The 115,343-nt window shown below is 41.9% G+C and carries 128 protein-coding genes and 5 tRNA genes (2 of these 133 cut by a window edge); 25 read left to right on the top strand and 108 right to left on the bottom strand.

The genetic code is table 11. The features are described from left to right. Together PHC76_RS01220 and PHC76_RS01215 are read left to right on the top strand one after the other, a co-directional pair. Positions 1–1,966, top strand: partial view of a response regulator gene (locus PHC76_RS01220; protein WP_299972515.1) — the 3' portion only. It extends 1,280 nt beyond the left edge of the window; only the last 1,966 of its 3,246 coding nucleotides appear in the window; its start codon lies beyond the left edge, outside the window; its stop codon occupies positions 1,964–1,966. Continuing rightward, a complete protein-coding gene (locus PHC76_RS01215; protein ID WP_299972516.1) occupies positions 1,963–2,994 on the top strand; it encodes an HD domain-containing phosphohydrolase in 1,032 nt (343 codons plus the stop codon). Before PHC76_RS01220 ends, PHC76_RS01215 begins: the two co-directional genes overlap by 4 nt. Before the next feature lie 34 nt (positions 2,995–3,028). Here the strand turns inward: PHC76_RS01215 and PHC76_RS01210 are convergent, their stop codons facing one another. From PHC76_RS01210 to PHC76_RS01195, 4 genes are all read right to left on the bottom strand, one after another. Beyond that, positions 3,029–3,322, bottom strand: a complete 294-nt coding sequence (locus PHC76_RS01210) for a c-type cytochrome (RefSeq protein WP_299972517.1) — start codon at positions 3,320–3,322, stop codon at positions 3,029–3,031. 113 nt (positions 3,323–3,435) lie between these two features. Then, positions 3,436–3,765: a hypothetical protein gene (locus tag PHC76_RS01205; RefSeq protein ID WP_299972520.1), complete on the bottom strand. Its 330-nt coding sequence runs from the start codon at positions 3,763–3,765 to the stop codon at positions 3,436–3,438. A gap of 92 nt (positions 3,766–3,857) precedes the next feature. Further along, complete coding sequence (locus PHC76_RS01200) at positions 3,858–4,076, bottom strand: hypothetical protein (RefSeq protein ID WP_299972522.1); 219 nt, start codon at positions 4,074–4,076, stop codon at positions 3,858–3,860. 3 nt (positions 4,077–4,079) lie between these two features. After that, complete coding sequence (locus PHC76_RS01195) at positions 4,080–4,310, bottom strand: transcriptional repressor TraM (RefSeq protein ID WP_299972524.1); 231 nt, start codon at positions 4,308–4,310, stop codon at positions 4,080–4,082. 105 nt (positions 4,311–4,415) lie between these two features. Here PHC76_RS01195 and PHC76_RS01190 point away from each other — a divergent pair, with 105 nt between their 5' ends. Beyond that, a complete protein-coding gene (locus PHC76_RS01190) occupies positions 4,416–4,871 on the top strand; it encodes a DUF2721 domain-containing protein (RefSeq protein ID WP_299972525.1) in 456 nt (151 codons plus the stop codon). Positions 4,872–4,873: 2 nt separating this feature from the next. Here the strand turns inward: PHC76_RS01190 and PHC76_RS01185 are convergent, their stop codons facing one another. Together PHC76_RS01185 and PHC76_RS01180 are read right to left on the bottom strand one after the other, a co-directional pair. Continuing rightward, positions 4,874–5,926, bottom strand: coding sequence for a hypothetical protein (locus PHC76_RS01185; protein WP_299972526.1), 1,053 nt, complete (start codon positions 5,924–5,926; stop codon positions 4,874–4,876). Between the two features lie 8 nt (positions 5,927–5,934). Then, the gene (locus PHC76_RS01180; RefSeq protein WP_299972528.1) at positions 5,935–7,365 is read right to left on the bottom strand and encodes an MBOAT family protein; all 1,431 of its coding nucleotides are present in this window, start codon (positions 7,363–7,365) and stop codon (positions 5,935–5,937) included. 143 nt (positions 7,366–7,508) lie between these two features. On the opposite strand from PHC76_RS01180, the gene uvrB reads away from it, so the two are divergent. Next, complete coding sequence (uvrB, locus tag PHC76_RS01175) at positions 7,509–9,482, top strand: excinuclease ABC subunit UvrB (RefSeq protein ID WP_299972530.1); 1,974 nt, start codon at positions 7,509–7,511, stop codon at positions 9,480–9,482. 145 nt (positions 9,483–9,627) lie between these two features. Next, the gene (locus tag PHC76_RS01170; protein WP_299972531.1) at positions 9,628–10,188 is read left to right on the top strand and encodes a DedA family protein; all 561 of its coding nucleotides are present in this window, start codon (positions 9,628–9,630) and stop codon (positions 10,186–10,188) included. 2 nt (positions 10,189–10,190) lie between these two features. On the opposite strand, the gene PHC76_RS01165 is transcribed toward PHC76_RS01170, so the two are convergent. The 7 genes from PHC76_RS01165 to PHC76_RS01135 all read right to left on the bottom strand — a co-directional run bounded on the left by PHC76_RS01165 (position 10,191) and on the right by PHC76_RS01135 (position 18,211). Next, entirely contained in the window at positions 10,191–12,155 is a 1,965-nt protein-coding gene (locus PHC76_RS01165; protein WP_299972532.1) for a transglycosylase domain-containing protein, read from the bottom strand. Then, positions 12,152–12,850 carry an ATP-binding cassette domain-containing protein gene (locus tag PHC76_RS01160; protein ID WP_299972533.1) on the bottom strand — a complete coding sequence of 233 codons (699 nt, stop codon included), beginning with the start codon at positions 12,848–12,850 and terminating at the stop codon, positions 12,152–12,154. The genes PHC76_RS01165 and PHC76_RS01160 overlap by 4 nt, the downstream gene beginning before the upstream one ends. Beyond that, positions 12,847–13,962: a pyridoxal phosphate-dependent aminotransferase family protein gene (locus PHC76_RS01155; RefSeq protein ID WP_299972535.1), complete on the bottom strand. Its 1,116-nt coding sequence runs from the start codon at positions 13,960–13,962 to the stop codon at positions 12,847–12,849. The genes PHC76_RS01160 and PHC76_RS01155 overlap by 4 nt, the downstream gene beginning before the upstream one ends. Then, a complete protein-coding gene (maf, locus tag PHC76_RS01150) occupies positions 13,959–14,504 on the bottom strand; it encodes a septum formation inhibitor Maf (RefSeq protein WP_299972536.1) in 546 nt (181 codons plus the stop codon). Before maf ends, PHC76_RS01155 begins: the two co-directional genes overlap by 4 nt. Positions 14,505–14,613: 109 nt before the next feature. Beyond that, entirely contained in the window at positions 14,614–15,150 is a 537-nt protein-coding gene (locus PHC76_RS01145; RefSeq protein ID WP_299972538.1) for a hypothetical protein, read from the bottom strand. A gap of 93 nt (positions 15,151–15,243) precedes the next feature. Next, a complete protein-coding gene (gene alaS, locus PHC76_RS01140; protein WP_299972542.1) occupies positions 15,244–17,796 on the bottom strand; it encodes an alanine--tRNA ligase in 2,553 nt (850 codons plus the stop codon). Between the two features lie 193 nt (positions 17,797–17,989). Continuing rightward, positions 17,990–18,211, bottom strand: coding sequence for a hypothetical protein (locus tag PHC76_RS01135; RefSeq protein ID WP_299972539.1), 222 nt, complete (start codon positions 18,209–18,211; stop codon positions 17,990–17,992). Between the two features lie 185 nt (positions 18,212–18,396). On the opposite strand from PHC76_RS01135, the gene PHC76_RS01130 reads away from it, so the two are divergent. From PHC76_RS01130 to PHC76_RS01115, 4 genes are all read left to right on the top strand, one after another. After that, complete coding sequence (locus PHC76_RS01130; protein ID WP_294870983.1) at positions 18,397–18,636, top strand: CopG family transcriptional regulator; 240 nt, start codon at positions 18,397–18,399, stop codon at positions 18,634–18,636. Positions 18,637–18,709: 73 nt separating this feature from the next. Beyond that, positions 18,710–19,015 (top strand): DUF4160 domain-containing protein, encoded by a 306-nt coding sequence (locus tag PHC76_RS01125; RefSeq protein ID WP_299974141.1) that lies wholly within the window; start codon positions 18,710–18,712, stop codon positions 19,013–19,015. Continuing rightward, positions 19,012–19,305, top strand: a complete 294-nt coding sequence (locus tag PHC76_RS01120; RefSeq protein ID WP_299974138.1) for a DUF2442 domain-containing protein — start codon at positions 19,012–19,014, stop codon at positions 19,303–19,305. The genes PHC76_RS01125 and PHC76_RS01120 overlap by 4 nt, the downstream gene beginning before the upstream one ends. An 88-nt stretch (positions 19,306–19,393) precedes the next feature. Then, a complete protein-coding gene (locus PHC76_RS01115) occupies positions 19,394–20,101 on the top strand; it encodes a hypothetical protein (RefSeq protein ID WP_299974135.1) in 708 nt (235 codons plus the stop codon). 151 nt (positions 20,102–20,252) lie between these two features. Here the strand turns inward: PHC76_RS01115 and leuA are convergent, their stop codons facing one another. The 3 genes from leuA to PHC76_RS01100 all read right to left on the bottom strand — a co-directional run bounded on the left by leuA (position 20,253) and on the right by PHC76_RS01100 (position 24,340). Further along, positions 20,253–21,920, bottom strand: a complete 1,668-nt coding sequence (gene leuA / locus PHC76_RS01110) for a 2-isopropylmalate synthase (RefSeq protein ID WP_299974132.1) — start codon at positions 21,918–21,920, stop codon at positions 20,253–20,255. A gap of 97 nt (positions 21,921–22,017) precedes the next feature. Next, a complete protein-coding gene (gene murG / locus PHC76_RS01105) occupies positions 22,018–23,034 on the bottom strand; it encodes an undecaprenyldiphospho-muramoylpentapeptide beta-N-acetylglucosaminyltransferase (RefSeq protein ID WP_299974129.1) in 1,017 nt (338 codons plus the stop codon). 127 nt (positions 23,035–23,161) lie between these two features. Further along, positions 23,162–24,340, bottom strand: coding sequence for a putative peptidoglycan glycosyltransferase FtsW (locus tag PHC76_RS01100; protein WP_299974126.1), 1,179 nt, complete (start codon positions 24,338–24,340; stop codon positions 23,162–23,164). A 202-nt stretch (positions 24,341–24,542) separates the two neighbouring features. On the opposite strand from PHC76_RS01100, the gene flgB reads away from it, so the two are divergent. The 4 genes from flgB to PHC76_RS01080 are packed head-to-tail and all read left to right on the top strand — an operon-like array spanning position 24,543 to position 27,617. Then, entirely contained in the window at positions 24,543–24,977 is a 435-nt protein-coding gene (gene flgB / locus PHC76_RS01095; protein ID WP_299974124.1) for a flagellar basal body rod protein FlgB, read from the top strand. Positions 24,978–24,987: 10 nt separating this feature from the next. Beyond that, positions 24,988–25,482 carry a flagellar basal body rod protein FlgC gene (gene flgC / locus PHC76_RS01090; protein WP_299974121.1) on the top strand — a complete coding sequence of 165 codons (495 nt, stop codon included), beginning with the start codon at positions 24,988–24,990 and terminating at the stop codon, positions 25,480–25,482. A 12-nt stretch (positions 25,483–25,494) separates the two neighbouring features. Next, on the top strand, positions 25,495–25,797 hold the full coding sequence (gene fliE / locus PHC76_RS01085; protein ID WP_299974118.1) for a flagellar hook-basal body complex protein FliE: 303 nt from the start codon (positions 25,495–25,497) through the stop codon (positions 25,795–25,797). A gap of 17 nt (positions 25,798–25,814) precedes the next feature. Continuing rightward, on the top strand, positions 25,815–27,617 hold the full coding sequence (locus PHC76_RS01080; RefSeq protein WP_299974115.1) for a penicillin-binding protein 2: 1,803 nt from the start codon (positions 25,815–25,817) through the stop codon (positions 27,615–27,617). 1 nt (position 27,618) lies between these two features. Here the strand turns inward: PHC76_RS01080 and panC are convergent, their stop codons facing one another. Then, on the bottom strand, positions 27,619–28,434 hold the full coding sequence (panC, locus tag PHC76_RS01075) for a pantoate--beta-alanine ligase (protein ID WP_299974112.1): 816 nt from the start codon (positions 28,432–28,434) through the stop codon (positions 27,619–27,621). 60 nt (positions 28,435–28,494) lie between these two features. On the opposite strand from panC, the gene prfB reads away from it, so the two are divergent. Genes prfB through PHC76_RS01060 form a run of 3 tightly spaced genes read left to right on the top strand, consistent with a single transcriptional unit; the run spans position 28,495 to position 30,930 of the window. Next, entirely contained in the window at positions 28,495–29,601 is a 1,107-nt protein-coding gene (gene prfB / locus PHC76_RS01070; protein ID WP_299974109.1) for a peptide chain release factor 2, read from the top strand. After that, positions 29,591–30,325 carry an arginyltransferase gene (locus PHC76_RS01065; RefSeq protein ID WP_299974106.1) on the top strand — a complete coding sequence of 245 codons (735 nt, stop codon included), beginning with the start codon at positions 29,591–29,593 and terminating at the stop codon, positions 30,323–30,325. The genes prfB and PHC76_RS01065 overlap by 11 nt, the downstream gene beginning before the upstream one ends. After that, positions 30,322–30,930, top strand: coding sequence for a fumarylacetoacetate hydrolase family protein (locus PHC76_RS01060; protein ID WP_299974104.1), 609 nt, complete (start codon positions 30,322–30,324; stop codon positions 30,928–30,930). The genes PHC76_RS01065 and PHC76_RS01060 overlap by 4 nt, the downstream gene beginning before the upstream one ends. Here the strand turns inward: PHC76_RS01060 and PHC76_RS01055 are convergent. From PHC76_RS01055 to PHC76_RS00815, 49 genes are all read right to left on the bottom strand, one after another. Next, positions 30,927–33,563, bottom strand: a complete 2,637-nt coding sequence (locus PHC76_RS01055; protein ID WP_299974101.1) for a PhnD/SsuA/transferrin family substrate-binding protein — start codon at positions 33,561–33,563, stop codon at positions 30,927–30,929. The genes PHC76_RS01060 and PHC76_RS01055 overlap by 4 nt on opposite strands. Positions 33,564–33,712: 149 nt before the next feature. After that, positions 33,713–35,797, bottom strand: coding sequence for an elongation factor G (gene fusA / locus PHC76_RS01050; protein WP_299974098.1), 2,085 nt, complete (start codon positions 35,795–35,797; stop codon positions 33,713–33,715). Between the two features lie 113 nt (positions 35,798–35,910). Next, positions 35,911–36,378, bottom strand: a complete 468-nt coding sequence (gene rpsG / locus PHC76_RS01045) for a 30S ribosomal protein S7 (protein WP_299974095.1) — start codon at positions 36,376–36,378, stop codon at positions 35,911–35,913. A 71-nt stretch (positions 36,379–36,449) separates the two neighbouring features. Further along, positions 36,450–36,830, bottom strand: coding sequence for a 30S ribosomal protein S12 (gene rpsL, locus PHC76_RS01040; RefSeq protein ID WP_294894172.1), 381 nt, complete (start codon positions 36,828–36,830; stop codon positions 36,450–36,452). A gap of 132 nt (positions 36,831–36,962) precedes the next feature. Beyond that, on the bottom strand, positions 36,963–37,205 hold the full coding sequence (locus PHC76_RS01035; protein ID WP_299974092.1) for a hypothetical protein: 243 nt from the start codon (positions 37,203–37,205) through the stop codon (positions 36,963–36,965). A 112-nt stretch (positions 37,206–37,317) separates the two neighbouring features. Beyond that, positions 37,318–41,826, bottom strand: coding sequence for a DNA-directed RNA polymerase subunit beta' (rpoC, locus tag PHC76_RS01030; RefSeq protein ID WP_300209742.1), 4,509 nt, complete (start codon positions 41,824–41,826; stop codon positions 37,318–37,320). Beyond that, complete coding sequence (rpoB, locus tag PHC76_RS01025) at positions 41,819–45,964, bottom strand: DNA-directed RNA polymerase subunit beta (protein WP_299968986.1); 4,146 nt, start codon at positions 45,962–45,964, stop codon at positions 41,819–41,821. The genes rpoC and rpoB overlap by 8 nt, the downstream gene beginning before the upstream one ends. A 175-nt stretch (positions 45,965–46,139) precedes the next feature. Then, on the bottom strand, positions 46,140–46,508 hold the full coding sequence (rplL, locus tag PHC76_RS01020; RefSeq protein ID WP_299968988.1) for a 50S ribosomal protein L7/L12: 369 nt from the start codon (positions 46,506–46,508) through the stop codon (positions 46,140–46,142). A 67-nt stretch (positions 46,509–46,575) separates the two neighbouring features. After that, entirely contained in the window at positions 46,576–47,061 is a 486-nt protein-coding gene (rplJ, locus tag PHC76_RS01015) for a 50S ribosomal protein L10 (RefSeq protein ID WP_299968990.1), read from the bottom strand. Between the two features lie 108 nt (positions 47,062–47,169). Further along, positions 47,170–47,868 carry a 50S ribosomal protein L1 gene (gene rplA, locus PHC76_RS01010; RefSeq protein ID WP_299968992.1) on the bottom strand — a complete coding sequence of 233 codons (699 nt, stop codon included), beginning with the start codon at positions 47,866–47,868 and terminating at the stop codon, positions 47,170–47,172. A gap of 149 nt (positions 47,869–48,017) precedes the next feature. Next, the gene (rplK, locus tag PHC76_RS01005) at positions 48,018–48,443 is read right to left on the bottom strand and encodes a 50S ribosomal protein L11 (protein WP_013461131.1); all 426 of its coding nucleotides are present in this window, start codon (positions 48,441–48,443) and stop codon (positions 48,018–48,020) included. A gap of 21 nt (positions 48,444–48,464) precedes the next feature. Then, a complete protein-coding gene (gene nusG / locus PHC76_RS01000) occupies positions 48,465–48,995 on the bottom strand; it encodes a transcription termination/antitermination protein NusG (protein WP_299968994.1) in 531 nt (176 codons plus the stop codon). Positions 48,996–49,004: 9 nt separating this feature from the next. Then, positions 49,005–49,190, bottom strand: coding sequence for a preprotein translocase subunit SecE (gene secE, locus PHC76_RS00995; protein WP_299968996.1), 186 nt, complete (start codon positions 49,188–49,190; stop codon positions 49,005–49,007). A gap of 63 nt (positions 49,191–49,253) precedes the next feature. Then, positions 49,254–49,329, bottom strand: a tRNA-Trp gene (locus PHC76_RS00990). A 24-nt stretch (positions 49,330–49,353) separates the two neighbouring features. After that, positions 49,354–49,506, bottom strand: a complete 153-nt coding sequence (gene rpmG, locus PHC76_RS00985; RefSeq protein ID WP_294894180.1) for a 50S ribosomal protein L33 — start codon at positions 49,504–49,506, stop codon at positions 49,354–49,356. Between the two features lie 38 nt (positions 49,507–49,544). Continuing rightward, entirely contained in the window at positions 49,545–50,744 is a 1,200-nt protein-coding gene (gene tuf / locus PHC76_RS00980; protein ID WP_299968998.1) for an elongation factor Tu, read from the bottom strand. Between the two features lie 96 nt (positions 50,745–50,840). Beyond that, positions 50,841–50,915: transfer RNA gene (locus tag PHC76_RS00975), tRNA-Thr, on the bottom strand. 100 nt (positions 50,916–51,015) lie between these two features. Then, positions 51,016–51,092 (bottom strand) — tRNA-Gly (locus tag PHC76_RS00970). Positions 51,093–51,095: 3 nt separating this feature from the next. After that, positions 51,096–51,181: transfer RNA gene (locus PHC76_RS00965), tRNA-Tyr, on the bottom strand. Between the two features lie 57 nt (positions 51,182–51,238). Continuing rightward, positions 51,239–51,315 (bottom strand) — tRNA-Thr (locus PHC76_RS00960). A gap of 66 nt (positions 51,316–51,381) precedes the next feature. Then, positions 51,382–52,119, bottom strand: coding sequence for a YaaA family protein (locus tag PHC76_RS00955; RefSeq protein ID WP_299969000.1), 738 nt, complete (start codon positions 52,117–52,119; stop codon positions 51,382–51,384). Then, entirely contained in the window at positions 52,119–53,267 is a 1,149-nt protein-coding gene (locus tag PHC76_RS00950; protein ID WP_299969002.1) for a sodium:proton exchanger, read from the bottom strand. Before PHC76_RS00950 ends, PHC76_RS00955 begins: the two co-directional genes overlap by 1 nt. A 48-nt stretch (positions 53,268–53,315) precedes the next feature. Further along, the gene (corA, locus tag PHC76_RS00945; RefSeq protein WP_299969004.1) at positions 53,316–54,269 is read right to left on the bottom strand and encodes a magnesium/cobalt transporter CorA; all 954 of its coding nucleotides are present in this window, start codon (positions 54,267–54,269) and stop codon (positions 53,316–53,318) included. Then, the gene (locus tag PHC76_RS00940; RefSeq protein WP_299969007.1) at positions 54,266–55,156 is read right to left on the bottom strand and encodes a radical SAM protein; all 891 of its coding nucleotides are present in this window, start codon (positions 55,154–55,156) and stop codon (positions 54,266–54,268) included. Before PHC76_RS00940 ends, corA begins: the two co-directional genes overlap by 4 nt. Then, the gene (locus PHC76_RS00935) at positions 55,153–57,420 is read right to left on the bottom strand and encodes a hypothetical protein (protein WP_299969009.1); all 2,268 of its coding nucleotides are present in this window, start codon (positions 57,418–57,420) and stop codon (positions 55,153–55,155) included. The genes PHC76_RS00940 and PHC76_RS00935 overlap by 4 nt, the downstream gene beginning before the upstream one ends. Then, positions 57,413–57,712 carry a nucleotidyltransferase family protein gene (locus PHC76_RS00930; protein WP_299969011.1) on the bottom strand — a complete coding sequence of 100 codons (300 nt, stop codon included), beginning with the start codon at positions 57,710–57,712 and terminating at the stop codon, positions 57,413–57,415. The genes PHC76_RS00935 and PHC76_RS00930 overlap by 8 nt, the downstream gene beginning before the upstream one ends. Positions 57,713–57,743: 31 nt before the next feature. Continuing rightward, complete coding sequence (locus tag PHC76_RS00925; RefSeq protein WP_299969013.1) at positions 57,744–58,496, bottom strand: RNA methyltransferase; 753 nt, start codon at positions 58,494–58,496, stop codon at positions 57,744–57,746. A 62-nt stretch (positions 58,497–58,558) separates the two neighbouring features. Next, positions 58,559–60,475 (bottom strand): transketolase, encoded by a 1,917-nt coding sequence (gene tkt, locus PHC76_RS00920; protein ID WP_299969015.1) that lies wholly within the window; start codon positions 60,473–60,475, stop codon positions 58,559–58,561. A 3-nt stretch (positions 60,476–60,478) separates the two neighbouring features. Further along, positions 60,479–61,327 carry a polyprenyl synthetase family protein gene (locus PHC76_RS00915; protein WP_299969017.1) on the bottom strand — a complete coding sequence of 283 codons (849 nt, stop codon included), beginning with the start codon at positions 61,325–61,327 and terminating at the stop codon, positions 60,479–60,481. Between the two features lie 44 nt (positions 61,328–61,371). Continuing rightward, the gene (gene panD / locus PHC76_RS00910; RefSeq protein ID WP_299969019.1) at positions 61,372–61,737 is read right to left on the bottom strand and encodes an aspartate 1-decarboxylase; all 366 of its coding nucleotides are present in this window, start codon (positions 61,735–61,737) and stop codon (positions 61,372–61,374) included. Between the two features lie 3 nt (positions 61,738–61,740). Further along, positions 61,741–62,115: a (2Fe-2S) ferredoxin domain-containing protein gene (locus tag PHC76_RS00905; RefSeq protein WP_299969021.1), complete on the bottom strand. Its 375-nt coding sequence runs from the start codon at positions 62,113–62,115 to the stop codon at positions 61,741–61,743. Between the two features lie 106 nt (positions 62,116–62,221). Further along, positions 62,222–63,517, bottom strand: a complete 1,296-nt coding sequence (locus PHC76_RS00900) for a UDP-N-acetylmuramoyl-L-alanyl-D-glutamate--2,6-diaminopimelate ligase (protein WP_299969023.1) — start codon at positions 63,515–63,517, stop codon at positions 62,222–62,224. Next, the gene (locus PHC76_RS00895; RefSeq protein ID WP_299969025.1) at positions 63,507–64,100 is read right to left on the bottom strand and encodes a hypothetical protein; all 594 of its coding nucleotides are present in this window, start codon (positions 64,098–64,100) and stop codon (positions 63,507–63,509) included. Before PHC76_RS00895 ends, PHC76_RS00900 begins: the two co-directional genes overlap by 11 nt. 48 nt (positions 64,101–64,148) lie before the next feature. After that, positions 64,149–64,424 (bottom strand): NifU family protein, encoded by a 276-nt coding sequence (locus PHC76_RS00890; protein ID WP_299969027.1) that lies wholly within the window; start codon positions 64,422–64,424, stop codon positions 64,149–64,151. 128 nt (positions 64,425–64,552) lie between these two features. Continuing rightward, a complete protein-coding gene (rplQ, locus tag PHC76_RS00885) occupies positions 64,553–64,903 on the bottom strand; it encodes a 50S ribosomal protein L17 (protein ID WP_299969029.1) in 351 nt (116 codons plus the stop codon). A 107-nt stretch (positions 64,904–65,010) separates the two neighbouring features. Next, positions 65,011–66,006: a DNA-directed RNA polymerase subunit alpha gene (locus tag PHC76_RS00880; RefSeq protein WP_299969031.1), complete on the bottom strand. Its 996-nt coding sequence runs from the start codon at positions 66,004–66,006 to the stop codon at positions 65,011–65,013. Positions 66,007–66,029: 23 nt separating this feature from the next. Next, a complete protein-coding gene (rpsD, locus tag PHC76_RS00875; RefSeq protein ID WP_299969033.1) occupies positions 66,030–66,656 on the bottom strand; it encodes a 30S ribosomal protein S4 in 627 nt (208 codons plus the stop codon). 11 nt (positions 66,657–66,667) lie between these two features. Further along, positions 66,668–67,060: a 30S ribosomal protein S11 gene (rpsK, locus tag PHC76_RS00870; RefSeq protein WP_299969035.1), complete on the bottom strand. Its 393-nt coding sequence runs from the start codon at positions 67,058–67,060 to the stop codon at positions 66,668–66,670. Between the two features lie 11 nt (positions 67,061–67,071). Beyond that, complete coding sequence (gene rpsM, locus PHC76_RS00865; protein WP_300209740.1) at positions 67,072–67,440, bottom strand: 30S ribosomal protein S13; 369 nt, start codon at positions 67,438–67,440, stop codon at positions 67,072–67,074. Between the two features lie 2 nt (positions 67,441–67,442). Then, positions 67,443–67,556, bottom strand: a complete 114-nt coding sequence (gene rpmJ / locus PHC76_RS00860) for a 50S ribosomal protein L36 (RefSeq protein WP_015654591.1) — start codon at positions 67,554–67,556, stop codon at positions 67,443–67,445. A 213-nt stretch (positions 67,557–67,769) separates the two neighbouring features. Further along, a complete protein-coding gene (locus tag PHC76_RS00855; protein ID WP_299969039.1) occupies positions 67,770–69,029 on the bottom strand; it encodes a homoserine dehydrogenase in 1,260 nt (419 codons plus the stop codon). Further along, positions 69,026–70,249 carry an LL-diaminopimelate aminotransferase gene (locus tag PHC76_RS00850; RefSeq protein WP_299969357.1) on the bottom strand — a complete coding sequence of 408 codons (1,224 nt, stop codon included), beginning with the start codon at positions 70,247–70,249 and terminating at the stop codon, positions 69,026–69,028. Before PHC76_RS00850 ends, PHC76_RS00855 begins: the two co-directional genes overlap by 4 nt. A gap of 69 nt (positions 70,250–70,318) precedes the next feature. Then, positions 70,319–70,954: a hypothetical protein gene (locus tag PHC76_RS00845; RefSeq protein WP_299969041.1), complete on the bottom strand. Its 636-nt coding sequence runs from the start codon at positions 70,952–70,954 to the stop codon at positions 70,319–70,321. After that, the gene (locus PHC76_RS00840) at positions 70,954–71,760 is read right to left on the bottom strand and encodes a hypothetical protein (RefSeq protein ID WP_299969043.1); all 807 of its coding nucleotides are present in this window, start codon (positions 71,758–71,760) and stop codon (positions 70,954–70,956) included. Before PHC76_RS00840 ends, PHC76_RS00845 begins: the two co-directional genes overlap by 1 nt. Continuing rightward, positions 71,757–72,434: a 23S rRNA (guanosine(2251)-2'-O)-methyltransferase RlmB gene (gene rlmB, locus PHC76_RS00835; protein ID WP_299969045.1), complete on the bottom strand. Its 678-nt coding sequence runs from the start codon at positions 72,432–72,434 to the stop codon at positions 71,757–71,759. The genes PHC76_RS00840 and rlmB overlap by 4 nt, the downstream gene beginning before the upstream one ends. Positions 72,435–72,442: 8 nt before the next feature. Further along, complete coding sequence (rsmI, locus tag PHC76_RS00830; protein WP_299969047.1) at positions 72,443–73,252, bottom strand: 16S rRNA (cytidine(1402)-2'-O)-methyltransferase; 810 nt, start codon at positions 73,250–73,252, stop codon at positions 72,443–72,445. Between the two features lie 42 nt (positions 73,253–73,294). Next, on the bottom strand, positions 73,295–73,498 hold the full coding sequence (rpmE, locus tag PHC76_RS00825; RefSeq protein ID WP_299969359.1) for a 50S ribosomal protein L31: 204 nt from the start codon (positions 73,496–73,498) through the stop codon (positions 73,295–73,297). Positions 73,499–73,604: 106 nt separating this feature from the next. After that, entirely contained in the window at positions 73,605–74,264 is a 660-nt protein-coding gene (locus PHC76_RS00820) for an RsmE family RNA methyltransferase (RefSeq protein WP_299969361.1), read from the bottom strand. 5 nt (positions 74,265–74,269) lie between these two features. Then, positions 74,270–74,680 (bottom strand): hypothetical protein, encoded by a 411-nt coding sequence (locus PHC76_RS00815; RefSeq protein ID WP_299969049.1) that lies wholly within the window; start codon positions 74,678–74,680, stop codon positions 74,270–74,272. 63 nt (positions 74,681–74,743) lie between these two features. Between PHC76_RS00815 and glp the strand changes: the two genes are divergently transcribed. Continuing rightward, positions 74,744–75,961 carry a gephyrin-like molybdotransferase Glp gene (gene glp, locus PHC76_RS00810; RefSeq protein ID WP_299969051.1) on the top strand — a complete coding sequence of 406 codons (1,218 nt, stop codon included), beginning with the start codon at positions 74,744–74,746 and terminating at the stop codon, positions 75,959–75,961. Here glp and PHC76_RS00805 read toward each other — a convergent pair. From PHC76_RS00805 to mnmG, 9 genes are all read right to left on the bottom strand, one after another. After that, a complete protein-coding gene (locus PHC76_RS00805; protein WP_299969053.1) occupies positions 75,958–76,539 on the bottom strand; it encodes a 6-carboxytetrahydropterin synthase in 582 nt (193 codons plus the stop codon). The two genes, glp and PHC76_RS00805, sit on opposite strands and share 4 nt — an antisense overlap. 53 nt (positions 76,540–76,592) lie before the next feature. Then, the gene (locus PHC76_RS00800) at positions 76,593–77,351 is read right to left on the bottom strand and encodes a 7-carboxy-7-deazaguanine synthase QueE (RefSeq protein WP_299969055.1); all 759 of its coding nucleotides are present in this window, start codon (positions 77,349–77,351) and stop codon (positions 76,593–76,595) included. Positions 77,352–77,481: 130 nt separating this feature from the next. Next, positions 77,482–78,447: a GTP 3',8-cyclase MoaA gene (gene moaA, locus PHC76_RS00795; RefSeq protein WP_299969057.1), complete on the bottom strand. Its 966-nt coding sequence runs from the start codon at positions 78,445–78,447 to the stop codon at positions 77,482–77,484. A 108-nt stretch (positions 78,448–78,555) separates the two neighbouring features. Further along, positions 78,556–78,951, bottom strand: coding sequence for a hypothetical protein (locus PHC76_RS00790; protein WP_299969059.1), 396 nt, complete (start codon positions 78,949–78,951; stop codon positions 78,556–78,558). Positions 78,952–78,961: 10 nt separating this feature from the next. Next, positions 78,962–79,840 (bottom strand): c-type cytochrome, encoded by an 879-nt coding sequence (locus PHC76_RS00785; protein WP_299969061.1) that lies wholly within the window; start codon positions 79,838–79,840, stop codon positions 78,962–78,964. Continuing rightward, the gene (locus PHC76_RS00780) at positions 79,840–81,090 is read right to left on the bottom strand and encodes a cytochrome bc complex cytochrome b subunit (protein WP_299969063.1); all 1,251 of its coding nucleotides are present in this window, start codon (positions 81,088–81,090) and stop codon (positions 79,840–79,842) included. The genes PHC76_RS00785 and PHC76_RS00780 overlap by 1 nt, the downstream gene beginning before the upstream one ends. Before the next feature lies 1 nt (position 81,091). Further along, positions 81,092–81,604 (bottom strand): Rieske 2Fe-2S domain-containing protein, encoded by a 513-nt coding sequence (locus PHC76_RS00775; protein WP_299969363.1) that lies wholly within the window; start codon positions 81,602–81,604, stop codon positions 81,092–81,094. 57 nt (positions 81,605–81,661) lie between these two features. Continuing rightward, the gene (locus PHC76_RS00770) at positions 81,662–82,531 is read right to left on the bottom strand and encodes a hypothetical protein (protein WP_299969065.1); all 870 of its coding nucleotides are present in this window, start codon (positions 82,529–82,531) and stop codon (positions 81,662–81,664) included. Continuing rightward, entirely contained in the window at positions 82,528–84,399 is a 1,872-nt protein-coding gene (mnmG, locus tag PHC76_RS00765) for a tRNA uridine-5-carboxymethylaminomethyl(34) synthesis enzyme MnmG (protein ID WP_299969364.1), read from the bottom strand. Before mnmG ends, PHC76_RS00770 begins: the two co-directional genes overlap by 4 nt. Before the next feature lie 117 nt (positions 84,400–84,516). Here mnmG and PHC76_RS00760 point away from each other — a divergent pair, with 117 nt between their 5' ends. From PHC76_RS00760 to PHC76_RS00750, 3 genes are all read left to right on the top strand, one after another. Then, positions 84,517–84,708, top strand: a complete 192-nt coding sequence (locus PHC76_RS00760; RefSeq protein ID WP_299969068.1) for a hypothetical protein — start codon at positions 84,517–84,519, stop codon at positions 84,706–84,708. Positions 84,709–84,737: 29 nt separating this feature from the next. Further along, positions 84,738–85,436 (top strand): tetratricopeptide repeat protein, encoded by a 699-nt coding sequence (locus PHC76_RS00755; protein WP_299969070.1) that lies wholly within the window; start codon positions 84,738–84,740, stop codon positions 85,434–85,436. 96 nt (positions 85,437–85,532) lie between these two features. Then, a complete protein-coding gene (locus tag PHC76_RS00750) occupies positions 85,533–86,147 on the top strand; it encodes a riboflavin synthase (RefSeq protein ID WP_299969072.1) in 615 nt (204 codons plus the stop codon). Here PHC76_RS00750 and PHC76_RS00745 read toward each other — a convergent pair. The 4 genes from PHC76_RS00745 to PHC76_RS00730 form a co-directional block, all read right to left on the bottom strand. Then, positions 86,139–86,696, bottom strand: coding sequence for a manganese efflux pump MntP family protein (locus tag PHC76_RS00745; RefSeq protein ID WP_299969074.1), 558 nt, complete (start codon positions 86,694–86,696; stop codon positions 86,139–86,141). The genes PHC76_RS00750 and PHC76_RS00745 overlap by 9 nt on opposite strands. Before the next feature lie 27 nt (positions 86,697–86,723). After that, positions 86,724–87,647 (bottom strand): CDF family Co(II)/Ni(II) efflux transporter DmeF, encoded by a 924-nt coding sequence (gene dmeF, locus PHC76_RS00740; RefSeq protein ID WP_299969076.1) that lies wholly within the window; start codon positions 87,645–87,647, stop codon positions 86,724–86,726. Between the two features lie 92 nt (positions 87,648–87,739). Next, on the bottom strand, positions 87,740–88,183 hold the full coding sequence (locus PHC76_RS00735) for a hypothetical protein (protein WP_299969078.1): 444 nt from the start codon (positions 88,181–88,183) through the stop codon (positions 87,740–87,742). A gap of 60 nt (positions 88,184–88,243) precedes the next feature. After that, complete coding sequence (locus PHC76_RS00730) at positions 88,244–88,927, bottom strand: Crp/Fnr family transcriptional regulator (protein ID WP_300209738.1); 684 nt, start codon at positions 88,925–88,927, stop codon at positions 88,244–88,246. A gap of 40 nt (positions 88,928–88,967) precedes the next feature. Here PHC76_RS00730 and PHC76_RS00725 point away from each other — a divergent pair, with 40 nt between their 5' ends. Together PHC76_RS00725 and PHC76_RS00720 are read left to right on the top strand one after the other, a co-directional pair. Further along, positions 88,968–89,372, top strand: coding sequence for a hemerythrin family protein (locus tag PHC76_RS00725; protein ID WP_299969082.1), 405 nt, complete (start codon positions 88,968–88,970; stop codon positions 89,370–89,372). Further along, positions 89,372–89,704 carry a cupin domain-containing protein gene (locus PHC76_RS00720; RefSeq protein ID WP_299969084.1) on the top strand — a complete coding sequence of 111 codons (333 nt, stop codon included), beginning with the start codon at positions 89,372–89,374 and terminating at the stop codon, positions 89,702–89,704. The genes PHC76_RS00725 and PHC76_RS00720 overlap by 1 nt, the downstream gene beginning before the upstream one ends. On the opposite strand, the gene PHC76_RS00715 is transcribed toward PHC76_RS00720, so the two are convergent. Further along, positions 89,701–89,874: a hypothetical protein gene (locus PHC76_RS00715; protein ID WP_299969086.1), complete on the bottom strand. Its 174-nt coding sequence runs from the start codon at positions 89,872–89,874 to the stop codon at positions 89,701–89,703. The two genes, PHC76_RS00720 and PHC76_RS00715, sit on opposite strands and share 4 nt — an antisense overlap. A gap of 19 nt (positions 89,875–89,893) precedes the next feature. On the opposite strand from PHC76_RS00715, the gene PHC76_RS00710 reads away from it, so the two are divergent. Next, positions 89,894–90,196, top strand: a complete 303-nt coding sequence (locus PHC76_RS00710) for a hypothetical protein (RefSeq protein WP_299969088.1) — start codon at positions 89,894–89,896, stop codon at positions 90,194–90,196. Here PHC76_RS00710 and PHC76_RS00705 read toward each other — a convergent pair. From PHC76_RS00705 to luxS, 5 genes are all read right to left on the bottom strand, one after another. Further along, positions 90,171–90,920: an MnmC family methyltransferase gene (locus PHC76_RS00705; RefSeq protein ID WP_299969090.1), complete on the bottom strand. Its 750-nt coding sequence runs from the start codon at positions 90,918–90,920 to the stop codon at positions 90,171–90,173. The two genes, PHC76_RS00710 and PHC76_RS00705, sit on opposite strands and share 26 nt — an antisense overlap. A 53-nt stretch (positions 90,921–90,973) precedes the next feature. Continuing rightward, positions 90,974–91,621 (bottom strand): MarC family protein, encoded by a 648-nt coding sequence (locus tag PHC76_RS00700; RefSeq protein ID WP_299969093.1) that lies wholly within the window; start codon positions 91,619–91,621, stop codon positions 90,974–90,976. A 91-nt stretch (positions 91,622–91,712) separates the two neighbouring features. Beyond that, the gene (locus tag PHC76_RS00695; protein WP_299969095.1) at positions 91,713–92,159 is read right to left on the bottom strand and encodes a hypothetical protein; all 447 of its coding nucleotides are present in this window, start codon (positions 92,157–92,159) and stop codon (positions 91,713–91,715) included. A 35-nt stretch (positions 92,160–92,194) separates the two neighbouring features. Further along, positions 92,195–92,497: a hypothetical protein gene (locus PHC76_RS00690; protein WP_299969097.1), complete on the bottom strand. Its 303-nt coding sequence runs from the start codon at positions 92,495–92,497 to the stop codon at positions 92,195–92,197. Further along, positions 92,497–93,003: an S-ribosylhomocysteine lyase gene (gene luxS / locus PHC76_RS00685; RefSeq protein ID WP_299969099.1), complete on the bottom strand. Its 507-nt coding sequence runs from the start codon at positions 93,001–93,003 to the stop codon at positions 92,497–92,499. Before luxS ends, PHC76_RS00690 begins: the two co-directional genes overlap by 1 nt. A 97-nt stretch (positions 93,004–93,100) precedes the next feature. On the opposite strand from luxS, the gene PHC76_RS00680 reads away from it, so the two are divergent. Both PHC76_RS00680 and PHC76_RS00675 read left to right on the top strand, forming a co-directional pair. Next, positions 93,101–94,273, top strand: coding sequence for a class II aldolase/adducin family protein (locus PHC76_RS00680; protein WP_299969101.1), 1,173 nt, complete (start codon positions 93,101–93,103; stop codon positions 94,271–94,273). A gap of 104 nt (positions 94,274–94,377) precedes the next feature. Further along, positions 94,378–94,683 carry a putative quinol monooxygenase gene (locus tag PHC76_RS00675; RefSeq protein ID WP_299969103.1) on the top strand — a complete coding sequence of 102 codons (306 nt, stop codon included), beginning with the start codon at positions 94,378–94,380 and terminating at the stop codon, positions 94,681–94,683. On the opposite strand, the gene lsrK is transcribed toward PHC76_RS00675, so the two are convergent. From lsrK to ccoN, 23 genes are all read right to left on the bottom strand, one after another. Then, the gene (gene lsrK / locus PHC76_RS00670; RefSeq protein WP_300209736.1) at positions 94,680–96,212 is read right to left on the bottom strand and encodes an autoinducer-2 kinase; all 1,533 of its coding nucleotides are present in this window, start codon (positions 96,210–96,212) and stop codon (positions 94,680–94,682) included. The two genes, PHC76_RS00675 and lsrK, sit on opposite strands and share 4 nt — an antisense overlap. Beyond that, entirely contained in the window at positions 96,209–96,412 is a 204-nt protein-coding gene (locus tag PHC76_RS00665) for a hypothetical protein (protein WP_299969106.1), read from the bottom strand. Before PHC76_RS00665 ends, lsrK begins: the two co-directional genes overlap by 4 nt. 194 nt (positions 96,413–96,606) lie before the next feature. Further along, complete coding sequence (locus PHC76_RS00660; protein ID WP_299969366.1) at positions 96,607–97,554, bottom strand: thiamine pyrophosphate-dependent enzyme; 948 nt, start codon at positions 97,552–97,554, stop codon at positions 96,607–96,609. 18 nt (positions 97,555–97,572) lie between these two features. Continuing rightward, positions 97,573–98,793, bottom strand: coding sequence for a 2-oxoacid:ferredoxin oxidoreductase subunit alpha (locus tag PHC76_RS00655; RefSeq protein ID WP_299969108.1), 1,221 nt, complete (start codon positions 98,791–98,793; stop codon positions 97,573–97,575). Then, positions 98,793–99,200, bottom strand: coding sequence for a 4Fe-4S dicluster-binding protein (locus PHC76_RS00650; protein WP_299969110.1), 408 nt, complete (start codon positions 99,198–99,200; stop codon positions 98,793–98,795). The genes PHC76_RS00655 and PHC76_RS00650 overlap by 1 nt, the downstream gene beginning before the upstream one ends. 10 nt (positions 99,201–99,210) lie before the next feature. Further along, complete coding sequence (locus tag PHC76_RS00645; RefSeq protein WP_299969112.1) at positions 99,211–99,768, bottom strand: pyruvate flavodoxin oxidoreductase subunit gamma; 558 nt, start codon at positions 99,766–99,768, stop codon at positions 99,211–99,213. 117 nt (positions 99,769–99,885) lie between these two features. Next, a complete protein-coding gene (locus PHC76_RS00640) occupies positions 99,886–100,536 on the bottom strand; it encodes an HAD family hydrolase (protein WP_299969114.1) in 651 nt (216 codons plus the stop codon). Next, the gene (locus tag PHC76_RS00635; RefSeq protein ID WP_299969116.1) at positions 100,533–102,035 is read right to left on the bottom strand and encodes a peptide-binding protein; all 1,503 of its coding nucleotides are present in this window, start codon (positions 102,033–102,035) and stop codon (positions 100,533–100,535) included. The genes PHC76_RS00640 and PHC76_RS00635 overlap by 4 nt, the downstream gene beginning before the upstream one ends. Positions 102,036–102,067: 32 nt before the next feature. Then, positions 102,068–102,811 (bottom strand): carbonic anhydrase, encoded by a 744-nt coding sequence (locus tag PHC76_RS00630; RefSeq protein WP_299969118.1) that lies wholly within the window; start codon positions 102,809–102,811, stop codon positions 102,068–102,070. Positions 102,812–102,830: 19 nt separating this feature from the next. Beyond that, positions 102,831–103,532: a phosphatase PAP2 family protein gene (locus PHC76_RS00625; protein ID WP_299969120.1), complete on the bottom strand. Its 702-nt coding sequence runs from the start codon at positions 103,530–103,532 to the stop codon at positions 102,831–102,833. After that, complete coding sequence (locus PHC76_RS00620) at positions 103,519–105,093, bottom strand: phosphoethanolamine transferase (RefSeq protein ID WP_299969122.1); 1,575 nt, start codon at positions 105,091–105,093, stop codon at positions 103,519–103,521. Before PHC76_RS00620 ends, PHC76_RS00625 begins: the two co-directional genes overlap by 14 nt. Positions 105,094–105,337: 244 nt before the next feature. Beyond that, on the bottom strand, positions 105,338–105,727 hold the full coding sequence (gene rpsI, locus PHC76_RS00615; protein WP_299969124.1) for a 30S ribosomal protein S9: 390 nt from the start codon (positions 105,725–105,727) through the stop codon (positions 105,338–105,340). 9 nt (positions 105,728–105,736) lie between these two features. Continuing rightward, positions 105,737–106,159 (bottom strand): 50S ribosomal protein L13, encoded by a 423-nt coding sequence (gene rplM / locus PHC76_RS00610; RefSeq protein WP_299969126.1) that lies wholly within the window; start codon positions 106,157–106,159, stop codon positions 105,737–105,739. 63 nt (positions 106,160–106,222) lie between these two features. Further along, entirely contained in the window at positions 106,223–108,931 is a 2,709-nt protein-coding gene (locus PHC76_RS00605; RefSeq protein ID WP_299969128.1) for a RecB-like helicase, read from the bottom strand. Then, positions 108,931–111,267 (bottom strand): PD-(D/E)XK nuclease family protein, encoded by a 2,337-nt coding sequence (locus tag PHC76_RS00600; protein WP_299969130.1) that lies wholly within the window; start codon positions 111,265–111,267, stop codon positions 108,931–108,933. Before PHC76_RS00600 ends, PHC76_RS00605 begins: the two co-directional genes overlap by 1 nt. 181 nt (positions 111,268–111,448) lie before the next feature. Then, positions 111,449–111,964 carry a FixH family protein gene (locus tag PHC76_RS00595; protein ID WP_299969131.1) on the bottom strand — a complete coding sequence of 172 codons (516 nt, stop codon included), beginning with the start codon at positions 111,962–111,964 and terminating at the stop codon, positions 111,449–111,451. Next, positions 111,961–112,656 carry a 3-dehydroquinate dehydratase gene (locus PHC76_RS00590; protein ID WP_299969133.1) on the bottom strand — a complete coding sequence of 232 codons (696 nt, stop codon included), beginning with the start codon at positions 112,654–112,656 and terminating at the stop codon, positions 111,961–111,963. The genes PHC76_RS00595 and PHC76_RS00590 overlap by 4 nt, the downstream gene beginning before the upstream one ends. A 9-nt stretch (positions 112,657–112,665) precedes the next feature. After that, positions 112,666–112,767 (bottom strand): hypothetical protein, encoded by a 102-nt coding sequence (locus PHC76_RS00585; protein ID WP_299969135.1) that lies wholly within the window; start codon positions 112,765–112,767, stop codon positions 112,666–112,668. Between the two features lie 10 nt (positions 112,768–112,777). Then, positions 112,778–112,984 (bottom strand): DUF4006 family protein, encoded by a 207-nt coding sequence (locus PHC76_RS00580; RefSeq protein WP_299969137.1) that lies wholly within the window; start codon positions 112,982–112,984, stop codon positions 112,778–112,780. A 10-nt stretch (positions 112,985–112,994) separates the two neighbouring features. Beyond that, positions 112,995–113,924 carry a c-type cytochrome gene (locus PHC76_RS00575; protein ID WP_299969139.1) on the bottom strand — a complete coding sequence of 310 codons (930 nt, stop codon included), beginning with the start codon at positions 113,922–113,924 and terminating at the stop codon, positions 112,995–112,997. Between the two features lie 9 nt (positions 113,925–113,933). Continuing rightward, on the bottom strand, positions 113,934–114,140 hold the full coding sequence (locus tag PHC76_RS00570; RefSeq protein WP_299969141.1) for a cytochrome c oxidase, cbb3-type, CcoQ subunit: 207 nt from the start codon (positions 114,138–114,140) through the stop codon (positions 113,934–113,936). A gap of 8 nt (positions 114,141–114,148) precedes the next feature. Next, a complete protein-coding gene (gene ccoO / locus PHC76_RS00565) occupies positions 114,149–114,841 on the bottom strand; it encodes a cytochrome-c oxidase, cbb3-type subunit II (RefSeq protein ID WP_299969143.1) in 693 nt (230 codons plus the stop codon). Between the two features lie 14 nt (positions 114,842–114,855). Continuing rightward, a protein-coding gene (gene ccoN, locus PHC76_RS00560) for a cytochrome-c oxidase, cbb3-type subunit I (protein ID WP_299969145.1) crosses the window boundary here: on the bottom strand, positions 114,856–115,343 show its end. The gene runs 994 nt beyond the window's last position; 488 of the gene's 1,482 nt are visible here — the last part of the coding sequence; its start codon lies beyond the right edge, outside the window — the gene reads right to left on this strand; its stop codon occupies positions 114,856–114,858.

Raw genomic sequence — 115,343 nt, 5'->3', positions numbered from 1 at the left:
TCTTCTCCTCGACATTATCAATGACATTCTCGACTTTTCCAAAATCGAAGCCGGAAAACTCCAAATAGAATCTATCTTGTTTAATCTTGAAGAGTTGGTTATCTCCGTTACAGATTTACTAGGGATGCGTGCGGAACAAAAAGGGATAGAACTCTTAATCGATATTGAAAACAACTTTAACAAAAGCTATAGCGGAGACCCTCTTCGTCTCAAACAAATCCTCCTGAATCTCGTCTCCAATGCGGTAAAATTTACAGCTGAAGGGGAAGTTGTCATTAAAATACGTCTCCTAGAGATGCAACACGATACCCAAACACTCCGATTCGAGGTAAAAGATACCGGTATAGGAATATCCCAAGATCAGCAAAACCTCCTCTTTCGCGCTTTTACCCAAGCCGATATGTCTACAACACGTAAATTTGGGGGAACCGGTTTAGGGCTGGCAATCGCAAAACAGTTAGTCACCCTGATGGGTGGGACGATAGGATTTAAAAGCTCTGTGAATCAAGGGAGTACTTTTTGGTTTGAAATTCCCCTTGGCATAACAGATTCAGAGAATTTCCCAATCGAGACTTCGGCTATTCAACGCTTAAAAGTCCTTGTGGTAGATGATAACGAAACCGCACGGGAAATTTTTCATGAGATGCTCTCACGTTTTGGTATCGACAATGCTATTTGTAAAAATGCTCATGAAGCATTGCATTTATTAGACACTGGGTTTAGTGCCGATATTGCCATTTTGGATTGGAAAATGGAGGAGATGAACGGGGTTGAATTGTATCACCGTATCAATGAACGCTACTCACGACAGATTACCTCCATCATTATGGCGACGGCGTATGAAAAAGAGGAGTTGCTTAAACAATTCGCCATCGAGCGACCTGAAAAAATCTTAATCAAACCAATCACCCCTTCTCATCTTTTTGATACATTGATAGAGATATACGGACATTCACGCCTCAGCCATTCTCATCCGATTGATACCCCTAATGATTCTCTCATTAAATCGCTCAACGGACTCTCTCTTTTGCTAGTCGAAGATAACGAAAGTAATCAAGAGGTCGCCTATGAAATACTCACCGATGCTAAAATAAATGTCTCTATCGTCTCCAACGGGCAAGAGGCTCTCGAGTGGCTCCTCCAAAATCCAACTCCTGATGCCATACTTATGGATTGCCAAATGCCGATTATGGATGGCTATGAAGCGACACGTCATATCCGCAGTGACCTCGCATTACCCTACATACCTATCATCGCTATGACGGCAAATGTTATGGATGGAGATGAAGCACAATGTCGTTCAGTCGGAATGGATGGGTATATCACCAAACCGATTGATTCATCTAAACTCTACCGTGAAATCGCCCTGCAATGTCATCGAAACATCGATTTGGATGAACTCTCTAAGATAGCCTCATTTCCCCCTATCGAAGGAGTTGATACCCAAAACGCCCTCCAACGACTCAGCGGAAACGATCATCTTTATCGACGCCTTCTACAAAAGTTTCCCCATGAACAATACAACTTTAGTGAGCGCTACACCCACGCACTCCAAGAGGATACGCAAAGTGCAAAACGGTTATGCCACACCCTAAAAAGTGTTGCCGCTATGCTTGGGATGGGACTTCTTACCCAACTCTCCCGCGAAGCAGAATTCTCAGAACATCCGATTGCGCACCCCTTACTCCTCGCCATTGACACCGAAATTCAACGGCTCAGTAGAGAGATTGAAACCCTTGAAACCCATCGACAACATATAGCTTCTTCGGAAGCACCAACTCTAACCCAGCTCAATATGCTCTTATTGAAACTTCGAAACGGTGATGCTACGGCGTTTGATGATTCTGTAATATTGTCTAATTCTGAAGAGAGCGAATTGAGCGAAGCGTATCAATGGATACAAAAATTTGAATTCGATAAAGCAGCATCTCTTATCTCTCAAACTCTACAAAAGGAAAAGCCATGATTCCCTACTCACCGGAAACCATTTTAATCGTCGATGATTCCCCCGATAATCTGATGGTACTAAGCGAAATTCTTAAACCTTTTTATAAAGTCAAAGTGGCTATAAACGGTACAAAAGCACTCCAAATGATTGCTTCGGGAGATATCCCCGATTTGATTTTACTCGATATTATGATGCCCGATATCAGTGGATATGATGTATGCAAAAAACTCAAAAATGACTCTCTCACCCGTAATATCCCTGTTATCTTTGTTACTGCACTCAGCGATGAAACCGATGAAGCGGAGGGGCTACATCTCGGTGCTGTCGATTACATCACTAAACCGATTAACTCCTCTATCGTCCTCGCACGGATTAACACCCAAATCTCATTACTGCGCTATAAACACGATTTGGAACAAAAACTTCAAGAGCGGACAGAGGAGATTGTCCTCACCCGTATGGAGGTTATCCGTCAACTTGGGCGTGCGGCTGAGTTTAAAGATAATGAGACGGGTACTCACGTTTTACGGATGAGTGCTTACGCAAAGATTATCGCTCAAAAAATCGGTCTCGATAATGCACGTGTCGAGCTTATCTATCTTGCCGCCCCGATGCACGACATCGGAAAAATAGGAACTCCCGATGCCATCTTACAAAAACCAAGCTCACTCGAAAATCATGAATGGGAAATTGTACGGCGTCATCCCCTTCAAGGAGCTGACATCATCGGGAATCACCACTCTCTTTTACTTCAAACAGCACGTATTGTCTCCCTCACTCATCACGAACGCTTTGATGGAAAAGGGTATCCTTATGGAATCAAAGGGTACGATATACCCCTCGCGGGACGTATCGTTGCTATTGCCGATGTTTTTGATGCCCTTACTTCCAAACGCCCTTACAAAGAGGCATGGAGTTTAGAGGATGCAATTAACTATCTCATTACACAAAAAGGGGAACATTTTGACGGTGAGCTTGTGGATTCTTTTTTATCAAGTATGAATGAGATTAAAGCGGTTATGGCACAATTTAGAGATGATGTATAAAACCTCCCGCTGATGGGGAGGAGAGGTGAGAAAATTATTTTAACCCTGCAATATAATCGCTGAGTACTTTCATATCGCCATCACTCAACGAGGCTGTTTGCCCTTTCATGATAGCACCCATCCCTTTGGTATTACGGGTTCCCGCTTTATACCCTTTGAGAGCATCAAGTGTTTTTGATGAACTCCATCCACCAATCACTTCTGATTTTCCTAAAGCCGCTTTTTCGGCTTTAGCACCATGACATGCACTACATTTTTGATACATTGCCGCACCATCGGCAGCACTCAACATTGCTGTTAAACCTAAAATTGCAATTAACGTTTTCATTTGAATATCCTTTTATTTTATCTTTGCCTAATTTCGTCATACCGTACTTGATACGGTATCCACGTTCTTAGTATTTTTAGATTCCGTGTCGGTGCACGGAATGACGCAACCCCTTACCCACAACTCGGAACGTTTCCACTATCCGAACCGTACTCTTTCGCAAAATCCCCGACATCTTGGAGTTTATCCGCCATATCTGGACTGCTTAAAACCGCTGCTGAAGCGGGATATTTTTCACTGTACTCTTTGATAAACCCTTTTGCCCCATTGGCAAAAAGCTCTTCCCACTCCGCTACCGTATGATCGGCGGCAAATTTGGTACCGTTCATGTTGAACTTTGCTTTGAGCGTTTTTAAATACGCTTTTTGACCCGCTTTAGCATCAGCTGAAGCAACAGAGGCACTGAGTGCCGCAACCAATAAGATTGAGAGCAACTTATTCATTTTAAACTCCTTTTTGGAGAGTTTCTCTTTCGAGATTCCCTTTTGATATGAGCAGTATAAAAAGTTATTGTGGAGAAATTGTGAAAGTGTATTTACGATTGGAGGGTATCGATGAGAGCATTAATTTGTTTCTCTTGCTCATAAAGGGTAAAAGTGCGACGAACGTAAGCTTGAAGGAGTTGTTTATGGTCATTATTCCCCTCATAGCTAAAATCGTGTTTCATCTGAGAGATGAGATAGGTGGCAAAATCTTCCTCAACATCGATATCGTAACGCTTGGCGTTGAGGGTGAGAGAGACTTTGGTTTTCACTACTTATCCTAAAAGAGTTTCGATTTTAGAGACGATAGCTTCGATCTCAATATCTTTTTCCAGCAATTCATTATTGAGGCTTGCTACCTCATCCTCTTTCGCTTTTAATGATGATTTTAAGGTAGCAATCTCATTGTGAAGCGCTTGGTTATCATTAGCAGCCGATGCATGTTTTTCGATAAGCTGATTGGTCAGCGTAGTGAGTTTCTCAAGAGGGGTTGGGTTAAAAAGCATGGATAACCTTTGGGTATAAAGTGATTAGAGTTATTTTAACACAGTTTGACAAAGGATATTGATAATCCGCTATAATTTTTAGAACGTTGCTCTCAAAGGTATTTTATGTTACTCGCAGATGTTATCCCCACATTACAGTTAGCCATCGGTCCTGTCATTTTAATCTCCGGTGTCGGTTTGATTATTTTGAGTCTTACGAATCGTTTCGGACGGATAATCGATCGCACCCGACAACTCTCTGTTGAGTACCGTAACTCATCAAACAGCGATCATCTTCGTATTCTATCTGAGCTTAAAATATTAACACTCAGAGCAAAAGTGATTCGAAATAGTAATTTTTTGGCGGTATTGAGTGTTTTATTTGTTTCCTTTATTATCATCGGACTGTTTGGATCTGCACTGTACCATTTTAATATGACCTACTTGCTCATAACCCTTTTTATTTCGAGTATCGTCAGTTTAATAGGATCACTTTCTTTATTCATCTATGATCTTGAACTCTCACTTAAAGCTATTTGGATAGAACTTCCAAAAGCAATATCTCAATCCGAAAGTGATTGAAATTATTGTATGCCACACCCATGAATGTTGCTAATCAAAGATCGATTTAATCGCCCAAATTTACCTTTATCACTCGTTAGATAATTCTCTTTTTTCATCTCTTCTAACATCCATCTGTTAATCCGTTGATGGTAGTGAAGCAAATCTTTATAATTATCCAAATTGCAGGTAACCTCTTTGGAAGCTTGAAAATCGTATATCTTGACATTCGGATAATGCGCTAACTGAGTCAATAGATGACGTTTAAACAACTCTACCGTATTCAGCCATCCTTTATTCTCCATATCTTTGAATGCAAGAATCGAATAAGGGGGATAAAACAAATAAAACGTTGTCTCAGGATGATTTTGGATAAGAGGAATCAGATTCGTATCAATATTCGCCTTTAAAGCTTTAAGGGTAAACTCACTTTTACTATAATCGGGATTAAACCCATACTTCTCGCTCCACTCATCGAGTCGATCCGTTCCGTTAAAATCATCTTCATTTGATTTATGTTGCCACTGATACATTCGGTTCAAATCAAACATCACCTCAGGTTTCGGCAATACAAATGAATCGACAAAAAATTTAAGCGTATCGAAACTCAAAAGATAGCGATAATCGTTTAAACGGTTATTATCATACAGATAAAAGGGGAGGGAGCCCTCTCCGTCAAAAAGGCGTGTTGTCTCTCCCGTAAAAGAGAAGAGATCAACACCATAAATGACGCTATCTATTTTACGATGTTGATAGGCGGAATCTAACATGATTTTTATCTCATACGCCGTTGCTCCGGACATACAAAATTTAATCGGTTTGTTAAATCCTAAAATTTCTTTGGCATCGGAAAGTATAAAATTCTCCGTCATAGACGATCCGATAATCACCTGATTATACTCATACGTTTTGGCTAATCCCGGATTTAAATAACGCTCATTATCGTAGATTGGTTTGTAAAAATGGGCTTTTCGGTATTGTTGTAATGGATCTAAAATAAAGTTTATACTCCCCACAATAGAGAGGGTAAGGATTGATAATAGAATAAATTTTAGTATCCAAGGTATTGGTTTCATAAATCAGCCTAAAAGTTAAAATAGAGAAATGTTGAAATCTTACTCAGATGCAATACTCCCATACACATCAAAAAGAGACCAAACACCATACTCTTGTTGGTTAAACGTAAAGAACTGACCAACTGATTGGAATTGGGTGTGAAAAAAGTACTTATCCCCAGAATAAAAACGACACCCATCATAAACAAATCTATGGTTGATAATCCACCGAACTCCAGCAAATCAGACACTTCTTCAATCCCGTTTAACCCAAACATACCCGATAAGATATTAACCGCATCATCCCACCCTTTTGCCCTAAAGAAAATCCACGTAATATTGATAAAATTAAAGGTAATGAACCATGCCAGCATCGTATTCATTTTAAGCCCCATCTGTTGCCACAATCGATGCGTTACAATCGCTACCCCATGCAATGCACCCCAAATGACGAACATCCACGATGCTCCATGCCATAATCCGCCAACCAAAAAGACGGTAAAAAGATTGCTATAGGTACGAAATTCTCCACCACGATTACCACCGAGAGGGATATAGATGTAATCACGCAAAAAGCGCGATAACGTCATGTGCCAACGTCTCCAAAAATCTTGGATATTCAACGCTTTATAGGGGCTATTAAAATTGATAGGGAGTTTGATATTAAAGAGCAAAGCAACCGCCAACGCCATATCGGTATAACCGCTAAAATCAAAATAGAGCTGAAATGTATATGAGAGTGAAGTTGCCCACGCACTCATCAAGGATATAGAGGCTGTATGGTTGTATCCATACGATGCCCAGATGGCAAACGTATCGGCAATAACCACTTTTTTAAAGAGTCCGATGGCAAACAGATACATTCCGGCACTAATATTTTTGGTATTCAATACTTTATTACGGATGTCATCAAACTGCGGCATCATCTCTTTATGATGCAAAATAGGCCCTGCTAGCAAATGGGGGAAAAAGGTGACAAAAAGGGTATAGTTGAGATAATCCATCTCTTTAACTTCATTCCGATACGCATCGACTAAATACGCGATTTGGGTAAAAGTGAAAAAGCTAATCCCCAAAGGGAGAACGATATGCATCATATTAAAATGGGTACCAGCGAACGTATTGGCATTGGTAATAAAAAAATCCATATACTTGAAATAGACCAGCAACAAAACATTGGCAAAAATACCAAACGTTAATAGGCTCTTAGAAGAGAGCCTTTTTTTCAAAAGGTGGGTCGTGTTAATATGGGTAATACTCGAGCCTACCGTAAAGTTAAAAAGGATAGAACCTAAAATAAGGGGGAGATAAATAACATTCCACCACGAATAAAAAAAGAGTGAAGCAAATACCATCCACCCTTTTGAAGCGGACGTCAAACGTTTTTTATTCAGCCAAAAATAGATACCAAAGGTAATCGGTAAAAAGAAAAAGATGAATTCATAGCTATTAAAGAGCATTGTTATTGACTACTTATATTATTTATTTGAAATTATATTGTAATCATCTTAACTCAGTAGCATCTCCTTCATCATCGGTGATGAAAAATAGGTTTTCCGCTATAATTTCACTTCATTAATAGATACAACATTAGGGTTACTCATTGCCGATTTTTAAAGTCCACACCCCTTACCAAGCTGCCGGCGATCAGCCAGTCGCTATTGAAGCACTCGCCTCCGGTATCAAACGGGGTGAACAATACGTTGCCCTAGAGGGGGTAACCGGAAGCGGTAAGACATTCACGATGGCAAAGGTAATCGAGAGTGTTCAGCTCCCCACCATCATTATGACCCATAACAAAACCCTCGCGGCACAGCTTTACAGTGAATTTCGCTCTTTTTTCCCCGAAAACCATGTCGAGTATTTCATCAGCTACTACGACTATTATCAACCCGAAGCCTATATCCCTCGCCAAGATTTATTTATCGAAAAAGATAGTTCCATCAACGACGAGTTAGAACGTCTACGCCTCTCTGCCACTGCCAATCTCCTAAGCTATGATGATGTTATCGTCGTCGCCTCCGTCTCTGCTAACTACGGGTTGGGAGATCCTGAAGAGTATGAGAAGATGGTGCAGGTAATCGCTATAGGGGATGAGATCAACCAAAAAAAGCTCCTCCTCCGTCTCGTCGAGATGGGATACGCCCGCAATGATGCCTATTTTGACGGCGGTCATTTTCGGGTTAATGGAGAAGTGGTCGATATCTATCCCCCGTACTGGCAAGATCAGGCGGTAAGAATCGAATTTTTCGGCGATGAAGTGGAACGTCTAACCTTTTTTGAACCTCTCAGCAACACCATGACCGAAAAACAAGAGAGTGTCACTATCTACGCCACCTCTCAGTTCGCCGTCGGTCAAGAGAAACTTGCCCGTGCAATCAAGCGAATCGAAGATGAGCTGGGGGAACGGCTAGCCGAACTCGACAAACAAGGGAAAATCGTCGAGATGCAACGGCTCAAACAGCGATGCGAATTTGATTTGGAGATGCTTCAAGCAACAGGGATGTGCAAGGGGGTCGAAAACTACTCCCGTCATCTCACCGATAAACTCCCCGGTGAAGCCCCCTATACTCTCCTCGATTATTTCACCCTCCATCACGATAAATTTCTCATTATCGTCGATGAATCGCACGTGAGTTTACCTCAATTTCGGGGGATGTTTGCGGGAGATCGTAGCCGTAAAGAGGTGCTCGTCGAGTATGGTTTCAGACTTCCTAGCGCCCTCGACAACCGCCCGTTGATGATCGATGAGTTTATCCATAAAGCACCCCATTATCTCTTCGTCTCTGCTACCCCATCGGCGCAAGAGCTCGAGCTGAGCACCACTCTTGCCCATCAAATCATCCGTCCGACAGGATTGCTCGATCCGATCATCACCATCAAACCGATAGCCAATCAGGTCGAAGATTTACACGATGAAATCAAAAAAACAGTGGCTCTGGGTGATCGTGTCCTTGTCACCGTACTCACCAAAAAAATGGCGGAAGCACTCACCAAATACCTCGCCGATTTGGGGATCAAAGTACAGTATATGCATTCCGAAATCGATGCCATCGAACGAAATCAGATTATCCGAGGGCTTCGTGTGGGCGGTTTCGATGTCCTTATCGGAATCAACCTCTTGCGGGAGGGGTTGGATTTACCGGAGGTGAGTTTGGTTGCTATCCTCGATGCCGATAAAGAGGGCTTTCTACGTTCCGAAACCTCTCTCGTCCAAACTATCGGACGCGCCGCACGTAATGAACATGGTCGGGTTATCCTCTATGCCGATAAAATAACAGGATCGATGGAGAGGGCAATCTCTAAAACCAACGAACGTCGCACACGACAAGAGGCATTTAATACCGAACATAGTATCACCCCGACAACAACGAAACGTAATCTCGATGAAAATCTCAAACTCGAAGATGTAGGTGATTTATACAACCGCTCGAAAAAAGCGAAAACACTTCCAGCAGCGGAGCGTAAAAAACTGGTCGATGAACTCACCACTAAAATGAAAGAGGCGGCGAAGAAGTTGGAATTTGAAGAGGCGGCGAGATTACGGGATGAAATCGCTAAAATACGGAAATTATAAATCTCTATACTTTTCTGTTTAGTCAGAAAAGTACCAAAAGACCATACCGTAATTCATAAACGCTTCGCGCCTCTCAGCACTTCTGCTTTCGGCGCGGCTCTAGGTGATGAATTACGGAAATTATTTTATAAAGGAAATTATATTTATGGATGAAATGCTCAAAAATCTCTCAACGTATGGCTACCTAGTCGTTTTTATCTACTCTCTTGGGGGTGGAATGGTTGCCCTCATCGGTGCGGGTGTTCTCAGTTTTATGGGTAAAATGGATTTAACCCTCTCCATAAGTATCGCCTTTCTCGCTAACTTTATCGGCGATTCACTCATATTTTATATGTCTCGCTACCATAAACATGAGATGATGGAACATCTTAAAAAACACCGCCGCAAACTGGCATTTTCCCACCTTCTCCTCAAACGTCGAGGATCATGGATCATTGTCATCAAAAAATTTATTTATGGATTAAAAACCCTCGTCCCTTTGGCAATCGGGTTGACAAAATACAATTTTATAAAATTCAGTATCTATAACGCTATCGGTGCGGCACTTTGGGCTATCGTTGTCGGAGGGGTGAGTTATCTTTTCGGTGGAGCGATTGTCGAAGGATTTAAACTTATTGCGGACAAACCCTACCTCGCTCCTATCTCGCTTGTCGTTATCGGTGGAGGAGTGTGGTTTTATCTCTCCCAAGCAACGAAGCGAAAATAGTCTTAAAATACCAATTTCTCTTCTGTTGTCGGTGCGGGTGCTTGCGTTGCATCAGGTGCAGCGGAAGTATCGGTAAAATTTTCGGTCGAATTACTATCGATTGCTGAATCCAAATACACTCCGGCAGGACGATCAAAATAACGTTTAGTATTGGGGTAAATTCGCATTAAATCTTGGTAAAAATAGCGGAAAACTTGTCCTGCTGCACGTCCACCCGTCTCACTTCGAGGCATTGGAGTATTATTATCGTTCCCATACCAAACTACCGTCTCAACAGTTGGAGAATAACCAACAAACCATGCATCGACGTTTTTATTGGTTGTACCTGTTTTACCGGCGATATCAACCCCTGATACGCGAGCTGATGTCCCTGTTCCATACGCAACAACATCTTGCAAGATTGAGGTCATAAGATAGGTTTGTTCTTTGGTATTTACTTGACGACGTTTATTTTCATAACGGAACGTCTCCCCTTTTGGGGTAATGACTTGACGGATTAAAATCGGATTCGTTTGAATCCCACCGGTTGGGAACATGGTGTAATATTTCGCCAAATCGTACGGAGAGATCATAATAGTTCCCAAAGCGATAGAGAGATCGGGAGGGATATTTTCAACGATTCCATAACGTCGAAGCCCTTCAACCACTTTTTGGAAACCCATATCGCTCACCATGTTGATGGTTGCCAAATTTCGAGAATGGGTCAGTGCATCACGGATGGTTACCATCCCTTTGTACTCGTTTTTATAGTTTTTCGGTTTCCACTCTTTATCCTCACCATTGTCCCCTTTATAGGTATAGGTGCGGGCGATATCGGGAACCAGTGTTGCCGGTGACATACCGCTATCGAGTGCGACTTGATAAATAAACGGTTTAAATGCTGAACCCGGTTGACGTTTGGCTTGGGTAACACGATTAAACGGACTCACCGAATAATCATATCCGCCGACCATCGCCAACACTTCACCCGTATTCGGATCCATACTCATCAAAGCTCCGTTGAGCTGACTTTTTATATTTTCATCTAACACACCCGATTCTTCAGCCCGTTTCAAAATTTCCTCACGTCCCGATTGAAGTGCTTTATATCCCGATTCTTGCAGTCGCATATCGATGGTCGTGTAGATTTTATATCCTCCGCTACGAATATCGGGAAAGGCATCGCCGAGTTGACGCATAACCTCATCGATGATATAAGGTCCCGAGTTCTTACTCAATGTATCGTTATAAACTTGAGGGCGCTCTTGTGTCGCTTTATCATAGGTTGCTTGATCAATCCATCCGAGTTCTTGCATCCTCGCGATAATACGATTGGCACGCCCTAAACAGAGCTCATAGTTTTTAGTCGGCGCATAAAAATTAGGCCCCTTTGGAAGTCCTACCAACATCGCCATCTCTTTGAGGCTCAACTCTTTCAGCGGCTTATGGAAATATCCATCAGATGCAGTTTTAATACCGTAATATCCATGCCCGAGATAAATTTCATTAAAATACCTCTCTAAGATTTGTTCTTTAGAGAGTTCTTGTTCAATACGAATAGCATAAAGAACCTCTTTAAATTTACGGGCAAAATTTTTATCTCGGGTTAAAAGGGCATTTTTAACGAGTTGTTGCGTAATCGTACTCGCCCCCTCTTTGAGCTTTCCGGCAGAGACATCTTTGATAATAGCACGCATAATAGCATCCGGATTTACCCCATGATGTTCAAAAAAATCGGTATCTTCAATCGCGATAAGTGCTTCAATAAGACGAGGTGGGATATTCTCAAACGAAACGTAATAACGGTGTTCATCACTAAAAAGATTGGCAATTTTTTCACCGTTTCGGTCATACACTTCTGTAGTCAAAAGGGGTTTATAGTTGATAAGGCGTTGCGTTTCGTATTCAAAGTTATAAATAACATACCCCAAATAACCGATGGGAATCATCACTATAAGAGCTATTATAATCCATAATTTTTTCTTCATTTTCTATATTCCCTGGTTTCAAAATCAGCGTCAATCAACTGTTGCGTATACAAATGGTGAGGATTGCGTAAAACATCTGCCATTTTACCCTCTTCCACTATCATTCCCTCTTTAAGGACACAAATATCTTCACACAATTGTGATGCAACACTCATATCATGGGTGACAAAAAGCATCGAAAACCCAAATTGATGCTGTAACGATAGTAACAAATCAATCAAAGCTCGTTTTGAGTTTAAATCCAATGCCGTTGTCGGCTCATCCAAAAGGAGCAATGAGGGCTTAGAGCTTAACGCTATCCCGATAATGACCCGCTGTAATTGCCCACCTGAGAGTTCACTCGGATAACGGTTCAAAAGCTCTTCAGCTAACCCAAGCCATCCAAACATCCTCACCGCCTCTTCATGAGAGAGAAAAAGTTGGTCTTTAATCTTGGTAAGCGGAGAGAGGGCAGTAAAAGGATTTTGGGGAACCAATGAGACACTTTTGCCCCGAATCCACTCAAAATGTGCACTTTTACGAAGTTCTATCTCCAAAGTGCTCTCATTCAACCCCAAAAGGGTTTTAAGAATAAGCGATTTGCCGCTTCCACTTTGCCCAACAAGCGCCAAAGAGGAGCCGATACGAAATGCACACTCTACTAACACTTTAGATTTATGGACGATTTTTAGGTGCTCAATCGCGATACTCTTCATGGAACGTATTTTACCAAAATGTCTCTAAAACGCTCACACACCCCTATCAATCTCTCTTCTTCCACATCCAACCGTGCGATAAGTCGGATAATCGCCGCTTTAACAGTCGGTTGGCGTATTGCTCCCACCGAAACACCGAGCTCCTCTTTGAGAATTTTTTGTATCTCCATCACAGCTCGATTATTTCCTATCTCTAGCGGAAGAATCAACCCTGCAATATCGATATTTAAAATCTCTTTGATGATACGTTGTCGTCGCAAAATAGCTTCTCGCAACACTCCAGAATGTTCTTGTATATAGAGAAGAGCATGATGCGCCAATGCCGTATCATAAAGCGAAGGAGCAGTGGCGTAGATGACATTTTTAGCCCGATTAATGAGATACTCATTGATATGATGTGATGAGAGAACATACGCTCCAAAACTCCCATATGCTTTACCGAGAGTCCCCATTTTAACCATTAGTGGGGTCGGAGTAATACCGTAAAAGTCTAAAATCCCCATCAGATTTTCTCCGATAACTCCACTGCTATGCGCCTCGTCCAAAATCAAAATCGTTTCATATTTAATGGCAAGTTCGATAATTTCTTTGGGAACGAGGTCACCTCCCATCGAGTATATCCCCTCAATAGCGACAATCACCCGTTTCCCCTGCGCGCGCATCAACTCTTTTTCCAAAGCTACTGTGTCGTTATGAGAGAATATGATTACCTCCCCCTCACACATCTTCGTCGCCACCATTCCGCTGGCGTGATACTCTTCATCCATCAGCAGCACATCACCCCGACGTACTAGCGACTCTATCAGTCCGATATTGGCATTAAATCCGCTCCCCATCACGATAGCCTCTTCAAATCCGTTCGCTTCGCAGAGTGCTTTTTCAAAATTTTTATGGATTGGATGATAGCCATTGACCAGCATGGATGATTTTGGAGCATGGTATCCATAATTTTTTAACGTTTTGCACGCCATATCATGAAGTTTACTTAAATGTGCCAATCCCAAGTAATCATTAGACGCCATATCGATGATACCCTCATCGACAAGATGGCGTTCACGATATCGACCGGAGCGTTTCAGCGCTTTGAGTTCGTTGGTGTAGGGGTTCATCATACAAACGGCTTTAATACTTCAACGCACAGCCCCATCGCCGTACTCTCAAACCCGCGTACTTCACGTATATAGGGTTTACAAAATCCCTCGACCATACACGCCCCTGCTTTTCCGCGCCATTCACCGCTTTGGATATAACGCTCAACAGCATCCGGTTTAAAAGGGTCAAAAAAATAGTGGGTTGAGGAGATATCGAGAAGTTCAAGTCGGGGTGTTTTGTAAATCATACAGGTGATAATGGCAACCTCTGAGCCGCTTTGGGTCTCTAAAATAGCACGTGCATCGGCTTCATCTTTTGCTTTTCGCAAGATTTTTCCCCCTGCAGTGACTACCGTATCGGCGACAAGGAGGGGATAATCGGCACATCCGAATCTCTCTAAATTCAAACGGTATTTTCCGAGTGTCGCTTGATAGACAAAGTTTTTCGGAGTTGGAGCGACTATAGAGTCTTCATCGAAATCGATAGACTCTTGGAGAAAGGGGATGCCCGCCACTCTCAGCAGTTCAGCACGAGTAACGGAGGAAGAAGCTAAACGGAGCATTGAATTCCTTTATTCTCTCATATCCGAAAGATATGGGTAGCTTTAGGGGGTTGCAAGGGACTTTAGTCCCTGCCACCTTATGGGTTTTACTCATAAGGTGTATCAAAAACTAATGTACGTTACGAAGAACGACACCGATAAAAATAGCGATCACGCCTAACGTAATATTGATCGGTACCATGTATTTAGAAATCATTTCAAGCAAATCTTTCGCTCTTTGTAAATTCCCATCACGCAATGCGATTTCAGCTTTATGGCGACGAAACATCATGGCACCGAGATTGATAGACATAATCACCCAAATCATCTCTTTGATATGGACGGTATTGTAAATACTCATCATGTATTCATTGATAACGTTTCCATTCTCATCCATAGCAGCCGCACGGAATTGGTACCCTACCGCCATCAAGACAGCCGTCATAATTAAAACAACTACAAATGGCCATACAATGGTAAAAAAACGTTTCAATGTATCCAAGGCGCGTTCCATTTTCAATTTTGGATCGTCAATCATTGCCAATGAGTGATGAACGGCAAAACGGATAGCGATCATCCCCCCTACCCAAATTACCGCACTTATCACGTGCAAGAAGATTATCAATGTCCGATGATGGACAAATGTATCTACTAAAAATTCTTTCATTTTATTCCTTGATTCGTCATTCCCGCGAAGGCGGGCATTGTGCCCCCTGCGGGTAAATCTAGCTGGATCCCCGCCTTCGCGGGGATGACAAAATTACCCTAACTGTTCACTCACGTATTTGAGTGCTGCCTCTTTAGCTTCGCCCAATTTACTAGCATCTTTTCCACCCGCTTGGGCAAAATCAGGACGTCCACCACCGCCACCGCCGAGGATCGGTGCGATTGTTTTAATCCAATCACCCGCTTTAACATTCGTATTTTTAGCACCCGCCGCGAGAAGAACTTTATCCTCTTTGATTTGGAATAAAATCACTGCAACCGAATCGTGCTGATTTTTGAGCTCATCAATCCGCTCTTTGATATCACCGTTCCCCAACTCTGCAACCACTACAGCGGTAGAGCCCATCATCGTTACAGCAATTTCTTCTTTTGCACTTGAAGCTAATGTACTCATTTCCGATTTAAGTGTTTTAACCTGCTCTTTGAGACGTTCGATACCCGCTAACACATCGCGGTTTTTTACCGATGTCTCTACCGATTCGAGCAAATGACGTTGCGATTTAAAGAGGTTATACGCCGCATTACCGCATACCGCTTCGATACGTCGTACACCCGCACTCACACCGCTCTCTTTGACAATCACAAACGTCCCGATAGTTGCCGTGTTATCGACGTGGATACCACCGCAAAACTCGACCGATGCCGTCCCGAAGTTTACAACGCGAACCGTATCACCGTATTTCTCACCGAATTGCGCTTTTGCACCGCTTTTTTTCGCCTCATCAATACTCATCTCACGCGTCATCCCCTCTAGGGCATGGAGAACATGGTAGTTCACACGCTCTTCGACGAGAGCAATCTCTTCATGAGACATCGCTTTTGGATGGGAAAAGTCAAAACGGAGACGGTTATGTTCGACAAGTGAACCTGCTTGGGAGATGTGTTCACCGAGGATTTCATACAACGCTGCATGGAGCAAGTGGGTTGCCGAGTGGTGTTTCGCGATTTCATTACGGGAGATATCCACAACCGCTTCAATCCGCTCACCGACACTGAGTGTCGCGCGGGTCTCGATGTGAGAGAGGTTTAATCCGTGGAATTTTTTCGTATCCAACACCACCGCTTTATCCCCAAGCACTCCGCTATCACCGCATTGTCCACCGCTCTCTGCATAAAACGGAGTCTCTTCGAGGAGTACCCAACCATGTTGATGGGCATGAAGCTGTTCAACACGCTCGAAATTTTCCCCCAATAACGCTTGGATGGTAACACTTGCTTTGGTTTTGCCATATCCGATAAAACCATTGACACCGAACGTCTCCAAAAGGGTTTTAAAATCCCCCTCAACCGCCGCATCTCCTGAACCTTTCCACGCTGCTTTCGCACGACGACGTTGTTCAGACATTAATTCTTCAAACGTCTCCACATCGAGGGAGAGATTTTTTTCCCGAAGCATATCTTCGGTCAAATCGAGTGGAAATCCGAACGTATCGTAGAGTTTAAACGCCACTTCCCCACTGAAGGTCTCTTTGGTATTTTTGAGTTCTTCGTTAAAGAGTTCAATCCCCGAAGCGATGGTTTTGAAAAATCGCTCCTCTTCGAGCATGATTTGCTCTTTTAAAACTGCCAATTTTTCGACAACATAAGGGTATTGTTTCCCCATCAAATCAGCTACGGTATCGGCAACTTCATACATAAACGGTTTGGTAAATCCGAGCAAATATCCGTGACGAACCGCACGACGCAAAATACGACGTAATACATACCCACGCCCTTCATTGCTGAAATTTGTCCCCTGTGCGAGCAAGAACGTAACGGTTCGGATATGATCGGCGATAACACGGTACGATGCACCGCTTGCATAGCTATACGGCTTAGAAATCAACGCTTCAACTTTGCGGATAATCGGCATAAAGAGGGAGCTATCATAGTTGCTTTGTACCCCTTCGAGTACCGCAACCGCACGCTCTAATCCCATCCCCGTATCGATAGAGGGTTTTGGTAATGGAATCAACGCTCCATCTTTCACCTTTTTCTCATACTGCATAAAGACGAGGTTCCAGATTTCCAAGAAACGATCCCCATCGCCCCCCATGTAATCCTCAGGACCGTTAAAATGTTCCGCCCCTTGATCGACGAAAATCTCCGAACACGGTCCACACGGTCCAGTATCTCCCATCTGCCAGAAATTATCTTTATCCCCAAGACGCATAATGCGATCTGAGGCGATATGCTTTTTCCAGATTGCTTCGGCTTCATCATCGCTCTCATGGACAGTGACCCACAACTTCTCTTTCGGAAGCTTCATCACTTCAGTTACAAACTCCCACGCATAGGCAATCGCTTCCTCTTTGAAATAATCTCCGAAACTGAAATTCCCAAGCATCTCGAAAAACGTATGGTGACGCGCCGTATGCCCCACGTTTTCTAGGTCGTTATGTTTCCCACCCGCACGTAAACACGTTTGAGAACTGGTCGCTCTTGGATTAGCAGGGATTGGGATATCCCCTGTAAAGATTGACTTAAACGGCACCATCCCCGCATTGGTAAAAAGCAAGGTTGCATCATCAGGTACGAGAGGAGAACTCGCAGCACGTTCGTGTTGTTTTGATTCAAAAAATGCCAAAAAGGCTTCGCGGACATCCATCATGGTTTACTCACTGTATAGTAAAAATTGCGCGATTATAGCGAAGAAGGGGTTAAAAACTTATTCTACATTTTTAGTGAAAAAGAAAAGTAGAGAAAATAAGTTACAAAAATGCTCGATTAAAAGGTTTATTTTTGACGAAATACCGTCAAAATATGAATATTGCTCTCTTGAATCTGAAAAACGACGGTATTTACGCGTGTATCACTTTTTCGATAGCACTGGCGAGATCAATCCCCTCATTTTTAGAGATATTGTTGATAGCGTGCTCTACTTTTAGTTTTGCTTCGTCGAATGAAAGTGCGGGATACTCACTCTCTTCGATAATCCCGATCTTATCTTTCGGAAGAATCTCTAAAAACCCCATCAGTTTGTCATAAATCGTGTCATGGATAGTGAGTCGGACGGTATGCATTTCAAAATCCTCGATTGTTGTTTTGAAAATTGTATCACTGATTGGTTTAAATGAGGTAGAAATTTGAACATAGGTATTATTTCGTCATTCCCAACTCGATTGGGAATCCAGCTCTTTTTATATTTTTCTAAAAGAGTTGACATAAAAGTATAGAAATGATACTATTTTTATACCAAGGATTTATGATGAAAGCTGAAGAATTAGACGAATTATTTGACTCAGGCGAAGATATAAGTGAGCATCTCGATCTCACCACTGCAAAACGTATCGGAACGCAACCGAAAAAAGTGAATGTCGATTTTCCCGAATGGATCGTCAATGCACTCGACATCGAAGCCAAAAAGATTGGGGTGACACGCCAATCGATTATCAAGGTTTGGATAGCGGAACGGTTAAAAGAAGAACAGACTCATAAGGCGAGTTAATATGGGTTCCGTTCGTGGTATGAAACTATCTTGCATTTTGATATACTTATAGCATCAAGTAAAAGGAGTATATGTGCCCAAAATTTTTGAATATTTAGGGATTTCTATACTTTTCTATAGCAACGAGCACGAACCTGTCCATGTTCACGGTAAATATCAAGGATATGAGTCCAAAGCCGAATTCATTATCATCGATGGTAAAATTTCTAAGATTATTATCAAAGAGGTCAAAGGAAAAAGACCTTTACCATTAAATGAACTTAGAGAGTTCCAAAAATTGGTTGAAACGTTTCAGAGTGAAATAGTCCAAAAATGGATCGATTATTTTGTGTTACACAAACAAATCAATTGTATCAAAATAGAAGGAAAAGTAAAATGATTACCGAAAATCAAATCATCCTCATCGAAAACGCAGAGTATCTAAACGGGTACAAAATTCGTTTGCACTTTAATGACCAAACAACCCAAACGATTGATTTTGAAAATTTTATCTGCTCATCCACTAACCCGCATATCGCCAAATATTCTGATTTAGAAATTTTTAAAAACTTTTCGATCACCGATGGCGATTTAGAGTGGAATGATTACGATTTATGTTTTCCGATTGCCGATCTCTACGAAAATCAAAATATCGGAAACATCCGCCACGGTTCTAACGAAGCGGCGTAATACGCCAATCGATTATCAAAGTTTGGATAGCGGAACGATTAAAAGAAGAACAGACGCACAAGGCGAGTTAAGATTAATAAGGATTACGATGTACAAAATATTTTTTTTATTTGTAATGTTTACTTCACTATGGAGTTCAGATAAACCTATTGAATGTCAACAGCAAAATGTTTTAGCAAAATATACTGGATATTACACCGAGGCTACACTGTGGAATCGTCTTCCTATATTTCGTCAATGGCCATCAGCTGCAGGGGAGTGGACTGGCGATATGGTGAGTTTTAATATAACCAAAAAAGAAAGAACAAATAATCAAATCAAAGATGCTGATATTTACGAATCTGGAGAAATTTTTGCTTATGATAATTGGCATGAAGGTTCTATACAATCAGTATGTAGTGCAATCTTAAAAAATAAATTATGGATATTTAATAAAAATAACCATAAATGGGAAGGACCTTTCATACGAGTAGGTAAAGCTTTGGATGAAAATACAATTTATTTTAATAGACTATTTCAAAATAAGTGTTATAAAGATGAATTAAATCAAAAATGGTGTTTTAGGAATAGTGAAATTCAAATTGAGAACAAAAAATTCAAAGTTCAATTGATGTTAGATACTTTTGAAACACCACTTTATGGATCTGCCTTGAAGTTAGAAGAGAACACGTCAAGACTATGGATGATTATTCCGTATAAAAATGGATGGAAGATTTTTTTAGATACTTGGGCAAGTGATGAAAACTATAAGGCAATTAATCCTTTAAAGGATAAACCATGGCATATATTGAAATAAATTTAAAGAGCTAAATCCCCGATCACGTCGGGGATGACAGAGCGTATCAATTATTTCCGTTCGTGGTGAGCTTGTCGAACCATGAACACCCTTCGACAAGCTCAGGGCGAACGGGGATGGATTCCGTGTCGTGGCACGGAATGACGAGGAATTACGAAAACGCCCGATTAAGCGCACTAAACATCGCTTTGATCGAAGCTACCGTGATGTCGTTATCACACCCTACCCCGAAAAATTTCTCCAAACTCTCGGTCTGAATCTCGATGTAGGCGACCGCTTCGGCACTGGAGAGTTCTCCGCGAGAGTGCTCAGAATATGAGAGGATTTTAAAACTGTGAGAATACTCCACCATTAATGCATTTTTACACGCATCGATAGGACCATTCCCTACCCCTTCGCTTCGGATTGCTTTGCCGTTATGGGTGTATTCCAATACACATTTGGCGGAGTGCTCTTTGGCACTCTCTGAAATCACCGAATAGTCCACAAACTCGATGTCGTGAGGTTCACCAAAATAGGTTTTCTCGAAAATGTCTAAAATCTCTTCACTGGAGAGTTCGCGTCCCGCTTCATCAGTTACGCGCTGAACGATGGTTCCGATCTCAGGGTGCATTTTTTTCGGCAGTGAATAGCCGAATTTATCTTCGAGGACGTAGGCTACCCCCCCTTTGCCCGATTGAGAGTTGATACGGATAATCCCCTCGTAGTTGCGCCCCACATCACTCGGATCGATCGGCAAATACGGTACTTCCCAAAACGCATCATCTTTGGCGCGTTGATATGCCAATCCTTTGTTGATTGCGTCTTGATGAGAGCCTGAAAACGCCGTGTAAACGAGCTCGCCCACATACGGGTGACGCTCATGTGTTTTCATATCGGTACACTCTTCGACGACACGAACAACACTCTCCAAATCGCTGAAATCCAACTGCGGATCAACCCCTTGGGTATACATGTTGAGTGCCAACGTGATAATATCGACGTTTCCGGTGCGCTCACCGTTAGAGAGCAACGTCCCCTCGACACGATCTGCCCCCGCCAATAACGCCAACTCCGTTGCGGCAACCGAGGTTCCACGGTCGTTGTGGGTGTGGGTCGAGATCAGTACGTGCTCACGGTTGGTAAGGTGTCGGCTCATCCACTCGATTTGATCGGCATAGACGTTCGGGGTTGCCATCTCCACAGTCGCTGGGAGGTTAATCACCACTTTACGCTCTGCACTAATACCCCATCTATCGGTCACGGCGTTACAGATACGGGCGGCAAATTCGAGTTCCGTCCCTGTAAAACTCTCAGGGGAGTATTCGAGCATGATCTCGCCGTCGTGTTTCAATGCACGCGCTTTGACCATATCAACCCCCTCCATTGCAAGGGCGATGATCTCGTCTTGCTCTTTGCCGAAAACGATTTTACGCTGGGCAACGGAAGTCGAGTTGTACAGATGGACAATCGCTTTTTTAACTCCCGCAAGAGCTTCAAACGTTTTATCAATCAAATGTTCGCGCGCTTGGACGAGGACTTGTACCGTCACATCATCGGGAATCAGTTTTTGCTCTACGAGGGTGCGTAAAAAGTCAAATTCGACTTTGGATGCGGAGGGAAATCCCACCTCGATGGTTTTAAATCCGAGTTTCAGCAAGAGGGTGAAGAGAGAGAGTTTTTGATCCAAATTCATCGGGGTGATCAACGCTTGGTTTCCGTCGCGAAGATCGACACTGCACCAAATCGGAGCGTGTGTGATGGTTTTGGTAGGCCAAATGCGATTTGGCAAATCAACTTGAGGATACGGGCGGTATTTGCCCACAGATGCATGTTTCATAGGAAACTCCTTTGATAATTCTCTTCTCAATTACCCTTGCTGGTGGTAAATGAATGGGCGAATTATAGCGAAAAGGGGCTCAAACGCGAATGAAGGATTATTTATTTATTTCTATCTTTTCAATAATATGTTTTGCTCCATCGGGTGAAATCAGTTTTTCCAATGCTTCACTTTTGAGACGAATATCGCTTGCAATCGCCTCTTTGAGTTTATCGGCTATCCCCTCACTCTGACGTTCACACCACCCCGCATTATGGTCGATGACGTAGCGAGCATTATGGTATTGATGATCTCCTGCCGCACTGGGATAGGGGATATAAAACGCAGGGACACAAGCTGCACACAACTCCCATAACGTACTCGCACCTGAGCGGCTGATAGCAAAATCACTTCTCTCAATCAGCTCCGCGATTTGTGTCGTAAACCCAAATACTTCAGCCTCAATCCCCAGTTCATGGTACGCATGACGAACACGCTCTTCCTCTTTGGCACCGCATTGATGAATGATATGAATCCCACCGTGATGAAGCCACGGTGCAATCTCTAATGCCAAATCGTTGATAAATTTCGCCCCTTGAGATCCCCCTAAAAAAATAACCGTTTTAACCGATTCGCGGATACGGGAGTTTTCAAAATAGCGAGCACTCACAGGGTAATCGCAGTGATTATCCCCCTCTTCATAGGAGCTGTAAAAACCTTTCGCATACGGACGAAGCATGGAGTTAAGTTTTCCCGTTACCGCGTTTTGTTCATGGATAATGAGGGGTAGACGTTTGGTTAATGAGGCAATCGCCGCCGGTGCGGCGGAAAATCCTCCGACACTCACCACGTAATCAGCATGAAATGTATCGAGTATGTGACGGGATTGCATTAGTGCTTTGAATATCTTCCACAATGCTCCGATTTTACCCAATCCTCGTTTATTGACCACTCCCGTCGTCTCTAAAAAATAGGTCTCTTCAAACACCGCACTCTCACCGAACCATTGACGATCTTGCCCCGATGTCGAGCCGATAAACGCTACCCTATGCCCCCGCTCTTTCGCGGCGATTGCAAGCGATAACGCTATCACCAAATGCCCCCCTGTTCCACCACCGGTAAAAATGATATTCATATTATTTTCCTATTTTTGTCTATAATCCGTTCACCCTGAGCTTGTCGAAGGGTTGATTCATGGTTCGACAAAACAAGGGTACCGCTCGCGTAGCGATGTTTCCTTGAGCTCACCACGAACGGGAACACTATTTCTTATCCCCAGACTCGTATTTAATCTTTTTAGACAACATCAATACCATCCCTATCCCGATAGCCGAAGCGAGCATGGATGATCCCCCATAACTCAAAAACGGTACCGAGATCCCTTTAATCGGAGTGAGTCCGCTGATACCATACGCATTAATCATAAAGGCAAAGGTGATTAACAATCCTACACCAAGACTAAAGAGATAATCGGTATCTTCGAGAGAGCGATTGGCGATTTTAAAAAGTCGATGCAAAATTGCAATAAATAAAAAAGTAACAAAAAGGACTCCGATAAATCCAAACTCCTCCGCAATCCCAGCGAGGACAAAATCGGTATGCACCTCACTCAAAAATCCAAGCTTAAAAGTTCCATTTCCTAATCCCGTTCCCAAAATCCCGCCGTTGTGAATCGCATTCATCGAGTGACCGATTTGGTATGCTTCTTCACCATTCTCTATTCGCAAATGTTTCGCAATCGATTCAGGGAAAAAAGCCAAAATAGTACTTTGGGCTGATGCCCACCATGAGAGAATACGATCAATCCGATGCGGTGCCATAGCGATAAATAATAAGAAAAATCCAACCGCTCCCATAATTAAACTGAGGAAAAATCGAAAACTGCTCCCTGCAAAAAAGAGCATAAAGGCAAGGGTGAGAGAGAGGACGACCACTTGACCCAAATCGTTTTGAACCACCGCAATCAAAAACATCACCACAATAAAAAGTGCCGCATACGGAGAGAAACGTTTAAACTCTTCCATAACCCCCATACCGCCGTGATGCCCTAGTTTCCGTGAAAAACTCCACGCGAGAAAATAGACAAATCCTATCTTAAAAAACTCGACTGGAGCGATAGAAAAACCGACAATTTTTATCCACCGTTTTGCCCCCCCAACTTCACTCACTAAAAATGATGGGAGAAAGGGCATAATAATCATTAAAAAAATCCCTCCCCAAAAGAGAGTCAGCCCCAGTGGATGGAGCCATTCATCGGGATCAAGTTGCGCTATAGACCACATCAGTAAAATCGAAATCGTTGCTATAAATAATTCCCGTATTACAAAGTGAAAGTTATTGTACTCAAACAAAATAACGGTATAAGCAGAGAGAGTATACGAGCAGATTATCCCTATTGTAATCAATGCAGTCGTTAAAAGAAATAATTTTTTATCTGGCATGAAAAACTTTACTTGGTTTTAGTATATAATTGCCCATAAGTATAGCGAACTACGTTAAAGTGCTCATAAAACGAAAACGGAATAGATTTTGCTTGATAGTAACAAATCTAAAATCTACCTCGCAAGAGGTTAGCTTTAGTACCATAGCGGTTAGCGTAGCCAAAGGGATAAATTCCTTTGGCGTCTAATAAAGGAGGATAAAATGGGATTGAATATTTCACGTTCACATGACTTGATGCAAAGTGCAATGGATTATCGTGCTGCACGTCAAGACATGATTGCTAGCAATATTGCTAATGCAGATACCCCAAATTACCGTCCACGAGACATCCGTTTTGAAGAAGCGCTCGCACAAAAAAGTGCTGAACTTTTTACTGACAAAACGAATACATTAGCAATGACACAAACCTCATCTGCTCATATGAGCGGTTTTAACGATACAACAAATAGCACCAACGCTACTACTTTTTTTCGTGACGGTCATATGGCACGTAACGATGGAAACAGTGTTGATTTAGATGTAGAGAGCTCAGAGATGGCAAAAAATGCAACGATGTTTAATGCGCTCACAGCAGCTATCAAAAAAGATTCCACAATCTTTAAAAGCGTCATTGACGCTAGTAGTAAAACGTCTTAAAGGATAACTCATGGCATTTTTAGACAGTTTTGATATCAGCGGTTATGGGCTCTCAGCACAACGCGTTCGTGTAAACACCATAAGTTCAAACATCGCGAATGCCCAAACAACCCGTACTGACGAGGGTGGACCCTATCGTCGTCAAGAAGTTGTCTTTAAAGCGATTGATTTTAACAGTGTCTATAATCAGGCACTAGAGCGCCAAACCAATCAACTCGGTTATTCCGATCCTCTCAAAGAGGGATTATCAGGACTTAAACCCAATCCTGCTATTATGAGTGTAATCGTTGATAAAGTGGTACGCGATGACAAAGCACCCAATATGAAATACGACCCTTCTCATCCCGATGCCGATGCAAAAGGGTACGTTGCTTACCCCAATATTAATCCCGTCATCGAAATGGCCGATTTAGTAGAAGCAACACGTTCATACCAAGCGAACGTCGCAGCATTTGAAAGTGCCAAAAATTTAGCAAATGGTGCAATTAGCATCCTCCAATCATAAGGATAAACACAGATGTCTGATATTCAAGCAATCAAATCCCTCTCTACCTCCGATTTGCTCAAAGCAAAAAGTACCGGAAGTACACAGAGCACAGGGACCGATTTTGCCGAAGAACTCCGCTCAGCTCTTGGAAACGTCAACCAAATGCAAGTTGACAGCGAACGGGCAATGAGTGATATTGCCACCGGTAGTGTCAAAGATCTTCACCAAGCCGCTATCGCTATTGACAAAGCCGAAATCAGTATGAAACTGATGCTCGAAGTACGTAACAAAGCACTCAATGCCTACAAAGAGATTACCCGTACACAAATGTAGGGGTAGATTCACCATTAATGCAAAATTCCAATAAATCCAAAAAAATACTTGCCCTTTTCGTCGTTCTCCTTTTTGGATTTGCCATTTTTTTAGCGGTTATGTTTTATACCGCCGTTCATGATCGCGATATCCCCTCTATCTATTCCGAAGAAAATTCCAAAGCACAACGGGGAACTATTATCAGTGCCGATGGTTTTCATATCGCTACAACCCAAAAACTCTACAAAGCGGTGGTCAATACTCGTAATATTGATCCCGATAAAGAGGAACTTTTTATCCAACTTTTCAGTATTTACAGCGGTATCGATGCATCTGAAATACGTCAACGTCTCCACACCCGTAGAGGTTCTGTTACCCTCAGCTACCATCTCGGGCCAAAAGAGGCAATGTATCTCAAAACATTGGCGTTTGAGCTACGAAAACTCAAAGTATTTATCGAATATGAGCTTCCAAATGGCCAAAGGGTGCTTCAAGGGCTCAATATCATCGAGAGCGGTGAAGCACGAGAATACCCCTATCAAGACCTTCTTACTCCTGTTATGGGTTATCCTCGTAAAATGGAAGAAGATGGCTATACCCGTATCTATGGTATCAAAGGGCTAGAGAAATATTTTGATGAAGAGCTTAATCCTCAACAAAACAAAACCCAACGGGCAATGCGCGATGTCAACGGATATCTCATCCTCAATAAACAAAGCGCTATCAAATCACAAATCAACGGTTTCAGTCTTAAGCTCAATATCCCCTTAACCCTACAAGCACGAACAGAGGCAATTACCAGCAGAATCAAAGAGCAGCTTAAAGCCGATGAGATTATCGCTACCGTTATGGATGCAAAAACGGGGAAAATTCTCACCCTAGCAAGCTCAAACCGTTTTGATCCCAACCATATCCGACGAGAAGATTACCCCTCTCTTAACACCAACGCTATAGAGTACAGCTATGAACCGGGTTCCGTTATCAAACCGATTATTTTTGCTATTATGCTCGATAAAAAACTGATTAACCCCTACGATATGGTCAACGGTCACGGCGGTAGTTACACCATGGGACGAAAAACCATTACCGATGAGCATAAATTTAATATGATTAGTGCTGAGGATGTTATCGTCTACTCCTCCAATATCGGGATTGCTCAACTGGCTCAAAAACTCAACGGAACCGAATACACTGAGGGGTTACGCCGTTTTGGATTTACCAATTTTAGCGGTGCCGATTTACCGTATGAAAAACGGGGTTCTATCCCCAATGCATCTCAGCTCAATAACTATCTTTATAAAGCGATTACCGCATATGGGTATGGAATGCGTGCCAATGCGATGCAGATTCTCAAAGCATTTAATGCATTTAACAACAACGGGCGTATCCTCAATCCAATGGTAGTGGATTCATTAATCGATGATAACGGCAGAGCCTTACCACAAGAGGTGATGGAACCTACACAGGTAATTACACCAGCAACTGCTGAGAGGATGAAACAGATTTTGATCAAAACGGTCAATGTAGGGACGGGGACGGTAGCTAAAACACCGGGACTCGAAGTAGGTGGAAAAACAGGAACTGCCCATATCGCTAAAAATGGGGGATATGTCAACAGTTACCATACCTCTTTTGTCGGCTTTGCCAATGACAAAAAACACAACTATACCATTGGGATTTTCGTTATTAACCCACGTACCGTCTATTTTGCATCCATCACCGCCGTACCGGTATTTAAAGCGATTGTCGATATGATGGTCGAAGAGAAATACCTACACCCCGATCCTGCAGAAGTTGCCGCAGCAGCAGCTGAACAGCCGCCTGTAGCCGAACACCACTAAATCACATCCAGACATTATCGATGAGCCGTGTCGTTCCGACACGCGCCGCAACCAACACTATCGTGTCCCCCAAAACTACTTCCGAAATCGCTTCAAACTGACGATTGACAATCGCTACATACTCGACATCAAGAGGTTTAAGTACCTCAATCATTGCCTCTTGTATCGATTGGGTACCAAAATTCTTTTGCATCACCATTTTGGTTGCCTCTTTGAGGGATGCTGAGAGTTTTAACGCCTCACCCCGTTGCACCTCATCCAAATAGATATTACGTGAAGAGAGGGCTAACCCATCACCCTCACGCATCGTATCCATCGGAACGATTTCAACATTCATCCCGAAATTTCGAACCATTTGAGAGATTAATGCCAATTGCTGAGCATCTTTTTTCCCAAAATAAGCACGTGTAGGACGTACACCGTTTAAAAGCTTCATCACCACAGTAAGCATACCGTCAAAATGACCGGGACGTGAGGCACCCTCTAGGATATATCCACGGACATCGGGAGCTTTAATGCTCACCTCATCAGACTCGTACATTGATTCAGGATAAAACAACACATCGACACCGCTTAGTTCACAAATCTTAAAATCTGCCTCTTCTTTGCGTGGATATTTACTCAAATCTTCTCCCGCTAGAAACTGTGTCGGATTGACATAGATAGAGACTACCACAATATCATTTTCACGCCGCGCCGCTTCAATAAGGCTACGGTGACCGATATGGAGTGCTCCCATCGTCGGAACAAACCCGATACTCCCCGACATCAAATCGAGTATTTCTCGTAATGCTTCACGTGAACGTGCGATAATCATATATTTAGCCTTCATAGAATATAATCGCAATTATAATATACGAATAGGATATTCCTTTACATGGATCATTACGAATATACCGAATTACTAAAAACATTGACGATTAAAATGCAAAACGTCACCGATGTTGTCCGTCCCCAAGAGATTAATGGACGTTTAGGCGAGATTACTGAACTTGAAAATTCCGATGGATTTTGGAACGATGCCACTGCTGCGGGAGTTATCCAAAAAGAGAAAACACAGCTAGAACGCCGTTTGGCAAAATATTCCAAAACCTTCAATCTCCTCCAAGATGCCCAAGATATTTATGAAATGGCAAAAGAAGAGGGGGATGAAGAGACTATTGAAGCGCTGTTTTCCGATGCCGAATCACTCGAAAACAATGTCAAATCGATGGAAGTAGAGGTGCTTCTCTCAGGTGAGCACGACTCTCACAATGCGATTATCACCATCCATCCGGGAGCTGGGGGGACTGAGTCCCAAGACTGGGCTTCGATGTTGCTTCGTATGTATACCCGCTGGGCAGAGCGTCGCGATTTCACCGTAGAAATCCTCGATTATCAAGCAGGTGAAGAGGCAGGAATTAAAGATGCCGCACTCCTCATCAAAGGGGTTAATGTCTATGGTTACCTCAAAAACGAGAACGGTATCCACCGCCTTGTCCGTATCAGCCCCTACGATTCTGCTGCTAAACGTCACACCAGTTTTACCTCTGTAATGGTCTCTCCAGAACTCGATGATGACATTGATATCGAAATTGAAGATCGTGATATCCGTATCGATACTTACCGCGCATCTGGGGCTGGTGGACAGCACGTTAACAAAACCGAATCGGCGATCCGTATTACCCATATCCCAAGCGGCATCGTTGTACAGTGTCAAAATGACCGTTCACAACACAAAAACAAAGCAACCGCCTTTAAAATGCTTAAATCCCGCCTCTACGAACTGGAGATGGAGAAAAAACAAGCCGCCGTTGATGGTATCGAGAAAAGTGAAAACGGTTGGGGTCACCAAATCCGCTCTTACGTTTTAGCACCGTATCAACAAGTCAAAGATACCCGTTCCGGTATCCCCTACTCCAACATCAGCAACATCCTCGACGGTGACATCGATGAGATGATCGAAGGTGTCCTTATTTCCCTCAACCGCAAAGATGACGAATAAGGAAAACACCCTCCTCAAAGAGTGTGCTCTCCACGAGCCATGCTCCTATATTCCGGGGAACTCTCAAACCATCCATTATAAAGTAATCCAAGAGTGTACCAAAGCTCAATGTGAAGCACTCATCCTTCGTGGTTGGAGACGTTTCGGATCGATGTATTTTCGCCCTGTTTGCAGCGAATGTACTGCGTGTGAAAGTCTCAAAATTGATGTCGAAAACTATGTTTTTAGCAAGTCAGAACGGAGAATTTTACGTAAAAATAGCCATTTACGCACCTTTATCCGCCCGCCGAGTATGAGCGGTGAACATTTAGATCTTTTTTACCGTTACCACTCCTATAAACATAGAACCCGTAACTGGGATGCACCTAAAATCGATCCTAAAAACTACCAAGCCTCTTTCGTTAACGGTCATGGTGATTTTGGATATGAAGTACTTTATTTCGAAGGTGAAAAGCTTATCGCCGTTGATCTTATCGATATACTGGGAGAGGGAATTTCTTCCCTTTATTGCTACTACGATCCCCATGCCAAACACCTCTCACTGGGTAAATTCACCCTCTTGGAACAAATCTCCCTAGCAAAGCGTTTGGGACTTAAATGGCTTTATTTAGGCTATTATGTGCAGGGGTGTCAAAGTTTGGAGTATAAAGCGACCTACAACCCTCTTAAAATCCTCCAAGGACGCCCCGAAGAGGATGAATCTGCTCAATGGAATGATTTATGAAAACCCTCCACTTTAACAACACTCCCTTAGCTCCCTCCAAAGTAGTCTGCATCGGACGCAACTACGTCGAACATATCTATGAACTGAACAATGAAATCCCCTCCTCCATGGTAGTATTTAACAAACCCAACTCTGCTATCACGGATACATTAGCCTTCATCACCCCTGACACCCGATATGAAGGAGAAATTTGCTTTTTGATGATATCTGGGAAGATTGCAGGGATTGGGTTTGGACTTGACCTCACCAAAGGAGAGATACAAAATCATCTCAAATCCAAAGGGCTTCCGTGGGAGAGAGCTAAAGGGTTTGACGGTTCGGCGGTATTGGGTAATTTTGTCCCTTTTAATGCACCGCTCGAATCATTACGGATGACACTACATATTAATGGTGTATTGACTCAAGAAGCGACCTATGAACTCATGATCTACAAACCGCTGGAGATGATAGAGGAGATTAAAACCTTTATGAGTTTTGAGGATGGCGATGTCATCATGAGTGGAACTCCCAAAGGGGTCAATACTTATAGTATAGACGATGAGTTTATCGGACGAATTTACAGTGATGAGACGTTATTAATCGAAAATCGCTGGAGGGTGCATTAAATAACCTTATCGCGTAACATCCCCTCTAAATTATCCGTAGTTGTGGATATCTCTTTGATAGCCGTTTTAATCCCCGCTTCCACTAACGGCGACTCACTTAACACCTCCTCTAAATTCCCCTCAAAATCGGCAATCACAAACCGATCTCCCCATACTCTGAACATGAGCCGCTCGGGAAGTTTGTGCATTAAAAAATCGGCAAAACGCGCAATCATCGTATTTCCGCTCTCCCATCCGAATGCTTTATTATAACGATGAAAATCAATCAATGAAATCACTGTAAATTTATTCGGTTTACTATAGCGAGAACGACCGTTAATTACCATCATAAAATAGTCTTCATTGTAAAGTTTTGTCAACCTATCTTTGAAAAAATAACTCAGTCGCTCTTCCTCAAGAGGAGTCTGTCCTATCTGATTAATCGTCGTATCAATCTCAATATCGGAAAGTACTTTTACCGCAGCATTCACAACCGCAGGATGATACCATGTGCCACTCAACTCACTCAGTTCAATCAACGACTCTTTCACCTCTTTACGCGGTTTGTAAATCCGATTGGTTGTCATCGCATCGAACGAATCGGCAACCGCCATAATATGCCCCAAAAGTGAGATTTCTCCCCCTTTTTTGCCGTACGGATAACCGCTACCGTCATAGCGTTCATGATGATCAACCATAATATCGGCAAGCTCTTTATAAAGATGGACATTGGAGAGAACCTCATACCCCGCCTTGGCATGTTCTTTAATAAGCTCATATTCCAAATTACTCAATTTTCCAGGCTTGAGTAATATCGAATCAGGAGTAACAACTTTACCGATATCATGCAATTTTGCCGACTCGACCAACAGTTGTATCTCTTTTTCGCTCAGTTCCATCTCTTTGGCTATCAATTCAGCATAATAGGCCACCCGCACCGTATGCCCCGCCGTATAGGTATCACGCTGCTCGATCATATTGACCATAGCATCGATAAAGCTTTCGTAGCTCTCTAAACGCTCATCATAAAGTTCATTGATATGATTTTGCTGTGTGAACGAATTCAAGGCAAAACCGATATCTCCGGAAAGCTCTTCAATCATTTTTTGCTCTTCAACGCTAAACCCGTTATCCCGCCCCGTACAAATCGTCAATACACCGATTACCTCATCGCTAAACGTACTGCTTTTCAACGGTAACGCATAAATCGCTTTGATTCCATGTAAAACGATATTCTCTCTACACTCAGGAGTTATCCGTACATCCGCCATGTTCGTAATCATAAAATTTTTCTTCTCTTCGTATACCTTACGCTCTATCCATGTTATCGTATTATCTTCTCCGATTCCGTACGCGGCAGCGACACTTAACTCTCCTTCATGAACAAGAGAAATTTTTGCCCTTTTAAACGATTCATTTGAACTCAGACACAACGTTGCTTTATCGATCAGCTCATCTTTTGACCTTGTTGTAATCAACATCTGATTGACATCGGCAACTGTCCTCAAAATACTACGGAGATATTTTTCGTTCAAATACGCCTCTTCGAGCTTTAAACTCTCACTATAGAGATGCTCTGTTTTATCACGAATTTTATCTTCTAATGAATCGTTAAGCGTCTCTAACGCTTGTTGTGTATCACGTAATTTTGCATTGATTCGCGCAATGTATAATGCGATAAACTGAGATACTAACAACACCAACAATGTAATAACACCGTAATACCAATACTGCTTAACAAAAGAGATAAACGCATCCTCTCTAAAATGTTTATAAGGCCCCATTTCAAGTTCTCGTAAACACTCATGGATACTTTGATAATCGAGCGGAATCGTCCATCCCATACTCTTAGATGCCTCTGCCGCTTCCGAGTGCTGTGGCATCGAAATAAGTGCTACTGCTACCTTCTCTGCAAGTGCATTAGAGGTATGTTTTGTCGTTGCTATCGGCCATTCGGGATAGAGACGTGTACTGGTTTGATAAAAGAAATCGGGGTAATTTTTTTGTTCTAAAAGGGTGAAGTCGTTTAAGTTGATTTTTCCCTCACCCGCCATGCGCTCTAATGTATCGGTTCGAACCGTCCCCGCATCCGCTTTACCGTCTAAAACTGCAAAAACAGCCGATTCATGAGTGCCGTAAAATGTCGTTTTTAAATCCTTTTCACTTATCCCTTGTTCTTTGAGTTCTCGAAGTGCCATGATCCATCCGCCAAACGATTCAGCATCCACCGCGGCGAATTTCTTGTTTTTTAAATCGTCGACGCTCTGTATGGCCGTATTGGAAGCACGTTTAAATATAACACCCCCGAACTCCGTTTGCACCTTTCCATTAAAATCTTTATTTTTTAAAGTTGCAATTCTTGAAATACCGAAACTGCTTTCCAAATCAACGTAATACGCCGAATTAGTGATAACAAAATCAATCTTTCTATCTCGCAGATAGGGGAGAAACTCTTCAAACCTCAAAGGGGTAATATGAAAATCATACTCCGGAATTTTAGTGTTCAGATATTCAGCTGTCGGATCCCACATCATATGGGTTGACTCATAATTTTTATGTGCTAACACCCCGATATGTACGCTCTCTTTGGCACATAAAGAGGTGAATGGTTCAAGAGTAAACAGCAGTAAAAATACAAGGATGATTTTTTTCATAAATTCATTATAGCGTTGATTAAATAAAACTAGTTATATTCACTTTATGTAAATAGAGAGATAAAAAGATATGTATTATTTATTAAACTAGAAGTTTTGGAATTTAAAAGGATAGATAATGCCCCGAAGGGCAGAGGAGAGGAAATCTCTTAGCTGTTACGCTTTTTGATAATCTCTTCAGCAACGTTACGTGGAACTTCTTCGTAATGATCGAATTCCATAGAGTAACTTGCACGTCCTTGAGTTGCTGAACGAAGGTCAGTTGAGTAACCGAACATTTCAGACAATGGTACGAACGCGTCAACAATTTTGTTACCAGAACGGTCACCCATGTTGTTAACTTGTCCGCGACGACGGTTAAGGTCACCAATAACGTCACCCATGAAGTTCTCAGGAACTTCAACTTCAACTTTCATCATAGGCTCAAGGATAGCTGGATTTGCTTTACGCGCAGCCTCTTTAAATCCCATAGATGCAGCGAGTTTAAATGCCATCTCATTCGAGTCAACCTCATGGTAAGACCCGTCATACAATGCAACTTCAACGTCCTCGATTGGATAACCCGCGAGAACCCCTTTTTGCATCGCTTCTTTACACCCTTTTTCAACCGCAGGGATATATTCTTTAGGAATAACCCCACCTTTGATTTCGTTGTGGAAGATATAACCAGTTCCAGGAACACCCGGCTTAACACGGATATAAACGTGACCGAATTGTCCACGTCCACCCGATTGTTTCGCGTATTTGTACTCTTGGCTAACTTCGTTACGGATAGATTCACGGTAAGCAACTTGTGGTGCACCTACTTCTGCTTCTACTTTAAACTCACGGAACATACGGTCAACGAGGATTTCAAGGTGAAGTTCACCCATACCGCTGATGATTGTTTGTCCTGTCTCTTCGTCAGTGTGAACACGGAAAGATGGATCTTCCGCAGCCAATTTTGCAAGAGCGATACCCATTTTTTCTTGGTCCGCTTTTGTTTTAGGCTCAACCGCAACCGAGATAACCGGCTCAGGGAAATGCATACGCTCTAGTACTAGACGTTCGCGCTCATCACACAAAGTATCTCCAGTAGTTGTGTCTTTAAGACCTACAACCGCTCCGATTTCACCCGCATAAAGAGATTTGATCTCTTCACGTTTGTTAGCGTGCATTTTAACGATACGCCCGATACGCTCTTTTTTACCTTTGATGGTATTGTAAGCATACGTACCTGATTCAAGAACACCACGGTAAACACGTACGAATGTCAATTGTCCAACGAATGGGTCAGTCATGATTTTGAACGCAAGACCGGCGAATGGAGCATCGTCAGTTGATTCAACATCAACTTCAACTTCTTCATCGTCTTCCATTGTCCCTTTAATCGCCGCAACTTCCAATGGAGATGGAAGATAATCAACAACCGCATCAAGGAGAGTTTGTACCCCTTTGTTTTTGAAAGCTGTTCCACATGTCATTGGAATAATTTCCATTTTAAGACATCCGGCTTTAATCCCGCGCATAATCTCTTCGTTAGTGAGTTCACCCTCTTCGAAGAATTTCTCCATCAAAGAATCGTCACCCTCAGCCGCCGCTTCCATCATTTGTGCACGGTATTTATTTGCAAGTTCAACCATATCCGCAGGAATTTCTGATTCATGATAGTTTGAACCCATCGCTGCATCTTCATCCCAAAGGATAGCTTTCATTTTAACAAGATCGACGATCCCTTTAAATTGATCTTCCGCACCGATTGGAAGTTGGATAGCGATAGGATTTGCTTTAAGACGTGCACGGATTTGCTCTTCTACGTTGTAGAAATCAGCCCCTGTACGGTCCATTTTGTTGACGAAAACCATACGAGGAACACCGTAACGGTTTGCTTGACGCCATACTGTTTCTGATTGTGGTTGAACCCCACCAACAGCACAGAATACCGCTACAGCACCATCAAGAACACGCATAGAACGCTCAACTTCAATGGTGAAGTCAACGTGGCCCGGAGTGTCGATAATGTTGATTTGTTTGCCGTTCCATTCACAGGTAGTTGCAGCAGAAGTGATCGTGATACCACGCTCTTGCTCTTGCTCCATCCAGTCCATAGTTGCAGCACCTTCGTGAACCTCACCGATTTTGTGTGATACACCGGTGTAGAACAAGATACGTTCTGTTGTTGTTGTTTTACCCGCGTCGATGTGAGCGGCGATACCGATGTTTCTTACGTCTTCAAGTTTATGGGATCTTGCCATGATAATAGCCTTAAGGATATAGTTTTATTAGAGGAAAGATAGCCTAAAAAGGCTATCATATGGTTACAAAATTTGCCTCTAAAGAGGCAAGCTTTAGTAGCCCGAATAGACTCTTACCAACGATAGTGAGCAAACGCTTTATTCGCTTCTGCCATTTTGTAAGTATCTTCTTTACGTTTGAACGCAGACCCTTTATCGTTAGATGCATCCATCAATTCGTTTGCCAAACGCTCAGCCATAGTGCGCTCGTTACGTTTGCGTGATGCATCCGTCAACCAACGGATAGCGAGTGAAAGCTGGCGAACAGGGCGTACTTCTACTGGAACTTGGTAGGTCGCTCCACCCACACGGCGGCTTTTAACTTCGATAACCGGTTTGATGTTATCGATCGCAGCATTAAACACTTCGATACCTGTTTTTTCACCACGTGATGCGATGATATCCAAAGCTCCGTACATGATTTTCTCAGCAGTGCTTTTTTTACCATCCCACATAATTTTGTTGATGAACTTCGTCAAAACTTTACTACCATGAACTGGGTCAGGCATAATTTCGCGAACGGGCGCTTTTCTTCTTCTCATAATGTTTCCTTCAATTTTAAAAATTTACTCAAAAAACGGTCACTAAAACCGAGTCTTGTCAGGTTAGATGATTATTTTTTCACCTTAGCTTTTTTCGTTCCGTATTTAGAACGAGACACTTTACGATCTTTAACACCCGCAGTATCAAGAGCACCACGAACGATATGATATTTTACCCCTGGTAAGTCTTTTACACGACCACCACGAACAAGAACGATAGAGTGTTCTTGCAAGTTGTGACCCTCACCACCGATATAACTAATAACTTCAAACCCTGAAGTCAAACGAACTTTAGCAACTTTACGAAGCGCCGAGTTCGGTTTTTTAGGGGTTGTAGTATAAACACGAGTACATACTCCACGACGTTGTGGACATGACACCAAAGCGGGTGATTTTGATTTTTTCACGACCGCTTGTCGCTCTTTACGAATAAGCTGGTTGATTGTTGGCATACAATCTCCTTGTTTTGAAATGTTCCAGTAGAATTTTAGATCCACCCATAGGGGACTAATAAACGCGAAATATTACCCGTTTTTTGATTAATTATAGCTTATTTTAAGGAAGGTTAAAGGGTTATTATCTTTTTATAATTTTATTTTTTCAGCAATCTTATTTCCTACTCTCTCTATAGGTGTCTCTTTTTTTGTCGTATTACCTTGATCTGAAGATGAAGGTAAATTTTGAGGAGATGTCGATTCCGAAGTAGTTGTAGGTTTTATAACTTCTATACTCTCTTTATTCCAATATGCTATCAATTCTTCCCAATAAAATGCTTTTAGTACAATAAGGACAAACGCGATCATAAATAGATAGACAAATGGCTTCATTCTGTATCCCTTTTAATATTAAGAGTATTATAGCAAATATTTTTTATTATTAAAAAAGATACAATAAAGTTATCCCCTTGCCAAAGCAAGAGGATAGAGAAGAGGGTAAGTTTTATTCACCAAACATAATAGTTTGATCTTTATAGATACCGGTTCCGACTGGAATGGTACGTCCGATGATGACGTTTTCTTTAAGATCGGTCAAATCATCGATTTTAGCTGCAACGGCTGCTTCGGTCAAGACTTTAGTAGTATCTTGGAACGATGCAGCAGAGATAATCGAATCAGCACTAACTGCCGCACGCGTAATACCGACAAGGTATGGCTCAGCGATTGCAGGCTCTCCACCGAGACGAAGGATTTTTTCATTCTCAACTTTGAATTGCGCTTTAGAAACCACATCACCTTCAATGAATTTAGTATCACCTGAGCGGAGGATTTTAATCTGACGCAACATTTGAGTAAAGATAACTTCAATATGTTTGTCGGCAATATTAACCCCTTGACGGCGGTAAACTTGTTGTACTTCGCTGACCAAATAGTTATACAACGCTTTGACACCCAAGATTCTCAAAATCTCATGTGAGCTGATAACACCATCGGTCAAACGCTCACCGGCGTGAACGAATTCACCTGGATGTACCATTGCGGTAAGGTTTTTATCGACAAAATACTCTTTAACCATACCGTTTTCACTAGTGATTAAGATACGCTCTTTACCACGAAGCGGTTTACCGAAGCTAACAACCCCATCAAGTTCTGCGATAAGAGCGATCTCTTTAGGTTTACGTGCTTCAAAAAGCTCAGAAACCCGTGGAAGACCCCCGGTAATATCGCGTGATTTTTGAAGTGCTTTTGGTGTACGTGCCAAAATATCGGCTACTTTCACTTCAGCACGATCTTGTGCAAAAATCGCTGTTTTCGGCTCAACCGCATAACGGATGATCGTTCCATCATTCGCCGCCAAAACGATAGCAGGTTTGAACTCTGGTGCAATGTACTCATTGATCATCAAACGAGTTTTACCGGTCAATTCATCAAACTGCTCAGAAGCAGTAATACCCGGAATAATATCTTCGAATGTGATAACCCCATCCGTTTCAGAGATAATTGGGTTTGAATACGGATCCCATTCTGCAATGACGATTGACTCATCTTTAGCAGGTTTAGCGATTAATGTATCAGCTTTTACCGCTTCATCATCATTCACTTCGATTACTGATCCACGTGCGATATAATGACGGATTGCTTCACGATCATCGCTATCAGCAACCACGGCAAATAATCCTTTTACCTCTACACTGTACCCTTTAGCGATCTCATGATGACGCTCTAAATAATCCCCTTTGAGAAGATAGTATTTAACAACTCCTTTCTCTTTTGCAAGGATTTTTTGAGTAACAGGAGCACCGTCTTTTACTTGAATTTCCGAAGCGTATGGGATACGGTTCGGTACATTCCATCCATCTTTAATGGTTTCAACGATTGATTCTTCTTCTTTAACCATTGCACCGTTTTCGTATGGAAGATAGAATTTACCTTCGATTTTACCACTAACCCCTGCAAGTTCATTTGGTTTTGCCACTTCATTTTTACGAAGTGTATAACGTTGTACTTGGCTCTCACCTTTAACACTGACGATGACTTCATCATGGATGGTTTGAATCTCAACCGTTCCGCTAAACGGAGCTTTGATTTTCGGTTCAACCAACAAAATCGCGGCATTACGGCGATTCGCAACAATTTGTTTCCCCTCTTTAGAAGAGTACGTTTTCAAATTATAGTAACGGATGAAACCCTCTTTGGTAGCAACAACTTGACGCTCTTCACGAGTACTTGATGCGGTTCCCCCAACGTGGAAGGTACGGAGGGTCAACTGTGTACCCGGTTCCCCGATGGATTGTGCTGCGATAATACCGACCGCTTCACCTTTACGTACGATACCACCAGAACCGAGGTTCAACCCGTAACACAATGCACATACGCCATCGACTGATTTACAGGTTGTTGGAGTACGAATATGTACCGCTTTGATACCCGCTTCAGTAATTTTAGAAGCTTTAATCTCATCAATCAATGTCCCCTCAGAATAAAGGATCTCATTGGTGATTGGATCAATTGCATCTTCGGCCAATACACGTCCATAAATACGATCTTCCAACGGCTCAATCAATTCATTACCGACAGATATATCGGTAAGTTCAATTCCCTCATGAGTACCGCAATCGTGTTCAACAATTTTCACGTTTTGCGCAACGTCAACAAGCTTACGCGTCAAATATCCCGCATTCGCTGTTTTAAGAGCGGTATCGGCAAGACCTTTACGAGCACCGTGAGTAGAAATAAAGTACTCTAAAACGTTTAGACCCTCTTTAAAGTTCGAGATAATTGGAGTTTCGATGATCGAACCATCCGGTTTCGCCATCAAACCACGCATACCGGCTAACTGACGAATTTGAGCCGCAGATCCACGCGCTCCAGAGTCCGCCATCATAAAGATTGAGTTAAACCCATCTTTATCATTTTTAACCAAGTCCATCATTCCGCCGGCAACGGTATTATTAGTATCGGTCCAGACGTCAATGATTTTATTGTAACGTTCTTGCTCAGTCAAAAGACCCGCTTCGAATTGTTTTTGAATCTCTTTAACACGATTTTTAGAAGCAACGATGAGACCGTCTTTCTCTTTTGGGATAATAATATCAGCAATAGAGATGGATACCCCTGATTGAGTTGCGTATTTAAAACCAAGATTTTTCAAATCATCCAAGAAACCTGCTGTAACTGCAATGCCACCATGCTTATTGACATAGTCAACGATAGCATTGATATTTTTCTTTTTCATTGCCACGTTCCAAAGCTCTACGGGAACAAACTCTGGCAAGATCGATTTCAATATCATACGGCCCGCTGTTGTATGAATCATTCGTCCATCAACACGGGTACGTACTTTTGCGTGTAAATCAAGTGCTTTGTGCTCTAATGCGATCATAATCTCATCAACGTTGCTGAAAAGTTTATTCGATCCCTTCACATCATTTTTACCCAATGATAGATAATAAAGCCCCAAGACCATATCTTGTGAAGGTGTTGCAATCGCTTTACCCGATGCAGGAAGCAAGATGTTCATAGAAGAGAGCATCAATACTTTACACTCTGCAATTGCTTCAGCACCAAGTGGTACATGAACCGCCATTTGGTCACCATCGAAGTCCGCATTAAACGCGGCACACACCAATGGGTGCAATTGGATAGCTTTACCGTCAATGAGTTTCGGGTGAAATGCTTGAATTGAAAGTTTGTGCAATGTCGGTGCACGGTTAAGCATGATAGGATACCCATCAACGATTTCCGCTAAACACTCCCATACTTCATTCGTTTTCTCTTCAATCATCTTTTTCGCCGCTTTCACGGTAGTTGCATACCCTTTATCTTCGAGTTTTGCAATCAAATGAGGTTTGAAAAGTTCCAATGCCATCAATTTTGGCAATCCACATTGATCCATACGTAGATTTGGTCCAACAACGATAACCGACCTACCCGAGAAGTCAACACGTTTACCAAGAAGATTTTGACGGAAACGCCCTTGTTTACCTTTGATAATCTCAGAAAGAGATTTAAGAGGACGTTTGTTCGCACCCTTAACCGCATTCGCACGACGACCGTTATCAAACAACGCATCAACTGCTTCTTGAAGCATGCGTTTTTCATTGCGAACAATAATTTCCGGTGCCTCAAGCTCGATAAGACGTTTAAGACGTTGGTTACGGTTAATAACACGGCGATAGAGGTCATTCACATCCGATACCGCGAATTTTCCACCATCAAGACTTACCAACGGACGAAGTTCAGGAGGGAGAACCGGTAAAGCCGTAAGCATCATCCATGCAGGATTATTTCCAGAATTCAAAAATGATTCAATAACTTTCAAACGTTTAACGATTGTTTTACGTTTTGCTTCTGAATTGGTTGCTTGAACCTCTTCTTTAAGTGCTGAAAATAGATCAACCAAATCAAGTTCATCGAGTAGATCACGAACCGCTTGTCCACCCATCTCTGCTGCAAAACCGCTTTCACCATAGCGTTGTACCAAGGTACGGTATTGCTCTTCATTCAATACATCGTATTTGAGTACTGGAGAGGTTTGACCACCGTCATAACATGCTTCCCCGCCACTTTTAACGATGTATGCTTCATAATATAATACGCGCTCAAGGTCTTTCATTTTCACGCCGAGGAGTGTTCCAATACGGCTTGGAAGTGAACTGACATACCAAATGTGTGCTACCGGAGTAACCAAATCAATATGCCCCATACGATTACGACGTACTTTTGATGATGTTACTTCAACACCACATTTTTCGCATACAACGCCTTTGTAACGCATTTTTTTGTATTTTCCGCACAAACATTCGTAATCACGAACCGGTCCAAAAATTTTGGCACAAAACAATCCGTCACGTTCCGGTTTAAGGGTACGATAGTTAATCGTTTCTGGTTTTTTTACTTCACCGTGACTCCATGAGAGGATTCTCTCAGGAGATGCAAGGCGAAATTGAAGTTGTTTAATATCCGTAGGACGGTTTTCCTCAGTTACAGCAATCGGTACTAATTTACTCATTGTCATCCACCTCGTCAAAAATCTCAATATCTAGCGCCAAAGCTTGGAGCTCTTTGGTCAATACGAACAGCGTTTCAGGGATACCTGATGCCGGTACACTTTCACCTTTTGTAATCGCTTTATAAGCACGAACACGTCCATCAACGTCATCCGATTTAATCGTCAACATCTCTTTAAGAACCGCAGAAGCACCATAAGCTTCAAGAGCCCATACCTCCATCTCCCCGAAACGTTGTCCACCGAAGAGGGCTTTACCACCAACCGGTTGTTGAGTAACAAGTGAATATGGCCCAGTTGAACGTGCGTGCACTTTCTCATCAACCAAGTGGTGAAGTTTGAGCATATACATATAACCGACGTTAACACGCTCTTTCATTTTGTCACCGGTTTTACCGTCGTAAAGCTCCATTTTTCCATCACTGTCAAGCTTCGCCAACTCAAAGAGTTTTGCAAACTCTGCTTCAGTAACCCCTTCGAAAATAGGGGTAGCAAATTTAACCCCACGTGACCAATCTTGTGCATACCCAAGAAGAATTTTATCATCCATCTCACTCAACAATTTAGCCGCGTTCATGAGACCGGCTACATCGGCAAACGATATCATTTTCGCACGTAATTCACCAATAAACTCTTTTTGTTTCGCTTCAAAAATATCTTGAAGTTGGAAACCAAGCTCTTTCCCCACCATACCGAGGTGCATCTCAAGGATTTGCCCGATATTCATACGTGATGGAACCCCAAGTGGATTCAAACAAACGTCAACGGTACGTCCGTTTGCCATGTACGGCATATCGACTTGTGGAACAATGATCGAAACGATACCTTTGTTCCCGTGACGTCCCGCCATTTTATCCCCAACTTTGAGTTTACGTTTAGTCGCTATATAAACCTTAACGTATTTCACTACACCATTAGGGAGAATGTCATCTTTTTCCAAGATAGAGAGTTTTTCTTCGTGTTCGTCACGGAATTTTTTCTTCTCTTTTTGGAAATGGTTTTTGGTTTGGTTGTATTTTTCTTGAATATCATCACTAAACGCTTTAACGACGGTATTCATTGCAAAACGGTTAACCTCTTTAAGGTCATCTGCATTAACAAATGCACCTGCTTTATACTCATTACCATTTACGCTTACATCGCTTTGTAATGGATGTTTTGTCAACAATGAAGAGATACGGAGCATCTCTTCTTTATCGATCATCAAAAGACGATCGTAGTGCTCGCGCTCTAGCTCATCACGTTCTTGTTTTTCAAGTTCAAGTGTACGAGGATCTTTGTCGTACCCTTTTTTCGTGAATACTTTAACATCAACGATAACTCCTTCCATACTCGGCGTACAGTAGAGTGATTTGTTGACAACGTGACCCGCCTTTTCACCGAAAATAGCGCGTAACAAACGCTCTTCAGGAGTAGGTTTTACTTCGCCTTTTGGAGAAACTTTACCAACAAGGATCATCCCACCTTTAACATACGTACCGATTTTAACGATACCGCTATCATCAAGGTGAGAGAGTTCATCGTCACGAACATTAGGGATGTCACGAGTAATCTCTTCGACACCGTGTTTAAGTTCACGTGCTTCTGCCTCTTTTTCATAGATATGAACTGAGGTAAATGCATCTTCACGAATCATACGCTCAGACATAACGATCGCATCCTCGAAGTTGTAACCGTTCCATGGCATAAACGCAACAAGTGCATTAATACCGAGAGCCAATTCCCCTTGATCCATATTTGGACCATCTGCGATGATTTGCCCTTTGCTAACCAATTGACCTTGTTTAACAATCGGTTTTTGCATAAATGTCGTATTTTGGTTGGTACGAAGGTTTTTTTGCAATGGATAGTAATCGATAAACGTACCATCTTCATCTTCACCCATAATGTAAACGTGTTTAGCATCTACTTTTTCAACAATACCGGCACGTTCTGCTTTTGCACACTCCCATGAATCACGAGCAACGAGTTTTTCAACCCCTGTTCCGACCATTGGTGCTTCAGGACGCAATAACGGTACCGCTTGACGTTGCATGTTCGATCCCATGAGCGCACGGTTCGCGTCATCGTGCTCCAAGAACGGAATCAAACTTGCCGCAACACCGACAACCATATGTGGTGTCAAATCGCGGAGTTCACATTCGCGCGGTGATTTAAGCATAATCTCGCCGTCTTGACGAATCTCAACTAAATCATCAATAAAGTTCCCATTATCGTCCAAACGGCTTGATGCCGCAGCAATAACTTTCCCCTCTTCTTGGGTAGCCGTCAAATAAACTACTTCAGAAGTGACAATTCCGTCTTTAACAACATTGTATGGAGCTTCGATAAATCCATGCTCATTTACTTTTGAATAGGTCGCCAACGTATTGATCAAACCGATATTTTGTCCCTCAGGAGTCTCAATCGGACAAATACGGCCATAGTGAGTCGGGTGAACGTCACGCACTTCAAATCCGGCGCGCTCTTTAACAAGCCCACCTTCTCCAAGTGCCGATAAACGACGTTTATGGGTAACTTCCGATAACGGATTCGTTTGGTCCATAAATTGTGACAATTGTCCGCCGCTGAAAAACTCCATGATAGTAGAAGTGATCATTTTTGAGTTCACCAAATCGTGAGGCATCAACTCAGTAGTCGGACCGCTCATGGTTGAGAGCTTGTCTTTAATCGCTTTTTGCATTTTCACAAGACCGTTGTGTAACTCATTTCCGAGTAACTCACCGATTGAACGGATACGACGATTACCCAAGTGGTCACGATCATCGATATGACCTTGACCGTTTTTAACTTTGATAACGTATTTAACAGTATTGATAATATCTTCATTGGTCAAAACAGTCACATATTCAGGAACATTAAGTCCTAATTTGTGGTTCATTTTCATACGACCAACGCGTGTCAAATCATAACGTTCAGGATCAAAGAAAAGTTGATTAACAAACACTTTTGCCGCATCTTTGGTTACTGGCTCACCTGGGCGCATTACTTTATAGATACGGATAGCAGCGAGATCATTTTCGTCTTCGATATCTTCCGTTTGTTTCAAAAGTTTCAACGAATCAACATCCGCCATAAATGCATTGATGATGGAACTATCATGCCCTTCTGCCAAGTCATTCGCGATTACAAATTCATTAACACCAGAATCCAACATCTTTTTGAGCTTAGTTTCATCTAACTGCGTCATCGTATCAAACATGATTTCGCCGGTAGAAGCATCAATAATCGCCTCTGCCAAATGACGTTCAATCAATGTTTCAATTGGGTATTGAATCGCAGTCACACCCTCTGCAATCATTTTTTCCGCTTTTTTTGCCGATAAACGTTTACCAGCGGCAACGAGTAATTTACCATCTGCATCAACGAGGTCATAACCCAGACGTCCTGCAAAATGTTCCGGATCGAAATCCATCAAATATTTATTGTTTTCAACACGAATTTTTTGTAACGGATAGAACATTTTTAGGATATCTTGTTTACTGTATCCAAGGGCACGGAACATAATTGTTACAGGAACTTTACGACGTTTATTGATACGCATGTAAAGGATATCTTTCGGATCATACTCAAAATAGAGCCATGAACCACGGTCAGGGATAATTTGACCGGTAAAAATCATTTTACTTCCGGCTGTGGTTGATTCTTCTTCTTTAAAAATAACCCCTGGTGAGCGGTGAAGTTGATTAACAACAACACGCTCAACACCGTTAATAACAAACGATGTACGGTCAGTCATCAAAGGGATATCACGGATAAAAATAGTTTGTTCTTTAATGTCTTTAACACCCATTTTTTCTTTGGTGTTTTCATCACGATCCCAAATCATGAGACGTGTTTTCATACGCAACGAAACAGAGTAGGTCAAACCACGCTCCATACATTCACGAACAGTGTATTTAGGGCGACCAACTTCAGAACCGAGATATTCTAGAGAGAGACGGTTTTGAGTATCATGGATTGGAAAAACAGATTGGAATACACGCTCAATACCACTTTTAGAACGGTCTTTTTGATCTAGCATCAAAAATGATTCGTAAGAACTTTGTTGAAGTTGTAAAAGGTTTGGAACTTCAATTTGTTGTGGGGTTTTCGCGAAATCAACGCGCAAGCGGTTTCCAGAGTGAAGAGTATTTAACATTAGGCTACCTCAATCGAAATTTGTGATCCCAGTATTAGGGATAAAAGTGTAAAAAGTCTAAAAGCTGAGCGTCCCCAACCCTATAACGACGGATGGGCACTCTTCCGAAATGAAAAAATCAATTCGGAAAAGCGCCCTAGGAGTATGGAGGCAAGTGCCTCCAAGCATCAAATAATTATTTGATTTCGACCGCAGCACCAGCTTCTTCAAGCTCTTTTTTCGCTGCTTCAGCATCTTGTTTAGAGATACCTTCTTTAATAGTTGTTGGAGCACCTTCAACTGCATCTTTAGCCTCTTTAAGACCAAGACCTGTCATTGCACGTACTACTTTAATAACGTTGATTTTTTTGTCACCACCGTCTTTCAAAATAACGTCAAATTCAGTTTTTTCTTCTACTTCAACAGCAGCTACTGCAGCACCTGCAACCGCTACCGGTTGAGCAGATACACCAAATTTTTCTTCGAATTCTTTTACAAGCTCAGAAAGCTCAAGAACAGACAAGTTTGAGATAAACTCAAGAACATCTTCTTTTGTTACAGCCATAATATTCTCCTATAGAATTTTTTTATTTATACCAATCATTGATTGGTTATTTTATGCTACGTAATAATTACGCAGCGTCCTCTTCTTTTTTACGTTTAAGCGCATCGAGTCCGATTGTAAAGTTGCGAACTGGTCCCATCCATACAGATGCCAACATTCCAAGCAACTCTTCGCGTCCCGGTAGGGTTGCAAACGCACGAACTTTTTGCTCATCAGCCGCTTCGCCGTCGATGTATGCAGTACGGAGAGTGAATTTATCATTCTCTTTTGCAAAATCAACAACCGTTTTAGCAGCAGCGATAGCATCGTCACCCCAAACAAAAATGTTGGTGTCAACGATATCGATTCCACTCATACCAGCATTGTTCAATGCGATTGTTGCAAGGGTATTTTTTACCACTTGAACTTTCGTATCTTTACCACGTGCCATTTTACGGAGAGACTCGAGGTTACTTACAGTAAGACCACGATAATCACACATAATAACGGCTTTAGCAGTTTTAAACTCTGATGTCAAAGCGTTAACGATTTCAGCTTTTTGTGTTTTATTCATTATTTCTCCTTTCCAGACAGGTACTTCAAGCGGGGCAGAGTGACTCTGATTAAGACTTTCGTCCCCTACTCTCTTCAGTCCATAAGATAAAGTGTGTAACTACGTTAATTAGTTACGGATATCTAATAATTCTTGAATCTCAAATTTGATTGCCGGACTCATAGTGAGTGACAATGCTGCATTTTTAATGTAACGACCTTTTGCCGTTGATGGTTTTGCACGGTTGATAGCACCAACAAATGCTTTAATATTTTCAGCAATTTTATCGCTATCAAAACTTACTTTACCGATACCGGCATGAATGTTACCTTTTTTGTCAACACGGAAATTTACTTGTCCGCCTTTAACATTGCTTACCGCTTTTGCGATATCCGCTGTAACGGTTCCTGTTTTAGGATTCGGCATCATCCCTTTTGGCCCAAGGATACGTCCTACTTGACCAACAAGACCCATACAATCCGGTGCTGCAACAACGATATCAAACGGCATATTACCCGCTTTAATCATATCAACTAAATCTTCAGCACCAACGATATCAGCACCGGCAGCTTTAGCTTCATCAACTTTTGCCCCTTTAGCGAAAACCGCAACACGAACCACTTTACCCGTACCGTGAGGAAGCACAACCGCGCCACGGATCATTTGGTCAGCGTGACGTGGGTCAACACCAAGATTAAGAGCAATTTCAACAGTTTCGTCGAATTTTGCTGATTTAAGTTCTTTAACAAATACAGAAGCATCTGCTACTGTATAGTTTTTTGTCATATCAATTTTTTCACTAAGTTGTTTGTAGCGTTTTCCAGCCATTTGAATTCTCCAATTATAGAATCTGCCGCAGAGTTTAGACTCTTTGCGGTCGAAGAGCTTTTAAATTTAAATTAATTCTGCCTCAAAGAGGCAAGCTTTAGTGCCTTAGCGGCTAGCGTAGTGAAAGGGATGTATTCCTTTCACGTTAATCAATCAACTATATCAACACCCATTGAACGACATGATCCAGCGATTGTTGCAGCAGCAGCATCAACATCATCAGTATTCATATCTTGAATTTTTTGCTTAACGATTTCCATCAATTGAGCTTTAGTGATTTTACCCACTTTGTTTTTCATCGGATTATCAGTCCCTTTTTTAAGACCAGCTGCTTTCATGATGAGTGCAGATGCCGGAGGCTGTTTTGTGATGAATGAAAACGTTTTATCCGCATATACAGTAATAACAACAGGGAGTTTAAAACCTGCCTTATCTTTTGTACGCTCGTTGAACGCCTTACAAAATTCCATGATGTTAACACCACGTTGACCAAGGGCAGGACCAACCGGAGGAGCCGGATTAGCCGCGCCAGCTTGAACTTGTAGCTTGATGTAGCCTGTAATTTTCTTTGCCATTTGTGCTTCCTTTTTTTGAGATTAAATAATTTTTTCGACTTGTGTGTACGAAATATCAACCGGAGTACTACGTCCGAAAATTGAAACATTAAGTTTCAACGTGCCATGCTCTAAATCATATTCGTCAACCGTACCGGTAAAGTTTGCAAACGGACCATCTACGATACGCACCATCTCACCATTATCAAAAAAGACTTTTGGTTTTGGAGCTGAGCGATTTTCTACACGATCCAAGATAACCTTGATATCATTTTCGCTAAGCGGTGTCGGCTTATTTGCTTCACCGATAAATCCAGCTACACGAGGAAGCGATTGGATACGGTGTTGTAAATCGATACTTAAATCCATCAATGCAAATACATATCCAGAATAAAGTGAACGTTCGGTAATTTTTTTCTTACCGTTTTTTACTTCGATAACATCTTCTGTCGGTACGATCACTTCAGTGATTACTTCTTCAAGATGGTTTTCAGCAATAATGTTTTGGATAGCCGCTTTTACACTGCGCTCGCTGCCCGCATAGGTTTGAATTGAGTACCAAAGATGTGCCATATTTTTTCCTTAACTCAAAATTGCCGAAACAGTAGAAGACATGATTAAATCAACCAATGCTAAAAACAAAACAACAAAAGTCACAACAATCACTACTGCAAGAAACGCTTGCTTCACTTGTGGTTTTGTAGGGAATATAACTTTTGCAAGTTCTAATTTAGCCTGAGCAAAAGCTCTAGTAACACTGTTTTTCATCTCACGTATCCTTTGGACATTTCGAACCAATAAAGCCCGAGAGCACCATTAGTTAAAAATGGGTGGCAGGCCAGGGGGGATTCGAACCCGCAACCATCGGATTTGGAATCCGGCGCTCTACCATTGGAGCTACTGACCTATAAAAATCCCCGAAGGGAAAACCTTACAGTTTTGCTTCTTTATGAATCGTGTGTTCACGACAAAATTTACAAAACTTACGTACTGAAAATTTTTCAGTATGAGTTTTTTTGTTTTTAGTGGTGTGATAGTTACGACGAGTACACTTTTCACACGCTAAATGGATATTTTCACGCATATTCTACCTTAATAGTCCAACCCGCAGGTTGGGGAAAATTATGCTAGGATTTTAGAAACAACCCCAGCACCAACTGTACGTCCACCCTCACGGATAGCGAAACGAGTTCCCTCTTCCATAGCGATTGGGTGAATCAATTCAGCGATAATTTTTACGTTATCACCAGGCATAACCATTTCAGTACCTTCTTGCAAGGTGATAGCACCTGTACAGTCAGTTGTACGAACATAGAATTGTGGGCGGTAACCGTTGAAGAATGGAGTATGACGTCCACCCTCTTCTTTGCTCAATACGTAAATTTCAGCCTCAAATTTTGTGTGAGGATTGATTGATTTAGGTTTACAAAGAACTTGTCCACGCTCAACATCTTCTTTCTTAGTACCACGAAGCAAGATTCCGCAGTTATCACCTGCTTCACCCATTTCCATCTCTTTACGGAACATCTCAACACCAGTTACGGTTGTTGTTTGAGTGTCACGGATACCAACGATCTCGATAGTTTCACCGATTTTGATTGTACCACGCTCGATACGACCAGTAACAACAGTTCCACGACCAGAGATAGAGAAAACGTCCTCTACCGGCATCAAGAAATCTTTATCTGTTTCACGAACAGGCTCAGGGATATACTCATCAACCGCATCCATCAATTTAATAATTTTTGCAGCCCAGTCACCGATGATACCTTTTTTAGCTTCTTCAAGAGCTTGGTATGCAGAACCTGCAACGATTGGAGTATCGTCACCTGGGAAATCGTACATATCAAGAAGTTCGCGGATTTCCATCTCAACGAGTTCAAGAAGTTCTTCATCATCAACCAAGTCTTCTTTGTTCATGAAAACAACGATGTAAGGAACACCTACTTGGCGAGAAAGAAGGATGTGCTCACGAGTTTGTGGCATTGGGCCGTCCGCTGCAGAAACAACAAGAATAGCTCCGTCCATTTGAGCAGCACCCGTAATCATGTTCTTAACATAGTCGGCGTGTCCAGGACAGTCAACGTGTGCATAGTGACGTTTGTCTGTTTCATACTCAACGTGTGAAGTTGCGATGGTAATACCACGCTCACGTTCTTCAGGTGCATTATCGATTTGATCGTAATCCATGAATTTTGCACCAGTTTTTGTAGCAAGAACCGCAGTAATTGCTGCTGTCAATGTAGTTTTACCGTGGTCAACGTGCCCGATTGTACCGATGTTGACGTGTGGTTTATTACGCGTAAACTTTTCTTTTGCCATAGTGTCCTCCGACTGAAATTGTAAATGAAAATGGAATTATACCAAAAAACAGCTGAAATAGCTTTCAAGCTTTCAAAAAAATTACAAACTTATTACTGGAGCTCACGAGCGGATTTGAACCGCCGACCTCTTCCTTACCAAGGAAGTGCTCTACCCCTGAGCCACGTGAGCATAAAAAAATAATAAATCTGTAATTGGAAGCTTAAAAACTATTTTACGTTTTAAGGTAATGATGAAGTAGTAATTATGAAATGTATACTTCAGCTCCCAGTGGAGCGGGAAACGAGACTCGAACTCGCGACATTCAGCTTGGAAGGCTGACGCTCTAGCCAACTGAGCTATTCCCGCAGATGGTGGTGAGAGAAGGATTCGAACCTTCGAAGATAAAAATCAGCAGATTTACAGTCTGCCCTCGTTGGCCACTTGAGTATCTCACCACGGCCATAATCTGGTCTAACACTGATAAATTGTAATGCGTTTCCGATTTCGTTCAATGGTGCCGGCACGAGGATTTGAACCCCGGGCCTGCTGATTACAAATCAGCTGCTCTAGCCAACTGAGCTATGCCGGCATTGGCGAAATGGAGCTGAAATTATATACACTCTGGGATTAAAAGTCAAGAGATATTCAAAAGAAATTAATGAATTGCGTAAATGATCTCTTTTTTCTTTTTAGTTTCGATAATTTCAACCAAATTCAACCCTTCAATATTCAATGCCAACAGTGCGCTAATTGAATTAATTTGATGCTGTGCAATTTCTCGTAAAACAGCTCCTCGGTACGCTTTTGCCCAGTGACTAATCACTTTACCCTCTTTTAAAAATTTCAATGTTGTGATGGGTTGTTTCGGGATATAAAACTTATCGTAAAATCCTGCACGGATATCCAAAACTTCTTCTTCACCTATATAAGCGTCCAAGGCAACAGTGAAATGCTCTTTATAAAACTTCTCCGGTACCAATGAGCCAATAGAAGAGCCTTGTTTGAGTTTATAATCTGGAAGTGAATCACCGGCACGTATCGGACCAAACAGATTTGAGAATAGGATAACATTTGTGTCAAGATAATGCTGCTGTTCGGATGAGAGCGTAGTGTAGTTGAGATAATCATACGCGACTCCGTCGTAACGCTCTATCGCTTTCATAGTAGGCTGAGTATCAAAGCTTTGCTTATAGCGTTCATACTCTCTAGAATCTTTAAGTCCAAAAAGATCAAATAACTGTTGCTCATTACCATCTTGAATCAATTGTTCATACTGCTGAATAACTTCAAAACGTTTTGAATAGAGCTCTGGTAAAATCAAATTTTCTTGATTCAACGGAGGGAGATTCCCCCCCTCACGTTTACCTTCACTGGGTGCAAATAAAATAATCATCAGTAATACGTGGCGATAATAGCATAGGCTAAGAAGAACATGAGGTGCGATGCCCCTTCAAAATAGTTGGTTTCACCCTCTTCGGTTGTTTTCCACACTAAGATAATCGTCAGAAGCAATGCTCCGATTTGAAGCGGATTAAAATCCAATGTTAAATTGATTCCTGAATAATAAGCGAGCATCATTAAAATAGGTACGGTGAGGATAATCGATACCGTCGAAGCCCCCATAGCGATATTAACAACCCGCTGAATCTGATCGTTTCGTGCCGCACGTACTGCGGTAAAAATCTCAGGACTCACACTGATAATCGCAATGACTAATCCTGCAAGACCGGCAGATATACCATACTGATGAGCTAGTTTCACCCCGTCTCCCGCAAAAATTTCCGCACCAAACGCAATAATTCCGATCAACACAAAAATTGCAATAAAATTGATAGCGGTACTTAGATGTTCAAAAATATAATCACTCGAATCGTTTTCATCAATTTCACCCTCTTCTTCTGCTAATTTACGCTTTAAACGGAAAAAACGGCTTCGAGCCGTTGCTTTAAAAAAATGGGTATGGGTACGCGTTTGAAAAATAAAAATAATCGTATAAAAAAAGAGCAATAATCCGGCGATTAAGTGACTTACTTGGGTTAATACCTCACTCCCATGATCGGTATGACTCAAAAGACCAGGAACCAAAAGAGCCGATGAAGATACAAACAAGACGGTACTGTACGCACTGGAGGTCTCTTTATTATGTTGTTGCTGTGTAAATGCAAGACCTCCTAAAAAAACAGCTAATCCAAGCAAAACATTTAAATCGACGATAACCGCCGAGATAATCCCCCCTTTTACCGTCTCCAAAACTTCGGGCGAGTGACGCACTTCCAACAAAATAATATAGAGGAGGATTATCTCTACCGCTACAGCACTAAACGTAAGGACAAAACTGCCATAAGGTTCATGGAGACGTTCAGAGAGGATGTCAGCCACTTCAGCGACTGTAAGAGAGAGAGAAGCAATACCGATAGCGGCAAAAATAGTTGCCATTACACCATCACCTTGGTGATGAAAGAAAAAAGCGAATCCTATTGAGAATATCCCTATGAAGATATCCCAGTAGTCTTCGATAAAATAGCGTATCCGCCTATCCAAAATAGTATCCTTTAGTATAAAAATCTTTATCCATTATACAAACTTTTTTTAAATCCACCCTTTACGTTTAAAGAAGTATAACGGGAGGATTGATGAACCTATCATCAAGAAAATCGACATTAAGTACCCAAAGCGCCAATGAAGTTCCGGTAAGAGATCAAAATTCATCCCATAGATACTCGCGATAAGCGTTGGCGGTAAGAAAATCACATTCATAATGGCAAAAATTTTAATGATTTTATTTTGCTCAATACTCAATAACCCGACGAAAATATTTTGAAGATACTCAAGTCTCTCAAAATTAAAATCGGTATAGTCAATCAATGATTTGATATCTTTTAACATGATCGCAATATCATTTTTCAATGCACTTTTATATTTGGTCGATTTTAAAAAAGAGCTCAAAATCCGCTGTTTATCGTTAAGATTTTCACGCAGTTGCATGTTCAAATCTTCAAGCGATGAGATACGCTCCAATATCTCTTCATCATCATTGGTATAGTCGGTAAAGACGTGTCGTCGAAGACGGGTGATATCGCGTGAGAGCTTTTCAATAACGTCCGCATCAGCATCAATACGAATATCCAAAATTTGGCAAAAAATATCGTATCCGCTCTCAAACTGTTTGGGTGCGGCAAAAAACTTGCGGTTAAACTCATCAAACGTATAAAGCGAGGTATAACGGATTGAAATCAAAAGATTTTTATAGAGGATAAACGAGACCGTTTCATTGTGCGAATTTTGTGCGGCACTGATTAAAAAAAAGCTGTTGATCTCAATACGGTCATTCTCTTCCCAATAGCGCGAACTGATCTCAATCTCTTCAGTCTCTTGTTTGGTCGGAAATTTAATCTCAAAGGTATTTTCGATAAACACAATCTCATCGTACGTCGGCATCAACATATCGATCCAAATCACTTTTTCGATATTATCACCATCAAGATCAGACATTGTTTCGATCAATGCTATAGCATTCTCGTTTTTAACGAAACATTTAATCATGGTAATACCTCCTTCTTAAATCGCTCTTTATAACTGCACTTTTGACACAACTCTTCACTGCATTTTCCATGAGAAAATCCATCCATCATATCGCAAGAACGTTTGGTTGATAGAATTTTACCCAAATTTGTAACATGTAGGTTACCTAACGTCATAATTCCCTCACCATCCAAACAACACGGTACAACACGCCCATCGGCTAATATGGCAATTTGTTTACTTAAACCGTGACAATATCCATCTCCTACAACCTCGTTTTTGAGGCTTGGCCACTCAAAATAGCGATCAAAATGGAGCAGTATTTTCGATGCTAACCGAATCGATTGACGCTCTCCGCTAATATTTGAAGCAATCATCCCCGACTCAAGAGAAAAACGCTCCTCCAAAAGTGCAAATAGCTGTCCATTAAAATGGCTCTCACTGTGGACTTCATCAAGATTCCACAGCCGTAGATTGATAAAAAAATCACCCTTACGCGACAGTTTCTCATCACACAATGCTAATATCGGTTCCATGTAAGTTTCAAAAGAGCGTGCGACGCTATTTTTATTAAAACTATTGAGTGAAATATTGACTTGACGGATGGAGGGGTGAAAAAGGGCGAATCGGCGTTGTTCATCCAGATAAAAACCGCTCGTGGTAATCATCACTTTAAAACCCGATACGTGGGCGCAATCAAGATACTCTCCGAGATTAGACAACACCATCGGATCACCCATCACGTGCAGTGCCACCTCATCGGTATAGGGCTTTAACTCTTTTAGCACTTGCTTAAAAAACAAGAGCTCCATCGTCTGTGTCGGAGACTCTTTGGGAGGACAAAAACTGCATGCCAAACCGCAAATATTGGTTATTTCGACATAAGCGCGGTGGAATTTTGATGTCAATTTTTATCGCACGGAAGAGTGATATTGAGATCGTTTTCTATTTTTTGTTTCAAACGTTTAGAAATTTTCTTACAATCCATTACTATTATTTTTTCAATCATCTTCTTGTTGATATTTTGATTTTTATAACTAAGTAAATTATTGAATACTTTAGAATTTAAATCGCCATTTTCAATTAAATGATCGAATAAGACTGGGGTGAGTGCAGGATCTTGAATATAATCAAAGAGATAGACATTAAATTTGTACTGCGGATCAGTAAGCAACTCAATTGTTTTACTAGGATTTAGTTTATAAAGATATGGAATAATATTTTTTAAGCTCAAAATACCATCAAAATCATCACTATTCTTGAGTATTTTAACAGCTGATTCCACCCATATTTTTTCTAATCTTTTTGGACCTTTTTTCATCAAATAATTTAAAACCACTTCATTCCGAATTCTAAGACTTTTTTTAACCGCTTGCCACAACAATGGCTCAAACTTTTGACAATCTTCTTCTCTTGCCCACGTAGCGAACCATATAATTGTATTTTCGGATAATAATTTTTTGGATAACAATTCCGATAATTTTTGAACACGTATATCGATATTTTTGATCAATGAGAGTAAAACAATCTGATTATCGATAGAACTTGCTTTGTCAAGTTGCTCGTGGACAAATGATAGTGTTTCATTTTCATCAAAGTTATTGAGCGAACGATAAAGTGTAGATTTTATATCTGAGCTATTTGAGTCTAAAATTGCTTGCTTAATCAGTTTTAAATCTTTAGGATTTTTCTCTTCAGCCAAACTAGCAAGGCTGTATGGATTTTTATCGTTTACGTACATCGCACGCAAACTTGGGTAATACTGATTGATGTATACGGCTTTTTCAGGCAAAACAAATTTTATTTCTTTGGTTTCTAAATCATGAAGCGGTTTTTGTTGCAACAATGCACTCACAATATCTGGACGATAATATTTTTTGACCTCCTCATCGTTAATCCCTCTTGCGCGTGTGACTGATTCAAAAATATTTAGATTATTTAGTACTTTTTTAGATGAAGCATTAAAGTATCCCTCATCAGTAACTATCAACCATTCACCATCTTTAAAGCTGACAAATTGTGCTATTTGCTTTTGATCACTTTTATCTCTCACGCTAAACATATGATCAAATAACTGAACTAATTCTAAACGATCATTGATACAGGCTTGCTCGATTTCATATCGATGTTTAAAACTAGGATTATTACTCATAAAATCATTAATATGCTCATTGTATTCAACTTTTGCTCGGATAAAAAAACCGACACCTCCTTCACTATGACGACCATTAAAACCGCTTAAGTACTTCATACTATTTGGTTCATAAATACTTCCATTGCCATCTGCACTCAAAATAGCCAATCGTTTATCATCACTACTTATTGCTAATGAACCGGTTTGTTTAATTGGGATATAGTTATAAATTCCTGTACCCATATCAAAATTTAGAAGAGCATACATTCCATCTTTTTCAAATACATCATATTTTTCAAAAGCAGGTGTCACTATCACTCTATCAGTATGATGAAAAGCAACAACATGAGGATCAGGTGAACAATCCTTACATTGAGTCCAACCCGTAAAATTACGCCATATTTCTCTACCTTCTTTTAAATCCCAACCGATGTATCGATTATCATCTACTAATATTGCCTTGTCATTTCCAGCACCAAATGTCATATAACTTTCAGCAGGTAATAAAATCAATTTTGATTTATCAAAAGTATTAGTTGGGAAGTTCTGTTGTTTCTTGCAAGTCTTGTAATCCTTCTCTTCGAAATAAGTATTTGAAGCAATATCATATACCATACATTTTTCAAGTCGATTAATTTCACCATCTACATAAACTTTATTCTCAGAAGCAGATAAAAACATTTTACTAACGTAAAATGCAGATGGTAAAATATTATGTGATGCAATCAGTTTCAAAGTTTTTAAATCATAAACATTAAATCCATACCCAATAGTAGCAAATAACCTATCATTATCTTGATCAATCAAAAATTTTATCCCATGTGTATGCCATAGCTTTTCTCTGTAAAGCAATCGTGTATCATTTGTTTGCCAAATTTCTAAATTGATTCCTGAAATAGCTATGATGAGTTTATGATTTGGGGTAAGGTTAACTTGATCATAATACAAGCTTCCTACTTGTAACTTCGGCACACTGCTCGCATACACATCTATCAAAAATAGAAAAATTAAAAAAAATACACGAAGAATCTTAGACATACACCGCATCTTTTAAAATCTGATCTTTTGCGTAGCTTTTCAGATATTTTTCACGAGCTAAATCAATACTACGCTCAAATGAACTACTCAAGAATTCTCGAAGAGATTGTTTCGTCTCATGCACATTTTCAGTGCCATTTTCTAATTCTATTAACAGATCAACATCACTATCATCTCGTTGTTCATTACGGGCAAATGATCCAAACAATGCAATTTTACTCACATGATAATGATCCGATAGAAACTTTCGGTTGTGTTGTAAAAAAGAGATGATTTCAGCTTGTGTATTCATAGCAAGTATTCTATCAAACTTTAGCAATATTTCACGGTAAAAAAGCGACAATCCCTGCGGTGATAGCAACATTAAGCGATTCTACTCCGCGGTGCATCGGGATGGAAACACGCACACTAGAGAGTAATTCTATCTCACGGCTTACACCCTCAGATTCATTTCCTAACACAAAAATAGCCCGTGAGGGGATTTTCAAAGAGTGAATATCCTCAACCGCATGTGAAGAGAGGGTAATCACGGTACTGTTTTTGAGCGGAAGTACTTCTGAGAGGGTATCACAATAATAGATAGGGATTTTAAAGAGGGTTCCGGCAGAGGCTTTCATCACGAGAGGAGAGAGCTTGGTGCTGTTTTTTTTCGGCAAAATGATTCCATCTATACGGCTCGCGGCGGCAGAGCGGACAATCATCCCAAGATTTTGAGGGTTATTAATCCCATCGAGAGCTAAGAGACGAAAATCGTTGGGAAAATCGTTCTCTAACATGGTAGCATTGCGGTAGTTTTGTGCTTCAACATCCAAGGCTACCCCTTGATCTTGAGCACTGTTTTTGGAGATTCGTGATAAAGAGTCTTTGGTATGGTATTTGATTTCAATACCGCGAGCCTCTGCTAATGAGAGTATCTCTTCGATGGTTTCATCGATACGGTTGCTTTTAGAGAGATGCAATTTATGGATTTTTACCGTAGAATCGCGTAATATTTCTACCGCAACGTTACGTCCATAGAGGGTAATTAGGGAATCAAAAAATGCCCGTTTTGCTAAATACTCTGGTGAATCTATCATCTATTCCCTTTTACTACGCTTGCCACTTTGGCTACTAAAGCTAGCCTCAAGCGAGGCAAAATTTAAATTTTCGATGCAATCGCTTCTGCGGTAAATCCAAAATACTCAAACAATTGATCTGCCGGCGCACTCGCTCCGAAACTTTCCATAGCTACGACTGTATCGGCAAAACGGTACCACTCTAATCCGCGTGCCGCTTCGATTGCCACTTTTTTCGTGGAAGGTTTAATGATTGAATCAATATAGCTTTGTGATTGTTCTAGCAATAAATCAAAACACGGTACACTCACGACATTAGCAATCACACCACGCTCAGCTAATGCTTTGGCCGTCTCTAACGCAAGAGAGACTTCAGAACCTGATGCCATCAAAGTCACCGTCGCGTTTGACTCTTCTTGGAGTAAATACCCTCCGTTTTCAACATCACCCAAAATCGGTGCCGATAGAATCGGTAAGTTTTGACGTGAACAGACAAAACCGCTCGGCGAGTTTTTCATCGACAATGCTTTTTGCCAACACTTAACATTTTCAGCTCCATCCGCAGGACGATAAACGTAAAAGTTTGGTAATGCTCTGAATTGGCTTAAATGCTCAATCGGTTGATGGGTAGGACCATCTTCACCGACACCGATACTGTCATGCGTCCAAACAAAAAATTGTTGAATCCCTGCAAGGGCTGCAATCCGGACAGAGGGTTTCAAGTAATCGCTAAAGACAAAAAAGGTAGCACTAAACGGCATAATCGGACCATAAAGTGCCATCGCATTGCTAATCGACGCCATAGCATGCTCACGGATACCAAAATGGATATTTTTCCCTTTTGGGAATTCGCCCATATTACTCAATTCTGTTTTATTCGACGGTGCTAAATCTGCTGAACCACCCAAGAACCCCGGTATTGCCTTAGCGATAGCATTAAGGATAATTCCGTTGGTATTACGCGTTGCATCAGCTTTACTAAATGTTGGCCATTCAATACGACTGAAATCCGGATTCATTAACTGCTCAAACGCTTCATTTTGTTCTACCAAAGGCAACTCTTTGAGACGGTGATTCCACTCTCGCTCTGATGCGTCCCCTTTTTCAACAGCACAACGGAAACGCTCTAATACATCCGCATCAACATTAAATGTTTTTTCAGGATCAAAGCCCGCTTTTAGTTTTGCCGCTTTTATCACCTCATGCCCAAGCGGTGCACCGTGCGCATGATGAGATCCTTCCATCGTATCGCCCCCTTTGGCAATAACGGTGTTTGCAATAATAAGAACCGGACGCTCAATCAACTGTGCTTGCGTAAACGCACCGTCGATCTCATCAAAATTATGTCCATCAATTTCTAAAACAGCCCAATTTTGTGATTCAAATCGATCTCGGATATTTTCGCTCAAACTTAGTTCTGTAGAACCTTCAATGGTAATACGATTGGAATCATAAATAAGAATCAAATTATCAAGACACATATGTCCCGCAACGGAACATGCCTCATAACTAATCCCCTCTTCCAAATCGCCGTCTCCGCATAAACAATAGACATTATGATCTATCATTTTTGCCGTTTCCGAATTCACTTTATGCCCTACAAATTTGGATGCCATTGCAAATCCAACCGCGTTCGCAATCCCTTGCCCCAAAGGACCGGTAGTAATTTCAATCCCAGCAGTATGTCCATATTCAGGATGTCCCGGAGTTTTCGAGTGAAGCTGACGGAATTGTTTTAAATCTTCAATCTCTAAACCGTATCCCCACAAATAATTAAGAGAATAAATCAGACCCGTACCATGACCACCGGAGAAAACCAAACGGTCACGGTTTAACCATTTCGGATTTTTAGGGTTATGATTAAGATACTCAGAGAGTACCACTGCGATATCAGCCAGTCCCATCGGAGCACCCGGATGACCAGAATTAGCTTGTTGCACCATATCGGTCGCTAGAAATCGAATCGTGTCTGCCATTTTTTGGCGCATTGCATTACTCATTGGTTATTCCTTATGTCTGTTAATGTAGTGGGTAAGTGTTGGTGAGAGTTCACGCTGTAAACTCTCATCAAAACTTTCCATCTGTTGTGTTAATTTAGAGGCTAAACTATCCGCCTCTTCCATCGATTTTTCTAACCCTAACAGTGTCACAAAACTGTTTTTGGCTTGATCGTTCTGTGTCGTTTTACCCGCTTGATTAGAATCTTGCGTCACATCGAGAATATCATCTTGGATTTGAAAAAGCAACCCTAAATCGATCCCGAAATCATAAAGCTGATTGGCTAGTTCATCACGCCCAACTATAATAGCTCCCATTTTAAGTGATGCCGCAATCAATTTTCCCGTTTTATGGATATGGAGCATTTTTACCTGTTCAATCTCCAATGGGGTATTCTCAAAATGACAATCAATCGCTTGTCCTAGAACCATCCCGTTTAATCCACCGTTCGATGAAAGCTCACGCACCAATTTAACAATCACCTTATCACTAAAGGGGGCATTAGATAACACCTCAAACGCATAGGTATTCAAAGCATCTCCGACCAAAATAGCACTCACGTCATCATACGTTTTATGGAGCGTCGGGATACCTCTACGAAGATCGGCGTTATCCATCGCCGGCAAATCATCATGAATGAGAGAATAGGTGTGCAAAAGCTCAATTGCCAGTGCAACCGCATGAGCACCAGAGAGCAAAAGGGGATTACAGGCACGAACGACACCTAAAAGCAATGCAGGACGGAATCGCTTCCCTCCCCCCTTAAGCATCTGATGGAGTGCGGCTTCATAGTGGGGATGAAAACTTGGAGATAAGGGCAAATGTGCTGTTAAATACGCTTCAAACTGCTCCATTACTGCCCTCACCTTTTTTTAGCGCAAGTTTAACATAGTGAGGCTTATATCTTTTCAATCACTTCAGTAATACAGTTATCATCATCGACCAACACCACTGTAGGTTTATAGGTTTCAAGTTCGGCATCATTATAGGTAGCGTACGCCACAATAATAATTTTGTCTCCTTTGTGTACTTTACGTGCTGCTGCCCCGTTTAAGCAGATATCACGTTGTCCGCGCTCGCCGAGAATGATATAGGTTGAAAAACGCTCACCATTATTGATATTGAGAATTTCCACTTTTTGACCCACACGCATTTTTGAAGCTTCCAAAAGCTCTTCATCCACTGTGATCGACCCGACGTAATTTAGATTAGCGTCGGTCACCGTAGCACGGTGGATTTTACTGTACAACATCTCGATCAACATTGATTAGCGCCCCATCTGCTTCATCATATCAGCAGGAGTAATCGCTGCATCCCAAAGTTCTGCGGGGATAACATACTCTTCCACCACTTCACCGCCGATAATATGACGATCGATGATTTCATTAATTTTCTCTTTGGTAAGTCCTGCATACATCACATGACCCGGTTCAACAAGCATAATCGGACCCACATTACAGCGGTTCATGCACGAAGTACGAATCGGCTGTACGGTTGCAATCAACCCTTTTTGCATCAACGTTTGTGCTAAATGTTGAAAAATATCCTGAGTTTGTGGATTAACACAACTTGGTTTCGGCATCCCCGGAGGTGAGCTTTGTTCGCATTTGAAAATATAAAACGCCGGCTGAGGTAAACCCATCGTAACGCCCCTTTAGTTAGTGTGTGCAGTAGTACCGCAAAATAATAACGGTATTATAGCCAAATTGAAACAGTGCATTGTTAGTTCTAGTGAACAATTTATCGATTTAAAGCTCTTTTAACAACTCACGCGCAACAACGCGATCATCAAACGGAAGATGTTGATCGTAAATAATCTGAGATGTTTCATCCCCTTTACCCAAAATCAGCACCACTTCATCACCCGTTCGATCCTGTAAAGCTTTCGCAATGGCATTACGGCGATTAACATCGACATACACATTGCTTTTATCTTCTATACCCACTAATATCTCTTCGATAATAGTATCCGGATCTTCAAAACGGGGGTTGTCACTGGTCACATAAACTCTTTTTGCATATGCACTCGCAACCCTCCCCATCAGTGGACGCTTCGTTCGATCTCGATCTCCACCGGCACCGAAAACGACTAAAACCTCTTTCTCTTTGAGAGCATTTAGAACTTGTTCCATCCCATCAGGGGTGTGGGCAAAATCGACAATAACGAGCGGTGACTCACTCACCACTTCCATTCGTCCGCTTACACCCCCGAAATTTTCAATCACATCGGTAATCTTTTCCAACGGCTCATTGGTAACCAAATGGACAGCCGCCATAGCAGCGGTAATATTATAGAGGTTGAAAAAACCGTGTAACGATGTAACAAAGCTTACATGTTCTTCAAAATATTTCAGAACACCGCTAACCCCGTTATTGAGGGAATACGCCATTATCTTATAGGTAGCGGGGTTCTCAACACCATAGGTAAACGCATTTTTAAAATTAAACTGCGCACGAGGCTCATCTTTGTTGATGAGCTTTTTGGATTCATCGGCAAAAAAGAGGTTTTTTATCCGAATATACTCTTCGATACTTGCATGATAATCGAGATGATCTTGGGTAATATTGGTCAAAATTTTCAAATCAAACGTAATCCCTGCAATCCGCTCTTGCTCAATCGCATGTGAGCTTACTTCCATAACGAAATATTCACACCCGTTTTGAATCGCGTGGAGCATATGACGATACGTATTTAAAACCGTCGGTGTAGTGAGTGTTTTCCCCTCCACAAGAGCATCATTCATAAAAAATCCGCGTGTCCCCTGCATCGCACATTTATGCCCTAAATCGAGTAAAATAGAATAGATCGCACTTGCGGTTGTGGTTTTACCGTTGGTTCCCGTAATCCCGATTACTTTGATTCGATTAAGCCCAAACACTCTCCAACACTCATCAGGTGTTAAAAAAGTATCTGTTCCTCGTTCACGGGCATCGTCTTGAAACTTGTGATTTTGTTTGGTTATCAAAAAAGCACATGATTCATCGCACTCTTTTGAATTTTCTGAGATATAGCGATAGGGCTGATCGTGAAGCTCAATTTTCAACTGAGTCCCCTTTGGCTAATCGTCGTAACAAATTACGCAATTGAGTATCATTAGGATAGACTCCCAATGCGCTCTCTAAATAACTCAATGCCATCTCTTTATAGCCGTTATCGATTAAATTATCGAGAAAATCGACAAAATCCTCTTTTTCAGTGATAATGACACGGGTTGAGAACATAATATTTTCAAAAATACGTTTGAAATCATTTTCACTCACAACAAGTTCTTTAAATTCTGAATACATGATTCCATCTGCAAACTCGATACGTTGATTAATCCCCTCACTGAACAAATTAGCTAGCTGTTCTAACGTACCGTCCATGGTCTCGAGTATCTCTGAAATAACCGTATCTGCTTGCTCTTCATCTTCACTTCGTAAAATCGCATAATAGTCAAAGAGTGCTTCAGCACCACCCTCTCCACTCATCGCCATATCACATAAAATTGCTCCGTTATAAGCCTCTTTTGACAATGGATTTTCACGCAATACCAAAGAGTAATCTCTTAATGCTTCACTGTATTGACCCGCCATAAAATGCTCATGAGCCGTATTGAGGGTTTTGGAGTATTTGTTTGTTTTCATAATATTCCCTCCTAATGCTATTGTAAAACTATATCGTCAAAAATAAAATTATAACGAATCGATTGAATTTTCCATACCATGTGGTACATTGATCACCGTAAGCTCAGGATGAATATCCATACGCAACTGACGCTCAACTCCGTATTTCAATGTATTTCCACTACTACCGCATCCAACACATGCCCCTTGAAGCTGTACATATACTGTTCCATTCTTAACATTTAAAAAAGCGATATCTCCACCATCAAGGGCAAGTGACGGTCGGACTTTATCGATAACACGACGCACTGGTTGCATCAACTCTTCATCGGTGAATGGAATCATATTTTTATACCCTTTTTTACTGCGAATTCATTGTGACAATATAAGGAATTTGGACTAAACAAGGACTAATAGGAATGTATAGGATTTTTAGACGAAGTTTGCTTTAAGCAGTGAAGCTATCGAACCCGTTATACGAGTTCGATAGTTGCCATTGCTGTAGCATCACCACGACGAATACGGGTTTTAATGATACGAGTGTATCCACCGTTACGTTCAGTGTATTTTGGAGCAACAACACCTAAAAGGTTTTTTGTCGCTTCTTTGTTTTGTAAAACTGCGAATACTGAACGATGCGCATTTGCATCACCAATACGTGCAGTAGTAATTAGTTTTTCAGCAAATGAACGTAATTCTTTTGCTTTAATCAACGTTGTCTCAATTTTACCATGTTCGAACAATGCAATACTAAGATTGGTCAACAAAGCTTCACGATGTGAACTTGTACGACCTAGCTTACGGTATCCGTGACGATGTCTCATACGATACTTCCTCGTTTATTATTTTAGACGATAAAGAAATTCATCCCTTTATCTACGTTAACACCGGGTTTACTTCGGCAGTAAGCCCAAAAGCTCAATAACTAGGATTATTCAGCTTCGATTTTCTTTTTAATAGCGACAACTAAATCGTCTGCTAACTCTTGCCCGACAACATAACCAAATTCAGTGATTTTTTCTAAAATCTCTTCAAACGATTTTTTGCCAAGGTTTTTTACCTCTTTCAAATCATTTTGGCTCATCAAAACGATTTCACCAATGTATTTGATATTTGAACGATCCAAGCAGTTAAAACTACGCGCACTAAGCCCGAGTTCTTCAATACGTGCGCCCAAACGTTTTAATTCAGGATGTTCATCATTACGCTCAATCGTTGGATTGGCTGATTTAATACTCACTTCACTGTTAAAAACAGCCATTTGAGCATACATCACATCCAATGCATTTTTAAACGCATCAACCGGTGAGATTTGACCATCAGTTAAGATATTGATAATTACTTTTTCAAAATTTGGATTATCTTCAACAAGTACATTGTCGATTGCATAAGTAGCACGACGAACCGGTGTGAAATACGCATCCAAAGCAATGTAACCATCACCCAACATTTCACGGATATCTTCACTTGGCATATATCCGATACCTTGGTACACTTTAATAGAAAAGTTTAACGTAGCATCTTCATTTAATGTCGCAAGAAATCCATTAGGGGTAACGATCTCAACATCATCATTCTCTAAATCGCTGCCGTGAATTTCGCAAGGGCCTGCAAAACTGTAAGCAATCTCTTTCTCTTTGAGACCATTTTTCAATTTAAAACGGATACCTTTTAAATTGATAATAAAATCTGAAATATCTTCAAGCATACCGCGCACAGAGTCAAACTCATGCTTAGCACCCTCGATTTTGATACCGATTGGGGCAAACCCTACTGAGCTGCTCAACAAAAAGCGGCGAATTGGGTGAGCAATCGATACTGCGTATCCTGTTTCAAACGGATACGCAATAATATTCGCTTCATTCGCGCTGATTTGTTCAACGACAAACTCTTTTGGTAGAAGCGGAGAAGTTTTAATTTTTTTCATGCTGAGTGCCCTTTCTTTATTGATTATTTCGAGTAAAGCTCAACGATTAGACGTTCTTCAACAGGAATAACTACCTCTTCACGCTCTGGAAGACGAGTAAAAATACCAAACACTTTCGCTTGATCAATATCAACCCATGATGCTAGACCAGTTTGGTTGGTAAGTTCCATCGCACGAACAACTTGATTGTTCTTTTTACTTTTTTCGATAATTTCCACTTTTTGTCCCGGTTTTACACGGTAAGAAGGGATATCAACACGTTTGCCATCAACAAGTACGTGACAGTGGTTTACCAATTGGCGCGCAAAACGACGAGTCGTTGCAAAGCCCATACGATAAACAACATTGTCAAGACGTTGCTCAAGTAACATAACCAAGTTAGTACCGGTGTTACCATGACGACGTTTTGCTTCATCAAACAATGAATGCATTTGTTTTTCACTCAAGCCGTACATAAATTTCGCTTTTTGTTTTTCACGAAGCTGTGTACCGTACTCAGAGATTTTTGTACGACGTTGGCCATGTTGACCAGGTCCGTAAGGACGTTTGTCGAGAGCACTTTTACCTGCTAAACGACGCTCACCTTTTAGGCCAAGGCTTACACCAAATCGTCTTTCGATTTTTTCTACGGGTCCTCTATATCTTGCCATAGCTTCGCTCCTTACACGCGTCGGCGCTTAGGCGCACGACAACCATTGTGTGGTAGTGGAGTAACATCTTTCATAAATGAAACACGTAGCCCCTCAATAGCACCAACACTTTTAACTGCAGTTTCACGACCAGAACCTGGTCCTTGAACTTTAATTCCCACTTCTTTAATACCGTGGACCATTGCTTTACCCATCGCATCTTCTACCGCTTGTTGAGCAGCAAAAGGAGTCGATTTTTTTGACCCTTTGAATCCGAGTGAACCAGCTGAGCTCCATGCAATCATGTTACCCATCTCGTCCGTTACGGTTACAAGAGTGTTATTGAATGAAGCTAAGATATGTACAATACCTTTAGCAATATTCTTTTTAATAATTTTTTTACGGGTTGCTTTTCTTTTTGCCATATGCTAATCCCTTATCTTGTGGCTGAGCCGACAGTTTTCTTCTTACCTTTGCGAGTACGAGCATTGGTTTTGGTTTTTTGACCACGGCATGGGAGACCTTTACGGTGACGAAGACCACGGTAAGAACCGAGATCCATCAACGCTTTAATATCCATAGCAACTTGCTTACGAAGATCACCTTCTACAACAACACTTGCGCGAATTTCTTTCGCCAATGTCGCTGCATCATCTTCACTTAGCTCATACACGCGCTTGTTATAATCAAGCCCTGTAGCATCCAAAATTTTACGTGAAGTATGCAAACCGATACCATAGATATAAGTTAATGCATACTCTAAACGTTTTTTCTTAGGTAAGTCCACACCAGCAATACGTGCCATGCTTATCCTTGTCTTTGTTTATGTTTTGGGGTTTTGCAGATAACGCGAACTACCCCTTTGCGCTTGATGATTTTGCAATCGTCGCACATTTTCTTCACTGAAGAACGAACTTTCATTGTCAAGCTCCGAATGTTTAAATCCCTTGCCTCTCGTAGGTGCTGACATTTGTTGCACCAATACTTGTAACTACGCCTACGCAGTTAAAAATATTCAACCTGTTTTGTCCAAGAGGGCAAAGTGGACGCGTATTTTACATAATTTTAAGTTAAAGTTTTATTAAGGAGAAAAGTGGTGAGGTTACCAATCAAAGATTGGCAAGAGTATCTAAGTTAAACGATCCTAATCATACAAGGGGTTTCAAGAACCGCATCGAGTGATTCTAACTCACCCATTAACGCACGGATATCTCTCTCTACCGCTTCGTGAGTGGAGATTAAGAGGTGGGCACACTCCTCTGCAAACGGTCGCTGTATCATCGCCTCTACTGAAATAGAGTGTTTTGCAAATAACTCGGTAATTTTTGCCAAAATACCTGCTTTGTCGGCAATACGCAAGCGTAAATAATATTTTGAACGTATATTATCAGGATTTTTTAGTCGGAGTCCCTCTTCCAACGGATGGTTAAATCCAAGCATCGGGGAACGTTTACCGGAGCGAACAATATCAATAATATTGGCAACTACGGCACTTGCCGTCGCATTCCCGCCCGCTCCCGGACCGTAATAAAGAGTTTCTCCGACACGGTCACCTACCACGCTGATTCCATTCATCACCCCATCGATTTTCGAAATCATTGCCGCTTCTTTCACCAATGCGGCATGAACACGAAGCTCTACCTCATCTCCATCGCGTGCGGCAATCCCCAAAAGTTTAATTGTGTATCCGAACTCTTTGGCAAAAGCGATATCGGTTTGAGTGATGTTTTGAATCCCTTCAATCAATATCTCTTCAGGTTTTGCATCAATTCCGTACGCGATTGAGGCAAGAATCAACAGTTTATGGGCCGCATCAAATCCACCAATATCAAACGTCGGATCGGCTTCCGCATAACCGAGTGCTTGTGCTTCGGCTAATACCGCATCAAAAGCAACCCCTTCTTTCATCATTTTTGTGAGCATAAAATTGCATGTGCCGTTCATAATCCCCATTATAGAAAGGATATGATTAGCTGAAAGCCCATCACGCAGTGCATTAATAATTGGAATTCCTCCCGCCACGCTTGCTTCAAATTCAAACGGTATCTCTTTGGCAATCTCTTGAAGCTCGTAACGGTGGTATGCAAGAAGTGCTTTATTGGCGGTAACTACCGCTTTGCCGTTTTGAAGTGCTTTTTTAACAATTTCAAAGGGGAAATCAATCCCCCCCATCAGTTCAACAACAATATCGATCTCTGGATCATTGACAATATCGTATGGGTCTTGAGAAAGCTTGATGGATAGATCTGAAACCCTAGAAAGATCACGCACTACTCCGCTTTTAACGACAATCTCATCTCCAGAACGGGCAGTGATAATGGAGCGGTTTTCTTCTAATATTTGAACAACTGCACGCCCAACCGTACCGACTCCGATAACACCGACACGAATCACTCTGAAACCTTGCTATTAAACGTACTCAAAAAATGTTTAATATTTTTAGCTGCTTGGCGGATACGTTTATCATTTTCAATTAATGCAATACGGACATACTCATCCCCATATTCACCGAACCCTATCCCTGGTGATACAGCGACATTGGCTTCTACTAAAAGTCGTTTAGAAAACTCCAAACTTCCCAAATGGCGAGCACATTCAGGAATTCTAGCCCATATAAACATTGAGGCTTGATTACGTCGCATAGGCCATCCGGCACGATTAAACGCCTCAATCAATATATTTTGACGATGATCATATTTATCGGTAATCTCTTTGACACAGCTTTGATCCCCTTGCAACGCAACGGTAGCCGCTACTTGAATCGGTGTAAACATCCCATAGTCGAGCCAACTTTTAATTTTTTGCAATGCACCGATTAATTTCGCATTTCCAACAAAAAATCCGACACGCCATCCCGCCATATTGTAACTTTTTGAGAGGGTAAAACTCTCAACCGCAACATCTTTTGCCCCCGGAACCGACATGATCGACGGTGTTATGTACCCATCAAACGTCAAATCTCCATAGGCGATATCACTGATAATATAAAAACGTTCTCTTTTCGCCATCTCAACAATACGCGTATAAAAATCGGGTGTTACCGTTGCTGTCGTAGGGTTATGGGGAAAGTTAACCACAACATATTTCGGCTTAGGAAATGAGGTGTGAAAAGCGTGTTCAAGACGCTCAAAAAAGAGATCTTCATCCACTTTATAATCTTCGTCAAACGGCAATTCCATTTTTTGAACATTTCCACCGGCAAGAATAAAGGCATACGAGTGAATAGGATAGGTTGGATCAGGGACAACTACCACATCTCCAGGGTTTGTAATGGCATAGGCTAGGTGTGCATATCCCTCTTTCGATCCCATCGTTGCAACCGCTTCGGTATCAGGATTAAGATCGACGTCGTAACGACGTTTATACCAATCACAAATAGCACCACGGAGTTTAGGTATCCCTTTAGAAACAGAGTATCCATGTACTTTTGTTTTTTTGGCCGATTCAATCAATTTCTCACGGATATGGGCGGGAGTATCTCCATCAGGATTCCCCATACTGAAGTCAATCACATCAGCGCCCGCACGTCTACGAGCCATTTTTAGTTCGCCTACCTCAGCAAAAACGTATTTTGGAAGTCGTTTGATCCGATCAAATTGGATTTCATCAAACATAAATGTATACCTGCCATTAAAAAATTGCGCCATTCTACCACTTTTCCTCTACCAAAAAGCTTATGGTACTTAACGCTCACCCGCAGTGTGTTCGATCCACGTCCCTTCTTTGAGTAATTTCATCCCATTTGCAGATGAAACCTTCATATAGACCGCCCCTTCCGGAAGCGAAAAAGAGAGTCTCTCTTTGGATTTAAATTCCCTCAAAGAGACCAAAACCTCCATATTAGCATCAAATACCGCTACATCGGGGTACCATTTACCGCCATAGGGCGCTTCAATAGTAATGGCACTTGAATGATTGACAATAAACCATGATGGTGATGCCGATTTCTCCATCTGAGCCCCCTCATCAGGGGTAATTTCGCTAAGGTTCCAATGCCCAGAAGAGCCGTCGAGTTCCATAATCCATTTATTTTTTTGATATGTTTCTTTAACTACATTCACGCCGTTCTCTTTAACGATTTCGCTAAAGTATTGTGCGTCAAACGGTCGTGTTCCTTGAAGTTCCATCTCCAAAAAAATAGTGTCAGAAAGCGACTCAAATCGGCTAATATTAGGACGTTGCCCGACACTATTTAACGCAGAAAGGATAATTTTAGTCGTAACTTTATCAGCATGGTACAGTGTGAGATTCACTATCGTTCTACTCTCAGCAGAAAAAAGAAATAACGGAAAAAGCAACAGCCAAAAGAGTGTTTTCACTACCAGTTGCTTCCCTTGTTTTTCAGATTAAATTGTTCTGACGTTAACTGTGTTAATACTCCATTTTCATAAGCAAACCAAGCAGTATTTCGCTCTTTCAGTGTTGTGTTACTATCTTTACCGATAAGCTTTAATCGCCCGTGCCCAAAAATCAAAAGCCAATTTTTAGCCGTATCAATTTCTATTGCACTGCTAGTCAATTTTTGTGTTTTTACACCGCTCTGTAAATCCATCATCCCAACCCAAACTTTCGAAGCAGGTTCGATACGAAGAATGTGACCAAAGTTTTGTACCGTAGAGCTTTTAGTAGTGTTTTCTTCCGATACCACTGTTGAATTTGTTTCTGTTACATTACTATCTATTGTACTGTTTTGATCTACCAATAACGCTGGTTCTGTACGATTAACTTCACTGGTATTGAGTACTATTACCTCTTCTTTCGGTATATTGCTCAATCTGTTTTGCGTCAATACTACAAATCCGATCAATACGATAATTAAAAGAATTCCACCGATGACCCATTTTATACGGGGATTTGAAGGAGCTTGTAAGATTGCAGAATTAGCCGAAGTAACTTGATTCGGATTCATTTGCAGATAACCATCGTACTCATCCCGTAAACTGGAGAGATTAACACTATATTCTCGTTCTAAAATAGAGAGAAAACCCATAAATTGGACACGATTTATCTCTCCAAACGATTTGTTTAGAAGCAACTCTAATTTAGCACGTGAAATATGAGTATGTTCATGGATACTATTAACCCCTAAAGAGACTATATCATCAAATGTTTTTACTTTACTCATCGCATTCTCTCCATTAAAATTGCCCCCGCAACACCCACATTCAGTGAGTCAAAATCGTGTGCCATAGGGATAGAAACGCCATGATCAAGCCCTTTTTGAACCCGACCGCTTAGCCCCTCTCCCTCATTACCGAGTATGAGTGCTCGCTTGGGTGCAAAACTCATCTCACGTACATTCTCACCACCGAGAACTGCCCCATAAAGTGAAAATTTCGATTGTTTTAACTCATGCATAACATCATGGATATTATGAATCACAACTATCGGTAAATCGAGTGCTGCTCCGCTGCTCGTTCGGATAATTGATTCAAAATTCGGCTCTTTTATACCGCTAATGACTAACGCATCTACACCCAGTGCATACGCACTGCGCACTAATGCCCCGATGTTACCCATATCGGTTATGGAGCTTAAAATCACAACAAAACTGCACGATTTTAAAAATGGGGAGGCATAAGGGACCATTTGAGAAATTTCAGCAATGTAGCCTTGATGATTCCCCCCCTTGACCATTGCTTGCGCCGCGTTTTCAGGGATACGTTTTACTTCAAAACCCATTTTCATCAACAGACCGTACTCTTTTTTATCAATCTCTTTGGCAAGATAGAGTGTTTTAATCCGTGAACGGTGACGCTCTAGGGCATAAAACACCGGTTGTTTTCCGTAAATAAGCATAGTTTTCCTTAGTAGTTTAAGAGGCGAGTATAGCACTCTTTTGGATTTTCACCCGTAATTTTTGCAATCAGCTTAGAAGCCGCTTTTTTGGGGATATCAAGTTCAAGAATATCCTGTTCATTGAGGCTCGCTCCACGAGATTCAGAAGCTTCGATTACAACAACCCACTCTCCCCGTATCTCCGATTCCATCTCGCTAAGCAATTGTTGTGCCGTACCGTGGAAAAAACGTTGAAATTTTTTCGTCAACTCTTTGGCTAAAAAAACTCGGCGTACTGGTGCAGAAATTGCAATCTCTGAAAGTAATTTCTCTAAACGTTTGGGAGATTCATACAACACTGTCGTATAACCATTGAACAATGCCTCTTGAAGTGCGGCGGAGCGATCATGCCCTTTGTGCGGTAAAAATCCGAAAAAAAGCATTTTTGTCTCACAAAAGCCACTCGCCACAAATGCACTCAAAACGGCGTTCGCACCGGGAAGAATATCATAATTTATTCCCTTATCCAAACAATAGCGTACCAGCATCTGTCCAGGATCACTAATCCCCGGCATCCCGGCATCACTGACATAGACGACATTACCATTAAAAAACTCTGGTGTCAGTTTTGAAACAAATTCCAATTCATTATGCGAATGGAGACTCAGAAATTGGGGTTCAGTCGTGGTGAGGTTGTGACGTTCTTTGAGTAGATGAATCAGTTTTTTAGTAACACGGGTATCTTCGCAGAGGATAATATCAGCAACAGAGAGAACTTCAAGTGAACGGATAGATATATCAGAAATATTACCGATAGGGGTTGGGACGAGGCTTAGCATAAGAGTGCTCGGTTTCTGCCCCCAAAGAGGCAAAGGTTTAGATTACGAATTTAATGCGTAACGTTTTTTGAATTTATCGATACGTCCAGCAGTGTCTACTTGACGCTCAGAACCTGTATAGAACGGGTGACATTCATTACAAATATCAACACGGATTGATTCTTTTGTACTTGTTGTTGTAAATGTGTTACCACAAGCACATACTACTGTACTCTCTACAACATTTGGGTGAAGATCTTTTTTCATAGTTTTACCTTGTGAGTGACGGCGTTGTACGTCAATCGGTTTTGATTTTACATCCATACCTGGGGACGGATTGTTGGAGGCGAATTATACCGAAAACTTTTTAAATTTACAACCTCATCGAGGCAATCGCCACCGCCGCTGTCTCTGAACGTAAAATCATCGGGAGGTTAAAATGACGGATACAGTGGCTATTAAATCCTTTTCGCTCACCCTCATCAAATCCCCCCTCGCATCCGATGACTACGGTTTCAATCTCTTCATCGACTCCAAGGGCTTCCCCTCCGAAATCCAAAATAACCGCTTCGGGATGGGTGGTTAAAAACGTACTAAGTGCAGGAGTTTCGGAGAGTTCTATAAAAGAGGTACGTCCGCATTGCATTATCGAACTCTCCATAATTCGGTTGAACCGTTCAAAATCGAGTCGAAAGTTTTGCTGAGAGCGGCGACAATGGATAAACGTAATTTTAGCGACCCCTAGTTCGGTAAGCATCGGTAAGGTTTTTTCGATAGTCTTGGGATCAACGATACACCATCCAATATGGAGTTTTTTCGGTGCTTCGCAAAGATTCTTAACAGAACTTTCCAAGCTAAAATAGCCATTTTTACCATCGGTTCGATTTAGGCGATAGTAATAGGCTGTTTGCAGTTGCTCTTTATGGCGAAAGATGATGAGATCATCCACTTTATGTCGGCGTACTTTGATGAGATATTTATACTCTTCTCCCGATATAACGAGTTCTTGCGAACCCGCTTGCTGATGAAGCATATACTTCACAACATCATCCATACACTAATCACGACTAACATTCCCATCTCGATTCCCAAAAATCGGTATGCTTTACTTTTATACCCCTCAAACGCATTCTCTTCCTCGATATTGGTTCGTCGCTTGAGTGTTTTATACCGTTTTGCCTCGAGGATAATCATCACAACTCCTGCAACAATCATCACGATATTGGCAAATGTGAAATGGAGATGTTTTGCCGCCATAATTATCGCTCCCGTAAAGAGAATCAACGCGATAAATGAGGCTGAAATAGGCATTACGATCCTCATCCGCCGTGCATAGACGATAATATTTTTAGACAATGCGAGCATTAAAATATTAAACGTGACAACCCCCATCAAAACGAGTACGCCGACAGTGTGAATTTCCAAACCAAAATTATACAGTGCTTCCATAAACGAGATTTTACCTAATGTTTTCTATAATAGTACCTAAAATGGATATTCAAAGGACTTTTTATGGCGATCAGTGTAGAAGAGGCGTTGGGTTTAATCTATTCCCATGCAAAAAGTCTCGGAACAGAAATAATTCCCATCGAAAACTCACTCGGTCGTGTATTAGCAGAAGATATCACAGCACTCTATTGCCTCCCTCCCTATGATAACTCTGCGATGGACGGATACGCCGTCTCCATCAGTGATGCGGGTAAAACACTCAAACAATCCTGTACTATCTTCGCCGGTGATAAAGATGAGATTCGCCTTGTCGAAGAGCAATGTATCCGTATTATGACAGGTGCTAAAATCCCTCAAGGGTGCGAAGCAATCGTCCCCATCGAAGAGGTAAGTGTCGTCAACGAACAAGTAACTCTCCCTACATCCATTAAAGCTTCTGCTCATATACGACTCAAAGGGGAAGATATTCAAGCAGGAGCATTGCTTCTCACCCGTGGAACACTCCTTTATGCCCATCACATAACCCTCCTCGCATCTCAGGGGATTACCCACGTTTCTCTATTCCAACGTCCCAAAGTAGCCCTTTTCGCTTCGGGTAATGAGCTTAAAATGCATTATGAGCGAATCGAGTCACATCAGCTTTATAATACCAATACCCCTACATTTGTCGCACGTGCAGAGGAGCTTGGGTGTGATGTTCTCTTTAGCGGGACGGCAGAAGATACGATGGAGAGTATCCAAAGTCATATCAAAAGCACCCTCAATGCCGATTTTATTATCACTTCGGGTGGTGTAAGTGTCGGTGATGCCGATTTTACCAAAGAGGCATTTCGCTCTTTAGGGCTGGAAACTCTGTTCGAATCGGTGGAGATTAAACCCGGTAAACCCACCACCTTTGGACGTATCGGCAATACCTTAATCCTCAATCTCCCCGGCAACCCTCTCGCGGCGGCATTGTGTTTTGAACTTTTCGCTCAGTCTACCATCCTCTCACTCAGTGGTAGAAACGATAAATATATCAATACCATCTCCACCGTAATGGGCTCACCGTTCACCATGAAAAAAGGGAGACGCTCCCTCATCCCCGGATGGTTTAATGGGGAGTCTTTTACCCCATCGGAAAAATTTGCCCCTGGTATGGTACTACCCCTTTCACGTGCCAATGCATTTATGATGGTGGATGCTAGCGTAGAGGGATTTGAACAGGGTTCAAGCGTTAAAATCATCCCTACCCGTTGGTGTATGAGCAGCGAGGTTCAAAAGTCGTTAATAACCTTTTAAACCGTTTCAGGGTTCGTAAATCCCTCTCCCGATTTTACCCTCTCCCATAACAAAGGATCATGCCACCCCTCGCGTATCTCATCGCTAAAGATGATTTTTTCCAAATCAATCAGCCCCATAAGTTCTGAGTAGGCATCTTCACGGAAACATTGCGCGTATCCCGTTTCGGTTTCATGGACGATGATACTGCTGATGCGAACCATCTTTTCACCATTGACCGTTTTCGTAAACCACAATAGCTTATCGAGCATCACGAAAATCACACGGCTAAATTGTTCGCATGAGGGTGAAATCGGGAGCAATATCCACCGATTAGAGTGTTTTTGCATATCGGCTATATACTCCGCATCATCGCCGTCCCAGAGAGCTACCGCATGATCAAACGCATCAATCAGCTCTTTCATACCCTGTTTCATCAAACCAAAATCGTAAATCATCTGACCGTTATCGAGGTATTGCGATTCGAGTAATACTTCAACTCTATACGAATGACCGTGGATCGACGCACGGCAACGCTGAGTGGAACAGCCACGAACGACGTGAGCGTTTTCAAATTTAAAAAGTTTACGAATTATCATGATCTACCTTCGCATGTTGAGGTCACAAAATGTGACTTCAAGTGTTAACTATATTATACCCCGTGATTCTGATCCCAGATGCGAATATGCAACCTATCAGAATAGATAAACCCTCGTCGTTTGCAAAATTCGATTACCGCTTCGCAGTTGGCTTCGATATGGGCTTTATCTCCACCCAAAGGCATACAATATACGCTCGTATACGGATGGGAAGCGATAATCTCATCTATCTCTGCTTCGAGGAGACTGACTAATGAGGGTTCATCCACGCTGAATTTAAAAAAACTCCCTTGGGTATGGGAAAGAATAGAGTTTATTACCTCTTTTTTCACCCGTTTGTCATACGGCTCGCCGCTGTTGGAGAGTTTTACCGATAAGGCATAAATCGCCTCTTTGTAAAAAGGATATTTTACAAAATCAGGGGCGATTGTCGCGTTGGTCTCAAACGTTACCCGATGCCCATTTCCAATCAAATACTCGATAAATTCTACAAAAATAGGCTCATTGGCATAGATGAGCGGTTCACCACCCGTCAAAACGACATCGACATGAGGGGGGAGCTTGTAGCCGTTCATAATCCATATTAGGGTTTGAAGCTCTTCGACCTCCATCCACAAATCCCCGAATCCTTTACGATCAACGGCATACACCGTATCGCATCCAATCACTTCACGCCCATCAGGGGTGATTTCATGGCACCCGAATCCTTCGCATTTAAGGTTACACCCTCCGAATCTAAAAAAGAGTGACGGTGTTCCGACGTATTTCCCCTCACCTTGAACGGAGTAAAAATGTTCAACTAAATAGAGCATTTTAGCTCCGTCGAAAGCGTAGCTTTTTGAGCCTTGTGCTGAGCAAAACCCAGTGTTAACGTAGATGTTTGGACGCGTTCAAACATCGTATTGAAATAGTCATAGAAATGTTCAACTAAATATAACATGCTCACCCCCCTGTTTCATAAAACGCACGTTTGGAGAGTTCTCCATCAGGATCAGACCAGCGATTTTTTTCAGGTTTTGTACGAATTACCTCTTTGAGCACCAATGCCGCTTCACGGATATCGCCACGACGGACGGCATCACGAATATTCATTGCTTCATCGAAATAGAGACATGGGATGAGATTTCCCTCTGCGGTGAGTCGGATACGGTTGCATTTGGTACAAAAATCATCTTTATGAGGTTCGATGATTCCAAACTCATAGCCATCGATTAGTTTGTAATAATGAGACGGAGAGTGTCCGTCAAACCCTTCATCAACATACGAATAGCGACTCCCAATAATTTCTAGGAGTTCATCACTGTTCATCCCGCGAATATCAACTTCTGCATGGATATTTTCCATGTATTCGATAAATCGGATAACCATACCGCGTGATTTGCAGTATTCGAGAACATCAAGAATTTCACCCTCATTCAGCCCTTTCATCGGAACCATGTTCACTTTGACTTTTAGCCCTACACGAAGCGCCTCTTCTATCCCTTCGAGGACATTTTTAAGAACATCTTTTTTAGCGATTTTTTCAGCAACTTCGGGGATGAGCGAATCGATAGAAACATTAATACGACGCAATCCCGCATCATAAAGCTTTTGTGCGGCACCGCCTAGCAAAAAAGCGTTGGTCGTCATCGCCAAATCGATATCGTTTTTATAATCATGGATCATTTTGATAAAAGTGTCCAAGTTTTCACGCAGTAGGGGTTCTCCGCCTGTAATGCGGATTTTTTTGACCCCTTCGTCGATGGCAACTTTCATAAACTCAAAAAGTTCTTCAAAACTGAGAAGGTTCTCTTTTGGTACCCACGAAAAAGGTTTTTCAGGCATACAATATTGACATCTAAAATTACACCGTTCCGTTACCGAAACACGTAAATAATCAACTGTTCTACCATAACTATCTATTAACACATCATTCCTTGAGGCTTACACATTTATGTGCGAGTGTATCTAAAAGTAGTTTGGAGTTTTATTTAGTAGGAAGATTAGAGGAGGAACCCCATCAAAGGGGTAACTTTTTTACCAGCCGCGAACGACTGCATGACATGCCGTACAAGCATTCACGATTTCAGAATAAGATTTACTTGCTTTAGAGTACTCTTTTTTATCAAGTGCTTTGAGCAATGATTCTGAAGCTTTATCAATTCGTTTTGCTGCATTAAAAGCAACATTACTCATGTGATGTTTGTCTTTTGGAAGAAACTTTTTAGTCGCCTCCGCATCATGAAAAAGTGCATCTGCTTTTTTGATATCTGCTACACCGCTTTTAATCAAATCCGGAGTGTTGTACAAAAATCCTTTTTGCACACTGTTCAAACCGCTCTCCATTTGACTCATGTTTGCAGCCAATGTCTCATCTGCCATTGCACCCACACTTAAAAGTGCGGATAGGGCTAAAATTTTTACTATTTTCATCCATTACCCCTTAGTGAACTTCTGACCAAATTTTGCGTTTCCACAAATAGGCCAAGATTGCAAATATAAATGTATAAATCATAACGTATAGACCAGTTGCTTCACGTTCTGCTTTTTTCGAATCACCAATCTCTTCCATATAAGCGATTACCTCTTCTTGCGCTTTTTCACTCAAACCAACACGTGGCATAGAAGTCCCTTTGAGCAATACTTGAGGGTCATTGATAAAGCTGTGAAGATAGTGTTCACCACGGCTTTTGATGTATTGTGATAAATCCGGAGGTGTTGCACCCATATACGTTTTGATAGCATCTTTTGGAGTAGTTGCATCAAATTTAGCATACGCCATTGAGTGACAACGTCCACATGCCGCTTCAAATGTCGCTTTATTTGCTTCTTTACCTTCCGCTACTTTTGGAGTAACCGATTGGAGATAGGCAACAACGTCCATAATCTCTTGCGGAGTCATCCAATTGTATGATGGCATTGGGAACGCTTTTGCTCCACCTACAGGATATTTATGTTCCAAGTGCATAGCCGTTACCGGATCGAAAATAAAGTTTGCCAAATAGTTTTTATCGTAAATACGACCTGCTTGACTCAAATCCGGTGGAACAACACCATAACTTGCCGCAGCATCTGCATTTGGCATAATCGCAGGGTGACCTGCTTTTTCGATAGCATGACATGCGATACAGTTTGCTTCTACTAGTGTTTTACCATTTTCAACATTACCTGCCAACGTCGTATCAACATTTTTTGCATCTTTAAAGGTGAAGTCAGCCGGAGCTACTTCTGGGTGCATAACACTGTGAGCGTATGGCTCGATTCCATAATAAGTGATACCAACAAGAGCCATAATAACGGCTAAGATTTTAAACTCTTTCATTATTTGCCTCCTACTTTTTTAGCTTCTGCTTTAGTAATAAACGGCAATGCAATAAACAATACCAAGAATGTCAATGATGCGCCAAATCCAACCCATGCATTTGGTCCGGTCGGAGGTAATTTACCAAATTCGGTCAATACCATCAAGTCAGCAATCATCAACCAGAACCAATATTTGAAATACGGGCGTTGATTCGCCGGTTTTACCATCGGTGAGCGATCCAACCACGGCATAACCAAGAAAATAGCATTCGCAAAACCAAACGCAATCAATCCTAATGATTTTCCAGAAATACCAGCGATTTCAAAGAACCAACCACGTAATACTTCGTATGACCACAAGAAATACCACTCAGGATAGATGTGTGCCGGAGTTTTAAGACCATCTGCTTTATCAAAGTTGATTGGATCCATTGCAAAACTGTAATGGAAGAACACCAAATAGAAAAAGAACAATAAGAAAAAGCCTAAAACAAAAAAGTCTTTAGACAAAAATACTGGCCAAAACGGAACTACTTTTGAGTTCTTTTTATCACCTGCAAGGTATTTTTCTGCCTCTTCGTCGAAATCGAAAAATTCACCTGCTTCGTTGTTAACGTGTGGAAAACGGAGTGAATAAAAGTGGAATACAATCGCACCTAAAATCGCCAACGGAATCAACAATACGTGAAGCATAAAGAAACGGGTCAATGTAGCATCAGCAACATAAAAGTTACCACGAATCCATACAACCAAATCTCCACCGATCAATGGTATACCACCAAAGATTTCAGTAATAACGTACGCTGCCCAGTATGACATTTGTCCCCATGGAAGCATGTATCCGCTAAACCCTTCTGCAGAGAAAAGCATAAACAACAACATCCCAGAAATCCAAATCATCTCACGCCCTTTTTTATAAGAGCCGTAATAGATACCGGTAAACATGTGAATATAGATAATCAAAAAGACTACTGACGCACCAACTGCGTGGATATGACGGAACAACCAACCATACGCAACTTCTTGCATAATTGTGTAGTTAACACTGTCGAATGCCATATTGATATCCGGTTTATAGTACATCAATAAGAAAATACCTGAAACGACCAACAATGTAAACATAACGGTGAGTAGAACCCCCATCGCCCACAAAAAGTTGATATTTTTAGGAATCCAATATTCCGTCATCATCACTTTTACGAATTTATCAATTCCTAAACGTTGATCAAACCACTCATACATTGAGCCTGCTGGTTTAAATTCTGCCATCTTACGCTCCTCCTGCTTTTGCCATCATAGCTTTGTACTCAGGACCCTCTTCACCAAGGACGAGTGTTACACCATCAATTTTAAATGGAGGGATATCAAGCGGTCTTGGAGGAGGTCCAAAAGTTTGTCTGCCATCTGCTGAGTATTCCCCACCATGACAAGCACATTTGAACATTTTTCTGTCGTTTTCGTAACCCGGAATACATCCAAGGTGAGTACAAAGACCAACCATTACAGAGTAATAATGGTCGCCGACTTTAACACTACGACCATCCGTTGGTTTCATATCTTCCGTATATTTAAGAATAAATATCGGTTTACCACGCCATACAGCGATTTCAAGTTTGTTAGCTTCTAAGCCTGATACGTCAACCGTTGTAAAACCGGCAGACATAACGCTTGGAAGCGGGTCCCATGTTTTCTTCATCGCGATCAGTGAAGCAACTCCACCAACTGCAGCGACGGCACCGAAAGCTTTACCAATAAAGCCTCTTCTGCTTTCATCCATCATTATTATCTCACTTAATTTGGAAATTTAACTCCCCATCATAAGTTAAAAAGGATTAATTTTCTATAAAATGAAAGTTTTTCTTATGAATTCGATTACTTTGGTGTTACTTTTTTCGATTGTGTGATAGTTATTTGATACAACAGTTTTAACCCTTTGCATAAGCTGTTCTTGGGAAAATCCTTCCACAATCGGAATCGATAAAGTATCAAATAACGGAATAAAATCTCTTACATAATCAGGGCGTTGAAGGTAAATCGGTTTTCCACCTCCGGCTAAGTTTTGAAGCACCGCTTGAGGCGATCCGCTCACCAAGATCTCACTTTTGCGGATAATCTCATCGTATTCTTCACATTCATGTATTGTTTTAAAAGACTCTTTGAGAGCGTTTTCATACCCAAGAAAGTGATAAAACCCCATCAGTAATTCAGCTTCGAGAGGTTTAAATAGCGCTTGATTTTTTTCCAAATCTTTTTCATAATCATCATCACCGAAAAAAAGTGCCAAAGGAATCGTTTTAGGAAGCGATTCAAAATAACGTTCATTAATAACAGTTGCCGTACAAATCCCCTCACCTACAAGATACGGTGAAATCAGAAACTCTTTAGCATGTTTAGTATCGGATGGATCATCAGAGATACGGATAAAAGAGGAGAAAAACAGCGTCATGTCATCAAGCAACGTCGGGTTAATCTCAGCCGAGTCAAAAATGATTTTGTCACCGTTTTGGGCGATTTGAGGGATATTTCGTACCAAATCTACCCCTACAGAGCGTTTAATACCAAATTCTTTGGCTTCCGCCGCAATCCGAAAATCGGAGCAAAGAAGTGTTATATCAATCTCTTTTTGGAGTTCAGTGACGATGGCGATGGCACGGTGAAAACGATCCAATCCGATACGGTGACCCGTATGGACGTAGTAAAAATATCTCATTTTTTTCCTGCCATTTTGATGTAAATATGAAGTATATCGAGCGCGGCGGGGGTAATTCCGCTGATTTGAGATGCTGCCTGCAAGGTGGGTGGATTAAAGGTATTGAGTTTGCTCACGATCTCATTAGAGAGTCCTGATACAGAGGCAAAGTCAAAATTTTCTGGGATAGCAATGTGTAACATTCGGCTCATTCGCTCGATATCTTCACTCTGCTTTTCAACGTAGCGGGCGTATTTCGCTTCGATCAAAATCTGCTCTTGGATATAGGGATCAAGCTCTGCGAAACTCGGAATGAGCTTTACGAGCTTTTCCAACTCAAAACTTTTACGGGAAACGAGTTGAGTTGCGGTGAGTTTATCGGTGATATGCTCTTCATCGATGGAAGCTAAAAATGCGAGAAACTCTTTATTCGGAGTTAGTATCGTCTCTTCGAGAAGTTTTAACCCCTCCGCTATTTGAGTCCGTTTCATCTCGATTCGCTCCATTTGAGCATCATCTATAAGCCCTAATGCATGACCGTATTTTCCTAGACGCAAATCTGCCGTCTCTTCGCGAAGCAACAAACGGTACTCAGCGCGCGAGGTGAACATACGGTACGGCTCTTTCGTCCCTTTGGTCACCAAATCATCAATCAATACTCCGATATAAGCTTCATCACGGCGCAAAATCAGAGGTTCCCTCCCCTGCAACGACAATGCGGCGTTAATCCCTGCCATCATCCCCTGCGCCGCTGCCTCTTCGTATCCCGTTGTCCCATTGAGCTGTCCCGCACAGTAGAGATTTTTCACTTTTTTGGTCTCTAACGTGTGTTTGAGTTCGGTCGGATCGACGTAATCGTACTCGATAGCGTAGCCGTAGCGGACGATTTTTGCATTCTCCATCCCGTGAACCGATTGAATCATGGAGCGTTGAACATCGGGTGGAAGCGAGGTGGACATACCGTTGATGTAGCACTCGGTATTCTCCGCACTTTGAGGTTCGATAAAAAGATGATGGCGCTCTTTGTCACGGAAGCGGTTGATCTTGTCCTCGATACTCGGGCAGTAGCGCGGTCCTACCCCCTCGATTTGACCTGTGAAAAGGGGAGCGCGGTGGAAGTTCCCCTCGATGAGACTGTGGGTCTCTTCGTTGGTATAGGCGATATAGCACGGAAGCTGTTTTTTCGTCCGTGCAAACTCTGCTCGGTCGGTGCGAAAACTAAACGGGTTCGGTAATTCATCCCCGTCTTGAATCTCCATCACACTAAAATCGATAGAAGAACTATCGATACGAGGGCACGTCCCCGTTTTAAGCCGTCCTACGGTGATTCCTGCTTCGCGTAATGAATCGGTTAATCCTTTGGCTGGGAACTCTCCGAAGCGTCCCGCCTCTTGGCGGATTTCACCGATATGAATCATCCCGTTGAGAAATGTCCCCGTGGTCAAAATCACTTTTTTAGCTCGATAGACGTTGAGTAGATGGGTACGAACGCCGACAACAGATCCCTCTTCGAGTATGAGAGCATTCACCGTCTCTTGGACTAACGATAGGTTGGGGGTTGTGAGGATGGTATTGCGTGCGATTACACGGTAGCGATCCATATCGATCTGCGCGCGGCTTCCACGTACTGCGGGGCCTTTGGTGATGTTGAGGATACGAAACTGGATACCCGCTTCATCGGTTAATAGCCCCATCTCCCCACCCAGTGCATCGAGTTCACGTACCAAGTGACCTTTAGCGAGTCCACCGACGGCTGGGTTACAGCTCGTCGCGCCCACTTGCTCTGCTAAAATAGAGACCATTAATGTGTTGTGCCCCATACGGGCTGAGGCGAGAGCGGCTTCGATCCCTGCGTGACCACCACCTACTACGATAACGTCATATTGCATCATTGACTTCTTTAACCATAAATTATTATCGCAATTATAACGATTATTATTGAAAGGACTAAAACTTAAAGCAAAACTGTTTTACAATTAAGCAAATATTTTGATGCAGAGACCTTTATGAGCCAAAACACAACCCTTGAAGATCTTTTAAAAAACTACGATCCAACCCCTGTAGAGTTTGATCCCGCTGTCGATGGAGGGGATGAACATCTGATACGAGAAGAGCTTTTGAGAAAAAAAGAGGAACTCAAAGATGTTGTAACCAGACTTAAAGAAAAACAACGCGAAGCGAGAAAAGTACGCCGTTAAGTACCTCACGCTATAATTATTGTAAAAAGATGGATGATTTACCTATGCTTCAAACCGCTTTCGACGCTTTTAATGCCCAAGACTACTCCAAAGCATTGGAGCTTTTTACCCATCTCGCCGATCAAAACAACCCTACAGCCCTATCCTCGATAGGGTATCTCTATCAACAAGGGCTTGGGGTTGAGCAATCTCTCGAAAAAGCGTATGAGTACTATAGCCGCGCATCAGAGTTCAATGAACCTACTGCTATTTTTAACCTCGCCCTCATGGTTGCCGATGGGGTTGTCGTCCCTCACGATCAGTTTAAAAGTCATGAATTGTTAATGCGTGCCGCTATCTTAGAACTTCCCCAAGCCCAATACGAAGTGGCGTTGAGTTTGGAGCGGGGATTAGGGTGTATTCAAAATTTCTCTGAAGCGGCGTTTTGGTACGAAGAGGCGGCCAAAAGAGGACACGCAGGGGCATTTAACAATCTTGGTGTTCTCTTTAAAGAAGGACACGGAGTACTCCAAGATTATCCAAAAGCTTTTATCTGTTTTTCCCGCGCTGCCAATATGAACCTCGCGGAGGGGCAATATAACCTTGGGTTGATGTTTGATCAAGGGTTGGGGTGTGAAATGAATAACGACACGGCGTTGGAGTGGTGCCGAAAAGCCGCCTATAACGGTCACGAAAAAGCAAAAAGTATTATCAGGTCTTTGCAAGAAGAGGGTAAAATAGTTTTTTGATTTTCCGGTCATGCTGAACTTGATTCAGCATCTTCTAATTAGATTCCGAATCAAGTTCGGAATGACGAGAATATAAAATTTGATTTGGGAGTTGAGATGTTTACAGGACTGATTCGGGAGATGGCACAGGTGAAAAGCTTCGGAGGGAACCGTTTATCCCTCAAAGCTTCGCACAAACCAAAGCTCGGTGACTCTATCGCTATCAACGGCACGTGTCTCTCGGTCGTAAGCATCGAGAGTGATGGATTCAGCGTCGAACTCTCCCCCGAAACTCTCAAACATATCGCGACCGAAAAACTAAGTGGTTCCGTACACATCGAACCCGCCATGATGATGGGAGATCGCTTCGAGGGGCATATCGTCCAAGGGCATATCGACACCATCGGCACCATCCGCTCCATCACCGACAACGGCAACAGCTACGATGTCATCGTCGATGTGGAGAGTGAATTTATCCCCCTCATCCCCCCAAAAGGTTCCATCACCATCGATGGAATCAGTCTCACGGTCAATGAAGTGATGGGAAGTGCATTCCGCCTCACCATTATCCCGATTACGATGCGTGAAACACTATTTGGCACTTATAAAAAAGGGACACGGGTCAATATCGAAACCGATGTTTTTGCCCGCTACATGCGCCATATCCTCACCTCATCTTCCAAAAAAGATCTCAGCTGGAATGATATTGACCATATAAGTGCCCTATATTAATCCTAGATGCTCTGCAAGGATTTTACATCCAAGCGCAATAAGAATCACCCCTCCGAGCATTTCAGCTTTGCTCTCCAGCAGTGAACCCAGTTTTTTCCCAATATAGACCGCTACGATACATAATACAAAAGTAACAAGGGCAATCACACTTGCCGCTGTGTAGATATCGGTTTGTAAAAAAGCAAATGTCACCCCGATTGCCATCGCATCGATACTAGTAGCAATTCCCAAAGTAATAAGAGTTTTTGTGGAAAGATCGGTTACTTCATCGTCAAATTCGTTGTGATACGCTTCGTAAAGCATTTTTCCACCGAGTCCTACAAGGAGAACAAAGGCGATCCAGTGATCGAATGATTGGACGTATTCAGCAAAGCTAATCCCGATAAAATATCCGGCAATCGGCATAGCCCCTTGAAAAAATCCAAAAACAGCAGCAGTAAAAAGTGCTTTAGAGACTAAAAGGTCTTTATATTTTGAGCCGATAGCAATCGAAACGGCGACAGAGTCCATCGCCAAAGCTACGGCGAGGATAAGGAGAGTTTCGTTCATTAATAATCCTGAAAAATAAGTGGCGAATTATAGCGAAGTATTAAATTGGTTTATCTCCACCGTGATGTGTACCAGCTCTTCGTGAATCGATAAGGCTTTGCGAAAATCATTTGGGCTCAAACCATTATTGCTTTGCAAGGAGAGAATAACCGAGTATTTCCCTTTTCCCACTCGCCATACGTGCAAATCGGTAATATGAGCTTCAGGATCGACCTCATTAATCACCTCGCGTACCTCTTCCACAACCGGATCGTCCATGTGAGCATCCAAAAGAACCCTCCCCGTATCCCGTAACAAACCTACAGCCCATACACTTACCAAAACTCCTCCTACAATCCCCATTACCGGATCGAGCCACGATGCTCCCCATAGCATCCCTGCAATCAAAGCAATAATTGCCAATACTGAAGTCGCCGCATCCGCTAACACATGAAGATAAGCAGAACGGAGGTTGAGGTCATGATCATGATGGTCGTGATGGTGTCCGTGGTCGTGATGATGGTCATCTCCCAGGAGCCATGCCGTGATTAGATTAACACCCAATCCAATCGCCGCAACAATAATCGCTTCGTTATAATGGATGACGATGGGTTCGATTAACCGTTGCATCGATTGATAAAACATAAGCAAAGCAACCGCGACCAAGAAAAGGGCACTGGTATACCCCGCCAATACCTCAATCTTCCACGTACCGAATGCAAATCGACCATCCTGTGCGTATCGACGTGCCAAGACATACGCCCCTACCGAAAGTCCAAGAGCCAGCGCATGGGTACTCATGTGCCACCCATCAGCAAGAAGTGCCATCGAACCGTAATAATAACCACCGACAATTTCGGCGACCATCATAGCCGCTGTCAGCATGACCGCCAAACGGGTTTTACGTTCAGCCACAGGGTTTCCTTCGTCAAACCTGTGAGTATGATACAAGTGATTTGAAGCCAACTCCATTATTTACCCCTGCTGTAACTTTTTGGCATTATAACGGCTATATTCCAAACGAACCATAATAGTTCAAAGGTATGTAAAAAGATAAACTATGACTATAACAACGTCCGTATATTCATCGCTACCCATAAAATTAGGAGATTGAGGAGAAAAATTGCTAATGAACTCCCCCGTGAGAGGAGATTTTGAGAGTATGTCCGATTTTTAGTATGGGTAGTAAACGCTATAAAAAGATGGATGAGCGTTACGACGGAGAGAAATATTACCAATATAATTTTCAATGTGATAAGAGTAGAGAGGTCGTTCTCGCTTTTACCGACCATCGCCAAGAGATTATAATGATTTGCAAGCGTTAATCCCGTAGCAATCAAAATCACCAGCCATACCGTTTCAAAATAACCATAAAAGGGACCGATCACACTATAGACAGTGTGTTGGACACTCTTATCTTTGATAAATAATCCGAGTCCAAAAAGTACGATACTTCCGCCGATCCATGCGCACGCAGCAAGTATATGAAGATATAAAATCAATGCCATCGGGAAACTCCTACAAAAGAACATTATAAGGAGTTATTGGCAAACAGATATTGATAGACATCAAGTTCGAGATGAAAGAAAATGTCGTAATTCATCAAGGTTTAGGGGATAAAGTTTTTTTTGTTTCACCTCAACCCATCCCTCCTCTTTAAAACGGCGAATATGCCGCGAGACGGTTTCAGGGGTGAGTAATAAAAGTTCGGCAATTTTACGCTGTGTAAAGCTTGAAAGTGTTTTTTCATGCTCAATGATGAAACGGGCAAGTCGTGTTTGGGCATCATCGATGAGGGAGCCATGAACGATACTCTCTAATTGTTTGATTTTGCGTGTGAGTGAGCGGATGATGGCGAATGAGAGCTTCGGGTTATCCAGAAAATAGGTTTTAAATGCCTCGAAATTGATTTCAAACACCCGTATATCGCTCTCACACCTTGCCGTTGCGGGATAGGGAATCGATTCGAAGTGCGCCATTTCAGCAATCATATCGGAGGGGTGAAAAAAAGCCAAATGTATCTCGTTGCCGTTAGAATCGTGTTTGAGTATTTGGACAATCCCCGCATCCAACACATGCAAAACTGTGGGTCTCTCCCCCGCGTAAAAGAGGATAGAGCCTTGTGGATAGCTACGTGTTTGGGTAATCGTATGGAGATACGCTAACTCTTCTGCGTTTAATTGGTTAAAAAAATAGGACTCTTCTAATGCCATTTCACCCTCACAATCTTGATTTAAATCAATATCAATCATAAGAATAGTAACGTATACTGCCATAAAAAAAGGGGAATGGATGATTGATTTTAAATTAGTGCCCAAAGTGGCATTCGATGAGATGAACCGCGTCCACGCTGAAGAGGTAGAACTACTCAACACGTTGGAGAAATACCTTGATGCCAAAGACAGAGAAGGAATTGAAAAAACATTGGATGAGATGCTCGAACATACACGAGGACATTTCGCCAATGAAGAGAGATTAATGCGTGAAGTCAATTTTCCTCCCTATATGATGCATAAAAGCGAACACGATAGAGTATTAAACGAATTTCAGTTTGTGGTGATGGATTGGCGTAACCATAAAGATGATGCCATGCTACGAAACTACTTTTTAGAGACGATTCCAGAGTGGCTCACCCAACACATCGCCAGTATGGATACCATGACAGCACAGTTTATCTGTATGCATAAGGGGTGTTAATGCAAACCGTGACTTTTTTCACCCATACCCATTTCGGTGATAAACCCCAAATCGACATGATGTTTGAATCATTCACTTCGAAAGAGATTCGCATCTGCATGGCAGAGGGGAATATTATGCGTGAACACACCGCACCGGGAGCTATTATGATTATGGTATTAAAAGGGAGTGTTTTGATTACTTCACTAGAGGAGAGTGTCGTATTAAATGCAGGCGATATGATAGGTTTTGAAGCAAAAGTTCCCCATTCTCTCGAAGCCCATGAAGAGAGTATACTCCGTCTAAGCCTCTCGAAAAACGATACGTTCAAACGGGTAATCGGAGTTCTTTAACAATCTTTATCTTTGCCAAAAATACATCGCCCGTTCGTAATCAGTTTGCGAATCAGAAAAAACAGCGCGATAGATGCTATCACACCGCTCCCTATCGCCTGTAACATCAGCGCTTTCGTGTAAAATACATAAGTTGCAATTACAAATAAAACAGTTAAAATAAAACACATTATACCCTCCGGAGAAAACATGAAAATCGAATGGATTATGATGGCCGCTTTTATCGGCGGACTAGGGTTAGGGTTGTGGAAAGTTTACGCATTTATCCCCAATAAACCTCTCGCCGATGATGACACCACCCCCGAATCCATCGCTCTATTAGAGCGTATTATGGTCGAATCGAACCAAGAGGGGATAAGCGAAGAGGAGCTGTACGCCCATATGCTCAAACATCCCGAATTCGATTCCCAACACTTTTGGCGATTCAACGAAAACCGTCTAAAACAACTCATCACACACTATCGCCTCAAAGAGCCGAATTTTCGTCTCTGAGACTTTTGGCATTCGGATTACACGTAATCTTATGCTCCATATCGACTTTCTCATACCCCTCTAAAGTACGCCGCGAGGCAATCGTTGCATTACGATATCCTTCACCCGTATTTAGATAGACATTAAAACCGTTTTCATAGAGTGCCAGCCGTGTAGCGAGCGCGGTCGAGTAGGTGGTGAGTATCCCATCCTCTCCCATCAGCCGTGCCACATCGGCAAAGTATTCCCGCGTCCAAAGCAGCGGATTAACCGAGGGGCTAAAGGCATCTTGATAACATACATCCCACTCCCCCTCCAGCTCTCTCATCGCAACCCGTGCATCCATAATTTCGACCGTAATTACCGTCCTCTCATCCTCATACCCGCCGAGTGTCGCAATGTCGGTGATGATATTTCGGTACGGTTCAAAGATGTCTGGATAGGGAAAATCGACGAGCGAAGCGACCAACTCCCCGTCCAGTTCGGGGGAATAGATTTCAAGAGTTGTATCTGGACAATAGGTATCGCGATAATAGAGACTCAGCAGAGTATTAAATCCCAATCCGAAACAAATGTCGATGAGACGGAGATGCTCTTTCTCGCTATGAAGTTTAAAAGCGGGTTCGATATGTTTTTTGAGCGATTCATTCAAAGCACCGTCTTTGGTCGAGTGGTAGTGTTCGTCGTATTCACTGCTATATGCTGTATAGCTTCCATCGTCGCTTTGTATCCACGCTTGTGCCATTCGTTACCTCACATCTATTCTTCATCCAATTATATCTTTTCAAACCAATAAATTTAAAGAGGTTGCCACAATGCTTTAATCCCATAAACGATAAATTGAGCTGCAATCGCCCCAACGACAAGACCCATAATTCTCGTCATAATTTTCAATCCGACAACCCCCAAAACTCTTGTCAAGAAGATTGCATTTCTCAGTGTTAAATAGATAATTACACATACGATTATGACAGCTATGACGAGTAACGAAATTTCTATCATAGTAGAGCTTTTTGCTTTAAAAATCATGAGAGTAGATATCAGCCCCGGACCAAACAATATGGGGATTCCAATAGGGATAACAGAGATGTCTTCTTTCAATATTGCGACTTTCGATTCTTCAGGAGTGTGCGATGCTTCTGAGATTTTCCCCTGCACCATATGAATGGACATCAATAACAAAATGATTCCACCAATCACCATCACCGAAGAGGTGGTAATCCCAAAAAGTTCAAAAATAGCGTTCCCTAAAAAAATAGTTATCAAAGAAGCAATTAGAACAGTCAATGCAGCTTTTTTACCAATATCATCGGTATCTTCTTTGGTGAGATTCGAAGGGGAAGAGGAAATCATAATCGCTGCAGCTGCGATAGGGTTTACGATGGTAATCAAACCAACCGAATAATGGAGTAGTGTCTGTAGGTAGGCAAAATAATTTAACTCCATTGGTTGTTCCTTGCTTGCGACACTTTGAGAATCTTCACATTATATCTTTTCAAACCTCTTCTAGCTTTTTACTTTCCCAAACGATAATGTTTTAGAGTCCATTACCCCACATATGCATTTTTTTTGCCACAATCACATCACATTCCTTTATCAAATCACGAATCGTATTTGCCGCACGAAATTCCGATTTTTCCAACAAAGCTTCCACCTCCGATGTCTCCATCACCCCGCATTTTTGAACAATGATAACCTCAGCGGAGTTTTCGAGTGACCGATAGACGAGTTGTAACAGTTTTAAAGGGTGAGAATGCAAATGCAAAATATCCTGAAGGATGATCGTTTCATAATCGCGAGTAGCCGAGCGGATGGGGGAGTTAAAATCTTTAATCGTATCGACTTTAGAGAGGTGAGGAGATAGGTGTTGCGAATGTTCCCCAGGATAGAGGGAGAGATCGATTGTTGCATTAAAAGGTTCTAAATAGGTGCAAACCTCATCAATCATTCCATCAGCATGAGAGGTCGCTATCAAAATTTTCATTTGAGGCGAGGTTTGAAATAAATCACAAAAAGAACTCATACGGATAAGTCATGCAACTCGCGGAAAAGATACGCTTCGACAATGTCATCGATAGTGCGCTGAGTGTGAGCGACCAACACCATCATCTGATTATCGATGAATTCCATAATAGGTTCATAATTGTTAGTGACAATCACAGCATCAAGCCACCCCTCGATTTCACTGCGGTCGGTGTAGAAATTGATCTCGACAACGCGCCCCTCTTCGACTTCTACCGTTGCCCAATGGGTTGCGCTTAGTATACCCGTGAGTTCGGATTCCTGAGTATCGTCACCATCCATCGGCAATAAAAGAAGCATTATTGCTCTACTTTCGATAAATCCAGCGCTAACGCTTCATTATCCATGATGTCGATGTCACGGCGCAATACTTCGGTCGCAATCGCTTTCGCATCTTCCAAAGAGTGCATTTTGTATGTCCCGCATTGATAGACGTTGAGTTCAGGAATGTCGCTTTGTTTTTCCACGGCGAGAATATCGTGCATCGACGCTTCCCATGCTTCGGCTACTGTCTCTTCACTCGGTGTCCCGATTACCGACATGTAAAATCCTGTACGGCACCCCATCGGAGAGATATCGATGATCTCCGTGCTCCCTGAGTTGAGATGATCGCGCATAAATCCTGCGAAAAGGTGCTCTAACGTATGAATCCCCTCAGAAGAGAGAATCACCTCATTCGGACGGCAAAATCGGAGGTCAAACACCGTAATGTCATCCCCTTTGGGTGTTTTCATCCCTTTGGCACGACGTACGGCAGGAGCGGGCATAATGGTGTGATCGACACAAAAACTGTCAAGTAACGGCATAAAAATCCTTTAATATCTCTCTTTATTGAGAGCAATATTAGCATATTTTATCCCCTCATCGCTATAATTTGACCATTAATAGAAGGAACTTAAAATAATGACAAGCCTCTTTGAACCTCAGATAGCCGCACAGTATCAAAACGACCCACTGGGGATGAGAGTCTATACCTCCCAACTCTTAGGACAAAACAAGGAATTAGTACTCCACGGTGGCGGAAATACCTCGGTAAAAATCGATGATACCCTCTATGTCAAAGGGAGCGGTTGGAATCTCGATACGATAGAAAAAGGGGGATTTTCTCCCGTCAACCTCGACGTTCTTTTAGAGATGGCGACACGAGAGAGCCTTAGTGACACTCAAATGGTGGCAGAACAGCGTGCCGCGATGTCGGATCAAAGCTTTCCCAACCCCTCCATCGAAGCAATCCTCCACGCCATCATCCCCTATGTATTCGTCGATCACACCCATGCCGATGCCGTCGTTACCCTCACCAATACCCCGAACGGTAAAGGATTAGTTCAAGAACTCTATGGGGAGAATATGCTCATCATCGATTACGTGATGCCCGGATTTGAACTGGCAAAATATATCTATGAGATTACCCGTCACATCGATTGGAATAGCCTTACGGGGATGATTCTAATGCACCATGGAGTCTTTACGTTTGATGATGATGCACAGCGTGCCTATGAGAAGATGATCGACATCGTCACCGTTGCCGAAACATATCTTGCCGAACACGTCACCCTCGCCTGCGGAGACTGCGAAGGAAAAGGGGACAAATCTATCGCCGAAGCGGTGGGAATCGAAGCGGCAAAACTTCGCGGATGCGATCTCTTTCCTTTATTGATCGACTCGCCGCGCGCTCAGCTCTTTAGCATCCTCCCCAATCTCGAATCACTCGTAAAATGTGGAGGATTGACTCCCGAGCACGTGATCCGTATCAAACCTTTCCCTGCAATCATCAACGGTGATATCGGCTCAGGAATTGAGCAATTTGTGCAGGAGTATAAAAGCTATTTCGATGCCAATGCTTTGCAAAAGCATATCTGTCTCGATCTCGCCCCCCGTTATGCAGTGATTAAAGGTGTCGGAATCGTCGTACTGGGTAAAGATGAAAACGAGTCCCATATCATCGGCGACATCGTCAAACACACGATAACCGCAATCCTATCGGCTGAACAACTCGGGGGATGGGGTTCACTCACACTCGCTCAGATGTTCGAAATGGAATACTGGGAACTTGAACAAGCTAAATTGAAAAAATAACTACCGCCGTCATTCCCGCGCAGGCGGGAATCCAGCTTTGTATTTAAGAGATGGATCCCCAATCAAGTTGGGAATGACGAAAAAATCTAACTACAAGGAAAAAAATGAAAATTACGAAAAGAGTGACCTTTATCGCCAAAGAAGAGCATATCGCAACGGTCAAAAAATTATTAGAGGATATGGTCATTCCATCGCTAAAAGAGCCGGGATGTTTGTTTTATTACATCTTCCAATCCCAAAACAATCCACGTAAATTCTTCGCCGTTGAGTCGTGGGCAGATGATGAGTCGTTAGAGGGGCATAAACACACGGAACACTATGCCTACTACAAATCACACTATGAAGCGTTTGTGGATGATAAATATACGGAAGAGTTAGACCTTCTCGACGAGGAAGCATATCAGTTCTAAACCCCTGGAGCCTTCCACATCGGCTCCGTAATCCCCTCACGTACTAATTCCATCTGTTTAGCATACACTTTGAACCATCTCTCTTTAATCTCACTATACTGCGCGTGATTGACCATGTTCGGTTCATACGTCCGCTCGATTTTAACTATCTCTTTCCCCGCCTCTTCAAAGCTTTTATAGACCCCAGCACCAATCCCGCATGCCATCGCCACACCTAATGCCGTCGCCTCTTTGATTACCGGAACGCGCACTTCTAATCCTGTAACATCCGCTAAAATCTGCGACCACAACGCCCCGTTGGATGCCCCGCTTGCAAAGGTAATAGAGGTGGGTGAAACACCGCTAAAAGCTTTGATGTTTTCCAGATTGATCGCACTCACGATACATGCGTTCTCTTCAAGGGCGCGAAACATCGATGCGACGTTGTATTTGGACTCATCCAGCCCCAATCCGATGAATGATGGAGAAGCGTGTATCCACTCGCCATAGTTCATCCGATCACTGAATATCGGAGTTATACCGTACGAACCGAGAGAAACACGTGAAGCCATTTCTTCAAGTTCCGCATAACTTTTACCACACCCAAGAGTATTACGAAACCAGCGCATCACTAGCCCCGTAAAAAAGGTTATCCCCTCTGCCTGAGACATACCGCGTACGACATGTGGATTAACCCGCAACAACATCTCATTTGAAAGTACAGCAGTACTAGGGATATTGACCACCTGCTGCCAAAAACTCCCTCCGAGAACCACCGCATCGCCGAGCTTTGAAGCTCCCAGACCCGCCGTACCGATCTGAACGTCACCGCCCCCCATAACAACGATGGTTTCCGTGCTTAATCCCGTCTCACGTGAAGCTTCTGTACTGATGTGACCTAATACCTCTCCGATCTCTCGTATCGGGACAAACAAATCTTTGAGTCCGCATTGTTCAAACTCATTTTTATTCCAATCGCGGGTTTGGAGGCTAAACGCTCCCGCCGTCCCCGCATTTGAAGGCTCAGAGGCTAACTCTCCGCTGAGTTTAAAAAGTATCCAATCGCTGATCATCGTAAAATAACGGGCTTTCTCATACAGTGAAGGGTGATTGTTTTTCAGCCATAACAACCGAGGTGCAGCAGAGAGGGCAAAGGTTTGTCCACTAATCGCATAGCTCTCTGATTCCAGCGAGGGAAATGTTTTTTTGAGATAAGAGACTTCCTCGCCTGAGCGACCATCAACATTAGCTACACCCCAGATTTCTCTTTTTTCACCGTCATAGACAACAATCCCCTCACGCATACTCGATGCCGATACCGCTACTATTTCTGAGGCAGTGATTTTTGCGCTAGCGATTGACTCGCGAATACACCTCTTGGCAAGTTCCCAACCGCGCACATAATCAAATCCCATCGACCCTGCTACGCCCACTTCAGAAATATGTTCCCACTCGTATTGAGCAATCGCTATTTGGTTGCCGAGGGTATCAAAGATGATGGATCGGATACTCCCCGTCCCTGCATCGAGTACGAGGAAATAGCGATTCATCGAAGTTCTTTCATATTTGCAAATATTTCCAATGGGAGATGCTGTTGTTGATCATCACTGATTTTTTCAATATGGACGTTGCAAATAGAACCTTTTAATTCTTCAGCAAGTACTAATAGTTCTTCTTTGGTTTCACGTTTTGCAATTCCGCGAGCAGAACAGCCGGTAACACCGGTATGGTTGTAAGTCATTCGATACATAAGATAATCCAATAGTTAAGTAGAAGGATAAAGCAAAGATGATTCCAAAAAAAGAGGACAAAAAAGGAAAAGTGTATTACTCTCTCGTATCCGAAAGATACGGGAAGCTTTAGGGGGGTGCAGGGGACATTTGTCCCTGCAAAGCAAATGGGCTCGGTGTGCCCCATTGGGTATTGCTCATTTGCTGATATTAACTAAACTCTGGCTTCTTCACGACGTTGAAGTTGTACCCATTTAGCATCGACACGTGTTTGCCACTCATCAATGAGATACTCGTATTGTTTGGTGAAAAGGTGTTTAAAACGCCCTTGTGCACCCAAATAATCACGTACCGGAATAATATTTTTTGGACGATAGGTGATGTTAAGCTCTGTACCGTTCACAATCTCATACAATGGGAATACCAATGAATCGGTTGCTAAATCAGAGACAGCGATAGTGTCTTCTGGTGAAAATTTCCACTCAGTGGTACAGGCTGACATCGCGTTGATATAAACAGGACCCTCAGCGGCAAACCCTTTTTGGATTTTTGCTACCATATCTTTCCATTTGTTTGGAGCAACTTGTGCAACGTATGGAGCACCGTGTGCTGCCATAATAGCAACCATATCTTTTTTATTCATCTTTTCGCCATAACTGGTACGTCCAGCAGGAGAAGTGGTTGCAGATGATCCGATTGGGGTAGAAGAAGAGCGTTGACCACCAGTATTTGCATAAACCTCGTTATCCAAACAAACGTACATCATATTATGACCACGTTCAAAACATCCTGAAATCCATTGGAACCCGATATCATATGTTGCACCGTCTCCGCCGAAAGCGACGAATTTAGGGACGCGATCAGGTTGTTTCAAACGCCCTTTAGTTTTAAGGGCTTTGTACATCGCCTCAGCTCCCGCAACCGCAGTAGAGCCATTTTCAAATCCGATGTGAATCCATGAAGCATCCCATGAAGTGTACGGATAAACCGCCGTACACACTTCCAAACAACCCGTTGATGCGGCAAGGATCAAATCATCATTCGTAGCGTTCAAAACTTCACGAACAATAATCGAGTGAGCACATCCAGGGCAGAGAAGGTTTGCACCTTCAAAACGATCCGCAGAGGTTGAAAACTCTTTAAGATTTTTAATTTTTTTCATTTCTGACACAGTTACTCCTTAGAAAAACGAGAGTTTCGGTCCGCGAAGACCGATAAATTGTTGCAATGGTGTTGTAGGTTTTCCTGCATCCATATTGGCTTTAAGATCGTTAAAAATCTGAACCAAATGAGCTTTAGTTAAATCACGCCCACCTAAGCCGTACACATAATCGGTTAAAATCGTTTGTACTCCTGCATTAAAAAGAGTTCCTGCAACTTCATTATACAACATACCCATCGCCCCATTTGGACTAGAGCGATCAAGTGCACCGATTGCTTTTACATTTTTCAGAGCATCTGCAATTTGTTCTAATGGCCATGGACGAATAACACGTATTCCCACAACACCGGCTTTGATTCCGGTAGCACGAAGTTCATTAACGACTTCCATTGCAGTTTCTACAGATGTCCCCATACAGACCACAGCGATATCAGCATCGTCCATTTGATGTGTTTCAACAATGTTATAACGACGACCGCTCAATGTTTCAAAAGCATCAAATGCCTCTTGTATTTTTGGAAGTACTTTGCTCATAAGTGCATGGTGTTGACGTGCTTTATGCTCATAGTGCCAATCTTCTTCAGTTTGAACCCCATGAGTTACCGGATGATCAAGATCGAGCATATCATTCATCGGTTGATATTCACCGACAAAGTTGTACGCTACCTCATCACTCAACGTGTGAACACCTTGCGCGGTATGTGAACTTAAAAACCCATCTTGATGAACCATTGCCGGAAGGCGAACATCATGATCTTCACTTACTTTAAAAGCAATAAAATTTAAATCGTATGCGTGCTGAGGATTATACGCATTGAGTTGAATCCAACCACTATCGCGCCCCAAATACATATCAGAATGATCACAGTTTACGTTTAACGGTGCACCTAAAGCACGATTTACAACGTTCAAAACGATCGGTAAACGCATTCCTGAAGCAGAGTAAAGAGTCTCTACCATCAATGCATACCCCTGAGAACTGGTGGCTGTTGCTACACGTCCACCCGCTGCTGCTGCACCGATACATCCCGACATTGCCGCATGTTCAGACTCAACCATAACAAACTCACCATCAACATAACCGTTGGCTTTAAAATTTGCATACCCCTCAACAATAGCAGTTGAAGGGGTAATCGGATACGCTGCTACAACATCTACTTGTGCTTGACGAAGTGCTTGTGCAGCCGCAAAATTCCCATCCCATACTTCGATATCTCGTAGTTCCATAGACTCAGCCATTATTCTTCCCCTACTTCTGCTTTTTTCTCTCTTTGTGGCCACTCTGCTAGTGCCGACTCTTCATCTTTTTGTTCTGAAAACATCAATAACGATTTTGGATTTGTCGGACACACTTCGACACAAATCCCACACCCTTTACAGTGATCAAAGTCAATACCAACCATTTTTTTATCGCGTGAAATAATCGATAAATCCGGGCAAAATACCCAGCAAAATTGGCAGTCAATACAATAATCTTTGTTAAAAAGTGGTTTTTCAATACGCCAATCAGCTACACTTGCCGTAAACGAACTCGATTGTGAATAAGGGCGATCTTCAGGCAATGTTGTTGCAATATTTTGTACTGCACCATCAAAACTCCGAAGCATTGCGCCGATTTCAAACCCATCCCATCCTGCTTTTTCCATCCAAGGCTCCTTATTTCACTTCATCATAAGCGCGTTGAATTGCGATCATGTTAGCATCAATGATTTTTTGAGGCAGTTTTTTCAAAACACGAATCATACTCTCTTTGAAAAAATCCATCTCATACATACCCGAAACCTTCATCAATGCGCCGAGCATTGGTGTATTGGGGATCGCTTTTCCGATTGTCTCTTGCGAAATTTTAATACAATCAACGGTGTATACTTTTTTGCCTTCGAGCTTTGGTTGAGAAGCAATAAGCTCTTCTTTGCTCATATGGGTTGTAATAATGTAGGTAGTTTCCGGCTTTTCAAAAGCGGTAAAATCAGCAACATAAACTAATGCCGGATCAATAACCAACACATAATCGGGACACATAAATTTTTCATGATTCATAATCGGAGCATCATCGACACGGTTATACGCCGTCATCGCAGCTCCACGTTTGGCTGAACCGTAAAATGCAAACGCTTGAACATGCTTTCCGGTTGTAGATACAACATCTGCTAACCCTTTTGCACCTGTAACTGCACCTTGACCGGCGCGACTATGCCATCGAATTTCGAGCATGGCTTCTCCCTCTGACGTAAATTTTAAGCTTGCTTTTATCAGTATCTGTATTTTAGGAAACTTGCTCTTAAATGTAGCTTTTCACTTTTCAACACTTTCAAAAGGATAGAAAAAATGTTACTTTATCCTCTCTTTTGCGATTGTTCGCACCGCTTCTAAAACATCTCTCTGTATAATAAAATCAAATGTTGATAATTGTTCAAAATTATCATACCCACTAAGAACACCAATTGCATCTATTCCAGCATGATGTGAGCACTCCAAATCGAGTCGCGTATCCCCAATCATCCATACATTTTGGGTATTAGACTTCATTTTTTCTAAAGCGGTTAGAATAGGCTCAGGATGGGGTTTTTTATGAGTTACATCTTCAAATCCGATAAGTACTTCAAAGTATTTCATGATTCCGAAATATTCCATCAATTCACGTGAATACACCCCTGTTTTTGTCGTTACTATTCCCAAACGGGCAAACTCCGATGCTTCTTCTATTGCTTCAATGGCATTGGGAAGCATCAAAGTTTTTTGGCAAGCAATCTCGCGATAATAAAGTTTATAAGTTGCTACATGTTCCGCAACCCTCTCTTCTCGGACACCAAGCCCTAAAAACATCGTCTCCAATGTATGTCCGATTTGCGAAGTTATCATCGAATCGCTAACATCGGTAACCTCTTTATGTGTATTGAGTGAATGGTAAAAACTCTCTAAAATCGCCTCCGTCGAATCGATCAACGTCCCGTCTAAATCGAATAATATAATTTTTTTCACTTTTTTTCCCAATCAATATAATCTTCCCAAATGCCGTTAATAGTTGGCTTAATCCCTTGTAGGTGTCGATTATAAACATTAATGCTGTTGGGAATTACTAAAAACAGATACGGGTTATCCCCCACTATTTGAGCAAAAATTTTTCGTTGTAATTCTGCCGTCTCTTCAGGATTCGTAGAGCTTTCCATCTCCTCAATCAACGTATCGGTTTTTTTACTATGATACCCTATCATGTTAAATCCACCCGGAACATCCCCCGCACTGTCCCAGATCGCATAAGGATCAGGGGTAAGGGAGAGTGCCCATCCCAACAATACGGTATCAAATTTTTTAGGCATAACGACGGTATTTAAAAATGCCTGCCACTCCATTACTTTGAGAGTAACTTTTACCCCTACTTTTAAAAGCTGACGCTGTAATATCTCCGCCGCGTAGGGGCGAATCGCATTGGAATTTGATGTTGCTATCTCAAATGAAAGGGGGTGTTTGGCATCATATCCCGCGGCTGCCAACAGTACACGGGCACGAACCAAATCTTGTTTCGGTGGTTTGATAGAATCATTAAACCCTTTACTCCCCGGTAAAAAAGGTCCACTGCAAACACGCCCGTGATTGAGAAATAGAATATCGACCAACTCTTGGCGATTGATGGCTAAAGAGAGTGCTTCACGCACCCGTGGATCTTGAAATTTTTTAAGGCGTAGATTGAATCCAAGATAGGTATAGCTATGAGAAGGGAGCTCAAGATGGTTAAACTGTTTGTGAAATTCTCTATCTATTTGGCGTTCATATTGCATCGGCTCTAATCCATCAATATCTATTTCACCGTTTTTAAGCATCAAAAATCGGGTCATAGGGTCGCTGATGACATGAAAAATGATTTTATCGATCTTGGGTTTATGCTCAAAATACGAGGGGTTTGAGTCAAGCTCAATCTGTTTTGAAAATTCGAGTTTTGTAAGGACAAAAGGACCGGTTCCGATAGGGTGAGTGTTAAAACTACTCCCCATAATATCGCCCTCTTTTTCTAAAATATGTTTAGGGACAATCCCCATCATCCACACTTCTAATGCTTTAAAATAAGGTTTGGTATAGGTGACACGCACCGTATACGGATCGAGTGCTTTTACCTCTTTAATCACTCGAAAATCGGTCGCATACGGACTCATTACTTTATCAGAGGTTATAAGTTTATAGGTAAATACCACGTCCTCTGCATTAAAAGGCTTCCCATCGTGCCATTTCACCCCATGTCGAAGTTTAAACTCAATCACCGTTGGGGATATGCGCGTATACGATTCAGCTAAATCACCGATAATATTTTGACCGCTCTCGTCGTATTTCACCAGAGCATTAAAAAGAAAATTTGCAATCTCACTACTAGCAGAATCAGTAGCAATCAAAGGGTTTAAACGGGCAGGATTCGAGGATGTACTCAAATGAAGGGTAGAAGCAATCAAAGAAACAGTGAATGCATATATAAGGAATATTTTTTTCACTCTCACCCCATTTTTTGGGTGAGATTATAACATTATTTACTTTCTACGACACGGCCGTTCAGCGGTTGTACCGGACGGTAATTATGGTTGTAAAATTTGCGCAAAGCTGCAATCTGCTCTTTGCTTGCATTTTGTACCTCTTTCATAACGTACCATTTAACATTTTCGCTGCACGGAGGAGTTGTGAGTGAACCCATAAAGTGGTAATAGCTACCGGTATTTTTTGGAAGTAAATTAGCCGGATTCAGTTGAGTCGATTTTCCAACTGAATTTAACATTGTTTGAATTACTGGATTTGATGATTTCCCCTCTTCGAACAATACCGCAATAACAAGAAGGGATCCAAAAGCACTCTTATGTACCATATGGGCTACAAGATCGTATTGTTTACCGTCAATTTGTTCTTCACTTTTGCCATGAAAATGAAATTGTACGAGTTTATACTCCACACCATCAACCTCAACCGTCCCACCATTATCGACATTCACCTGAATCGCATGACCGTTATCGACCACTGATGCTTTGGATTGGAGGCTTTCATTTAAAAAGATCGTATTTATATTATCAAGATTGGATGTTTGTTTAGAAATGATATTAATCGGAGACTGTGCTTTACCTAAACCACACATCTCCCCAAACTCACCCCAACGATCAGGGCCATTTTTATCATAGTCCCAATGTACCTCATGAGTTGCCCTAGCATGATGTTCTTCAGCTAAACCTGATGTTATCCATAGAAGTGTTGCCGTGCTAAAAGCTAAAAGAATCTTATTCATAAGTCCCTCTTTTTTTCGATTATTGTACGTCAATAACCTTAAGGTTCTTCTTTATCACCCAATCAACTCCACGAACAATTAAAAGGATTAACAACCATGCTAAAATCATCGTAATAACCGTATGGCTTAGAAAATGATCCCCGATGAGCATCTTATAGCTCCCCATACTCCAACCGATTACCATGGCAACCACCGCAGATAGGATTTTATTCCGACGGCTATGAAATAAAAAAATGAGCGACAAAAGGGCAAATCCACCACTTGCATGTCCTGCCGGCCAACATTTTTGCTTTTCTAAATGACACTCTTTAGCGGTATATTTTTCCCATACGCACGTATGAGGATAAACCCCTCCAAAAGTTTCTACATTTTTAGGGCACGGCATATTGGTCACCGCTTTTAAAGAACCAACAGCAACAGGGACGATAATCGATGAGAGTATGACGATAAAAAATCCCCGTCGGTATCCCCTCATCCATTCTTTATTCCATCCTACAATCAATACCAATAAAAAAATGACGGCAATGATAATCAAAAGACGTTTGATACCGTCGTAAAAAATAAATTTTAGTACTTCATTGTTTGTATCAACAATCCATTGATGAGTTTGTGGATTATAAAAATGACTTTGCACCCAAATATCGGTACCGCTTAATCCAAAAAATAGGACTGTCGTGATTAAAACAAGTGCCGTAACGGCAATGTTTTTAGTGGATTCCATGCACAATATCCAGTTCAGGTTTATAGACAGAGGTATTTACATCACTCAATCCCAACATCGTATGAAATAAGAAATCTTGACTGTACGAGGTTTTTGAACGCTCTCTCAAGAGGGTTTTATTGATAGTGTAATTTTTTCCAAACCACATCACTGCAGGAACATGTTTTTGTGCTTCAGGGGCAATATTGTACGGAAAGCCATGCAAATAAAGACCATTTTCCCCTAACGACTCTCCATGATCGCTAAGATAAAACATCGCCGTTGCAAACGTTTCATCGTTTTGTTTTAGCATACCGATTACTTTAGAGATAAAGGTATCGGTATAGAGGATAGTATTGTCATACGCATTGGTGATTTCAGCTTGCGAACATTGTTCCAACTGATTGGTTTGACATACAGGTGTAAACTTTTCATACTCTTTAGGATAACGTTTATAATACGCGGGACCGTGATTTCCCATCTGATGCAATACAATCACGATATTGCCTTTAGGATGGGCATTGATGTACTCTTGCAATCCTACAAGCATCCCCTCATCACGGCATTCACCATCTTCACACACGGTATTGTTGGCTGGAAGTTTATAATCCTCATACGCTACACGAAGGGCAACCCCTTTGGAATCGGAGTTATTATCCCTCCACAAAATATTTGTCCCCGCATGTTTTAATACATCCAAAACATTTTCGGTGTGTTCCGCTACATCTTTATCATAATCTGCTCTCCCCAAAGAGGAGAACATACATGGAACCGATACCGCCGTCTCCGTCCCGCACGAGGTAAACTCTGTAAAATTAATAATATCCTCTTTTTTAAGTAACGGATTTGTTTCACGAGTGTAGCCGTTTAATGAAAAATGGTCCCATCGTACCGCTTCACCCACAACCAAAACAACCAATTTTCGATGGGTGGAGTCATTCACCTTCGCATCCATCCCTAGTTGCTGAAGCCCACTCATCTTATGAGAAAATGATTGGTGAACGTATTGACCTATCGTGTAAAGATAGAATGTTGGATTAGTGTAGTAACGAAGTGGCTTATGTTCTCGAAAAAAGGAAGTATAAAATTTACTGAACGAAAAAATAAGTATAGCCATAACCCCCAAAGCAACCAAAATATTTTGGAGACTTTCGATCACAGTACTCTTAAATGTCGTTTTGGCAATTTTCACACGATAGACAACAATCGAAGGGATAACACCCAAAATGAGAAAATACAACACTTGTTTAATGCTCAACAAATCGCTCGATTCGTGGATATTGGTTTGTAAAATATTTTCAATCATATGGGTATCAACAATAATGTCATAACTATTCATAAAATAGGTAACCAGCGAAGACAATAATAAAACAGTAATCAAAAATGGTTTTAGCAGATAACGGGAACTAAACAAAGTCAATAATATGACAATAGCCCCCATTAAAACAACCCCTAATGAGATAATCATAGGTGCAGTATGAAGTGTCCATGGATAGACCTCTAATACGTGTTTAAAAAAAGCTCCGTTTGTAGCAAGGGTTAAAAATAAAGCAACGCTGAGGATAAGTGTACGTGATTTCACGCCTGATGATTTGGATTTACGAGAAAACAATGAATCTCCAATAAAAAAAGTAACGAATGATACATAAATTTCGGATAATCGCCTATAAAATTAATTCATAAAGAATAACTTTCAGTTATAAAATAAATATAATTATATCTTGTGAAAATAGATGAGAATGTTTAGAAGAAATTTCTTCCCCAAAGAAGGGAAGAGTAAACGATTAACGTTTTCGAGGAAACTTTTAATAGTTCCCAAGGAACCATTAACGTTTTGAGAATTGAGGAGAACGACGTGCTTTGCGAAGACCTGGTTTTTTACGCTCAACGATACGTGAGTCACGTGTAAGCATACCGAATGGTTTAAGAACCGCACGGAAAGCAGGATCGTAAGTACAAAGTGCACGAGAGATACCGTGACGAAGTGCATCAGATTGACCTGAGAAACCGCCACCTGTAGTAGTTGCATTGATATCAACTGAAGTGTCTTGTTTAACCAATGAAAGAGGTTGCGTTACACGCAATTTTTTCGCTTCAAGACCACCAAGCCATGCATCAAGTGAAAGACCGTTTACAGTGATTTTACCAGTACCTGGAGTCAACCATACTTTTGCGATCGATGTTTTTCTTCTGCCGGTTGCATATGTTTTTGCCATCGTTTATCCTTACTTAGAAATCTGTGCTGAGTGTGGATGTTCCGCACCTGCATAGACTTTTAATTTTTTGATCATTGCGCGACCCAATTTTGTTTTAGGAAGCATACCGCGAGCGGCAAGTTTGAAAACTTTTTCTGGGTTTGTTGCCAAAAGCTCAGTAAATTTTTCGCTTTTTACGTTACCAAAGTAACCTGTGTGACGGTGATACGTTTTAGTAGCCGTTTTACCGTTACCGTTGATGATTGCTTTTTCAGCGTTAATGATAACAACGAAGTCACCACAGTCAACATTTGGGGTAAAGTAAGGTTTGTCTTTTCCGCGAAGGCGAGTTGCAACGTCCGTCATAATACGACCGAATGTTTTCCCCTCTGCGTCAATCAAAACCCATTTACGTTCGATTTGCTCAGGTGTTGCAATTTTAGTAAATTTCATTGTGAGCCTCCTTTTGTAGTCTAAATAGTGGCGAAATTGTACCCATATAAACTTATAATATACTTAAATTAAGTTTTTTATAAGGACATCATTTTCGGAGAGATAACAGAGATAGCCCGATACCTCCCCCCCGCTTAATGCCTTGACCGCTTCCATGTATCCACGCACTTGCGCTTCGTGCTCACCACTTTTCTCACTACCGCTTTTATAATCGATAACGACCCAATGCCCCGCTTCATCCTCTACCAATAAATCAATCACCCGCATCTGCTCTTTAAAAAAGAACCGTTGCTCTTTGTAGTGTTTCCCACGCGTCAATCTCTTAAATGTCTCATTCGAGACAAGCGCACTCAATGTTTTTTCCAATGAAACCAGTTTATCCCCACCGATAAAAGCTCCGAAACGTTTTTTAGCCGCTTCTACGGACAGAGGTATTGATTGAGTGTCAAATTGAATCATCATCTCCAATGCATAGTGAAGTGCCAAGCCGTATTGTATCGCCTCATAATCGTGTTCATCGGCTTGCAGGGATGCGACAAACTCCTCTTGGTTCCCATATGAGAGGTGGTGGTAATCAAACGGTTTTAGCGGTACTATCTCTTTTTTCTCTTTGTGTTTGTGTTCCCGCTCTCCCCAATGGTTTGGTGTGAGTTGTAACGGCTCAAACCATGATGATTTAGGTTTGGCAATCACTACCAACGATTCAACCGCTCGAGTTAGGGCAACGTAGAGGGCATTAAGCTGATCTTCGTTTGCCAATGCCTCCTCTTTTTCGAGAGCCCTTTGGTAGTTTTGATCCAAAACTTCGCGCCCTTTTGTCCGCACAAAGAGATGGGTTAAACTCACCCCGTCATACTCGTACAACAGCGGATTATTTCTACTTTTCATCTGCCCCAAACGATCCAGTACGATGACGTGTTCGAACTCTAACCCTTTGGATTTATGAACCGTCATAATACGGACACCCTCCAAATCACTCTGTGCCGACGTCGCTTCAAGCCTCTCTATCTCAAAGATGACCGCTTCGATATCACGATACTGACTCAGTTTTTCGATAAACAAAAGGGCACTTTTATCTCCGAGTGCGTGGTGTCGGATAAAGTCGATGGATTGGCTCAACACATCCACAATACTATGACGCTCAATACTCTCTACCTCGCACCCAATCAGTGTCGCGCAGTTGTGACGATAAATCTCATGATTGAAATAACAATAACGTAAATACTCAATCACCGCTTGGACACTTCGTTGATGAATCAGCAGAGAGGTTGCTTCACTCACCACATGGATATGGTGCTCTTCTAAAAGCTCTTGCACCCGTGAGGCATCGGAGTTGGTCACACACAACACCGCAATATCGTTGTACGATATCCCCAATGACAAAAGGATAGTAATCTCTTTTAACAACGCACGTAGCGGCTCTTCATCCACAACTACTTCGACGTATCCACCTTTTTTTTCTTCGGGTGATTTTTGGGAAATATACCGTTTCATTGAACTCTCAAATACGCGGTTAACAAACTCCACGATACAAGAAGCGGAGCGGTAGTTGACTTCCAGCGCCTTTACTTGTACATTAAAACACTCCGCCACTTCGTAAAAGAGGGCACTCACCCCTCCTCGGAAACGGTAAATTGATTGTTTGACATCTCCGACGAAGAAAAAACTTCCCCCCTCGTTTATCCCGATTCCGGCGGCAATCTCTTCGATAAGGGGACGCAAAATATCGAACTGCAACACACTGGTGTCTTGAAACTCATCCAACAACAGATGCTTCATCTCCCCATCGAGTCTGAAATAGAGAAATTCACTCTCTAACTTTCTACGCAATAAATCATGCACCATGAGGGTAATATCATCAAAGGTAAGCTCGTTATTTTGCCGTATCAAATTTTGACGGCTGTGGATATAGATTTTTAAAATCCGAAACAGTGCCTCTAAAAACTCCCCCTCATAGGTTTGCATCTGCGACGCAATCGATTCTTGTATCTCCCGCAATAAACCATCCATACGGGGTTCGTACACCTTTTTAAAATCCCAATACTCCATCGAGGGCTTAAATACCCATGTCTTTTGGAGTAGTTCCTCATAACTCTCAAACTGCATCGTTTTTCGAGCACGCTCACTGAGAGGTTTGTCTTCCATCATTTTTGCGAGAGCATAGGCACACTCCATCGCTTTCTCAATCGACGTATCATCTACCCTATAAGGAGTTAACGATACCCCCTCTAGCTCCTTGTGTTTGGCGTAGAGCGATGAGAGGAGGCTAAAAATATCGTTGAGTCGTTTGGAGCTCAGCAGTGAGAGTTGGATTAACGGCTCCATCTGATGCTGTGTCTCTATCTCATGGAGAAACCGTTTGAGAAATTTCACCTCATGGTGTTGATTTAGAGCACTAAACGTAGGCATAATCCCCGCATTAAGGGCAAATTTTCGCAAAATCGTCCCGAAAAAGGTATCAATTGTCGAAATTTTCATATCGGAGCGGAGTAATTTCCATAGAACTCCATCCCGTCTTTTGAGTATCTCATCACTACTTAAACCGCTCACATTGGAAATCTCAGTAAGCTCACCTCGCTTCTCTAGGGAGCGTAATGTCTCAATCACCCGTTGACGCATCTCGTTTGCCGCTTTGTTGGTAAAGGTCAACGCCGTAATCGATCCGGCATCTTCCCCCATAAACAATAAACTCAAATACCGGACGACGAGGTTAAACGTTTTGCCCGATCCCGCACTCGCCTCATAGGCTAAAAAAGGTTCAAAATGTCCCATTACAAATCCCTTTGGCACAAGGTTGCATAGGGGCAATAACGGCAATGTTTGAGCTCCTCGCACATCATCCAATTCCACTCTTGTTGCCCTGCTAAAGTTTGGAGAATTTCTCGTAATTTCGCTATTTTTTCCTCCAAAAATTGCTCATAATGAATCGTCCCGTTTTGGAGGTCATAATAACCGCAACGGCTCACCTTACCAAACTCTTCTGCTAAAAGGGCATAGATGGAGAGCTGGTAATCACTATCCTCCTCTTTGGGTTCACGCTTGGTATCGGCAAATTGACCGGTTTTATAATCCAAAACCTCTAGCCCCTCTACACTTCTATCGATTCGGTCAATCCGCCCGACCAATTCTATCCCCTCGACTACTTTTCGAGCCTCTTTCTCATGATACGCTACCCGTATCCCCTCCTCGAATCGCGCTATCTCATGCTCATAAAAAGGGTCCAGTTTTTCAATCCATAACGCTTTGGTGTAACGCTCCATCGCATCTTTTTCCCCTTTTTCATCCAACACCGCTCGTAGTGCCTCTTTAATGTCTGTGGCACTCTCATAGCTTGATTTATCGGCATATACCCTCTCTAAGGCATTATGGAGAGCATTGCCGATATCACGCTCTTTACTCAAATCCTGAAGCTGTTCATGCTCTTTTATTTTGTCAATGTATTTATAATAAAACTGCCGTTTACAGGTTAAAAAGCTCTTTAATCCGCTCGATGAGAGGGGATGTGCACGAAAATCGTATCTCCCCTCAATCTCTCGCGGCTCAACCCCTCGTAGTGATACCGTACCAAATACAATTTCTCCAAAATCGCTTTGGGCAGGATGGGTCGCAATCCCCAACTGGAGTAAAAAACGTGATGGAATCGTTTCGGTATTTTGAACACACCCAATCGCCACTTTTTGAGCACGTTGAAACAACATCCAGTAGTAGTGTTTTTGGAGTGATTCACGCTCATAGCTGGTGGGTAAATCGGCAATCCGTCTCGTTTTGGTATTTAAAAAAAGATCTTTTTGGCTACGATGGGGGACATACCCCTCATTAAAATCGACCACGATTACCCCATCATACGAGACACCGCGCGTCTCCAATAACCCCATAACCGTAATTTTTCCCCCACCGACATCATCGATGGTTCGATTTTTGAGCCGACTCAAAAAAATCCGCAATCCCGATTTAAACTCATGCTCGCGCAACGCCTCGGCTATCGATTTAAACTTCTCAACCTCTTCTTGGATGAGACTTTTTACCTCGTCGCGTGTCGCTGAGCCTATCATCATCGTCGAGAGTATCCGTAAATCATCTAGGACAAACGGCTGATAATAATGCCCCTTAAGCCACTCCACCAATTCCGTATCGATACGCGATAATCGGGCACTGTTTTCGACGCTTGGCTCTTTGATAAAAAGCTCCACCGCTTCGATATCCATCACCACCCTCTCACGCTCTAACGACTCCCCCATCGCAAAATTCAGATTTCCCTCAGTATCAAACACTCTCAAATAGTGAACAAACGATTCATCAGGGACGACCACCACAATCTGATCCGGTGAAATTCCCCCCTCTACCATCATCTGTATCTGAGCTTTGATAAATCCGATTTGAGTCAGTCGGTGTTGAAATATCTCACACGACATCTCTTTGAGTGGAGCTAATGGCACTTTACTCACTACTTCATGAGTGGAGAGGCTCCAGTGATAGCTATACCCCTCCTCGACCTCCAAACCATATTCACGAAAACGACTCGACATTTTTTCATTGTACGTCGTAGCATGATAGAGACACTCCACCTCTACTTCATGAGAACACGCCTCTAAAACCTCCAACTCATATCGGCTTAAATACCCTTCTACATGGAGTGTTATCTTCTCAAATCCCCTAAGATACCCCTCGTTTATTTCGATAATGGATTTTGAAAATATTGGATCACTCCACCCTCGTGAATCAACAATCTTTTGATACTCACACCAGAGTTTTTTTAAGATAGCGATATGCTCTTCGTATTCACCGTATACATCCGCCCCCTCCAACGCCTCTATCGAGACCATCTCACCACTAAGCTCTTCGAAAAAACGGAAAATATAGGTTGAATTTTGGATAAACGTAAAAAAGTTTCGCTCAATGTGCAACGTATCAAACGCAGAAAAATTGGTCGCTTCATGGAGGGCGAGAAGTCTCAAATCATCATCAGGGACAATCTTACCACCCCCGCGAACAGAGCGATCTAAAAAATCGCCCATCCCCAGAGTGGTAGGCAAAAATCCATCACCATACCCACGCAGTGTTTCTCGGATTGAACGGGATGTTGGAAAAACAATGAGTTGTGATTGCATATCAACTTTCCTAAATAACAAAATATAGACAATAAACTTTGTAAATTTTATAATATTGTATTTTTACGAATGATTATCAATGAGCCTCATTATACGCAAAAATTTAGAGTAATAAAAAATTATGTCATTTTGAAAGAAAATAGAGAAGTTCCGTGAGTGAACACGGAAGAGAGAAGATAGCTTAAAACTCGAACGTGCTTGGATTGCGAGTATCGGCTTTGATATTGTAAAAACGTTGGTTGTTTCCAACCGAAACTTTTGCAAGAATATCCCATCGACCTACTTTTGGTAGGTCTACCGCTTTAAAGGTATACTTTCCATTTTCAACCGTTGGCTCTGTTATATTGATATCGCATTTTGTTGTATCGGGACGGGTCATAACAACTTCAAATTGTGCATCATTAATCGCTTTACCCGATTTGTCCGTAAGAGCATATTGGATAACCGTCCCTTTTTCTGTAATCTGAGGAGTTAAAAAAGAGAGTGTATAATTTTGATCAAATGCAATCTTGGCTTTGATAATATCATTAGCATGTGAATCGTAGCTTTGGTAAGTTTGCATCCCATAGTCCGACAATTCAACCGGATTATTGATAGCTACTTTGATTGTTGAAGCACCAAATCCAATAACGATTAATGTGGATATCCCAATAATCCATGGCCATTTTTTACCGGCACTTTTATCTATATTACTCACTTTTGTTCTCTCTTTTTAAAAAAACGTCTCCAGAAATAGATACCCAAAGCGTAGAGTATAGTACCGTAAAAAATTAAACGTATAATATCAATAAAAATTTGACTTCCACTTCCAGCAGATGAACTCAGCGTTTGCCCATGAGAAGCCGCAATTTGTTCAGCAACATCGGCATATCCGTTATACATTGCAACAGAGTATTTCGAAATAATTTCATCCCCTTTAGCACGTTCGGCTAAAATCGGCAAAACTGTCCCTCCGCTATTTGAAAGCAGCTCTTTAGCATCATTCCATGATCGTGCAAACATAACCGAACTTACCATAGCTCCAACAAATGTCGCATTAGGACTTAATATTTGTGCCTTATTAAAATCTTTATATAAAGACGCAGGACGCGCTAAAATATCAACTTCTTTTTGTAATTCCACGAACGTCATAATAACGACAGAATCATTCGACTCTGCACTAATACGCTTTTCGTAATCACTAATCGATTCATTGTTTTCCAAATCACGAACCATTACCAAATAAAGAGTTACACCTGTTTTAGCTTTTAATTCTTTACCTATTGACTCGATTTGATCTTTAAAATTTGGATTTTTTACAACATCGTCTTTATATAAAAATTCAGCATGAAGTGGTGAGAAAAAAGTTACTGCTAGGATGAGGGCCGCAAGCCCTCGTGAGAATAACAAAAGCTACCCTTATCCGACGTAAAGGTGATTCGGAGTTAAAACCGCCCACAACGTTACCGCTGCAGAAACCACCAATGCTATTGTGATGAGTTTATCCATGATACTTGCCATATTAAACCCCTTACTTTACTTCGACCCGATGAGCAGCATTTTCGGTGCTAAACATCTTGATCTCTTTTTCTTTTTCTACTGTGTAGAACTTACCTGAGTTTGCTTGTTGAACGCCCAATCCCCAGACCGTTAAGCCTGCGAGGATAGAGAGTAATAGAACAGTAGCGATCAACATTCCTGTGATCCCATGAATAGAAAAAATACTACGACCTTCCATTCTTTACTCCTTATTTGCTCAAGCTACTGACGTATGCGCCAAGAGCTTTATATTGAACTTCTGTGAGGTTAGTGAATGCTGGCATTGCACCGATCGCACCTTTTTTACCGTGATGAAGAACCATATCTACCATTGCTGGAGACATTTCAGCGATATTTGGAGCAACCATATCCATACCTTTACCATCTGGTCCATGACACGCCGCACATGTTCCTGCGAATACATCAGCACCCACAGAACCTTTTAATCCACCAGCAACATATTTTGTTACTGCATCGATCTCTGCATCAGTAATAAGAGCGCTAGTGTTTGAGTTCATCAAACCATTACGATCCGGCATTGGCATATTGGTTCCCAAAAGGTTATTGTTTGAACCGTTCATGACAACATGTTTGATTGATTTTTCAGCCAAACGTACATGTAAATCTGCTGCTTTTCCATTCATACCGTCAGCTTGTAAACCATGACATGGTGCACATTGAACGATAAATACAGATTCACCCATTGCATTCAATGTAGCATCATCCATATTTTTGTACTGCTCATTGAATTTTGCATCATGTGCCGCAACTTCGTCATTGTATTCACCGATTTGTGAATACGTACCAACTGGATATCCCGCAAGGAAATACCAAATCGCCCAAATAACCAAACCAAAGAAAATAATCGCCCAACCAAATGGAAGTTCGTTTTTATATTCACCGATTCCATCCCAGTTTTCATCCGCAAGTTTACCACCTGCCCGATCGTTTTGCATTTGGCGAACATATTTAGTAACTACAAATGATGTAATGATAACGAGAACAACCGCACCAAGAACAGCGAGTTTATTTACCCAGTCACCTTCTCCACCCATACCGCCGGCAGAACCAACAGCAACGTATGTGAAGCCAAGCATTGCAATTACAACTATGATAGCAGCTAATACTGTCTTATTCATTTATGCCTCCTACTTTTTTGTCTCATCGTTTTTTGAGATCTCCTCGATCGGCTGATCGGTGATCTCATCATTTAGCGCTAGATTGCCATACTTCTCGTAATCACGTTCCCCTTTTTTCTGAGAGCTGTATAGGTGATAAATATACCCATACAACACTGCCACCAAGAAGGCGGTGAAGAAAAAGTAACCGTATGCTTGAAGTGTTGCAATGTCCACGTCAATCCTTATTTCAAACTGTTAAGGTACGCAATAAGTGCAACGATTTCAGGAACCTGTCCCGCTGCAACCGCATCTTTAACATCTTGATCTTTCATATCTGCTGCAACAAGTTTCGCTTCTTCTAACGCTGCCGCACGAGCACCCTCAACTGAATCTGCCAAAGCAACAGTTGCTTTTGAACCATCAGCCATTGGAATTTCAGTGTTATAAGGTGTAGCAAACACTTTATTTACTGTTACTTGTTCAGCATATGCTGTATCAAGATCAGCAGTATTTTTAAACATCCAGTTATATGCCGGCATGATTGAACCAGGGACAACTCCTGCTGGATCTTTCATATGATTTTCGTGCCAATCGGTTGTACGGTAGTTACCTACACGCATCAAATCCGGACCAGTACGTTTTGAACCCCAAAGGAATGGGCGATCATACGCATACTCACCGCTCAAAGAGTAGTGACCGTAACGGTCAGTTTCTGATTTAAACGGACGAACGAGTTGAGAGTGACATCCCATACAGTTGTTTTTAATATAGATATGACGTCCAGCCAACTCAAGAGTTGTATATGGTTTTGTACCAACTACAGGCTGTGATGCCTGTGCAAAGTTTGGCAAGATCTCAATAAGACCTGCAAACGCAATCGTTAAGAACACCGCAACCGCAAAAAAGAACGGGTTTTTCTCTAACCAGTGAAACATTTTCCCCTCCTTAATTATGCGCCCATAGGCGATGCGTTTTGAAGTTCACTCTCTTCAACACGACGAGCACTTGTCATTGTTTTGTACATATTGTACGCCCACAAGAACATACCTACAAGATACAATGTACCACCAACAGCACGAATAGTGTAATATGGATGCAATACAGTTACTGTATCGATGAATGAGTAAGCAAGGTTACCGAATTCATCGTGTGCACGCCACATCATACCTTGTGTAATACCTGCAATCCACATAGAGGTGAAATACAATACAACACCAAGAGTTTGAATCCAGAATTGTGTGTTCATCAACGATTTAGAATAGATCTCACGTTTGAATACACGTGGAGCCATGTGGAACAATGCAGCCATAATCATGAACGCAACCCATCCAAGAACACCATCATGTACGTGACCAACGATCCAGTCTGTAAAGTGCGCCAAAGCATTAACTGATTTGATCGCTTGGATCGGACCTTCAAGAGTAGAGAACATATAGA

It is taken from the genome of Sulfuricurvum sp., from assembly GCF_028710345.1.
Taxonomy (GTDB): Bacteria; Campylobacterota; Campylobacteria; order Campylobacterales; family Sulfurimonadaceae; genus Sulfuricurvum.
Note: the sequence above shows the minus strand (reverse complement) of the source record. Positions and strands in the feature narration are given on the sequence as shown.

What these genes read in the sequence shown, in the direction of transcription:
- PHC76_RS01215 (WP_299972516.1), top strand. Translation starts at nt 1,963, where the DNA reads ATGATTCCCTACTCACCGGAAACCATTTTAATCGTCGATGATTCCCCC.
- PHC76_RS01210 (WP_299972517.1), bottom strand. Translation starts at nt 3,322, where the DNA reads ATGAAAACGTTAATTGCAATTTTAGGTTTAACAGCAATGTTGAGTGCT.
- PHC76_RS01205 (WP_299972520.1), bottom strand. Translation starts at nt 3,765, where the DNA reads ATGAATAAGTTGCTCTCAATCTTATTGGTTGCGGCACTCAGTGCCTCT.
- PHC76_RS01195 (WP_299972524.1), bottom strand. Translation starts at nt 4,310, where the DNA reads ATGCTTTTTAACCCAACCCCTCTTGAGAAACTCACTACGCTGACCAAT.
- PHC76_RS01190 (WP_299972525.1), top strand. Translation starts at nt 4,416, where the DNA reads ATGTTACTCGCAGATGTTATCCCCACATTACAGTTAGCCATCGGTCCT.
- PHC76_RS01185 (WP_299972526.1), bottom strand. Translation starts at nt 5,926, where the DNA reads ATGAAACCAATACCTTGGATACTAAAATTTATTCTATTATCAATCCTT.
- PHC76_RS01180 (WP_299972528.1), bottom strand. Translation starts at nt 7,365, where the DNA reads ATGCTCTTTAATAGCTATGAATTCATCTTTTTCTTTTTACCGATTACC.
- PHC76_RS01170 (WP_299972531.1), top strand. Translation starts at nt 9,628, where the DNA reads ATGGATGAAATGCTCAAAAATCTCTCAACGTATGGCTACCTAGTCGTT.
- PHC76_RS01165 (WP_299972532.1), bottom strand. Translation starts at nt 12,155, where the DNA reads ATGAAGAAAAAATTATGGATTATAATAGCTCTTATAGTGATGATTCCC.
- PHC76_RS01160 (WP_299972533.1), bottom strand. Translation starts at nt 12,850, where the DNA reads ATGAAGAGTATCGCGATTGAGCACCTAAAAATCGTCCATAAATCTAAA.
- PHC76_RS01155 (WP_299972535.1), bottom strand. Translation starts at nt 13,962, where the DNA reads ATGATGAACCCCTACACCAACGAACTCAAAGCGCTGAAACGCTCCGGT.
- maf (WP_299972536.1), bottom strand. Translation starts at nt 14,504, where the DNA reads ATGCTCCGTTTAGCTTCTTCCTCCGTTACTCGTGCTGAACTGCTGAGA.
- PHC76_RS01145 (WP_299972538.1), bottom strand. Translation starts at nt 15,150, where the DNA reads ATGAAAGAATTTTTAGTAGATACATTTGTCCATCATCGGACATTGATA.
- alaS (WP_299972542.1), bottom strand. Translation starts at nt 17,796, where the DNA reads ATGGATGTCCGCGAAGCCTTTTTGGCATTTTTTGAATCAAAACAACAC.
- PHC76_RS01135 (WP_299972539.1), bottom strand. Translation starts at nt 18,211, where the DNA reads ATGCATACCGTCCGACTCACTATCCATGACACGATTTATGACAAACTG.
- PHC76_RS01130 (WP_294870983.1), top strand. Translation starts at nt 18,397, where the DNA reads ATGAAAGCTGAAGAATTAGACGAATTATTTGACTCAGGCGAAGATATA.
- PHC76_RS01120 (WP_299974138.1), top strand. Translation starts at nt 19,012, where the DNA reads ATGATTACCGAAAATCAAATCATCCTCATCGAAAACGCAGAGTATCTA.
- PHC76_RS01115 (WP_299974135.1), top strand. Translation starts at nt 19,394, where the DNA reads ATGTACAAAATATTTTTTTTATTTGTAATGTTTACTTCACTATGGAGT.
- leuA (WP_299974132.1), bottom strand. Translation starts at nt 21,920, where the DNA reads ATGAAACATGCATCTGTGGGCAAATACCGCCCGTATCCTCAAGTTGAT.
- murG (WP_299974129.1), bottom strand. Translation starts at nt 23,034, where the DNA reads ATGAATATCATTTTTACCGGTGGTGGAACAGGGGGGCATTTGGTGATA.
- PHC76_RS01100 (WP_299974126.1), bottom strand. Translation starts at nt 24,340, where the DNA reads ATGCCAGATAAAAAATTATTTCTTTTAACGACTGCATTGATTACAATA.
- flgB (WP_299974124.1), top strand. Translation starts at nt 24,543, where the DNA reads ATGGGATTGAATATTTCACGTTCACATGACTTGATGCAAAGTGCAATG.
- flgC (WP_299974121.1), top strand. Translation starts at nt 24,988, where the DNA reads ATGGCATTTTTAGACAGTTTTGATATCAGCGGTTATGGGCTCTCAGCA.
- fliE (WP_299974118.1), top strand. Translation starts at nt 25,495, where the DNA reads ATGTCTGATATTCAAGCAATCAAATCCCTCTCTACCTCCGATTTGCTC.
- PHC76_RS01080 (WP_299974115.1), top strand. Translation starts at nt 25,815, where the DNA reads ATGCAAAATTCCAATAAATCCAAAAAAATACTTGCCCTTTTCGTCGTT.
- panC (WP_299974112.1), bottom strand. Translation starts at nt 28,434, where the DNA reads ATGATTATCGCACGTTCACGTGAAGCATTACGAGAAATACTCGATTTG.
- prfB (WP_299974109.1), top strand. Translation starts at nt 28,495, where the DNA reads ATGGATCATTACGAATATACCGAATTACTAAAAACATTGACGATTAAA.
- PHC76_RS01065 (WP_299974106.1), top strand. Translation starts at nt 29,591, where the DNA reads ATGACGAATAAGGAAAACACCCTCCTCAAAGAGTGTGCTCTCCACGAG.
- PHC76_RS01060 (WP_299974104.1), top strand. Translation starts at nt 30,322, where the DNA reads ATGAAAACCCTCCACTTTAACAACACTCCCTTAGCTCCCTCCAAAGTA.
- PHC76_RS01055 (WP_299974101.1), bottom strand. Translation starts at nt 33,563, where the DNA reads ATGAAAAAAATCATCCTTGTATTTTTACTGCTGTTTACTCTTGAACCA.
- fusA (WP_299974098.1), bottom strand. Translation starts at nt 35,797, where the DNA reads ATGGCAAGATCCCATAAACTTGAAGACGTAAGAAACATCGGTATCGCC.
- rpsG (WP_299974095.1), bottom strand. Translation starts at nt 36,378, where the DNA reads ATGAGAAGAAGAAAAGCGCCCGTTCGCGAAATTATGCCTGACCCAGTT.
- rpsL (WP_294894172.1), bottom strand. Translation starts at nt 36,830, where the DNA reads ATGCCAACAATCAACCAGCTTATTCGTAAAGAGCGACAAGCGGTCGTG.
- PHC76_RS01035 (WP_299974092.1), bottom strand. Translation starts at nt 37,205, where the DNA reads ATGAAGCCATTTGTCTATCTATTTATGATCGCGTTTGTCCTTATTGTA.
- rpoC (WP_300209742.1), bottom strand. Translation starts at nt 41,826, where the DNA reads ATGAGTAAATTAGTACCGATTGCTGTAACTGAGGAAAACCGTCCTACG.
- rpoB (WP_299968986.1), bottom strand. Translation starts at nt 45,964, where the DNA reads ATGTTAAATACTCTTCACTCTGGAAACCGCTTGCGCGTTGATTTCGCG.
- rplL (WP_299968988.1), bottom strand. Translation starts at nt 46,508, where the DNA reads ATGGCTGTAACAAAAGAAGATGTTCTTGAGTTTATCTCAAACTTGTCT.
- rplJ (WP_299968990.1), bottom strand. Translation starts at nt 47,061, where the DNA reads ATGAATAAAACACAAAAAGCTGAAATCGTTAACGCTTTGACATCAGAG.
- rplA (WP_299968992.1), bottom strand. Translation starts at nt 47,868, where the DNA reads ATGGCTGGAAAACGCTACAAACAACTTAGTGAAAAAATTGATATGACA.
- rplK (WP_013461131.1), bottom strand. Translation starts at nt 48,443, where the DNA reads ATGGCAAAGAAAATTACAGGCTACATCAAGCTACAAGTTCAAGCTGGC.
- nusG (WP_299968994.1), bottom strand. Translation starts at nt 48,995, where the DNA reads ATGGCACATCTTTGGTACTCAATTCAAACCTATGCGGGCAGCGAGCGC.
- secE (WP_299968996.1), bottom strand. Translation starts at nt 49,190, where the DNA reads ATGAAAAACAGTGTTACTAGAGCTTTTGCTCAGGCTAAATTAGAACTT.
- rpmG (WP_294894180.1), bottom strand. Translation starts at nt 49,506, where the DNA reads ATGCGTGAAAATATCCATTTAGCGTGTGAAAAGTGTACTCGTCGTAAC.
- tuf (WP_299968998.1), bottom strand. Translation starts at nt 50,744, where the DNA reads ATGGCAAAAGAAAAGTTTACGCGTAATAAACCACACGTCAACATCGGT.
- PHC76_RS00955 (WP_299969000.1), bottom strand. Translation starts at nt 52,119, where the DNA reads ATGATTATTTTATTTGCACCCAGTGAAGGTAAACGTGAGGGGGGGAAT.
- corA (WP_299969004.1), bottom strand. Translation starts at nt 54,269, where the DNA reads ATGATTAAATGTTTCGTTAAAAACGAGAATGCTATAGCATTGATCGAA.
- PHC76_RS00935 (WP_299969009.1), bottom strand. Translation starts at nt 57,420, where the DNA reads ATGTCTAAGATTCTTCGTGTATTTTTTTTAATTTTTCTATTTTTGATA.
- PHC76_RS00930 (WP_299969011.1), bottom strand. Translation starts at nt 57,712, where the DNA reads ATGAATACACAAGCTGAAATCATCTCTTTTTTACAACACAACCGAAAG.
- PHC76_RS00925 (WP_299969013.1), bottom strand. Translation starts at nt 58,496, where the DNA reads ATGATAGATTCACCAGAGTATTTAGCAAAACGGGCATTTTTTGATTCC.
- tkt (WP_299969015.1), bottom strand. Translation starts at nt 60,475, where the DNA reads ATGAGTAATGCAATGCGCCAAAAAATGGCAGACACGATTCGATTTCTA.
- PHC76_RS00915 (WP_299969017.1), bottom strand. Translation starts at nt 61,327, where the DNA reads ATGGAGCAGTTTGAAGCGTATTTAACAGCACATTTGCCCTTATCTCCA.
- panD (WP_299969019.1), bottom strand. Translation starts at nt 61,737, where the DNA reads ATGTTGATCGAGATGTTGTACAGTAAAATCCACCGTGCTACGGTGACC.
- PHC76_RS00905 (WP_299969021.1), bottom strand. Translation starts at nt 62,115, where the DNA reads ATGGGTTTACCTCAGCCGGCGTTTTATATTTTCAAATGCGAACAAAGC.
- PHC76_RS00895 (WP_299969025.1), bottom strand. Translation starts at nt 64,100, where the DNA reads ATGAAAACAAACAAATACTCCAAAACCCTCAATACGGCTCATGAGCAT.
- PHC76_RS00890 (WP_299969027.1), bottom strand. Translation starts at nt 64,424, where the DNA reads ATGATTCCATTCACCGATGAAGAGTTGATGCAACCAGTGCGTCGTGTT.
- rplQ (WP_299969029.1), bottom strand. Translation starts at nt 64,903, where the DNA reads ATGAGACATCGTCACGGATACCGTAAGCTAGGTCGTACAAGTTCACAT.
- PHC76_RS00880 (WP_299969031.1), bottom strand. Translation starts at nt 66,006, where the DNA reads ATGAAAAAAATTAAAACTTCTCCGCTTCTACCAAAAGAGTTTGTCGTT.
- rpsD (WP_299969033.1), bottom strand. Translation starts at nt 66,656, where the DNA reads ATGGCAAGATATAGAGGACCCGTAGAAAAAATCGAAAGACGATTTGGT.
- rpsK (WP_299969035.1), bottom strand. Translation starts at nt 67,060, where the DNA reads ATGGCAAAAAGAAAAGCAACCCGTAAAAAAATTATTAAAAAGAATATT.
- rpsM (WP_300209740.1), bottom strand. Translation starts at nt 67,440, where the DNA reads ATGGCACGTATTGCTGGTGTGGACTTACCTAAGAAAAAACGTTTAGAG.
- rpmJ (WP_015654591.1), bottom strand. Translation starts at nt 67,556, where the DNA reads ATGAAAGTTCGTTCTTCAGTGAAGAAAATGTGCGACGATTGCAAAATC.
- PHC76_RS00850 (WP_299969357.1), bottom strand. Translation starts at nt 70,249, where the DNA reads ATGTTTGATGAAATCCAATTTGATCGGATCAAACGACTTCCAAAATAC.
- PHC76_RS00840 (WP_299969043.1), bottom strand. Translation starts at nt 71,760, where the DNA reads ATGAGTAAAGTAAAAACATTTGATGATATAGTCTCTTTAGGGGTTAAT.
- rlmB (WP_299969045.1), bottom strand. Translation starts at nt 72,434, where the DNA reads ATGCTTATTTACGGAAAACAACCGGTGTTTTATGCCCTAGAGCGTCAC.
- rsmI (WP_299969047.1), bottom strand. Translation starts at nt 73,252, where the DNA reads ATGCTAAGCCTCGTCCCAACCCCTATCGGTAATATTTCTGATATATCT.
- rpmE (WP_299969359.1), bottom strand. Translation starts at nt 73,498, where the DNA reads ATGAAAAAAGATCTTCACCCAAATGTTGTAGAGAGTACAGTAGTATGT.
- PHC76_RS00820 (WP_299969361.1), bottom strand. Translation starts at nt 74,264, where the DNA reads ATGCTTCATCAGCAAGCGGGTTCGCAAGAACTCGTTATATCGGGAGAA.
- PHC76_RS00815 (WP_299969049.1), bottom strand. Translation starts at nt 74,680, where the DNA reads ATGGAAGCACTGTATAATTTTGGTTTGGAAATTCACACTGTCGGCGTA.
- glp (WP_299969051.1), top strand. Translation starts at nt 74,744, where the DNA reads ATGGCGATCAGTGTAGAAGAGGCGTTGGGTTTAATCTATTCCCATGCA.
- PHC76_RS00805 (WP_299969053.1), bottom strand. Translation starts at nt 76,539, where the DNA reads ATGATAATTCGTAAACTTTTTAAATTTGAAAACGCTCACGTCGTTCGT.
- PHC76_RS00800 (WP_299969055.1), bottom strand. Translation starts at nt 77,351, where the DNA reads ATGCTCTATTTAGTTGAACATTTTTACTCCGTTCAAGGTGAGGGGAAA.
- PHC76_RS00790 (WP_299969059.1), bottom strand. Translation starts at nt 78,951, where the DNA reads ATGAAAATAGTAAAAATTTTAGCCCTATCCGCACTTTTAAGTGTGGGT.
- PHC76_RS00785 (WP_299969061.1), bottom strand. Translation starts at nt 79,840, where the DNA reads ATGAAAGAGTTTAAAATCTTAGCCGTTATTATGGCTCTTGTTGGTATC.
- PHC76_RS00780 (WP_299969063.1), bottom strand. Translation starts at nt 81,090, where the DNA reads ATGGCAGAATTTAAACCAGCAGGCTCAATGTATGAGTGGTTTGATCAA.
- PHC76_RS00770 (WP_299969065.1), bottom strand. Translation starts at nt 82,531, where the DNA reads ATGAGATATTTTTACTACGTCCATACGGGTCACCGTATCGGATTGGAT.
- mnmG (WP_299969364.1), bottom strand. Translation starts at nt 84,399, where the DNA reads ATGCAATATGACGTTATCGTAGTAGGTGGTGGTCACGCAGGGATCGAA.
- PHC76_RS00760 (WP_299969068.1), top strand. Translation starts at nt 84,517, where the DNA reads ATGAGCCAAAACACAACCCTTGAAGATCTTTTAAAAAACTACGATCCA.
- PHC76_RS00755 (WP_299969070.1), top strand. Translation starts at nt 84,738, where the DNA reads ATGGATGATTTACCTATGCTTCAAACCGCTTTCGACGCTTTTAATGCC.
- PHC76_RS00750 (WP_299969072.1), top strand. Translation starts at nt 85,533, where the DNA reads ATGTTTACAGGACTGATTCGGGAGATGGCACAGGTGAAAAGCTTCGGA.
- PHC76_RS00745 (WP_299969074.1), bottom strand. Translation starts at nt 86,696, where the DNA reads ATGAACGAAACTCTCCTTATCCTCGCCGTAGCTTTGGCGATGGACTCT.
- dmeF (WP_299969076.1), bottom strand. Translation starts at nt 87,647, where the DNA reads ATGGAGTTGGCTTCAAATCACTTGTATCATACTCACAGGTTTGACGAA.
- PHC76_RS00735 (WP_299969078.1), bottom strand. Translation starts at nt 88,183, where the DNA reads ATGGCATTGATTTTATATCTTCATATACTTGCTGCGTGCGCATGGATC.
- PHC76_RS00730 (WP_300209738.1), bottom strand. Translation starts at nt 88,927, where the DNA reads ATGATTGATATTGATTTAAATCAAGATTGTGAGGGTGAAATGGCATTA.
- PHC76_RS00725 (WP_299969082.1), top strand. Translation starts at nt 88,968, where the DNA reads ATGATTGATTTTAAATTAGTGCCCAAAGTGGCATTCGATGAGATGAAC.
- PHC76_RS00720 (WP_299969084.1), top strand. Translation starts at nt 89,372, where the DNA reads ATGCAAACCGTGACTTTTTTCACCCATACCCATTTCGGTGATAAACCC.
- PHC76_RS00715 (WP_299969086.1), bottom strand. Translation starts at nt 89,874, where the DNA reads ATGTGTTTTATTTTAACTGTTTTATTTGTAATTGCAACTTATGTATTT.
- PHC76_RS00710 (WP_299969088.1), top strand. Translation starts at nt 89,894, where the DNA reads ATGAAAATCGAATGGATTATGATGGCCGCTTTTATCGGCGGACTAGGG.
- PHC76_RS00705 (WP_299969090.1), bottom strand. Translation starts at nt 90,920, where the DNA reads ATGGCACAAGCGTGGATACAAAGCGACGATGGAAGCTATACAGCATAT.
- PHC76_RS00700 (WP_299969093.1), bottom strand. Translation starts at nt 91,621, where the DNA reads ATGGAGTTAAATTATTTTGCCTACCTACAGACACTACTCCATTATTCG.
- PHC76_RS00695 (WP_299969095.1), bottom strand. Translation starts at nt 92,159, where the DNA reads ATGAAAATTTTGATAGCGACCTCTCATGCTGATGGAATGATTGATGAG.
- PHC76_RS00690 (WP_299969097.1), bottom strand. Translation starts at nt 92,497, where the DNA reads ATGCTTCTTTTATTGCCGATGGATGGTGACGATACTCAGGAATCCGAA.
- luxS (WP_299969099.1), bottom strand. Translation starts at nt 93,003, where the DNA reads ATGCCGTTACTTGACAGTTTTTGTGTCGATCACACCATTATGCCCGCT.
- PHC76_RS00680 (WP_299969101.1), top strand. Translation starts at nt 93,101, where the DNA reads ATGACAAGCCTCTTTGAACCTCAGATAGCCGCACAGTATCAAAACGAC.
- PHC76_RS00675 (WP_299969103.1), top strand. Translation starts at nt 94,378, where the DNA reads ATGAAAATTACGAAAAGAGTGACCTTTATCGCCAAAGAAGAGCATATC.
- lsrK (WP_300209736.1), bottom strand. Translation starts at nt 96,212, where the DNA reads ATGAATCGCTATTTCCTCGTACTCGATGCAGGGACGGGGAGTATCCGA.
- PHC76_RS00665 (WP_299969106.1), bottom strand. Translation starts at nt 96,412, where the DNA reads ATGTATCGAATGACTTACAACCATACCGGTGTTACCGGCTGTTCTGCT.
- PHC76_RS00660 (WP_299969366.1), bottom strand. Translation starts at nt 97,554, where the DNA reads ATGAAAAAAATTAAAAATCTTAAAGAGTTTTCAACCTCTGCGGATCGT.
- PHC76_RS00655 (WP_299969108.1), bottom strand. Translation starts at nt 98,793, where the DNA reads ATGGCTGAGTCTATGGAACTACGAGATATCGAAGTATGGGATGGGAAT.
- PHC76_RS00650 (WP_299969110.1), bottom strand. Translation starts at nt 99,200, where the DNA reads ATGGAAAAAGCAGGATGGGATGGGTTTGAAATCGGCGCAATGCTTCGG.
- PHC76_RS00645 (WP_299969112.1), bottom strand. Translation starts at nt 99,768, where the DNA reads ATGCTCGAAATTCGATGGCATAGTCGCGCCGGTCAAGGTGCAGTTACA.
- PHC76_RS00630 (WP_299969118.1), bottom strand. Translation starts at nt 102,811, where the DNA reads ATGAATAAGATTCTTTTAGCTTTTAGCACGGCAACACTTCTATGGATA.
- PHC76_RS00625 (WP_299969120.1), bottom strand. Translation starts at nt 103,532, where the DNA reads ATGGAATCCACTAAAAACATTGCCGTTACGGCACTTGTTTTAATCACG.
- rpsI (WP_299969124.1), bottom strand. Translation starts at nt 105,727, where the DNA reads ATGGCAAAAACATATGCAACCGGCAGAAGAAAAACATCGATCGCAAAA.
- rplM (WP_299969126.1), bottom strand. Translation starts at nt 106,159, where the DNA reads ATGAAATTTACTAAAATTGCAACACCTGAGCAAATCGAACGTAAATGG.
- PHC76_RS00605 (WP_299969128.1), bottom strand. Translation starts at nt 108,931, where the DNA reads ATGGGACATTTTGAACCTTTTTTAGCCTATGAGGCGAGTGCGGGATCG.
- PHC76_RS00600 (WP_299969130.1), bottom strand. Translation starts at nt 111,267, where the DNA reads ATGCAATCACAACTCATTGTTTTTCCAACATCCCGTTCAATCCGAGAA.
- PHC76_RS00585 (WP_299969135.1), bottom strand. Translation starts at nt 112,767, where the DNA reads ATGGCAAGTATCATGGATAAACTCATCACAATAGCATTGGTGGTTTCT.
- PHC76_RS00580 (WP_299969137.1), bottom strand. Translation starts at nt 112,984, where the DNA reads ATGGAAGGTCGTAGTATTTTTTCTATTCATGGGATCACAGGAATGTTG.
- PHC76_RS00575 (WP_299969139.1), bottom strand. Translation starts at nt 113,924, where the DNA reads ATGAATAAGACAGTATTAGCTGCTATCATAGTTGTAATTGCAATGCTT.
- ccoO (WP_299969143.1), bottom strand. Translation starts at nt 114,841, where the DNA reads ATGTTTCACTGGTTAGAGAAAAACCCGTTCTTTTTTGCGGTTGCGGTG.